Source organism: Brachyspira pilosicoli, assembly GCF_036997485.1.
Lineage (GTDB): Bacteria > Spirochaetota > Brachyspiria > Brachyspirales > Brachyspiraceae > Brachyspira > Brachyspira pilosicoli_C.
Genome location: NZ_JAWLPU010000002.1, coordinates 403,701 through 519,043, shown reverse-complemented (window position 1 = coordinate 519,043; position 115,343 = coordinate 403,701). Strand labels below are relative to the sequence as shown.

95 protein-coding genes, 1 tRNA gene, 1 pseudogene and 1 riboswitch (1 of these 98 only partly in view) are annotated in these 115,343 nt (G+C 27.7%); of the genes and pseudogenes, 62 read left to right on the top strand and 35 right to left on the bottom strand.

Annotated features, from left to right (window positions below; all coding sequences use genetic code 11):
- Positions 1-172 precede the first annotated feature (172 nt).
- From R4I97_RS07625 to R4I97_RS07615, 3 genes are all read left to right on the top strand, one after another.
- Positions 173-1,003 carry an MBL fold metallo-hydrolase gene (locus tag R4I97_RS07625; RefSeq protein ID WP_335784473.1) on the top strand — a complete coding sequence of 277 codons (831 nt, stop codon included), beginning with the start codon at positions 173-175 and terminating at the stop codon, positions 1,001-1,003.
- Between the two features lie 56 nt (positions 1,004-1,059).
- Positions 1,060-1,509, top strand: coding sequence for a MarR family winged helix-turn-helix transcriptional regulator (locus tag R4I97_RS07620; protein WP_335784472.1), 450 nt, complete (start codon positions 1,060-1,062; stop codon positions 1,507-1,509).
- Between the two features lie 137 nt (positions 1,510-1,646).
- Positions 1,647-2,336, top strand: a complete 690-nt coding sequence (locus tag R4I97_RS07615; protein WP_335784471.1) for an NAD(P)H-dependent oxidoreductase — start codon at positions 1,647-1,649, stop codon at positions 2,334-2,336.
- A gap of 59 nt (positions 2,337-2,395) precedes the next feature.
- On the opposite strand, the gene R4I97_RS07610 is transcribed toward R4I97_RS07615, so the two are convergent.
- Entirely contained in the window at positions 2,396-3,247 is an 852-nt protein-coding gene (locus R4I97_RS07610) for an aldo/keto reductase (protein ID WP_335784470.1), read from the bottom strand.
- Positions 3,248-3,367: 120 nt separating this feature from the next.
- Here R4I97_RS07610 and R4I97_RS07605 point away from each other — a divergent pair, with 120 nt between their 5' ends.
- Complete coding sequence (locus R4I97_RS07605) at positions 3,368-5,104, top strand: hypothetical protein (protein ID WP_335784469.1); 1,737 nt, start codon at positions 3,368-3,370, stop codon at positions 5,102-5,104.
- Between the two features lie 296 nt (positions 5,105-5,400).
- Complete coding sequence (clpB, locus tag R4I97_RS07600; RefSeq protein ID WP_335784468.1) at positions 5,401-7,980, top strand: ATP-dependent chaperone ClpB; 2,580 nt, start codon at positions 5,401-5,403, stop codon at positions 7,978-7,980.
- A gap of 52 nt (positions 7,981-8,032) precedes the next feature.
- On the opposite strand, the gene R4I97_RS07595 is transcribed toward clpB, so the two are convergent.
- The 6 genes from R4I97_RS07595 to metK form a co-directional block, all read right to left on the bottom strand.
- A complete protein-coding gene (locus R4I97_RS07595; RefSeq protein WP_335784467.1) occupies positions 8,033-8,623 on the bottom strand; it encodes an OmpA family protein in 591 nt (196 codons plus the stop codon).
- Between the two features lie 17 nt (positions 8,624-8,640).
- Positions 8,641-9,912, bottom strand: coding sequence for a hypothetical protein (locus R4I97_RS07590; RefSeq protein WP_420535689.1), 1,272 nt, complete (start codon positions 9,910-9,912; stop codon positions 8,641-8,643).
- 3 nt (positions 9,913-9,915) lie between these two features.
- Entirely contained in the window at positions 9,916-11,679 is a 1,764-nt protein-coding gene (locus R4I97_RS07585) for a hypothetical protein (RefSeq protein WP_335784465.1), read from the bottom strand.
- A gap of 109 nt (positions 11,680-11,788) precedes the next feature.
- Positions 11,789-12,583 carry a hydroxyethylthiazole kinase gene (gene thiM / locus R4I97_RS07580; protein ID WP_335784464.1) on the bottom strand — a complete coding sequence of 265 codons (795 nt, stop codon included), beginning with the start codon at positions 12,581-12,583 and terminating at the stop codon, positions 11,789-11,791.
- A gap of 65 nt (positions 12,584-12,648) precedes the next feature.
- Positions 12,649-12,751, bottom strand: a riboswitch (TPP riboswitch).
- Positions 12,752-12,754: 3 nt separating this feature from the next.
- Positions 12,755-13,294 (bottom strand): rubrerythrin family protein, encoded by a 540-nt coding sequence (locus R4I97_RS07575; RefSeq protein WP_335784463.1) that lies wholly within the window; start codon positions 13,292-13,294, stop codon positions 12,755-12,757.
- Positions 13,295-14,286: 992 nt separating this feature from the next.
- A complete protein-coding gene (gene metK, locus R4I97_RS07570; protein ID WP_407928852.1) occupies positions 14,287-15,465 on the bottom strand; it encodes a methionine adenosyltransferase in 1,179 nt (392 codons plus the stop codon).
- Between the two features lie 161 nt (positions 15,466-15,626).
- Between metK and R4I97_RS07565 the strand changes: the two genes are divergently transcribed.
- The 6 genes from R4I97_RS07565 to R4I97_RS07540 all read left to right on the top strand — a co-directional run bounded on the left by R4I97_RS07565 (position 15,627) and on the right by R4I97_RS07540 (position 23,373).
- On the top strand, positions 15,627-17,483 hold the full coding sequence (locus R4I97_RS07565) for a lipoprotein ABC transporter permease (RefSeq protein ID WP_335784462.1): 1,857 nt from the start codon (positions 15,627-15,629) through the stop codon (positions 17,481-17,483).
- The gene (locus R4I97_RS07560; RefSeq protein ID WP_335784461.1) at positions 17,480-18,367 is read left to right on the top strand and encodes a metallophosphoesterase; all 888 of its coding nucleotides are present in this window, start codon (positions 17,480-17,482) and stop codon (positions 18,365-18,367) included. Before R4I97_RS07565 ends, R4I97_RS07560 begins: the two co-directional genes overlap by 4 nt.
- 81 nt (positions 18,368-18,448) lie before the next feature.
- Entirely contained in the window at positions 18,449-18,772 is a 324-nt protein-coding gene (locus R4I97_RS07555; protein WP_335784460.1) for a cupin domain-containing protein, read from the top strand.
- A 304-nt stretch (positions 18,773-19,076) separates the two neighbouring features.
- The gene (locus tag R4I97_RS07550; protein WP_335784459.1) at positions 19,077-20,801 is read left to right on the top strand and encodes a hypothetical protein; all 1,725 of its coding nucleotides are present in this window, start codon (positions 19,077-19,079) and stop codon (positions 20,799-20,801) included.
- Positions 20,802-21,249: 448 nt separating this feature from the next.
- A complete protein-coding gene (locus R4I97_RS07545) occupies positions 21,250-22,707 on the top strand; it encodes a B12-binding domain-containing radical SAM protein (RefSeq protein WP_335784458.1) in 1,458 nt (485 codons plus the stop codon).
- Positions 22,708-22,719: 12 nt separating this feature from the next.
- On the top strand, positions 22,720-23,373 hold the full coding sequence (locus tag R4I97_RS07540) for a DNA alkylation repair protein (RefSeq protein ID WP_335784457.1): 654 nt from the start codon (positions 22,720-22,722) through the stop codon (positions 23,371-23,373).
- A 5-nt stretch (positions 23,374-23,378) separates the two neighbouring features.
- On the opposite strand, the gene R4I97_RS07535 is transcribed toward R4I97_RS07540, so the two are convergent.
- Positions 23,379-23,460: transfer RNA gene (locus tag R4I97_RS07535), tRNA-Leu, on the bottom strand.
- A gap of 120 nt (positions 23,461-23,580) precedes the next feature.
- Between R4I97_RS07535 and R4I97_RS07530 the strand changes: the two genes are divergently transcribed.
- On the top strand, positions 23,581-25,641 hold the full coding sequence (locus R4I97_RS07530; RefSeq protein WP_335784456.1) for a tetratricopeptide repeat protein: 2,061 nt from the start codon (positions 23,581-23,583) through the stop codon (positions 25,639-25,641).
- A 141-nt stretch (positions 25,642-25,782) separates the two neighbouring features.
- On the opposite strand, the gene R4I97_RS07525 is transcribed toward R4I97_RS07530, so the two are convergent.
- Together R4I97_RS07525 and R4I97_RS07520 are read right to left on the bottom strand one after the other, a co-directional pair.
- The gene (locus R4I97_RS07525) at positions 25,783-27,495 is read right to left on the bottom strand and encodes a protein-disulfide reductase DsbD family protein (RefSeq protein ID WP_335784455.1); all 1,713 of its coding nucleotides are present in this window, start codon (positions 27,493-27,495) and stop codon (positions 25,783-25,785) included.
- A gap of 73 nt (positions 27,496-27,568) precedes the next feature.
- Positions 27,569-27,982: a rhodanese-like domain-containing protein gene (locus R4I97_RS07520; protein WP_335784454.1), complete on the bottom strand. Its 414-nt coding sequence runs from the start codon at positions 27,980-27,982 to the stop codon at positions 27,569-27,571.
- Between the two features lie 155 nt (positions 27,983-28,137).
- Between R4I97_RS07520 and obgE the strand changes: the two genes are divergently transcribed.
- Positions 28,138-30,174, top strand: a complete 2,037-nt coding sequence (obgE, locus tag R4I97_RS07515) for a GTPase ObgE (RefSeq protein ID WP_335784453.1) — start codon at positions 28,138-28,140, stop codon at positions 30,172-30,174.
- A 47-nt stretch (positions 30,175-30,221) separates the two neighbouring features.
- Here the strand turns inward: obgE and R4I97_RS07510 are convergent, their stop codons facing one another.
- Complete coding sequence (locus R4I97_RS07510) at positions 30,222-30,413, bottom strand: putative motility protein (RefSeq protein WP_013243270.1); 192 nt, start codon at positions 30,411-30,413, stop codon at positions 30,222-30,224.
- 290 nt (positions 30,414-30,703) lie between these two features.
- On the opposite strand from R4I97_RS07510, the gene R4I97_RS07505 reads away from it, so the two are divergent.
- The 3 genes from R4I97_RS07505 to R4I97_RS07495 all read left to right on the top strand — a co-directional run bounded on the left by R4I97_RS07505 (position 30,704) and on the right by R4I97_RS07495 (position 34,863).
- Positions 30,704-31,465, top strand: a complete 762-nt coding sequence (locus R4I97_RS07505; protein ID WP_335784452.1) for a hypothetical protein — start codon at positions 30,704-30,706, stop codon at positions 31,463-31,465.
- A 324-nt stretch (positions 31,466-31,789) separates the two neighbouring features.
- On the top strand, positions 31,790-33,157 hold the full coding sequence (locus R4I97_RS07500; protein WP_335784451.1) for an MATE family efflux transporter: 1,368 nt from the start codon (positions 31,790-31,792) through the stop codon (positions 33,155-33,157).
- Between the two features lie 374 nt (positions 33,158-33,531).
- Positions 33,532-34,863, top strand: coding sequence for an MATE family efflux transporter (locus R4I97_RS07495; RefSeq protein WP_335784450.1), 1,332 nt, complete (start codon positions 33,532-33,534; stop codon positions 34,861-34,863).
- A gap of 3 nt (positions 34,864-34,866) precedes the next feature.
- On the opposite strand, the gene uvrB is transcribed toward R4I97_RS07495, so the two are convergent.
- Together uvrB and R4I97_RS07485 are read right to left on the bottom strand one after the other, a co-directional pair.
- Positions 34,867-36,903, bottom strand: a complete 2,037-nt coding sequence (gene uvrB, locus R4I97_RS07490) for an excinuclease ABC subunit UvrB (protein ID WP_335784449.1) — start codon at positions 36,901-36,903, stop codon at positions 34,867-34,869.
- 36 nt (positions 36,904-36,939) lie between these two features.
- Positions 36,940-37,845 (bottom strand): hypothetical protein, encoded by a 906-nt coding sequence (locus R4I97_RS07485; protein WP_335784448.1) that lies wholly within the window; start codon positions 37,843-37,845, stop codon positions 36,940-36,942.
- Positions 37,846-38,479: 634 nt separating this feature from the next.
- Here R4I97_RS07485 and rsmH point away from each other — a divergent pair.
- From rsmH to R4I97_RS07460, 5 genes are all read left to right on the top strand, one after another.
- Complete coding sequence (gene rsmH, locus R4I97_RS07480; RefSeq protein ID WP_335784447.1) at positions 38,480-39,373, top strand: 16S rRNA (cytosine(1402)-N(4))-methyltransferase RsmH; 894 nt, start codon at positions 38,480-38,482, stop codon at positions 39,371-39,373.
- Between the two features lie 11 nt (positions 39,374-39,384).
- Positions 39,385-39,720, top strand: a complete 336-nt coding sequence (locus R4I97_RS07475) for a septation ring formation regulator EzrA (RefSeq protein WP_335784446.1) — start codon at positions 39,385-39,387, stop codon at positions 39,718-39,720.
- A 66-nt stretch (positions 39,721-39,786) separates the two neighbouring features.
- Positions 39,787-41,310, top strand: coding sequence for a UDP-N-acetylmuramoyl-L-alanyl-D-glutamate--2,6-diaminopimelate ligase (locus R4I97_RS07470; protein ID WP_335784445.1), 1,524 nt, complete (start codon positions 39,787-39,789; stop codon positions 41,308-41,310).
- A 105-nt stretch (positions 41,311-41,415) separates the two neighbouring features.
- Complete coding sequence (gene tpx, locus R4I97_RS07465; protein ID WP_335784444.1) at positions 41,416-41,913, top strand: thiol peroxidase; 498 nt, start codon at positions 41,416-41,418, stop codon at positions 41,911-41,913.
- A gap of 75 nt (positions 41,914-41,988) precedes the next feature.
- A complete protein-coding gene (locus tag R4I97_RS07460) occupies positions 41,989-42,474 on the top strand; it encodes a glutathione peroxidase (RefSeq protein ID WP_335764983.1) in 486 nt (161 codons plus the stop codon).
- A gap of 159 nt (positions 42,475-42,633) precedes the next feature.
- On the opposite strand, the gene R4I97_RS07455 is transcribed toward R4I97_RS07460, so the two are convergent.
- Positions 42,634-43,218: an HAD family phosphatase gene (locus R4I97_RS07455; protein WP_335784443.1), complete on the bottom strand. Its 585-nt coding sequence runs from the start codon at positions 43,216-43,218 to the stop codon at positions 42,634-42,636.
- 122 nt (positions 43,219-43,340) lie between these two features.
- Between R4I97_RS07455 and R4I97_RS07450 the strand changes: the two genes are divergently transcribed.
- From R4I97_RS07450 to ileS, 6 genes are all read left to right on the top strand, one after another.
- A complete protein-coding gene (locus R4I97_RS07450) occupies positions 43,341-43,964 on the top strand; it encodes a hypothetical protein (RefSeq protein WP_335784442.1) in 624 nt (207 codons plus the stop codon).
- Between the two features lie 90 nt (positions 43,965-44,054).
- Complete coding sequence (gene trhA / locus R4I97_RS07445) at positions 44,055-44,714, top strand: PAQR family membrane homeostasis protein TrhA (RefSeq protein ID WP_335784441.1); 660 nt, start codon at positions 44,055-44,057, stop codon at positions 44,712-44,714.
- A gap of 292 nt (positions 44,715-45,006) precedes the next feature.
- Positions 45,007-46,638 carry a chaperonin GroEL gene (gene groL, locus R4I97_RS07440; RefSeq protein WP_335784440.1) on the top strand — a complete coding sequence of 544 codons (1,632 nt, stop codon included), beginning with the start codon at positions 45,007-45,009 and terminating at the stop codon, positions 46,636-46,638.
- A gap of 116 nt (positions 46,639-46,754) precedes the next feature.
- Complete coding sequence (locus tag R4I97_RS07435) at positions 46,755-47,240, top strand: GNAT family N-acetyltransferase (protein ID WP_335784439.1); 486 nt, start codon at positions 46,755-46,757, stop codon at positions 47,238-47,240.
- Between the two features lie 93 nt (positions 47,241-47,333).
- Positions 47,334-48,821 (top strand): alpha-L-fucosidase, encoded by a 1,488-nt coding sequence (locus R4I97_RS07430; protein WP_335784438.1) that lies wholly within the window; start codon positions 47,334-47,336, stop codon positions 48,819-48,821.
- 615 nt (positions 48,822-49,436) lie between these two features.
- Positions 49,437-52,202, top strand: coding sequence for an isoleucine--tRNA ligase (gene ileS, locus R4I97_RS07425; protein WP_335784437.1), 2,766 nt, complete (start codon positions 49,437-49,439; stop codon positions 52,200-52,202).
- 58 nt (positions 52,203-52,260) lie between these two features.
- On the opposite strand, the gene R4I97_RS07420 is transcribed toward ileS, so the two are convergent.
- Both R4I97_RS07420 and R4I97_RS07415 read right to left on the bottom strand, forming a co-directional pair.
- On the bottom strand, positions 52,261-53,868 hold the full coding sequence (locus R4I97_RS07420; RefSeq protein ID WP_335784436.1) for an ATP-dependent helicase: 1,608 nt from the start codon (positions 53,866-53,868) through the stop codon (positions 52,261-52,263).
- The gene (locus tag R4I97_RS07415; RefSeq protein WP_335784435.1) at positions 53,858-55,747 is read right to left on the bottom strand and encodes an ATP-dependent nuclease; all 1,890 of its coding nucleotides are present in this window, start codon (positions 55,745-55,747) and stop codon (positions 53,858-53,860) included. The genes R4I97_RS07420 and R4I97_RS07415 overlap by 11 nt, the downstream gene beginning before the upstream one ends.
- A gap of 231 nt (positions 55,748-55,978) precedes the next feature.
- Between R4I97_RS07415 and R4I97_RS07410 the strand changes: the two genes are divergently transcribed.
- The 7 genes from R4I97_RS07410 (at position 55,979) to R4I97_RS07380 (ending at position 64,133) form a co-directional block, all read left to right on the top strand.
- Entirely contained in the window at positions 55,979-56,311 is a 333-nt protein-coding gene (locus R4I97_RS07410; protein ID WP_335784434.1) for a PadR family transcriptional regulator, read from the top strand.
- 27 nt (positions 56,312-56,338) lie between these two features.
- The gene (locus tag R4I97_RS07405) at positions 56,339-57,298 is read left to right on the top strand and encodes a hypothetical protein (protein ID WP_335784433.1); all 960 of its coding nucleotides are present in this window, start codon (positions 56,339-56,341) and stop codon (positions 57,296-57,298) included.
- A gap of 205 nt (positions 57,299-57,503) precedes the next feature.
- Positions 57,504-60,512 (top strand): hypothetical protein, encoded by a 3,009-nt coding sequence (locus R4I97_RS07400; RefSeq protein WP_335784432.1) that lies wholly within the window; start codon positions 57,504-57,506, stop codon positions 60,510-60,512.
- 91 nt (positions 60,513-60,603) lie between these two features.
- Positions 60,604-61,089, top strand: coding sequence for a hypothetical protein (locus R4I97_RS07395; RefSeq protein ID WP_335784431.1), 486 nt, complete (start codon positions 60,604-60,606; stop codon positions 61,087-61,089).
- Positions 61,086-61,868, top strand: coding sequence for a nucleoside triphosphate pyrophosphohydrolase (gene mazG, locus R4I97_RS07390; protein ID WP_335784430.1), 783 nt, complete (start codon positions 61,086-61,088; stop codon positions 61,866-61,868). Before R4I97_RS07395 ends, mazG begins: the two co-directional genes overlap by 4 nt.
- An 82-nt stretch (positions 61,869-61,950) precedes the next feature.
- Positions 61,951-63,135, top strand: a complete 1,185-nt coding sequence (locus R4I97_RS07385) for an AI-2E family transporter (protein WP_335784429.1) — start codon at positions 61,951-61,953, stop codon at positions 63,133-63,135.
- Between the two features lie 17 nt (positions 63,136-63,152).
- Positions 63,153-64,133 (top strand): glycosyltransferase family 9 protein, encoded by a 981-nt coding sequence (locus R4I97_RS07380; protein ID WP_335784428.1) that lies wholly within the window; start codon positions 63,153-63,155, stop codon positions 64,131-64,133.
- 268 nt (positions 64,134-64,401) lie between these two features.
- Here R4I97_RS07380 and R4I97_RS07375 read toward each other — a convergent pair whose 3' ends face one another.
- The 4 genes from R4I97_RS07375 to R4I97_RS07360 are packed head-to-tail and all read right to left on the bottom strand — an operon-like array spanning position 64,402 to position 68,103.
- Positions 64,402-65,520, bottom strand: coding sequence for a CapA family protein (locus tag R4I97_RS07375; protein WP_335784427.1), 1,119 nt, complete (start codon positions 65,518-65,520; stop codon positions 64,402-64,404).
- Complete coding sequence (locus R4I97_RS07370) at positions 65,521-66,903, bottom strand: hemolysin family protein (protein WP_335784426.1); 1,383 nt, start codon at positions 66,901-66,903, stop codon at positions 65,521-65,523.
- A 15-nt stretch (positions 66,904-66,918) separates the two neighbouring features.
- Positions 66,919-67,581, bottom strand: a complete 663-nt coding sequence (locus R4I97_RS07365) for a peptidoglycan recognition family protein (protein WP_335784425.1) — start codon at positions 67,579-67,581, stop codon at positions 66,919-66,921.
- A 21-nt stretch (positions 67,582-67,602) separates the two neighbouring features.
- Positions 67,603-68,103, bottom strand: a complete 501-nt coding sequence (locus tag R4I97_RS07360) for a chemotaxis protein CheX (RefSeq protein WP_013243429.1) — start codon at positions 68,101-68,103, stop codon at positions 67,603-67,605.
- Positions 68,104-68,383: 280 nt separating this feature from the next.
- Between R4I97_RS07360 and R4I97_RS07355 the strand changes: the two genes are divergently transcribed.
- Positions 68,384-68,794: a hypothetical protein gene (locus tag R4I97_RS07355; protein ID WP_335784424.1), complete on the top strand. Its 411-nt coding sequence runs from the start codon at positions 68,384-68,386 to the stop codon at positions 68,792-68,794.
- 4 nt (positions 68,795-68,798) lie between these two features.
- Here the strand turns inward: R4I97_RS07355 and R4I97_RS07350 are convergent, their stop codons facing one another.
- Positions 68,799-69,758 carry a WESB_1763 family membrane protein gene (locus R4I97_RS07350; protein WP_335784423.1) on the bottom strand — a complete coding sequence of 320 codons (960 nt, stop codon included), beginning with the start codon at positions 69,756-69,758 and terminating at the stop codon, positions 68,799-68,801.
- Positions 69,759-69,829: 71 nt separating this feature from the next.
- Complete coding sequence (locus tag R4I97_RS07345) at positions 69,830-70,558, bottom strand: L,D-transpeptidase family protein (protein WP_335784422.1); 729 nt, start codon at positions 70,556-70,558, stop codon at positions 69,830-69,832.
- Between the two features lie 195 nt (positions 70,559-70,753).
- Between R4I97_RS07345 and R4I97_RS07340 the strand changes: the two genes are divergently transcribed.
- The 11 genes from R4I97_RS07340 to R4I97_RS07290 all read left to right on the top strand — a co-directional run bounded on the left by R4I97_RS07340 (position 70,754) and on the right by R4I97_RS07290 (position 81,259).
- Positions 70,754-72,679, top strand: a complete 1,926-nt coding sequence (locus R4I97_RS07340) for a chemotaxis protein (RefSeq protein ID WP_335784421.1) — start codon at positions 70,754-70,756, stop codon at positions 72,677-72,679.
- A 9-nt stretch (positions 72,680-72,688) separates the two neighbouring features.
- On the top strand, positions 72,689-72,937 hold the full coding sequence (locus tag R4I97_RS07335; protein ID WP_335784420.1) for an anti-anti-sigma factor: 249 nt from the start codon (positions 72,689-72,691) through the stop codon (positions 72,935-72,937).
- 38 nt (positions 72,938-72,975) lie between these two features.
- Positions 72,976-73,344 (top strand): response regulator, encoded by a 369-nt coding sequence (locus R4I97_RS07330; RefSeq protein WP_157150117.1) that lies wholly within the window; start codon positions 72,976-72,978, stop codon positions 73,342-73,344.
- Between the two features lie 45 nt (positions 73,345-73,389).
- The gene (locus R4I97_RS07325) at positions 73,390-75,495 is read left to right on the top strand and encodes a chemotaxis protein CheA (RefSeq protein WP_335784419.1); all 2,106 of its coding nucleotides are present in this window, start codon (positions 73,390-73,392) and stop codon (positions 75,493-75,495) included.
- A 14-nt stretch (positions 75,496-75,509) separates the two neighbouring features.
- Positions 75,510-76,043, top strand: coding sequence for a chemotaxis protein CheW (locus R4I97_RS07320; protein ID WP_295296338.1), 534 nt, complete (start codon positions 75,510-75,512; stop codon positions 76,041-76,043).
- Between the two features lie 8 nt (positions 76,044-76,051).
- Positions 76,052-76,897, top strand: coding sequence for a protein-glutamate O-methyltransferase (locus R4I97_RS07315; RefSeq protein ID WP_335784418.1), 846 nt, complete (start codon positions 76,052-76,054; stop codon positions 76,895-76,897).
- 16 nt (positions 76,898-76,913) lie between these two features.
- Complete coding sequence (locus R4I97_RS07310) at positions 76,914-77,507, top strand: chemotaxis protein CheD (protein ID WP_147730736.1); 594 nt, start codon at positions 76,914-76,916, stop codon at positions 77,505-77,507.
- A gap of 30 nt (positions 77,508-77,537) precedes the next feature.
- Positions 77,538-78,671 carry a chemotaxis response regulator protein-glutamate methylesterase gene (locus tag R4I97_RS07305; protein ID WP_335784417.1) on the top strand — a complete coding sequence of 378 codons (1,134 nt, stop codon included), beginning with the start codon at positions 77,538-77,540 and terminating at the stop codon, positions 78,669-78,671.
- A gap of 7 nt (positions 78,672-78,678) precedes the next feature.
- A complete protein-coding gene (locus R4I97_RS07300) occupies positions 78,679-79,473 on the top strand; it encodes a hypothetical protein (protein WP_335784416.1) in 795 nt (264 codons plus the stop codon).
- 163 nt (positions 79,474-79,636) lie between these two features.
- On the top strand, positions 79,637-80,662 hold the full coding sequence (tsaD, locus tag R4I97_RS07295) for a tRNA (adenosine(37)-N6)-threonylcarbamoyltransferase complex transferase subunit TsaD (RefSeq protein WP_335784415.1): 1,026 nt from the start codon (positions 79,637-79,639) through the stop codon (positions 80,660-80,662).
- An 18-nt stretch (positions 80,663-80,680) separates the two neighbouring features.
- Entirely contained in the window at positions 80,681-81,259 is a 579-nt protein-coding gene (locus R4I97_RS07290; protein ID WP_335784414.1) for a tetratricopeptide repeat protein, read from the top strand.
- Here the strand turns inward: R4I97_RS07290 and R4I97_RS07285 are convergent.
- The 5 genes from R4I97_RS07285 to sdaAB all read right to left on the bottom strand — a co-directional run bounded on the left by R4I97_RS07285 (position 81,256) and on the right by sdaAB (position 85,013).
- Positions 81,256-81,954 (bottom strand): ATP-binding cassette domain-containing protein, encoded by a 699-nt coding sequence (locus R4I97_RS07285; protein WP_335784413.1) that lies wholly within the window; start codon positions 81,952-81,954, stop codon positions 81,256-81,258. The two genes, R4I97_RS07290 and R4I97_RS07285, sit on opposite strands and share 4 nt — an antisense overlap.
- Positions 81,944-82,681, bottom strand: coding sequence for an ABC transporter permease (locus R4I97_RS07280; RefSeq protein WP_335784412.1), 738 nt, complete (start codon positions 82,679-82,681; stop codon positions 81,944-81,946). Before R4I97_RS07280 ends, R4I97_RS07285 begins: the two co-directional genes overlap by 11 nt.
- Positions 82,682-82,779: 98 nt before the next feature.
- A complete protein-coding gene (locus tag R4I97_RS07275) occupies positions 82,780-83,355 on the bottom strand; it encodes a GNAT family N-acetyltransferase (protein ID WP_335784411.1) in 576 nt (191 codons plus the stop codon).
- A 75-nt stretch (positions 83,356-83,430) separates the two neighbouring features.
- Positions 83,431-84,312 (bottom strand): L-serine ammonia-lyase, iron-sulfur-dependent, subunit alpha, encoded by an 882-nt coding sequence (gene sdaAA / locus R4I97_RS07270; protein ID WP_335784410.1) that lies wholly within the window; start codon positions 84,310-84,312, stop codon positions 83,431-83,433.
- A gap of 26 nt (positions 84,313-84,338) precedes the next feature.
- The gene (gene sdaAB / locus R4I97_RS07265; RefSeq protein WP_335784409.1) at positions 84,339-85,013 is read right to left on the bottom strand and encodes an L-serine ammonia-lyase, iron-sulfur-dependent subunit beta; all 675 of its coding nucleotides are present in this window, start codon (positions 85,011-85,013) and stop codon (positions 84,339-84,341) included.
- 337 nt (positions 85,014-85,350) lie between these two features.
- Here sdaAB and xerD point away from each other — a divergent pair, with 337 nt between their 5' ends.
- The 4 genes from xerD (at position 85,351) to R4I97_RS07245 (ending at position 89,868) form a co-directional block, all read left to right on the top strand.
- Positions 85,351-86,277 carry a site-specific tyrosine recombinase XerD gene (xerD, locus tag R4I97_RS07260; RefSeq protein ID WP_335784408.1) on the top strand — a complete coding sequence of 309 codons (927 nt, stop codon included), beginning with the start codon at positions 85,351-85,353 and terminating at the stop codon, positions 86,275-86,277.
- 31 nt (positions 86,278-86,308) lie between these two features.
- A complete protein-coding gene (locus R4I97_RS07255) occupies positions 86,309-88,600 on the top strand; it encodes a hypothetical protein (RefSeq protein ID WP_335784407.1) in 2,292 nt (763 codons plus the stop codon).
- Between the two features lie 229 nt (positions 88,601-88,829).
- Complete coding sequence (locus tag R4I97_RS07250) at positions 88,830-89,303, top strand: hypothetical protein (protein ID WP_335784406.1); 474 nt, start codon at positions 88,830-88,832, stop codon at positions 89,301-89,303.
- A gap of 61 nt (positions 89,304-89,364) precedes the next feature.
- Complete coding sequence (locus R4I97_RS07245) at positions 89,365-89,868, top strand: tRNA (cytidine(34)-2'-O)-methyltransferase (protein WP_335784405.1); 504 nt, start codon at positions 89,365-89,367, stop codon at positions 89,866-89,868.
- On the opposite strand, the gene R4I97_RS07240 is transcribed toward R4I97_RS07245, so the two are convergent.
- Both R4I97_RS07240 and R4I97_RS07235 read right to left on the bottom strand, forming a co-directional pair.
- Positions 89,865-91,631: a HAMP domain-containing sensor histidine kinase gene (locus R4I97_RS07240; protein ID WP_335784404.1), complete on the bottom strand. Its 1,767-nt coding sequence runs from the start codon at positions 91,629-91,631 to the stop codon at positions 89,865-89,867. The genes R4I97_RS07245 and R4I97_RS07240 overlap by 4 nt on opposite strands.
- Before the next feature lie 9 nt (positions 91,632-91,640).
- On the bottom strand, positions 91,641-92,324 hold the full coding sequence (locus R4I97_RS07235) for a response regulator transcription factor (RefSeq protein ID WP_335784403.1): 684 nt from the start codon (positions 92,322-92,324) through the stop codon (positions 91,641-91,643).
- A 296-nt stretch (positions 92,325-92,620) separates the two neighbouring features.
- Between R4I97_RS07235 and gltA the strand changes: the two genes are divergently transcribed.
- From gltA to R4I97_RS07195, 8 genes are all read left to right on the top strand, one after another.
- Positions 92,621-94,018 (top strand): NADPH-dependent glutamate synthase, encoded by a 1,398-nt coding sequence (gene gltA, locus R4I97_RS07230; RefSeq protein WP_335784402.1) that lies wholly within the window; start codon positions 92,621-92,623, stop codon positions 94,016-94,018.
- 326 nt (positions 94,019-94,344) lie between these two features.
- On the top strand, positions 94,345-95,223 hold the full coding sequence (locus tag R4I97_RS07225) for a helix-turn-helix domain-containing protein (RefSeq protein ID WP_335784401.1): 879 nt from the start codon (positions 94,345-94,347) through the stop codon (positions 95,221-95,223).
- Positions 95,224-95,390: 167 nt separating this feature from the next.
- On the top strand, positions 95,391-96,725 hold the full coding sequence (locus R4I97_RS07220; RefSeq protein WP_335784400.1) for a sugar ABC transporter substrate-binding protein: 1,335 nt from the start codon (positions 95,391-95,393) through the stop codon (positions 96,723-96,725).
- 23 nt (positions 96,726-96,748) lie between these two features.
- Positions 96,749-97,639 carry a sugar ABC transporter permease gene (locus R4I97_RS07215; protein ID WP_335784399.1) on the top strand — a complete coding sequence of 297 codons (891 nt, stop codon included), beginning with the start codon at positions 96,749-96,751 and terminating at the stop codon, positions 97,637-97,639.
- Entirely contained in the window at positions 97,636-98,472 is an 837-nt protein-coding gene (locus tag R4I97_RS07210) for a carbohydrate ABC transporter permease (protein WP_335784398.1), read from the top strand. Before R4I97_RS07215 ends, R4I97_RS07210 begins: the two co-directional genes overlap by 4 nt.
- Before the next feature lie 40 nt (positions 98,473-98,512).
- A complete protein-coding gene (locus R4I97_RS07205; protein WP_335784397.1) occupies positions 98,513-99,625 on the top strand; it encodes a Gfo/Idh/MocA family oxidoreductase in 1,113 nt (370 codons plus the stop codon).
- 3 nt (positions 99,626-99,628) lie between these two features.
- Positions 99,629-100,546, top strand: coding sequence for a dihydrodipicolinate synthase family protein (locus R4I97_RS07200; RefSeq protein WP_335784396.1), 918 nt, complete (start codon positions 99,629-99,631; stop codon positions 100,544-100,546).
- A gap of 231 nt (positions 100,547-100,777) precedes the next feature.
- Positions 100,778-103,072, top strand: a complete 2,295-nt coding sequence (locus R4I97_RS07195) for a DUF3536 domain-containing protein (RefSeq protein ID WP_335784395.1) — start codon at positions 100,778-100,780, stop codon at positions 103,070-103,072.
- On the opposite strand, the gene R4I97_RS07190 is transcribed toward R4I97_RS07195, so the two are convergent.
- The 3 genes and pseudogenes from R4I97_RS07190 to R4I97_RS07180 all read right to left on the bottom strand — a co-directional run bounded on the left by R4I97_RS07190 (position 103,073) and on the right by R4I97_RS07180 (position 104,914).
- Positions 103,073-103,501, bottom strand: coding sequence for a hypothetical protein (locus R4I97_RS07190; RefSeq protein WP_335784394.1), 429 nt, complete (start codon positions 103,499-103,501; stop codon positions 103,073-103,075).
- Positions 103,498-103,902, bottom strand: coding sequence for a SoxR reducing system RseC family protein (locus R4I97_RS07185; RefSeq protein ID WP_335784393.1), 405 nt, complete (start codon positions 103,900-103,902; stop codon positions 103,498-103,500). Before R4I97_RS07185 ends, R4I97_RS07190 begins: the two co-directional genes overlap by 4 nt.
- Before the next feature lie 104 nt (positions 103,903-104,006).
- Positions 104,007-104,914 (bottom strand): annotated as a pseudogene (locus tag R4I97_RS07180) (transposase).
- A gap of 181 nt (positions 104,915-105,095) precedes the next feature.
- Between R4I97_RS07180 and R4I97_RS07175 the strand changes: the two are divergent.
- Complete coding sequence (locus tag R4I97_RS07175) at positions 105,096-107,183, top strand: glutamine synthetase III (protein WP_335784392.1); 2,088 nt, start codon at positions 105,096-105,098, stop codon at positions 107,181-107,183.
- Between the two features lie 72 nt (positions 107,184-107,255).
- Here the strand turns inward: R4I97_RS07175 and R4I97_RS07170 are convergent, their stop codons facing one another.
- The 3 genes from R4I97_RS07170 to R4I97_RS07160 form a co-directional block, all read right to left on the bottom strand.
- On the bottom strand, positions 107,256-107,498 hold the full coding sequence (locus tag R4I97_RS07170; protein WP_335784391.1) for a PepSY-like domain-containing protein: 243 nt from the start codon (positions 107,496-107,498) through the stop codon (positions 107,256-107,258).
- A 227-nt stretch (positions 107,499-107,725) separates the two neighbouring features.
- A complete protein-coding gene (locus R4I97_RS07165; RefSeq protein WP_335784390.1) occupies positions 107,726-112,030 on the bottom strand; it encodes a BadF/BadG/BcrA/BcrD ATPase family protein in 4,305 nt (1,434 codons plus the stop codon).
- Between the two features lie 55 nt (positions 112,031-112,085).
- The gene (locus R4I97_RS07160; protein WP_335784389.1) at positions 112,086-112,436 is read right to left on the bottom strand and encodes an aspartate 1-decarboxylase; all 351 of its coding nucleotides are present in this window, start codon (positions 112,434-112,436) and stop codon (positions 112,086-112,088) included.
- A gap of 266 nt (positions 112,437-112,702) precedes the next feature.
- Here R4I97_RS07160 and yedE point away from each other — a divergent pair, with 266 nt between their 5' ends.
- From yedE to R4I97_RS07145, 3 genes are all read left to right on the top strand, one after another.
- A complete protein-coding gene (gene yedE, locus R4I97_RS07155) occupies positions 112,703-113,782 on the top strand; it encodes a YedE family putative selenium transporter (RefSeq protein ID WP_335784388.1) in 1,080 nt (359 codons plus the stop codon).
- Between the two features lie 239 nt (positions 113,783-114,021).
- Positions 114,022-114,255, top strand: a complete 234-nt coding sequence (locus tag R4I97_RS07150) for a sulfurtransferase TusA family protein (protein WP_335784387.1) — start codon at positions 114,022-114,024, stop codon at positions 114,253-114,255.
- A 74-nt stretch (positions 114,256-114,329) separates the two neighbouring features.
- Positions 114,330-115,343 carry the 5' portion of a glutamate-5-semialdehyde dehydrogenase gene (locus R4I97_RS07145; RefSeq protein WP_335784386.1) on the top strand. Its footprint extends 285 nt past the window's final position, so the window shows 1,014 of its 1,299 coding nt (coding positions 1-1,014); the start codon lies at positions 114,330-114,332; its stop codon lies off the right edge, out of view.

The following is a 115,343-nucleotide window of genomic DNA, read 5'->3' as shown; positions in this document are numbered from 1 at the left end:
TTTTAAAAATTAAATATTTTGTTTATTATTTTTGATATATGATATCAATAAACGATAATTGAAATAAATTAATTATTGTTTTTTATAATCTTGATATAAAAAATAGTTATTCATATTGACAATAATACGTATACGTAGTAATATTAAATAAATTATTTCAAGGAGGTAAGAAATGGTTAATTCGTTAAAGAAAGTCTTTTTCATTTTTTTTATTTCTGTTTGTTCAGCATTTGCTGCTGAAAAAACGCCTATGGATTATCTAAACGACAATACTCCTCTAAAACCTACAAAAGTATTTGATAATGTATACTGTATAGGAACGGTGAGTGTTGTTGCTTGGGTAATTAATACTTCTGATGGGCTTATTTTAATAGATTCTATGTGGGACGACAGAGATGCTAAACTTATAGAAGATGGCATTAAAGAATTTGGATTAGACCCTAAAAACTTAAAATATATATTGATTAGTCATGGTCATGGAGATCATTATGGCGGAGCTAATTACTTAAGAAACAAATATGGAGCTAAAACTGTACTTACAAAAACAGATACAGATTTAATGTACAATTTAAATACAGGTGCTAATTCTCCTCGTTCTCCTAAAACTAAAGTAGATATTTATGCTAAAAATAAAGATGTGATAACATTAGGAGATGTAAGCATAACTATATTGGAAACACCGGGGCACACTCCAGGATGCAGCTCTTACATATTTCCAGTAAAGTATAAAGGCAAAGAATATACTGCAGTATTATGGGGAGGAACAGGGCTTCCTAAAGATAAAGAATTAGTAAAAAAATATAAGCAGTCGGCAGAATATTTTAAAAAAGAAGCTCTTTCAAGAAATGCTTCTGTTTCTTTAACTGCTCACCTTTTTGCTGATAATGGTTATGCTAATTTAGAAAAAGTTTCAAATCTTAAAGAAGGAGAGCAGAATCCTTTTATTATGAATAGAGAAAATATGGAAAAATATCTTAATTCATTGATAGATAGAGCAAAATAAATTTTAAAAATACATTAACAAAAATTAAAATACATGCTATCATAATATTGATTGTTATGATAGCATTTTTTATATTTGAGGAGTCTATTATTAATAACATAGGATATGATGTTTGCTATACTGCAAGAAAAATATATCAATATATAGGCAAACAGATAATTGATTTTGATATTACACCTGAACAATTAATAGTAATAAAAGAGTTATCAAGAGAAGAGGGTATATCCCAAAAAGAGCTTTCTGTAAAACTCGATAAAGACCAAAATACAGTTAAAGCAATAATAGATAAATTAGAAAGAAAAACTTTAATTAGAAGGCAAGAAAATAAAACAGACAAAAGAGCTTTTTCATTGTTTCTTACAGAAAAGGCCAAAAAAGAACTTCCAATTATAGAGAGTTATGAAAATGAGGTGTTAGATAATATAATAAAAAATATTGATTCAAAAGATATTGATAAGTTTGTAAAAATATTAGAGCTTATTAGAATGAATATATCAAAAATATAAACTGCTTATAAACTTTGAATAAAAAAATATATAAAAAATAAAATACTAATATTCTAAGCAAAATAAAAATGCTTTACAATTTAATTTCTATTCATTATAATATTAAAAAATAATTATTTATTTAAGAGATATAAAAAATGAAAATAACAGTAATACATGGTCAAAATCATAAGGGCTCTACCTATAATGCTGCTAAAATGCTTTATGATAAATTAGAAGGCGATGTTACAGAGTTTTTTCTCCCAAGAGATTTTAATTCTTTTTGTGTGGGCTGTAATAATTGTTTTAAAAAGTCAGAGAAATTATGCCCGCATTATGAAGCATTAACTCCAATCACTTCAGCTATGGATAATGCTGATATAATAATATTTGCAAGCCCTGTGTATGTATATCATGTAACAGCTGCTATGAAAACATTATTAGACCATTACGGTTATAGATGGATGATACATAGACCAGAAGAGAGTATGTTTAGAAAACAAGTTGTGTGCATTTCTACTGCAGCAGGAGGCGGAATGAAAGAGACAACCAAAGATATAGCTGACAGTACATTTTTTTGGGGTGTAGCTAAAACATATAGAATTGGCTTTGCTGTAAGGGAAGTAACTTGGAATGATGTAAGCGAAGATATAAAAGAAAAAATAAGAAAGCAAATATATTCTTTAGCTGACAAAATAAAAAAAGATTATGGACATATAAAGCCTTCTATAAAAACCAAAATGCTTTTTTATTTGATGAGAAAATTACATCAAAAAAAGAAAATTACAGAAAATGATTATAACTATTGGAAAGAAAAAGGCTGGATTGATAATAAACGCCCATGGTAAAATAATGAAATAGTAATATGCTAAAATAACAAAATAAATTTTCTGTAAATAATAGAAACTCAAAAATCTATTTTATCTGGATTTAGCCCTGAACCTGCAAAATATTCTATATTGTTTATAGTATTCATATCTTCTTCACTAATATTAAAATCAAAAACTTCGCTATTTTCTTTTATTCTTGAAGCAGTAATTGATTTTGGAAGAGGGAGAGTATTATTTTGTAAACACCATCTTATGCAAAGCTGAGCCGTAGACTTTTTATATTTACCAGCAATTTCTTTTAATAAATCATTATCAAGCATTTTACCAGTTCCAAGCGGACTCCAAGCTTCAACAAGTATATTATTATCTCTACAATATTTTAATGTTTCTTCTTGCATAAAACCAACATGAAACTCTATTTGATTTACCATAGGTTTAATTTCTGTTTGCATTAAAGATTTCAAATGATGTGGCATAAAATTAGAAACGCCTATTGATTTTATTTTGCCTTTTTTATAAAGCTCTGTCATAGCTTTCCAAGTCTCTAAATTAATATTATCCCAATTTTTAAATTGATTTTCTGATGCAGGCCAATGTATTAAATAAAGGTCAAGATAATCAAGCTCTAAATCATTAAGAGTTTTTTCAAATGCTTTTAATGTTGTATTATATCCTCTATCTTTGTTCCAAACTTTGCTTGTAATAAATGATTCTTTTCTGTCTATGCCGCTTTCTTTTATAGCCTTGCCGATGCTTTTTTCATTTCCATAAACGGCAGCAGTATCAATATGTTTGTAGCCTAACTTTATAGCCTCTTTTACAGAGTTTACAGCAGTTTCACCGTCTGGAGTCTGCCAAGTACCAAAACCTATACAAGGAATTTTATAATTATTATTTAATGTAAAAGTATTATTTAAATTAGAAAACATATTTATATACTACTCCTTTATTATTGTATATAAATTATATAGTATACTAATTCAAAGTCAATTATAAATAATAGTAAATAACTTGAAAAATAAAATTTATAATATAGAATTATAACTATCATGAAAAATAAAATACTTTTACTTTTAATTATTCTAAATCTGTTAATATCTTGTAAAAAAGTAAATTTATTAACTCCTTCTATTATACCTCCCCCTACTGAATTTAAAAACAATGAAAAAATTCCTCAATATCCAACACCAAGTCCAGTGCTTCCTATACCTCCTGAAAAAACAGAAGAAAAAAATATCATCGTTACTCCAGAAATTGTGAAAGACGGAATAGTATTTGGAGGATATGGAAGAAGATTTAAATTCAATAATGAATGGCATATATTAGCAACTAATGAATATAAATATGACCCTAATACTAAAATATTAACTCCAACAGGTAAAGGGGCTGTACTAAAAATAGATAATAATGGAAAAACTATAACAAAAATATATAGTCTTTCATTAAATGATGATTTGGAAAAAATAGAATATTGGACTAATCTTAATTCAAGAAAAGTTTTAATAGAAGAAAGCAAAGTAAGAATTCCTACATCTGGTGACTATGGATCAATATATACAAAAACAGAGAAAAAATATGAATATAAAAACATAAAATATTATAATACTAATTTTAAATATATATCATCTGTTTTCCTTAATTTAAGAGGCAAGGAAACTTCAGACTTGATAAATTGGATTGACTCTCCTGATGTTTATAAAAAGGAATATATTTTGCCTAAATTAGATTTTGATAATCCGAATTTCCAAGGAAGAATCGGTTCAGGACATGCTGATACTACATTAATGTATTTTAAAGGTAAATTTTTATTATTTACTCACCCTACAGTATATGATTATTATACAGATGGATTTATTCCTCCGTCAAGTGAAGATTTTTATTTGGATTCAAAATATTATTATAGTATAGATGTTGGAAAAGATACATCTGACCCTAAAAATTGGCAAACCAATGAAACACCTTGGGGAAGAAGAACTAGGATTGATAATTATCGTTATGACGGTAAAAAAATGTATATGGCAGGAGGAAATTCATACGCATATAAATATAAAGCTTCTGAAGGATATTGGTATCTTGATATATTAAAAGCCTATCTACCTACTATGGAAGATGGAATATGGTCTACTGAAGATGGTATTAATTGGGAGCTAGAAAAAACACCGTATCCTTTTAGGTATGCTGGAGAGATTGTAAACTATCTTAAAATAAATCCTTTAATTACATATATAGCCTCTGATGATGGTACTCCTTTTGAACCTAAATATACAGAACTTAACGGCAAATATTACAGAACTTTCAATACAACCTATCCAATTCCTCCTGTAAAAGAAATTATGGAGGCTGCTGAAAGGTTTGAAACTAATTTCACAGTTACAGAAGAACATGTAAAAAATTCAGGCATTTATCAAATTCAAGTATCATCTGTTCACCCTGATAATGCCAAAGAAACAGATTGGATTACTATAGTTCCTAAAAATCAAATAACCTCATCTACAGCATGGGAAAGCGGTGGAGGAGATTTATTTAATTTTAATGGCAAATTAGTACGTTTGCTAGATTATGACAGAGAGTTCAAATTAAACACTCAATATGAAGAAGCATTGAATTTATCTAAGCAATATTATAATTTACTTATAAACTCTCCTATATCAGAGTATAAAAAGAATTGTTATTACTTCTTATACTATAAAGCTATGGCAGATATGATTAAAATAATTAAAGATAAAAGCAATAATTATTTCAAACCAGAGAAAGCTTTTACACATTACACATTTGAGTTGAATTAAAAAATAAGAATTAATATGCTATATTGATAGAGAATATAAATTTATAGTATTATTTTTATACAATATACTTGTTTTTTATATATAAAATTTATACAATTATATTAATTGAAACATAAAAACAAATATAAAAATATAGTTACAACGTATAAAAACAACACATTTTTATATATTTGTTTGGCATATTTTTTGCATATATATAAGCGTACAGCAATTGAATGCTGAAACAAAATTATTTAATAAAAATAATTAATTTATAAAGGAGTTAGGCGGTTTAAGAGCCGTCAATTAATTAGAATATGGATTATAATAAATATACAATAAAAGCCCAAGAGGCAGTAAATGAAGCTGCTAATATAGCTAATGGTGAAGACCATAACGAAATAAAAAGCGAGCATTTACTTCTTGCATTATTAAAACAAGAGGACGGACTTATTCAGCCATTAGTTGAAAGAATAGGCGTTCCTATAAACACATTAATAGATAAAACCCAAAGATTAGTTGATGAAAATGTAAAGGTTACAGGCGAAAATGTACAGTTACATCTCTCTACTAATGCTGGTAAAGTTTTAGCAAAAGCAGAAAAAGAAGCGAGTGCTTTAAAAGACCAATATGTATCAACAGAGCATATATTTTTAGCACTTGTTGAAGCAGACAACAAAGCAGGTGACATGCTTAGAAAAAGCGGTATAAGCAAAAAAGAAGTTTTAAGTGCATTAAAAGATTTAAGAAAAGGTCAAAGCGTAAATAGCCAAGACCCAGAAGCAAAAATGCAGGCACTTGATAAATATTGCCGTGATTTAACAGCATTAGCAGAGGCTGAAAAAATTGACCCTGTTATAGGAAGAGATGAAGAGATAAGACGCGTTATGCAGGTGTTGTCAAGAAGAACAAAAAACAACCCTGTACTTATAGGTGAGCCTGGTGTTGGTAAGACTGCTATTGTTGAAGGACTTGCAAGAAGAATAGTTTCTCAAGATGTACCTGAGGGACTTAAAGATAAAAGGCTATTAGCTTTAGATTTAGGTGCATTAGTAGCTGGTGCAAAATTCAGAGGAGAGTTTGAAGAGAGATTAAAAGCTGTTATTACAGAGATAGAAAAATCTGAAGGAAGCATTATATTATTTATAGATGAGCTTCATACTCTTGTAGGAGCTGGTGCTACAGAGGGAGCAATGGATGCTTCTAATCTATTAAAACCTGCATTAGCACGTGGGGAATTAAGGGCAATAGGTGCAACTACTTTAGATGAATACAGAAAATATATTGAAAAAGATAAAGCACTTGAGAGAAGATTCCAACAAGTTTATTGTAAAGAGCCTATTGTTGAAGATACTATTTCAATATTAAGAGGTTTAAAAGATAAATACGAAGTTCATCATGGTGTTAGAATAAAAGACGATGCATTAGTTGCTGCTGCTGTTTTATCTAATAGATACATAACTAACAGATTCTTACCAGACAAAGCTATTGACTTGGTAGATGAAGCTGCAAGCCAATTAAAAATAGAGATAGACAGTCAGCCTACAGAACTTGATAAAATTGAAAGAAAAATATTACAGCTTAATATAGAAAAACAAGCTCTTTCAAAAGAAAATGATGCAGCATCTAAAGAAAGATTAGAAAAACTTGAAAAAGAATTATCTGAACTTTCTGAAGAACGTAATGCTATGAAACTTCAATGGGATAATGAAAAAGGAAGAATTGAAGAGAGTAGAAAATTAAAAGAAGAACTTGAAGCTTTAAATATAAAAGAAACTCAATATACAAGAGAAGGCAATTTAGCTAAAGCTGCTGAAATAAAATATGGTAAAATACCAGAATTACAGAAAAAATTAGAAGAAGCAGCAAAAGCTATGGAAGAAGCTAAAAACTCTGATAAGAAAAGACTTTTAAGAGAAGAGATTTCTGAAGATGATATAGCAAGAGTAATATCTGTGTGGACTGGAATACCTGTAAGTAAAATGCTTACAAGTGAAAAACAAAAATATTTACAGCTTGAAGAAGTATTACATAAAAGAGTTGTAGGACAAGATGAAGCTATCACTTCAGTTGCTGATGCTATTAGAAGAAACAGAGCAGGTCTTTCTGATGAAAACAAACCTCTTGGAAGTTTCTTATTTATAGGACCTACTGGGGTTGGTAAAACTGAACTTGCTAAGACTCTTGCTGATTTCTTGTTTAGCGATGAAAAAGCTTTAACAAGAATCGATATGAGTGAGTATATGGAGAAGTTTTCTGTTACTAGACTTATAGGAGCCCCTCCTGGATATGTAGGTTATGATGAAGGAGGACAATTAACTGAAGCAGTTAGAAGAAGACCTTATTCTGTTATATTATTTGATGAGATAGAAAAAGCTCACCCTGATGTATTTAATGTTTTACTTCAGGTATTAGATGATGGAAGACTTACTGACGGACAAGGAAGAATAGTAGATTTCAAAAATGCTATTATCATAATGACAAGTAATTTAGGCTCTGATTTAATTCTTGAAGCTAATGATACTAATGATATCAAAGAAAAGATTCAGGAACTATTAAAAATGTCATTTAGACCAGAGTTCTTAAACAGAATAGATGAGATAATAACATTTACTAGACTTGACAAAAAATATATTGCTGAGATAGTAAGAAATCAAATAGCAAGAGTTGCTAACAGACTTAAAGACAGAAGAATAACTTTAGATGTAAGCGATGAGGCTATAGACTATATTGCTGATATTGGTTATGATCCACAGTTTGGAGCAAGACCATTAAAAAGAGCGATACAGAATTATATAGAAAATCCTTTAGCTAAAGAAATGCTTGCTGGAAAATATTTAGAAGGAGATACTATAAAAGTTGTAAAAGAAGGTGATGGTTTGGTTTTTGAAAAATAATATTAAATAAAAATATTAAGGGCTTAGTAATAAATATTTTACTAAGCCTTTTTTAATAATTTGTATTATTAATATAATAATTACTATAATAGTTGCTGTAATAATAATTATAATTGCTTAATTGATTTTCACATTTCAATGCCACAAAATCAACTCTTCTATTTTGAAAAGTATTAGTAGTGTATTTAGGAGCAAAATAACTATACGGATAAATCTTTACTCTTTCATGAGAAATACCAAAAGAAACTATGACATCTCTTATAACACTTGCCCTTTGAAGAGAAAGCCTCATATTTAAATCTAATTTTTCTTTGCTTATCTCATCAGCATGCCCTTCTACTATTAATATAGCATTTCTATTGTTACTCATAAAGCTAATCATTTCATTCATTACATAAGTATAATCTTCTATATTATATGCCTTTTTTGCTCCAACTTTATAATATATTTCTCTATCTGTGTTAAGTAAATATCCTCTTTCAGTTTGAATAATACTCATATTAGTGCTTAAAACAAAATTATAATTACATTCACTTTCAATATTTTTAGGTTTATCCCAAGAAAAATACATTCTTCTCTCTGGTATAAAACAAGAAATTAAAACAAAAGGAATTAAAACGAACAAAAATATTTTATAACTCATATTAACCCCTTAAACTCTTAAAACCTTATATTAATTGGTATAAATGAAATAGCAAGCTGCTTTGTAAATATACCATATTCTATAGAAAAAGATTGATAGAATATATCAAAATGAAAACCCACTCTCATATCATAAAGCTTATAAGACATTTTATCTTCTGAATTTGGCATATACAAATCATTAACAGTTATCTCATGCCCAACAATATTAGCATAACTTCCTATGCCATTAACGCCCACTTTTGAATCTAAACTTCCAAATACAATATCAGCCCCAACAGAAAAATAAGCATCTAAATATTGTATAACAGGAACTTTATCTCTCATTTTAAAACCAAATACAATCTTTGGGCTTAAAGCAAAAGTTTTCCATTTGGATTCTAAAAATGCATTTCCATTAAATACCACTCCAGTGTCTGTCCCTCCATTATAACCAAGATAAAGAGGAACATATACATTTCTATTGTTAGCAGACATTTTTAAATTGCCTTCATCATAATTAAAATCCATTCTTACATCACCAAAGAAATATTTAGTTCTAAAAAGATAAGCCTTTAAAGAAGCCCCTATATTATAGCCTAAAGATTCTATTTCAACATCATTTACAACTATGCCATAAATATCCTTAAACCCTAAAGAAATCCCACCCCTAATAGTGAGAGCTAAAGGTATAGGACCAAGATTCACTTGCAAATAGGCATTAATATGAGGAATGGGAAGAAGTTCTAAAGAGTCTGATAATGATTCATAATCATTTTTTGTAGAATTTTTTATTTTTTCTGCAGAATATAAAGGCACATCACTATATAAATTAATTCCAAAACTTCCTATAGGTGTATGCATTGGTATAAGAAGACCTGTATTATTACCAGATGCCGCATTAAAAGCTGTTTTCTTTTTTAATGCATTTATAACTGCAGTTGCTGTACCTTGCTGCATATTAGCTAATTCTAAGAAACCTAAAGTCGTTCCAACTAATAATATTACAGATTCGTTTGTAGTAGTATCAAGAATTTTTTCTGGATTTTGAGCTATGGTTATAAGTTCTCCAAATGTAAATGTTTTTATACCGTCATCAAAAAGTTTATTCATTTGTTCGCTTTCAATTAAAATATTCAAAGTTTCTTCAGGAATATTATTATATCTTCCAGTTGATTTTACATAAGCATTAATAAAAGTTCCATAATTAATATCAGGTATTACAGGCGGAAAAAACTGCGAAAATAAATTAAACGAATTAAAAATAACTAATAGAAATACAAATAATAATCTTTTCATTAGTGAATCCATAATCTAAAGCTCAAAAGTGTAATGCGTAACAGCCTCATCAGGTCGGAAATAAGCGCTGCCATTATTTTTAATTATTTTTAACATATCAGCCATAGCTTTATAATATAGAAAATAATAATCATATTTTTTAAACTCTGATATGGGTGATGTTAAAAGTAAATTATAATATTTTTCTGCAAGATTCAAAGCTGTTTCATATTGAGCATCAAGTTGAAACTCTCTGTCATAATCAGCTAAACGAACTATTTTGTTGTTGAAAGTAAACAAATCACTTCCTCCGCTTTCCCAGCCTATAATAGAAGTTATTTCATTATTTGGTACAATATTAACCCAGTCAGATTCCTGAGCTTTATCAGGAGGCACTGAAGACACCTGCAGCTGATAAGAACCAGATTTTCTAATATGCTCTTCTGTAACTGTAAAATTAGTTTCTAATCTATCAACAGTTTCTTTAATTTCTTTAATAGGGGGAATAGGATAAGTGCTGTTAAAGGTTCTGTAATATTTACCGTTTAATTCTGTATAAGAAGGCTCTAAAGGTGTGCCATCTTCAAAGTCATAATTTCCAACTATATCAATTTTATTTTTATTATTATTATAATAGTAATTATCGAGTTTGCTTATATCTATATTTTTTTCTTCTTTCCAATTTATTCCATCTTCTGTAGACCATATTCCATCTTTTTCACTATAAAAAGCATTAGTACTAGGTAGCCAAGCTTTGAAATTATGTCCATCTCCATATTTATATTCATAATCTACTGATATTCCGCCGTATACGTATATTTTATCTAATTTATTTTTATCATACAATATTTTAAACTGCTGTCTTTTTTGAGGAAAAGGAATTTCATATTTTTCCCAATTATCATTATCAGAAACATCTTTTGTTATATCTACTACATAATATTCATTTGAATCATCAGTATATATAGATGCTTGAGGATCTCTATAACCATATCTATTGTCATCTGCGAAAGACTTTTGTCCTACAATAAATAACTTACCTTTTATATAAAATAAAGCAGAAAATTCTAAAGTATCCATACCATATACACCTTGTATAGATAAATTAAAATCATCAGGGAGTGGAATATCATAAACTGTTTTTTCTATTTCATTTGCAGAGTCTAACCAATTTATTAAATCAGAAGTTTCTCTGTTTTGAGTATAGATAAATAATTGACGATAACAGCCAAATATAAAAAGATTATTATAATAAAAATTACCAACCTCTAATCTGCGGGGATAAGTGTCAAAACATTCTACTTTCTGTTTAGATTTTGATGGTATGCTGAGTTTATTTTCTTCTATTAGCAACTTTTGTGAATTTAAATTTGTCCAATATTCAAATTTTTCTAAATCATCACTTAATGAGAGGCTATGTATTTTTGTTATTGTACTTCCATCACTGCCTATTTTTAATAAAGCTCCTTTTCCTGTAGGATTAAGAGTTTTTGTTTCAGGTTTGTATTCATATTCATTTGTAGCTAACACATACCATTCATTTTTATATTTGAATCTTCTTCCATATCCTCCAAATACTGTTCCATTTTGAACTATTTCTGGTTTTATTTCGATTGTAATGTTTTCTGTTATTTCAGGAGGGGGGAGTATTGGTGAGGGTGTTGGATAGTCTGGCAATTCTTCGCCTATATTTGGAAATGCTGTTGGAGGCGGTATATATGTTGGGGGCAGTAAATTTATTTTTTTACAAGATACTATTAATATCAAAATAAAAAACATAATAGCTATTTTTTTTATCATATCCACCCCAAAAACAAAAATGATATTAATATAATACACTATATTAATATCATTTTCAAACATTTTTTATTCTGATAAAATTTAATATTATTTGTAAAAAAAGTAAGAATTATAAACTAACTCTTTTTGAAGCGTCATCAATATTAAGTTTATAAAGCTCGTCTATAAAAGCAACTGCAAAACTGCCAGGACCTTCAGCTTTTTTTGAAGCTTTTTCACCAGCAGAAGCCATTATACACATAGCAGAAGCAGCAGCAATTAAAGGCTCAGCAACAGCAAGCATAGCTCCAGTTATAGCAGTAGATGTGCACCCCATACCAGTATTTAAAGGCATTAAAGTGGAACCTCCGCTTACATATAAAACTTTATCTCCGTCTGTGATAATATCAGTTTCACCGCTTATGCTCACAACTGTATTATATTCTTTAGCCAAATATTTCCCTGACTCTAATGCCATATTAACATTAGCACTGCTGTCAACCCCTTTAGTTTTTATGCTCTCTCCTGCAAGCACCATTATTTCGGAAGCATTTCCTCTCACAACTTTAGGATTATAATTTTTAATTAAATCAATAGCTGTTTTAGTCCTTAATTTTGTAGCACCCGCTCCCACAGGGTCAAGCACAAAAGGTACATTTTTTTTATTGGCTATTTCGCATGCACTATGCATAGCCTCAATAGAAGTTTTTGTCAAGGTTCCAATATTAACAACAAGCGATGAAGCAATAGAAAGCATATCCTCAAACTCTTCTTTTTCAAATGTCATCACAGGAGAAGCCCCCGCCGCAAGCAGCGCATTAGCAGTAATTTGCATAACAACATAATTTGTGATGTTATGTACTAATGGACTTTTAGCTTTCATATTTTTTATAGCATTAGATATTTCATGTTGTAAATCATACATAATAATAACACCTCTAAAAAATTATAAAAAAACGAGACCAATTTAAGAAAACTGATCTCGTATTTTTTAACACAAAATTATTTCCCTACACTGGCATTATCCAACAGGTTATAAGGGTCTAAGTTTTAAACTTACTCTCAGCCTTCTAAAGCTCCCCAGATATAATCTCTATTAATATTTTTGAAACATTTTAGATGCTCCTCCGCAAGTCTCACATGTTTCTGGGAATTTATCAAGATAAATATTTCCACAGTTAGGACATAAATATAGAGAAATATCAGCATTTGTATTTAGAAATTTATCTTTAATTAATTCAAATAATTTAGCATGTTCTACTTCCACTTTACCAAGCGAAGTAACAGTAGAGCTTATTAATTTATTTTGTTGCTCAAGCATGACCTCTGCCAATTGAGGGTATAAAATGGTAGACTCATATACCTCTCCCTTAATAGCTACCTCTAAATTACTTTTATCATTTTCAATTTCAACATTAAGTAACTGAGGAACAAACTTAGCCATATCTAAGGAATTTCTTAATGCTAACTTTCTCATTTTTTCAGCATGTATTCTTTCTGCTAATGCTGTAGTGGAAAATACTTTTTGAACAGCCGGATTTTTAGATGCCTTAGAAAATTGAGAATATTTATTAGCAGCATTAGATTCCCCTTGAAAAATAGAAAATAAAACTTCTTCAAGAGATTTTACAGCCATATAAATAACTCCTTCAAAATAGTATTTAATATTTTTTAATGTGTTCATAAAAAAATACTTCTTATATAAGAATATTACATTTAATATAAAAAAATATCAAGTGAATTATAACAATAATAAATTGGTTTTATTATTTAATTTAATATATATTTTTCAAAACAGATATTTATTAAAGAATTTCTGTTTATTTTAACTATATAGTTAAAAAATAAACTAAAGATTAGTATGTAATGAGCAAACGTTTTTATACATTTAAGACAATTTGTAGTTTTTTTATCATCTCTAAATTTTTTATGATTTTTTTATATATAAAACTCTATAATAAATGTTAAAAATATTTTATATATAACAATTATAAAAAACTTCAGAAAAAAATAAGGAAATATGGTATTTAGAAAAAATTGCCTTATATATTTCAGGATTATGAAAATAATTTTTATCTACTATTAACTTAAAGAAATAATTGAATATGTTAAAAAGAATGAAATAGAATGCTGGAATAATAAATATAAATAACCAAATTGCTAATACTTTATCATTTGTAATAGTATATTTAAATCATTTATTTTTTATTAGAAGAAGTAAGTTTTTAAGTTTGTATATATTAAACTTTATAACAGATAAAAAATTATAGATTTATTTTACAAAATGATAAATATAATTTGCATATATATATTGAGGCATCAAGTGATGAAGATAATTTTAATGAAATTTAATATGTTAGAATTAAACGCTTCAATAGTGCTATATTTTTGACAGAATATAAAAACAATAAAAAATGTATTTATCAATAGAGTGGAAATATATATAATACCATAGAGATAGAAAATACGTGACATAAAAAATCTAAAGAAAGGTAAATAGGATATACTTCAGTAATGACTAATTCAAAATAAACTATATATTAATAAAAGTGACACTATTATAAATAAAAGGCTTGCTAACACATATAAATATTAACAAGCCTTGATTAAAATTTATTAAATTAAAAATTATTTTGTTGGATTAGCAAATAGATGTTTAATATCTGTTTTTTCCCAAGTGAATTCTGGAAGCTCTCTTCCGAAATGTCCATAAGCAGTAGTTTTCTCGTATATTGGTCTTCTTAAATCTAATGTTTTGATTATGCCTGCTGGAGTTAAATCAATTTGTTTAGAAATAATAGCAGCTAATACTTCATCATGAACTTTGCATGTACCAAAAGTATTAACATATACAGATAGAGGCTCAGGAACACCAATAGCATAAGCAAATTGAACTAAAGCTCTATCAGCAATTCCAGAAGCAACAATATTTTTAGCAACATAACGAGCCATATAACAAGCACTTCTATCTACTTTTGTAGGGTCTTTACCAGAGAAAGCACCGCCTCCATGAGCACCATGTCCGCCGTAACTATCTACTATAATTTTTCTTCCTGTTAATCCGCAGTCACCCATAGGCCCGCCTACTACAAATGAACCTGTTGGGTTAATATAATATTTTGTATTTTCATCAAGCATGTTTTTAGGACATATTTCATTGATTACATGTTTTTTTATGTCTTCTTCTATTTGTTTATGCTCAACTCCTGCAGCATGCTGAGTAGAAATAACAACAGCATCTATTCTAGCAGCTTTACCGTCCTTGTATTCTATTGTAACCTGACTTTTTCCATCTGGTCTTAAATAGTCAACAATTTTATCCTTTCTAACCTTTGTTAAACGTTCTGCCAATCTATGAGCTAAATGTATGCTTAAAGGCATAAAAGTTTCAGTTTCGTTTATAGCATAACCAAACATTATACCTTGGTCGCCTGCACCTTCAGAAACATTTGAGCTTTCAGAATTAAATAATCCTTTACCAGCACTAACACCCATATCTATATCTGGAGATTGTTCTGCAATAGCTTCCATTACAGCACAAGTATCAGCATCAAATCCCATATCGCTGCTTGTATATCCTATTCGCCTTACGGTATCTCTAGCGATTTTTTGATAATCCAATCTAGCTTTTGTAGTGATTTCTCCGGCAATGATAAGCATTCCTGTTTTTGCTAAAGTTTCACATGCAACTCTAGAGTTAGGATCTTGTTTTAAACATTCGTCTAAGACTGCATCGCTTACAGCATCGCAAATCTTATCAGGATGGCCTTCTGTTACCGACTCAGAAGAGAAATGATAATTTTTTATCTCAGCCATAGTTTTACCTCTTTTTAAAATAATCGTTTTATTGTATATTATGTTTATATAATGTCAATAGCTTTTTTATATATTCTAACCATAATCATTAAGTATTTACAAAAATGCTTAATAGTATATAATTTTTTATACATTTTTATTGAGTTTTATTTATGAAAAAGAAAGTTATATTTTGTGTATTTATTTCATTTATTGCTTCTTTAATATTATATTTTAATCTTAGTAATAAAAAAACGTATTCAAATTATACAAGCATTATGAATACTAATTATATGGCTGTGAGAGATGAAGCTCCTCCTGAATATTTTATTGATAATTATAGTGAAAAAAAGGATAATCTTTCAAAAGTGTTTGATGAGAGAGAGGTGTCCGCTGTCTTAAAATATAAAGCACTTATTATTTCTTATTTGGGTGAAGAAGAGATTGTATTAAACGGCGTAGAAAATAATAATATTTTTGATATTAATATTTCTAAAAAAAGTAACGGTGTTATAATAAGTGAGAAAACTTCAAAGAATTTAAATATAGAAATTGGGGACAGTGTTATATTAAAACTAATTACTAAAGATGGTCATTATAATGCTGAAGAATATGAGGTTTTAACTATATCAGACGCTTTAAAATATAATTATGCTTTAGTTGATATAGATAATTTAAATAATTTTGTGAAACTTAATGATTGTGCTAGTGAAGTATATATAAGAAATAATAGTGTAGATGAGAATATAGTTAAGCAAGTGTTTGGCGATGGTTTTGGATATTATTCTTTAAATGAAAAAACAAATAACAATAATAATTTATATTTTATTTTAGCTTATTTCTTTATTGTATTTTTTAGTTTTATATTTGTAAATAATAATAATTTGTTTTATAGTGTAATATTTTCTATTATTGGATTTATACTTTCTTTGGCAGCTTATTTTATAATTATGAAATATATATTAAAAAATAATTTTTATTTTGATAAAATATATTTAATAGTATTGTTAGTAAATATTGTTTCTGTGTTGTCTGCAAAATTAAAAGTCTTTTCAATAAAAAAGATGTTTTTAGAAAGTGTAAAATTTTCTAATTTGTTAATTCTATTTGGTTTTATTATAGTGTATGTTTTTGCTTTTGTAGTTTCTTATGATTATTTATTGGAAACAGCCCAAAAAAGAACATCTTCAAATAATAATGTTTATAATATTGCTAAAAAAAATACTTCTGATAACACTTTTTTATTGAATGGTTCTATTGGAGATATAAATATTATTAACAATGATGTTTCGAGGGTTATATCATTTCCGGTGGGTGTTGTTATTAGAACAGGAAGCATTCAATCTAAAGTGTATGCTTATGATAATTTAAATATTAAGTATAACATTTTATCTGGAGAGATGTTTGAAGGAGAAAATAAAGAAATTGTTATTGGTAAGCATTTAGCAAGATATTTAAATATTAAAGTAGGAGACAGTGTTTCTCTTATAGCAAAAAACTCTCGCAGTATTTTGGACACTATGTATTTTAAGGTTGTTGGAATATATGATATAGATAATTATAATATATATGCCAATTTAAAAACAATGTATGATTTTTTGCATCTTAGAGGCGGCGACAAAACCCCATACAACGAAAAAATAATAATACAGTCAGATGATAATATATATTCATATCTAAATAAAAAATTAAAAGATAATAATTTAGATGAACTTTATATAGAAGGATATGATGATAATAATAATATAAAAATATTTAGCTTTATATTTATGGGTTTATTTCTTATATCTGTTTCTTTGTTTAATTCTTTTTTATTGTCTGTTTTTTGTAAAGCAAGCAATATTAACAATATTAATAAAAATGACACTATTAAAAGATACGCTATATCATTTATTATTTCTATAATTTTATCATTAATATTAATTTTATTGCTTTATGATATAGTATTTAATTTTATAATATTTTTAGTAATAATTTTTATTTTGTCTTTTGCTTTAACTGTAATTTCTTTATTAGGCAGTGATATATGATAAAAAATATATTTAAAAAAAAGAAAAAAGTTATAATATTTTTGCTATTTATAATATTACTTCTTTGTTTGTATATGTTTTATTTTTCAAGATCTTTAAGAGTAAGATATATTGAATTAGAGTTTGATGATTTACCTTATAGTTTTGAAGGTACAAAAGTAGCATTTGCGGCAGATATGCATGCGGGGCTTTATATACCAACTTCTCATATAAAAAAAATGTCTGATATTATAAGAAAAAATAATCCTGATTTAATATTATTTGCTGGGGATTATATTTACAGTGCTCCGAGATGGTTTCATTATTATGATTCTAATAATGTTCGAAAATTTGATGAAGGAATAAAAGATTTAAATGCCAAGTTTGGAAAATATTCCGTTATGGGCAATCATGATAATTGGGAGAGTACTACTGATGTATCTAATTGTTTGATAAGAAACGGATTTAAAACTATAGATAATAATATAGTGTTTATCACAAATGAAGCAGGAGATTATATTTCTATAGGCGGTGTTGGAGATTTTTTAACAGATAAAGTAGATTTTGATAGTGCAACCAAAGGAGTTGAAACAAATAATTTTCATATACTGTTGTCTCATGAGCCTCTTTTCCCATTAAAAATTGCAAGAGAAGGCGGATACAATAAGCTAATAGATTTTTTTCTTGCTGGGCATACTCATGGATTTCAAATAAGTTTTATGCCTATAAAACTAATAGAGTTTATAAACAAAAATAGAGAATATCCTTTAATGAGCATATACGGCAAAATGAATGCATATAATACAAAAATATATGTTACATCTGGGGTTGGGGTAGTGCTGCTTCCTTTTAGACTCTTTGCTTATCCTGAAGTAGTTATTATTACATTAAAAAGAAAAAGATAATTTTTTTATTCTTTGTTGCTATGGCAATAGACTTTTATAAATAAATATTGGATAATTCAAAAAAATTAAAAGGATATTGCGATGCCAAATTTTATTAATAATATAGATTATAAAAAAGTATTATCATTAAAAGACACTGTAGAGATTAACTCTGCATTAACTTTAGTAGACAGAGATAATTTAGCAATAAAAATACTCTCTGTAGACAAAGATAAAGCTATACCAACTCATAGCAGTACAGGAGATGTATTGGTTATCACTATAGACGGTAAGTTTGAGATGACTATAGAAAATGATGCTTATGTGTTGTCTGAAGGAGAATCTATTTTAATACCTGCTAATGCCAAACATTCATTAAAGGCGATAGAATCTTTTAAGGTAGTTGTTATACAGGTGAAGCCATAATGGTATTTTTTAATAAATAATCTTTTATATAAAGCATAAGGTTTTTTTGTGGGCCTTATGCTTTTTTATAAACATAGAAATTTTATAAATAATTCTATCATAATATTTTTAATTCTTAAAGTAAGCAATAATGTGTATTTAATAATAGCAGCTTTTTTTGTGCTAAAACATCACAGAAACTCATAATTTTGAAAGAAAATTATAAAATTATCTTGAAAAATTATATTTGTAATATAGAATAGCCGTATGTTTTATTTGTTTTATTAAGATTGTTAAGAATATATTTGCGGTTTATATTTTTATTATGAAGAAGAAATTTAATAAAAAACTATGCTTAATATCTGCTTTATTAATTATCGTAATAGTATTAATTGTATCTTGTGAAAAGATTAATATATTAGGTCCAACCTATATACCGCCTGAAACAGATTTTAGATTGCCGGAAGACACAATACCCGGCCATATTGATGTAAATCCAGTGCCTGCCAAAAACGGCGAAGTATTTGGAAGCTTTAGAAGGAAGTTTAAATATCAAGGCAAATGGTATATATTAGCTTATTATATGTATGATTATGACCCTAAAAGCAAAACATTAAATAAAAAAGCTGAAAAAATAATACTTCAAATAGATGATAATGGAAATATAATAGTTTATGATAAAAACAGCAAAGGATATGATGATTTATTAAGAATGAATGTAATAGAAGAAGATAGAGTTTTGTATGAATATTATTCTTATGGAAGTTATAAATATTCTTCGAGTTCTTTTGTTACTAGAAACTGTGAAAATGAAGAAAGAACTCATACATTTCGCACAAAAATAACTTTTGATAATATGATAAAAACATCATCAGATTTAATAAATTGGCAATTTGAAGGGAATGGTGGTAATATTTATAAAACTTTTCCTCCAGTGAGTGAAGACCCTAATGCGAGCTTTCAAGGAAGATTTGGAGCTAGTGGTTATAGAACTGTTGAGTTTAAAGATTATATATATTTAATAGGTTTAGAAGAAGATTTTTTTGAGCAAAATCCAACTGGATGCCGAAATATAAGTTTAGGGCCATTTACAGTAAGTAAGGATGTTTATTATAGAGTACATAAAAATAAAGATAGTTCTATAGGTGATAATTGGGAAAAAAGAAATACTCCTTGGGGACAAAGAGATAATCTTACTGTTCGCTATGATAAAAATAAAATATATGTTACAAAAGGTAGAAGAGGATATTATGAATGGGACTCTTCGGATAATATTTGGTGGATTCATTATGAATTTTTTGACAATGATAATACTATATGGTCAACTACCGATGGCGTAAATTGGAATACAGAGCCTAATTCTTCAGCTTATGACAAGGCAAATGAAATATCTTCATTAGGAGGAGATTTACCTTATATACCAAATAAGATAGAAACACCTGAAGAGCCTAATTGGATAAAACTAAATGACGGCAGATATTATAAATCAGACAACTCTCCTTATTCAACTTATAAAATTAATAATAAATATTATTATGTGCCTATGCCTCCTTATGAAGAGATAAAAGCAGTTTATGACAGAGGGCAGGAATATTTTACTATTACAGAAGAACATATAAAAACAGCTGGGCTTAATCAGTTTTTAATTAAAGATAAAGAGCCGAATAAAGATGAAGATTGGACAGTAATAACTCCTATAGATTATACGGATAAATTAATGGTATGGCAGAGCGGAGGCGAGAAAGTTATGCTTAATATTAATAATAAGGCAGTGCAGCTTGTGGACTATAGGCAAATAGAAAATATGTATAATACTATTCAAGAATATTCTATTGTAATAAATTATTTGAAAAAAACAGCAAAAGAATTGAGAGATGGAACTTATTGGGATCCTAATGTCAATTTTGGACAAGGCGGATATGTAAAAAATGTACTTAGAGGAATGGAGCTTGATGCTATGGCTGATATGATTGAGCTTATGAAAAGTAACAGAGAGTACATTATGCCTCATGATGCTGTTACTCATTATACTGTGGAGTTTAAATATTAAATGGCTTTATATGCCGAACCTTTATTTTAATAACTTAAATATACTAAGAATTTTACGTTTTGTCATTTTGGGATTTTTAAATTTATTGTTTGCGGTGTAAAGCCATGCAAATAATTAAAATACGGGCACGCTTCGCGAAAGTGCAAGTGTTTTTACTTTATATGTTAGGATATAGCCTAAAACCTAAATTTGAGTAAAAAAATGCAGTCCTTTTGCTTCTTTGGGTCACGCCACAGGCACTTCCTACGGTCGCAAAAGAAGTGGGGGTGTGTACCCTAAGGGCACGCTTCGCAGGGGGGCTAGTCCCCGCAAATAAAAAATATAAAAAATTATTGTTCTTTTTTCCCGCAGCAAAAAGATTAATTGAAATAGTTTACAATTTGCTTTTAATAAAGTAATAATTTATAATTATGTTAATATAGTTTAAAATTCTTAAAAGGTTTAATATATGAATAAAATAAACAGAATATATATAGGCTATCCTCCATTTGAAAGCGATAGGGGAGTGGCATTACTTTCACAAAATAGACAATTTCAATGGTTCAAGAGTCCTACATATATTTATCCTGTTGTGCCTGCCACTGCTGCAACTATGATAAAAAATGCAGGCTATAAAGTGGATTTTATTGACGCTATTGCAAGGAATATGACTACTAAAGAATGGTATGAGTATTTGGATTCTAATACACCTGATTTGTTATTTTTTGAAGTGAAGACTCCTGTTATATATAAGGCTTGGAAAATAGTTGATGATTTGAAAGCGAAATACAAAAATATGATAGTAGTTATTGCAGGCGACCATGTTACTGCTATGCCTAATGAAACAATGAATAACTGTAAGGTTGATTATTTGCTTACAGGGGGCGATTATGACTTTTTGCTTTTAAACTTAATAGAATATTTAAACGGAAAAACACAATTAGAAAAAGGCATATACTATAGAGAAAATAACAATATAAAAAATACAGGCTTTTTTGAATTAAGACATGATTTAAAAACTCTGCCGTTTATAGACAGAGATTTAACAGAGTGGAAAAGGTATGCTTATGACAATGGAAATTTTAAACGCATTCCAGGCACTTATATAATGGCTGGGCGTGACTGCTGGCATCATAGATGTACTTTCTGCTCTTGGACGGGTATATATACAAACTTCCGTGCGAGGACTGCAGAGAACGTAGTTAATGAAGTGGACTTTCTTTACAACAAATACAATATAAGAGAGATAATGGATGATACTGGCTGCTTTCCTGTAAAGAAATGGCTTAATGATTTTTGTAATCTCATGATAGACAAAAAGCTTAACAAAAAAGTGAATATTGATTGTAACATGCGTTTTGGGGCTTGCAATGAAGAAGAATACAGACTTATGAAAAAGGCAGGTTTTAGATTCTTGTTATTTGGTTTAGAATCAGCAAGTCAAAACACTTTAGACAGACTTGTAAAAGGCAATAAAGTAGAAGAGATACTTCCTTCTTGTAAAGCGGCATCTGATGCAGGGTTATCTCCTCATATCACAGTAATGCTTGGATATCCTTGGGAAACTGAAGAAGATATTGAGAAAACTTATGAGCTTACTAAAAAACTTCTTCTAAAAGGTTATGCTAAAACAATGCAGGCTACAATTATAATTCCATATCCTGGTACAGAATTATTTAATCAGTGTAAAAGAGAAAATTGGCTTACCACAGAAAATTGGGAAGATTATGATATGCGTAAGGCTATAATGAAAACCGATGTCGGCGAAGAGAAAATAAAATGCTGGATACAGAAGCTTTATAATTTGAGTTTTACTCCTCAGTTTTTAATGCATAAAGTATTTTCAATTAGAGATTTGGACGATATAAAATATTATTTAAGAGCATTTAAAAAAGTGTCAAAAGGGCATTTAAAAGATTTTGAGTAAATATATTTAATTATGTTAGATGATATATTTGAACAATTAACAAAATTACAAAACAATCAAAAATCTAAAGAGATGTCTGCATACATGAAAAATAAATTTGAGTTTCTTGGTGTGGATTCTAAAAGCAGAAAAAATATAGAAAATAACATTTTTAAAGAATACAGAAAAACAGAGAATATTGATTTTTGTTTTACAGATAAATGTTTTAAGAGTAAATATAGAGAGTTTCAATATTGTGCTATTGATTATTTAAGTTTAAAGAAAAAATATTTAAATAAAACTCATATTGAAAAATTAAAAGAATATATATTAACAAAATCATGGTGGGACAGTGTTGACGGCTTTCATAGAATAATTGGCGACATTGCTTTGAGAGATGAGAGTATCAATTCAATATTATTAGAATGGTCTTTAGATGATAATTTTTGGCTTAGAAGAATTGCTATATGTCATCAGCTTATAAGAAAAAATAATACAAATACTAATTTACTTGAAAATATAATAATTAATAATCTAAATCAAGAAGAGTTTTTTATAAACAAGGCTATAGGCTGGGCACTTAGAGATTATAGCAAAACCAATACTAAATGGGTTTTAAATTTTATTAATAAGCATAAAGATAATATGTCTAATTTGAGCATAAAAGAAGCAAGTAAATATTTATAAAAAATTGCTCGAGACTGGACTTGAACCAGCACGGTGTTACCCGACAGCACCTCAAGCTGTTGTGTCTACCTATTCCACCACCCGAGCTAATAAAATTAATATCTATTATATAATAACATAACTTTTTGTCAAATTTTATTTTTTTATTATAAATTATTTATTGCTAATAATAAAAAATGTATTAATATAAAATAAAGGATTTATATTATGACTGTGAAAGATAAAATAGATAGTTGGTTTATTCAGGCGAGATTATATTTTGGTTTAACTAAATATGCTTCTGCTCTTAGATTATACGATAAAATTATAGAATATTTTTATACTTACGCTGAACATTTGGATAATAATTATAAAGAAATATATTTTGCAAGAGTCTATTACAAAAAAGCATTAACTCTATATTATTTAAATCAATACGAAAAGTCTATAGAGTTTTATGATAAGGCTATAAGTGTAAATCCTTTATATGAAAAAGCTTTTATTAATAAGGGGATAATACTTGCCAAATTAAATGCCTATGATGATGCTTTGTCTTCTTTTAATATGGCTATAGAGATAAATGATAAATCTGAAATATCTTATTTTAATATAGGTATAATATATTCAAAACTGGAACGTTATCAAGATGCTTTGGATTATTTTAATATAGCAGGAAAATTAGGTTATGAATATGCTTATTTAAATGTAGCTATTATGCTGGAGAAGCTTGGAGAGATAGATAATGCTTTAAAAATGTATGATAAGGCAATAGAGAGCAATCAATATTTAGAGATAGTTTATTTAAATAAGGGAAATTATTTAAATAGAATAAATAAATATAAAGAGGCTATAGAATATTTTGATAAGGCTATAGAGATTTTAAAATCAAAAGAGATAAAAAACACTAAAAAATCAGATATAGATGACAGCGATATGATTGAGTATAATTATATTGATGATAATTCTATTTCTGAGAGAGTTTATTTTTCTAAGGCTAACTCTTTAATATGTTTAAAAGAATATGAGAAAGCTTTAGATATTTTAATAAGTGTAGATGAATATAAATCAGTTAATATTTTTAATATTATATCAAAGTTTATATATTTTATAGATATAGATAAACTAATAAATATAATTTTAAATCAAGAGAGTTTTTGGGTAAAAGAAAAGGAAGAATATTTTTATTTTGTTACAAGAGATATTATTGATAAAAATAAATTAAAAAGGTTGTGGATACTACAATATATACTTTTATATTTAATATCAGTAAAAGATTATGACAATATAGAAGAGATATCGCATTATACTAGCATAGAAGTATTTGATGAGATGGCATTTGATAGAAGATATGATAAAACAGAAGAAGCCAATTTGAAAAGCTATAATACTTATCTTAAGAAAAATAAGTTTAGAATGACAAGTGTAAAAAATGCTAATGACCCTAAAGAGGGTAAAGTTTTAATGCAGCTTCTTAGAGATAATAGTTTAAATGTAAAACATTCTAAAGTTAATAATTTTATAGCACTGCAAACTTCTTTTAGCAGATGTAAAGATTCTCTTACTATGTATAGGCTATATGGAAAAAATGATAATAAAGAAGGAACAGGCTGCTGTTTAGTTTTTAATAAATCTTTCTTTGATACTTCATTTAATAATATAAACTCTAGTATACTTTTTTCTTTTTCTTATAATAAAGACAACAATTCTTATATAGAGTCTTATGAAGAGAATACTTTGCCTTTATATTATGTGCTTTATTATAACTATAGAAAAAATGAAATAATATTTAATCCTTGTGAATCTGATTATAATTCACTTATAATAGATTTAAATAAAAATTATTATACTCTCTGGAATGATGGAAATGATTTTTATGATAAGTTAAAAAATAAAATAGGTTATATTTTTAATAATATATTTGATATTATAAAGACTTTTAATAGTGAAGAGTTAGAATATTCTTGTCAGCTTCTTATGAATATACAGTATTTAATAAAAGATTCTTCATTTGTAGAAGAACAAGAAATGCGTATTATACAGCTGCTTGAATATGGAAGTAATCCTTTACATATAGATGATAATATGAAACGTTCCTACAAAAACTATTTATATTTATTTGACAACAAAGCATTAAAAGAGGTAATACTCGCTCCAAAGGTTAAGGATGCTGATTTTTTGGTTGAGAAATATAATGATAGGTTAGCGAAAGCGACTAATATATATAATTCAGAGACTGTGAAAAATAAATATAGAATTAATGTTTATGTATCGAATGCGCCTATTTCTTAAAAAATTAGTATATAGCTAAATAATTATATTTTATCATATAAGTTTTTTATTCAACTTTTCTGACCTTATACCGTGTACACTTATATATAATAAGTTTTCTATAATAATTTAGTTTTATATAAATACAATTATTATAGAAAATTATTTATTAATTATTTTCTCCAAGTCTTCTTTTATACTTAAAGCCATATCATCATCAAAACTTGAAAATGAATTCTTGGTGTATAATATGTTTTTGTCGTTGTCAATAACTATTATCCAAGGAAGCCACTTAACATTATATTCATCAGAAATATTTTTATATTTATCAACATCAACTTCAGTGAAAATTAAATTATCATCTATGAATTTTTTTAGTTCTTCATTTACGAATACTTTCTCTTTAAGCTCATAGCAATTAGCACACCAAACAGCAGAAAAATCTATTAGTATAGGTTTGTTGTTTTGTTTTGAAACTTCTAATGCATCAGTGTATGATATCATATTTGATACTTCGCTTTTTTGTTTTATAAATCCATAAACAGAGCCTAATGCTATTGATATAATTACTACAGAAATGAATATTTTTATTTCTAATGCACTTAACATAGCAGATTTATTTTTTATTATGTAAACTAATACTGCAAATACTAATATCGCAGCTGAAGCAAGTATATAGCTTATTTTATTGAATCCAATTACACCGAAAAGTATATTAGCATAATAGAAACTTATTATCATCATTAGGAAAGTGAAAATATATTTAACATATACCATCCAAGTTCCAGCCTTAGGCATTTTTGTAAGTATTGAAGCGAATGTACCAAGAATGAATAATACAGAAGCGAAACCCAAAGCATAAACAGCCATGTATAGAGTAGCGAATACAGGATTAAGAAAACCTATTTCCAATATAACCGCTATTATAGGAGCAGCACAAGGAGTGGCAACTATTCCTGCAAGAAGTCCCATTATATATTTATGGAATATTGATTGATTTTTTTTACTGTATGCATTTGTTTTTGCAGACTGTAAAAATGAAGGAGCTTTAATTTCATAAAATCCTGCCATTGAAAAAGTAAAGTATAAAAATAGTAGTACTAATATTGTTAACACTATAGGGTTATATCCAATACTTCCAAAGAGTATAGTTTTATGAAAAGCAAATCCAGCCACAGAAACTATAGCACCCAAAAGAGTGTATGTTGTTATTACACCTAAGGCAAATAAAAGTGAGGCTAATACGCTTGATTTTTTATTGTTCTTTTCGTCTGTTGTTGTTCCTAAAATAGACACTGTTATAGAAAGCAAAGGATATGTGCAAGGCAAAAGCACAGATGCAAGTCCTGCCGCAAATATTAAAATTAATGTTATAAATATATTATTGTTTCCTTTTATATAGTTTTCTATAGAGCTTGCATTCTCTGGTTTTTCATCTGTTATAATATTTGCATTATCAGGTATATCAATTTCTTCACCGTATATTACTTTACTTTGAGGTTGTAAACATATATTATCTTTTGCTGAGCATAATTGATAAGTTGATTTTATAAAGTTAATTTTATTTATATCAATATCTTTTAATATAAACTCTTGTTCGCCTTTTATTATAATATCATCATGATATTTTTCACCTTTTGGGTATGTTGTATTTATTTCTTTATTATCTGCAAAAAATAATATTTTATTTGCTATGCTTGATTCTAAATATGCGTAATAACCATCTGGAATACTTGCTTTCACTGTAATTTTATTGTCATTAGTTGATAGGCTAAAACTAATTATAGCTTCTGTATTTTTATTGAGTAAATTAAAGTTCTGACCATAAACTGATAAACCAAAAATTAAAAATAAAAAAATATATATCTTTCTCATGCTCGCTCCATAAAATTAATATACATAAAATAAAATAATTGTCAATTTAAGGACTATAAAAAAGAACTGAAAACTATTTTTTTAAAGCATTATTTAGAGCTAAATATCCTGAATATGTGAGATTATATATTTTTGTAAAACCCAATTTATACATACGCATGCAAGCCATAGAAGACCTTGAACCGCTTGCACAGTAAACTATATATTCTCTATCTTTATCTAATTTAGACATTTTATTATTAAAATCGCTGTCATCTAAAGCTATGTTTATACTATTTTTTATGTATCCGCTATATTGTACTTCCTGATAGCTTCTCACATCTATTAGTCCAACATTTTTATTATTTTTATACAACTCTATAGCTTCGTCAAGTTTTATGTTTTTATATTTACCTTTGCTTATGATGATAAATATTATTTTCTTTACAAAAGTTATTATTATAAAAATAGCTATTAATAATATAATTAATGATAATGTATTGTTCATTTAATATACCATATATATGTATAGTGTATTATATACATAATAATAAAAAAATCAATACTTGTAATAATGTATCTTTTTTTAGATTGATAAAAAGTTATTTTATAATATAATAATTTCTTATCAAAATATAGTATAAAAAGATAGGTAATATAAAAATGGAACAATTTATAGATGTAGTAAATTTTGAAATAGAGGCAGGGCATGGAGGAGCAGGATGTGTAAGCTTCAGACGTGAGGCACATGTCCCCATGGGAGGGCCTGACGGCGGAAACGGAGGAGAAGGCGGAGATGTTATAGTAAGAGTTGATGCGAGGATAAACAGTTTTGGAAAGATAAAAAGCAGAAAAAGATTTAGGGCAAGAGACGGAGAGCCAGGAAGAGCAAGACTTAGCGATGGAAAAAAGGGCGATGATGTTGTTATAAGAGTTCCTATAGGCACAGTTATTTATGATGATGATACAAATAATATATTAGCTGATTTACTTGAAGATGGACAAAGCTTTACTGTTGCAAGAGGCGGTAAAGGAGGCAAAGGCAATAAGTTTTATGCTACTGCTACCAATCAAGCACCAGACTATGCTCAGCATGGTTTAGACGGTGAAAAGCTTAATATAAGATTAGAAGTTAAACTTATAGCCGATATTGGTCTTGTTGGCATGCCCAATGCTGGCAAATCAAGCTTACTTGCAAGACTCACTCGTGCTAATCCAAAAATAGCATCATATCCTTTTACGACACTTACTCCGAATTTGGGTGTATGTTATTTAGACTATGAGAGAAGTTTCGTTATAGCTGATATTCCAGGTATCATAGAAGGAGCTAGTGAAGGGGCAGGGCTTGGACTTACTTTTTTAAGACATATTGAAAGAACTGGAGCTTTATGCTTTGTTATAGATTTAACCGATGAAGATGTTGTTGATACTTATAAAAAACTTAGAAATGAATTAAAACAGTATAGTAAAGAATTGATAAAGAAAAAGTCTATAATAGTATTAAATAAAACTGATATGCTTGAAGAAGATGAAATAAAAGAAAAAGTAAAAGCTATAGAAAAGATTATAAAAAAAGAATATAAAAACAATAAAGAGACTCATTATGAAGAGCCAGAAATATTCGCTTTGTCAGTATTTAGTTTAGATGGAGAACTTCTTGATAAAGTAACAAATGCATTCTATAAGGCAAATGAAGAAAGATACGACAATACCAAAAAAGAAACTAAAGAGCCTTTGCTTCTTAATCAAAATAAATCAAAATTAAAAACAAAAAGAGTATTCGGACCAGTGGTTTCAAAAAGACTTGGTAATTCTTTAGGGATAGATGTTATACCTCATAAAACCTGCTCTTATAATTGTATATATTGTCAGTTAGGTTCTGAGGAAAATACAAAGACTAATCTTGCTAATTATTATTCTGTTGATGAAATAATATACGAATTAAAAGAGGCTTTGCTTAATAATAAAAACATTGACTATATAACATTTGCTGGTTCTGGAGAGCCTACACTATATAAAGATTTAAAAAAGTTAATTTATGAAATCAAACAGATAACTGATATTCCTGTATGCATTATAACAAATGGTTCACTTTTATATAAACAAGAAATGCGTTCTAATTTGCTTATGGCTGATTTAATTATACCTTCTCTTGATGCTGGTAATATTGACACTTTTAGGTTAATAGACCAGCCTAATAAGGAAATTGATTTTGATAAAATGGTTAATGGGCTTATAGAGTTTAGAAGAGTTTTTGAGGGGGAGTATTGGCTTGAGGTATTTTTACTTAAAGGAATTAATGACAGTGAAGAAGAGCTTGATGATATAATAAAAATAGTAAACAAAATAAAACCTGATAAAGTTCAGCTTGTTACAGCTACAAGAAGAACGGCTAATGAAAAAGCTAAGGCATTAAGCGATGAAGAGATGGAGAATACTAAAAAATATTTTGAAGCAAATTGCAGTATTGAAATAGATGTTCCTAGTGTGTCAGATAAGGCAAAAGGAAACACTAAAAAAATTACTGAAGAAGATATAGTGAATTTTTTAATGAGGCAGCCTGATACTGTTCATATGATAGCTATTAGTTTTAATGAAGATGAAAAAAGGGTAAGCGAATTACTAAAAAAGTTAGTTGAAAGCGGAAAGGTGAGAGAGGAAATAGTTAATGGAGTACTCTCTTATGCGGTAAATATTTAAAAATATAAAGGGTTACTATAACAATAGCAGCCCTTATTTTTTTGATTTTATGCATATACATTCAATCTTTCACCAACACCAGGTCTCATAGGCTCTGATATAGCTTGAGGCTGAATTGCACTAGACATGATTTTGTCTATAGCTTGAGCTTGCATATCTGTAGATTTTCTTATCATGCTCAAAGAAACATCTTGTTTTAATGCAGCTGTAGAATAAGAATTGTAGGCAGAAACGTCCATAAAATCACCTCCATTTTTTATATATTATATATAAGTAAAACCTATATATAATAATAATTGTAAATAAAGAATTATTTTTATCAATATGATTTTTGTGAAATTAAGAAAAATAAAATATTATGGAATATATTATGTTTTTTATTTGCAATTTTTTTATACATATAAAACTTTTTAATAAAAATTAAAATTTATATATAAATATTACAAATAATGGAGAATTTATTGTAAAATTAATTGACTTTTTGTTTACTTATGTTAACATTATCAAAAATACTTTTTGGAGTTATTTTATGAAAAAGTTACTTATAGCTTTAATGATGATTGTATCATTAAGCACAGGTTTGTTTGCACAAAATATTGGTGAGAAAACAGGTAATGCATTTTTAGATTATATGCATGGCAGGAGTTTATTTGGTATTAACTTTGGTCCTACATTATATGCTGGACTTTTTGATATTGGTGTTAAGTTTATAAATATAGATCAGATGGTTACATCTGGAGGAGGAGATACTACTGGAACTGATTTAAGGTCAAAACATTATGCTTTTGGTTTAGGTTTTAGTTATGATTTTGCACCTGTTAATTTTATGACAGTTGGTCTTGATATTGGTTTTTCTGTTGGAGAGATTAAAGCTGGACAAGATAAAATAACTTTCAGCACTATTCCTTGGTCTTTAAATGTTAAGTTTTTCTTTTGGAAGAATGCTCCTTTTGGCTTTTTCTTATCTCCAAGAATTGGTGGTACTGCTTTAAGGGCTAATGGTTATGGTCCAAACATAGAGGCTAATGGTATTACTAGTTTATATTCTCATGGCGGTCTTTATTTATCTCTTGAATTAGGTTGGAGAATACAATTATTCCCTAAAACTGGTGCTAATTGGCCTGTGCAGGTTGGTATAGATATTTCTTTATTTGATTTGGGTTATTATGTTGCTCCTTGGGCTTCTCCTATATTTGATGTTCCTCAATTCTCTTCTTTTTCAGGCTATAAAATATTTGCTAATATAAGAGCTTTAATACTTCCTCGTATAGGTATTACTTTGAGATTCTAATTTAATATTTTTTGATAATTATAACCCTGTATGCATTTTTAATGTGTGCAGGGTTTTTTTATTATATAGATTTCAATAGATATCTTTATATATTTCTGTTTTTATATAATTTATTATTTAAAAAATTAGTCCTAAATTTGACTTTTTATTATTTATATGCTATTATAAACAGCGTTCATCGGAGGGTGAAATAACATTTGAAGTTATTAGCTGGATAAGATGGCGGGTGAAATTCCCGTTTTCTTATCCAGCTTTTTTTTTGATTTTTTTATTGTTTGGCAAACTTAAAAACAATTATTTAATAAACACTTAGGAGCTGTAAAAATGAAAGAACAAACTTTAACACAAGGAAAAATATTAAAATCATTAATATTATTTGCTTTTCCTGTACTTATAGCGTTATTTTTGCAAGCTATGTATGGGGCAGCGGACTTAATTATAGTAGGGAAGTTTGCAGGCACTAATGAGCAATCTGGTGTGGCATCTGGAAGTCAGCTGTTTAATATGATAACTATGATAATAACAGGTCTTACTATGGGAATTACAGTATTTGTGGGAGATGCTATAGGTGCTAACAAAAAAGAGAAAGCTGGAAAGGGTATTGGAAGCGGCATTATTATTTTTGCTATTATTGCTATTATTATTACTTTAATTATTGTGCCTTTTAGCGATTTGATTGCAAGATATATGCATGCTCCAAAAGAGGCATTTAATCAAACAAGCAATTATATAAAAATATGCGCAATTGGTACTATATTTATTGTGGCATACAATTGCATAGGGGCTATATTTAGAGGAATTGGAGATTCAAAGACTCCTTTAATTACAGTTGCTATTGCTTGTTTTATTAATATAGTAGGAGATATTATATTGGTTGCTATTTTTAATATGGGTGCTTCTGGTGCTGCTATTGCTACGGTTAGCTCTCAGGCTATTAGTGTTATATTTTCTCTTTATTTTATAAGTAAAAAGAAACTTCCTTTTAATTTTTCTAAGAAATATATTAGATTAGAAAAAGAGTGCGTAAAGAAAATACTTATTATAGGCTCTCCTATAGCTTTGCAGGAGATGCTTGTGCAGTTTTCATTTTTATTTATACAGGTAATAGTTAATGGAATGGGGGTGATGGAATCTGCCGCTGTGGGAGTTGCTGAGAAGGTGTGTGTATTTTTAATGCTTGTTGCTTCTGCCTATATGCAATCAATATCTGCATTTGTTGCTCAAAATAATGGAGCAGGTTTATATGAACGCTCTCAAAAGGCTTTGGTTTATGGTATTAGAACTGCTTTAATTGCTGGAATGTGTACTAGCATAATTACTTTAGTTTTTGGAAGTTTACTTTCTAATATATTTTCTAATGAAAGATTGGTTATATTGGCATCTTATAGTTATTTAAAAGCTTATGCTATAGATTGTTTACTTACTGCTATATTGTTTTGCTTTGTAGGATATTTTAATGGATGTGGAAAGACATTATTTGTGATGATACAGGGAATAGTGGGGGCTTTCTTTGTGAGGATACCTGTTGTATATTTGATGAGCCATATTGATAATGCTTCTCTTTTTTATATAGGGCTTGCTACGCCAATATCATCTATAGTGCAGATAATTTTATGCTTAATAGCTTATAATTTTTATAAGAGGGATTTATGTAATTCAGAGAAATTAGAGAAATCTTATTCTGTTATTTAATAATATTAGAGATGTAAAAAATAGCTTTATATATTTTTATATAAGGCTATTTTAATGAATATGAATTATTGTTTTTTATTATGATATAAAATATTGTTGTATATTAAATATTATATATTTTAATGTAGCGTAAAACATAAATTTAAGCTAAAAAAATGCAGCCTTTTTGGTTCTTTGCGGCGGCACCGCGGGCACTCCCTTCGGTCGCCCTGAAGGACTCCTTTCAGTCGCAAAAGAACTGGGGTGTGGGGCGAAGCCCTGCAAGTATTTAAAATAAAAAAATATTTTCATAAACTTAAAATTTTTTACTATGTATTTGTGTTTTTTCTAAAATATATATAACATATATGCATAATTTTTTGTAGGTTTTTATTATGACAAAAGATATGACTGTAGGAAGTCCGTTTAAGACTATAATATATTTTTCTATACCGATGCTTATAGGAGGAATATTTCAGCAATTCTATGGAGTTGCAGATACCATCATAATAGGTAAGTTTGTAGGTTCAAGGGCATTAGCTTCTATTGGGGCGACAACTTCTACTATGTTTTTCTTTTTATCTTTTGCTATAGGGTTTACTAATGCTTTTTCTATAGTAATGGGGCAGTTCTTTGGGGCAAAAAATGAAAGTATGCTTAAAACCACTTTTCTTAATTCAATATATTTAACATTATTTAGCTCATTTATTCTTTTTGTACTTGGAATATTTTTATCAAGACCTCTTATGATATTATTAAAAACACCAACGGATATAATAGATAATTCTGTATTATACTTACAAATATGTGTGGGTTTATCATTTGGTCAGCTTATATATAATGGAGCTTCTAGTATATTAAGAGCTTTGGGAGACAGCAAAACTCCTTTATATTTTTTGATACTTACAACTGTTTTAAACATCATATTAGATTTAATTTTTGTTGCTTTACTCAAAATGAATGTATTGGGTGTTGCCATTGCTACTGTAATATCGCAAACAATATCTGCTTTTTTAAGTGTATTATATATTGTTAAGAAATTCCCTATATTAAAACTCCATAAAGAGGATATTGTTTTTAATTTTGATAATCTATTTATGATAATAAAAATAGGCGTTTCTATGAGTGTGCAGGCAATATTTTTGTCTATAGGTGAGATGATTATAAGCAGAGTTGTTAATACATTTGGTACTAATGTTGTAGCATCATACACCACAGGAAACAGAATAAATCAATTTGCTTCTATGGCATATTTTGTGGTGTCTGAGGCTTTTGCTGTTTATGTAGCACAAAATTTCGGTGCACAAAAGTTCGACAGAATAAAAGAAGGTTTTAGAAGCATAATAATATTATCATTATCTTTAAGTTTATTTGCAACTTTGGTGATATTTATATTTGGAGATAATTTGATAAGGCTATTTATTTCAAGCAATGATGAATATATAGAAATAATAGTAGAGATATGCAAAGGTTATTTAAGAATATCATCAATGTTTTATCCATTTTTAGCTATAATACTATTATACAACAACTCTATAAGAGCAATAGGAAAAGCACTTATACCTTTAATTTCTGGAATAGCTGAGCTTCTTATAAAGGTTGGAGGTTCAGTATTTTTGTCTATACCATTGGGATATGTTGGCGTATGGTTTGCAAATCCTGTTGGCTGGGCTTTGGGTATACTACCTTCTTGCATTTATTTTCACAAGTATGCTTTTAAAAAGTAAGGTTTAACGTTTAGCTCTTTTTGAAGTTATATTTTTATGCACAGATTTTTTTGCTGGCTTTAATTGTTTAAGCTGATTTATTTTTTCTCTTATCTCAATAGCCTTTTCAAACTCTAAACTGTCTGAAGCTTTTTTCATCTCTTTTTCAAGCTCTTTTATATAATCATCGCTTTTTTGCTCAGGGTCAATTTTTACTCTTTCATTGAAGCGTCTAAAGTCAAAATGAAGCTCATAAGAAGTTTCAACTTTTTCTTCTCTTTCAATTATATCTTGTATTTTTTTGATTATTGTTTTTGGAGTGATGTTATGCTCTTTATTGTAGTCCATTTGTATTTTTCTTCTTCTTTCTGTTTCATCAATGGCTACTTTCATAGCATCGCTTATAGTATCAGCAAACATTATCACTCTGCCGTTAGCATTTCTTGCAGCACGTCCTATAGTCTGTATTAGAGTAGTTGTATTTCTTAAAAAACCTGTTTTGTCGGCATCAAGTATTAGTATGAGTGATACTTCGGGCACATCAAGCCCCTCTCTCAAAAGGTTAATACCCACAAGCACATCAAAAGCCCCAAGCCTTAAATCTCTTATTATCTCTACACGCTCTACTGTTTGAATGTCTGAATGCAAATAACGAGTTCTAACACCATTTTCATTTAAATATTTTGTGAGGTCTTCTGCCATTTTTTTAGTGAGTGTCGTTATAAATATTCTTTCGTTGTTGGATATTGTTTTTTTAATCTCTTCAAGAATCCTATCTATTTGACCGTTTATAGGGTATACTTCAATTATAGGGTCAAGAAGTCCTGTAGGTCGAATAATCTGCTCTACAACTTGACTGCTTTTTTTAAGTTCATATTCTGCAGGGGTCGCACTAATATATATTGTATCATTAGTGAGACTTTCAAACTCTTCAAAAAATAATGGACGGTTATCTAATGCAGAAGGAAGTCTAAAGCCATATTTTACCAAAGTCTCTTTTCTGCTTCTGTCTCCAAAAAACATTCCTCTAATCTGAGGCACACTCACATGCGACTCATCTATTATAGTTAAAAAATCTTTTGGAAAATAGTCTATCAAACAAGCAGGCCTGTCTCCCTCTTTACGTCCTGATAATGGGCGGGAATAGTTTTCTATGCCAGCACAGTAGCCTACTTCTCTAAGCATTTCTAAATCATATTTTGTTCTTCCGTATATTCTTTCAGCTTCTACTAATTTGCCTTCGGATTTAAATTTATTATACTGCTCTTCAAGTTCTTCTTCTATTAACTTTATTCCTGCTGTTAATTTGTCACTTCCTGTAACGAAGTGCTTTGCAGGATATATTACAACTCTATCTTGCTCTGCAATTTTTTGTCTTGTGATGGGGTTAATTTTTATGATGCGTTCAACAGTATCCCCAAAAAACTCTACTCTTATAACCTCATCAGAATAGGCACTCATTATCTCTAAAGTATCTCCCATTACTTTAAACCTTGCCCTCTCAAGTACATCTTTAACTCGTTCGTATTGTATAGATACTAATTTTTCAATTATCTCGTCTCTATCATATTCGCCGTCTTTCTCTATGGCAATATAAAGTTTTCTATAATCTTCAGGAGAACCCAAGCCGTATATGCAAGAAACAGAAGCAACAATTATAACATCTCTCCTTTCAAGAAGCGAAGTAGTAGCTTTAAGTCTTAGCCTATCAATTTCATCATTAACTGAGGCGTCTTTATCAATATATAAATCCTTAGCAGGAACATAGGCTTCAGGCTGATAGTAATCATAATAAGAAACGAAATACTCAACTGCATTGTTTGGAAAGAAGTCTTTTAATTCTCTGTAAAGCTGTGCCGCTAAAGTTTTGTTATGCGACATTACAAGAGTAGGGCGGTTAGCTTTCTCTATAACATTTGCAATTGTGAAAGTTTTTCCGCTTGCAGTAACACCTAAAAGAGTTTGATATTTATTTTTATTTTCAAGCCCTTTAACTAAAGAGTCTATTGCTGTTATTTGGTCTCCTGAAGGCTTGAAATTCGATTCTAATTTGAAATTCATATAAATTATTATACTATATTTCTTATGTTTAGTAAATTAATTGAATAACTTTTTTATTTTATTTTTAAAAACTATAAACTCTCTGTATAAATTTATATAATATGGATTAAAATCCAAATCTCTATTTTCTGAAAGTTTTTTTATATATAATTTAGCCCATACAAGAAAATGCAATGAATGAAATCTTATTTTTTTGTTTATTTTGTCTTTACTATAATTACAAAATGGTATTTTATTTTCAAAAAATATTTTCTTCATTTGATATCTGCCTTTTTTAAGCATTTCAAATTCTGCTCCTCCATAAACAATTGCTGAATCAAATACAGAATCATTTTCTATTTCAGATAAATTTCCTACAGGTAAATTAAAATTTGAAAAAAAATCTCTAGATAAATCCATATCAGATATACTTCCTGCAACTCCATTATTGACTCTATTCGTATTATAATACATATCTTTTAATTTATTGATTTCTTTTTCATTAGTATATTTAAATAATAAATATTTAGAAAATTCTTCCAATACTTTTACATCTTTAATATACATACTCAGCCCCAAATTATGTGCTAAAGATATGTTATACTTATTAAATGGATTTAATGCTTCATTTAAATCAGAAAATAACAATATATCACTATCAATATGAAAACATTCCCTTATATTATATTCTTTCATAAAGTCTTTTAATATAATCCATCTTTGCATACAAAACATTTCGTAATTTGGATTGCTTTTACCAAGATGTATATACTTATTTTTAAACTCAATAGATTCTTCTTTTATAACTTTTTTTATATCCACAAATGATGAATATTTAAAATATTCTTTGCATTCTTTATCCGATATTAAAAATATATTTGCATTTTTATTTGTCTCTTTTATTTTTCTCAATGTGTAAATAAGATATTTAACAAATCCAGTATGTATTATAACTATATTCATAATAATACATACCTTTTATTAATTAATGATAAATTTTTTTTGTATGATGTAAAAAAGCAGTTATTATAATTATTTAACTGTAGACTGTAGACTGTAGACTGTAGACTGTAGACTGTAGACTGTAGACTGTAGACTGTAGACTTAATTAACTTCATAGATTTAATTATATAGTATTATTAAATTTAGTCAAGAATTAAAAATATAATCAATATAAATTAACAGTTCTCATAAGTATTACTGTTTTATTATTTGCACTTTCGTGAAACGTTCCAGAATGGAGAAAACTTTTACTAAGTCCGCACAGCGACCAAATGGAGTCCTTCAGGGCGACCAAAGGGAGTGCCTGTGGGTGCGACCGTAGGAAGTGCCTTCGGTATAGGTATAAAAGAACCTTATATCCTTCGGATACGCTTCGCGAAGAACTGCATTCTTATTATAAATTTTATAATTTAATTGTACATTAAAAGGCACTCCTCCGCACGACTAAGAAGTTATAATTAAAGCATAACATTACCGTGCGGCAAGGTGGTACAGCTCGTACGCGGGAAAAAGTTGATAATATATCTCATAAATTGAGAAAATATTAAATTGCTTATATTGTTTTTTATAATACCTTATACCGATAATTTATGCTATGGATAATAATATAGTTCATACACCTGTAATGCTTAAAGAAATTTTAAGTTTCATACCAGAAAATGCTAATATTGCAGTGGACGCTACATTAGGTGAGGGCGGTCATACTAAGGCAATGCTTGATTTAAATCTTGAAGTTCATAGCTTTGAAAGAGATGATAAAATACTTGAAGTTGCAAAGAATAGGCTTAAAGATTATAAAAGGTTCCATTACTATAACAACACTTATGATAAGATGATAGAAGAGCTTGATGAAAATGTTATTGGCAATGTTGATTTTATGCTCTATGACCTTGGCATTTCTATGTTTCATTTCAAAAAGGCTAATAGGGGATTTTCTTTTAAAGATGATGTTAAACTTGATATGCGTCTTGGTATTAATAATAAAAGTGCCTATGATGTTATTAATGGCTATTCAGAAAAAGAGCTTGAGAGAGTTTTTAGAGAATACGGCGAAATGCATAATGCTTCAAAGATTGCAAACATTATAGTAAACGAAAGAAAGAAAAAAACTATAGAAACTTCAAAAGAATTAGAAAATATCATATTTCATCATACAGATAAATCAAAAAGGTTTGGTAAGATTCACCCCGCAACATTAGTGTTTCAGGCTATAAGGATAGAGGTTAATGATGAGCTTAATATATTAGAAAAGTCTATTTCAAATATCAGCAAAATTTTAAAAAACGGCGGAGTTGCTGCTATAATGAGTTATCATTCTTTGGAAGATAGAATAGTTAAGAGATTTTTGAAAGACAATGAAAAAACTAAAAATAAAGATGGTATATTTAAATTACTAAATTCTAAAGTTATAACTCCGACAAATGAAGAAATAAAATTAAATCCAGCAAGCAGAAGTGCTAAACTTAGAGTTGCAAAATTAATAATTTAATTTGAGGTTTTATGAAAAGCAAAAAAGTTATTGACAATAATAAAGAGACAAAAAAAGAGAAAAAAACATATAGTCTTGGTGCTGTATTTTTGGTTGTTATTATATTTGTAATAATTTCTATAGGTCTTACTTTTATAAGAAATATGAAGTCTAATGAAATCTTACAAGAAGCTCATAGTTTGGATAGACAAATAGAGATTTTAGAAAAAGAAGTAAAAGTGCTTACTGCAAGAGAATCAGAATTGTCTTCTCCAAATAGATTTATAGAAACAGCTATAATTAATGGTTTTAGTTCTGCTGGAAATGATGACGATATAATATATTTAAAAATAGAGTCTGATAAATAATATTTTACTATTTATGAAGTTTTAGTATTTAAATTGGTAGTAAAAAAATAATTTAGGTAAATAAAAATGAAATATTTTAAAGATCTTATAAAAGGCTATGATAATTTAAATATTAAAGAAATTACTAAAGAAAGCTTAAAATTAGAAATAAAATCCATATCTTATAATTCAAAACTTGTAAAAAAAAATTATATATTTGTTGCTATTAAAGGCTTAAAAGATGATGGTCATAAATATATAGAAAGTGCTATTAAAAATAAAGCAAGTATTATTATTTATGACATTGCTGCAGATAAAAGTTTTATTAACAATCTAAAAGAAAAATATAAAAATGTTTGTTTTGTAGGAAGCAAAAATCCAAGAGAAACTTTAGCATATATAGCTTCTAAACTCTATGATGAGCCTACAAAAAAAATGCATTCTATAGCTATAACAGGAACTAACGGAAAAACTACTACAAGCTATCTATTAAAAGCCGCATTAGAAAGTGCTAAAAATAAAACAGCTCTAATAGGTACTATAAAAAACATGATAGGCAAATCAGAAATAAAAACTAATCTTACAACTCCAGAATCTATAGATTTAGAAAGTATTTTTGATAAAGCATATAAAAAAAATGTTTCTCATATTGTAATGGAAGCTTCTTCTCAGGCTCTTGCTATGGATAGATGCGATTATATTAATTATGATGCTGCAATATTTACAAACCTCACAGAAGACCATTTGGATTATCATATTGATATGAAAAACTATTTGAAGGCTAAATTAAAATTATTTTCTCTGCTTAAACAAAGTTCCAAAAAGAAAAAATTAGCTATTATAAATATAAATACAGATTATTTTAAAGAAATAAAAAATTATATAAAAAAATTAGATTTAAAAATGGTTACTTATGGCTTAAATGAAAAAGCAGATTATTATGCCAAAATTATTACTCTAAACTCCAAATATAGTGAATATGAGTTTTATGCCAAGGGAAAGTTTATATCAAAAGTAAAACTATCTCTTTTAGGAGAGTTTAATGTAGTTAATTCTTTATCTGTTTTAGCTTATGCGTATGAATATAAATTAGATATAGAAAAAGTAATAAAATCAATCAGAAAGGTTCAGGTTTCTGGAAGGTTTGAAATAGTGAGCGATGAAAAATGTCCTTTTATTGTTGCTGTTGATTATTCTCATACTCCAGACAGTTTAGAAAATATATTAGTTGAATCTAAAAAATTAAAGCCTAATAGGGTAATAGTGGTATTTGGTTGCGGAGGAGACAGAGACAGAAAAAAACGCCCTATAATGGCTTCTATTGCAGAGAAATATGCTGATATATCTATATTAACTACAGATAACCAAAGAACTGAAAGCATAGAGCAAATAATGTCTGATATAGAAAAGGGTTTCACTAATTCTAATTATAAAAAGATAATAGACAGAAAAGAAGCTATATTTGATGCTATTAGAGAAGCAAAAGAAAATGATATAGTAATAATAGCGGGCAAAGGTCATGAAACCTATCAAATATTTCCAGATAAAACTATTCATTTTGATGACAGAGAAGTTGCTAAAGAAGCATTGTCAAATATTAACAAATGTTAGATTGTTCTAAAAAATATGCTTCTATCTATTGACTTTATTTGTTTAAAGCTGTATATTTTTTTAATAAAGTAAATAATTTTAGATTTTAATATGAAGGAGATAAACATGAAAATAACATTTCAAGGCGGAGAAGTACATTTAGAAGGTGTTTCATTGGTAGAAGGTGCTAAAGCTCCTGATTTTACTGGAGTTAAAACAGATTTAAGTCCATGGTCTTTAAAAGATGCTGGCGATACAGTAAAAATTATTTCTTCTGTACCATCTTTGGATACTCCTGTATGTGATGTACAAACTAAAAGATTTAATAAAGAAGCTTCTTCTTTAAAAGGTGTAACAGTTGTAACAGTATCTCTTGATTTACCTTTTGCTCAGGCAAGATGGTGTGCTGCTGCTAATGCTAATTCACATATAGTATTATCAGATTATGCTGAAAGGGATTTTGGTAAGAAATTTGGTACTTTAATAAAAGAATTAAAACTTCTTACTCGTGCTGTATTTGTACTTGATAAAAACAATGTCGTAAAATATGTACAATATGTTCCAGAAATTACTCATGAACCTGATTATGAAGCAGCAATAAAAGCAGCTAAAGAGCTTTTATAATTAAAAAAATATTTTAGAAATTAAGCATATCTTTATTTTTAAAGGTATGCTTTTTTTAAATAAGGAGTTTAATAGATGAGTATATATGACTATACAGTAAAAGATGCTGAAGGCAAAGATGTGAAATTAAAAAAATATGAAGGAAAAGTTCTGCTTATAATTAATAGTGCCACTAAATGAGGGTTTACTAAACAATATTCTGCGTTGCAGGATTTATACAAAAAATATAAAAAGGATGGTTTTGAAATATTAGACTTTCCTTGCAATCAATTCGGCGGACAAGCAAAAGAGCCTATTGAAGAGATTGCTGAGTTTAGAAAAGAAAAATACGGCATTACTTTTAAGCTATTTGACAAAGTAAAAGTTAATAGCAAAAATGCTGACCCTTTATTTACTTATTTAAGAACTGAAAAACCAACCGAAGAAGGTGTTGATAAAATAAGATGGAATTTTGGTAAATTTTTAATAGATAGACAAGGCAATATAGTAGGACGTTATGACCCTAGGGTAAAACCTGAAGAACTTGATGAGATAGTGTCAGAATTATTAAAAAAAGAATAAGAAATTATAATTTTTTCTATAACTTCACTGTATTAAAAAAGTTACTAAATAGCATGATAAATATGCTTTTATAAATAAATTATAGAAGCATATTTATGTTGTTTTAATTTGTGGTAATATATTGCTTAAGTAAAATAAATGTAGTTTGAAATATTAAAATTATTTAGTCCAATTCTCTACTTTTATTACCCAAGCTTTAGTTTGATAAGCTGCCTCTAAACCTACTTTGCTATCTTCAAAAATAATTGTCTCTTTATTTGAAGCATTAAAATAATCCATACACTTGAAAAATATTTCTGGGTGCGGTTTTTTATTTATTATGTCTGCGCCAGTTAATACCAAATCAAATAGATTATCCAATTTAAACTCTTTTAATATGCCGTATACTCCATTTGGTGAGGCTGTCGTTGCTAATGCAAGATTTTTTTTATTATGATTAGATAATATTGTATCATATATAAAAGGGTGAATCTCTAAAAGATTAAGATTATTTAAATATATTTCTTCTTTTTTAGTGTGTATCTTTTCAATTAAAATATCTTTGTCTTTTGTTATTTTTTCTAAATCTAATATGTTAGATACAAAAGTTTTATAATGCAAACCAAAGCATTTTTTATAATAATACTCTTCATCAAGATTTATATTAAATTCTCTAAAGGCATTGCTGTATGAATAATAATTTAAATAAGCACTGTCAATTAAGGTGCCGTCCATATCGAATATTAATAGTTTTATATTTAGCATAATTAGTACCTATATTTTTTTGAATTATAGCATAAAAATAAAATTTTGCATTGCTTTTATTTATATAATTCTAATATTGTATAATTCTAATATATATATATAATATTATAGATTAAAAGGCTATGAAAATATATTATATGTTATTATTATCAATCTTTGTAATATCCTCATGTACAACTCTTCCTAAAAAAGATACAAATACGGAAGAAGCAAAAATATGGATTGAAAATTCAAAGAATAAAGTAGTAATGGATAATTTTCAAAATATATATAGATTCGATAAAAAATCTAATATTGATGTTATTATATATGGCTACTCTTCACCTATAGAATATGTTTTTTTAAAAATGTCAGATAATAATAAGGCAATATATTATACAAAAACAAAAAGACAAAACTTTATATTAACCTCACTTCCAAGTTTTAATTTGTATAATTTATTAGATAATAAAAAAGTATATGATCCATTATACAAAACAGTTGATTTTAATTATAAAGGAAATTTTAAAAATAATGATGTTTACAGATTTAAGGGTTTTGTTATAGAGGAAGGAAATTTATATATAGCAAATAATTATAATAAATCATATAACGAAAAATTAAATAAATGGCTGAAAGAAAACGGTTATGGAAAAGATTTATATTGGGAGCCTTATAATATCGCTAATTGGAATGAATATCCAATGCCGACTGAAAATGATATAGATTGGAATAATATTTTTTTATTAGGAAAATTAGAAAAATAGTTATAATATGCTATAAAAAATAGTAATTTTCTTTTATTGTTAGACACTTCTAATTAAGTTAATATTATATTACAACAATTAGGAGGAATCATGACAATTAATTCAAAATATATTACAAATACTCAAAAAATAGGGGAATTATATTCAGCAATTTCGCATAGTATAGGAGCTTTACTCTCAATAGCTGGATTTGTTCTTATGCTTATAAAAGTAAATAAAAATTATATAATGCCTGTAATAGTTTATGGTGTTGGTATTATATTATTATACACTTTTAGTTCTATTTATCATTTTTTTCCAGATGGTAAGGTAAAGAAACTATTTCGCAAATTTGACCATATAGGAATATATATTTTTATAGCAGCTACATACACACCACTATGCATATTTTCTCTTCCAAAAAATATAGGAATGCTTATATTATCTGTGATATGGGTATGCGCATTAATTGGTGTAATATCAAATACTATTTTAATATATAAAAGTCCAATACTTACAATAGTTTTATATATATCCATGGGTTGGATTATTGCTTTTGCTTTCAAACCGCTTTTAAAAGAATTTAATATAATGCATTTAAGCTGGCTAATATGGGGAGGAATATTTTACACCATAGGGGCTTTTTTGTATGCAATAGGAAAAAAGTATCAGGATAAGACTAAACAATTTACACATGACATGTTTCACATATTTGTATTAATGGGGTCATTTTCTCATTATTGGTTTTTGTATCAGTATGTTATTTTATAGTATTAATCATAAAGTTCTTTTTGTTTAATATTGTTATTTGAACATTATTTTGCATTTAAAATATAAACGATAAAGAATAATTATTTCTTTAATTATTTTTTATAATATTTTTTTTGTTATGATGTTGTATCAATATAGAATCATTATACTATAGTTGTACGTAATTTGTAATAGAATAACTATATAATATTTGCTGATTAATACTTGAAAAAAAATATATTGATTGTATAATATTTTCAATAAAAATAAGAAAATAATTAAAAATTAAAATATTTGTAAGGAGAAAAGATTTATGGCAGCAAAACAGTTGTTATTTGATGAAGAAGCTAGACGCTCCCTTATGCGTGGAGTAGATGCTTTAGCTAATGCAGTAAAAGTAACTTTAGGACCACGCGGACGTAATGTTGTAATAGACAAAAAATTTGGTCCTCCTACTATAATAAATGATGGTGTTACTATCGCTAAAGAAATAGAATTAGAAGACCCTTTTGAAAATATGGGTGCTCAAATAGTTAAAGAAGTAGCTACTAAAACTAATGATGTTGCTGGTGACGGTACTACTACAGCTACAGTTTTAGCTCAAGCTATGGTTAAAGAAGGTTTAAAAAACGTAACTAGCGGCGCTAATCCTATGCTTATTAAAAGAGGTATAGAAAAAGCAGTTAGCGAAATAGTTGCTCATATTAAATCTGAAGCTAAACAAATTAAAGGTAAAGAAGAGATTGCTCAAGTTGCTACAATTTCTGCAAACAACGATAAAGAAATAGGTGCTTTAATAAGCGATGCTATGGAAAAAGTTGGTAAAGAGGGTGTTATTACTGTTGAAGAGGCTAAATCATTGGAAACAAGCCTTTCATTAGTAGAAGGTATGCAATTTGACAGAGGTTATATTTCTCCATATTTTGTAACTAACGGAGACAGTATGACTGCTGAATTAGAAGATGCTTTAGTTCTTATTTATGATAAAAAAATATCTAATATGAAAGAACTTCTTCCTGTACTTGAAAAAATTGCTCAAACAGGAAAACCTTTCATTATTATTGCTGAAGATATAGAATCTGAAGCTTTAGCTACTTTAGTATTAAACAAAATGAGAGGAGTATTAAACGTATGTGCAGTTAAAGCTCCTGGTTTTGGCGACAGAAGAAAAGCTATGCTTGAAGATATTGCTATATTAACAGGCGGACAAGTTATCAGCGAAGATTTAGGTATGAAACTTGAAAATACTGGTTTAGAGCATCTTGGTAAAGCTAAGAAAATCACTGTTGATAAAGAAAACACTACTATAGTTGAAGGTGCTGGTAAAAAAGGTGATGTTCAGGCAAGAGTAGCTACTATTAAAAAACAAATAGAAGAAACTGACAGTGATTATGACAGAGAAAAATTACAAGAGAGATTAGCTAAACTATCAGGAGGAGTTGCTGTTATTAATATCGGTGCTGCTACTGAAGTAGAAATGAAAGAGAAAAAAGCTCGTGTTGAAGATGCTTTATCTGCAACTCGTGCTGCTGTTGAAGAGGGAGTTATTCCTGGCGGCGGTATCACTTACTTACATGCTCAATCTAAACTTGATGCTATTAAATTAGAAAATCCTGATGAGCAAGTTGGTGTTAATATAGTAAAAAGAGCTATAGAAGAACCTATAAGAATGATAGCACAAAATGCTGGTTTAGACGGTTCTGTTGTTGCTATTGAAGCTAAAAAACAAAAAGGCAATATGGGTTTCAACGCTCTTACTAATGAGTGGGTTGATATGTTAAAAGCTGGTATTATTGACCCTGCTAAAGTATCAAGAAGTGCTTTACAAAATGCTGCTTCTATTGCTTCTCAAGTATTAACTGCTGAAGTTATTATTACTGATATACCTGAACCTGAAAAACCAATGCCTCCAATGCCTGGCGGCGGAATGGGTGGTATGTATTAATAATAATTACCATTAGCTTAAAAAAATAATTTTTTTAATATAAAAAGCCTTAGCGATTTATTCTTAATCGCTTGGGCTTTATTTTTATATAGAGTGTTTTTTGGGAGTGTTTTTTTATGAAAGATAAAGTATTTAGCATAAGATTTGCCACTATAGATGATGTTTCTACTATATTAAAGTTTATTAAGGAGTTAGCTTCTTATGAAAAGCTTGAAAATGAGGTTGTTGCTACTGAGGATATATTAAAAGAATGGATATTTGAAAAAAATAAGGCTGAAGTTTTGATTGCTTTAGAAGATGATGTTCCTATTGGGTATGCTTTATTTTTTCACAATTTTTCTACTTTTTTAGGCAAGGCTGGTATATATTTAGAGGATTTATATATTAGAGAGAGTTTTAGAGGGTTGGGATATGGAAAGAGATTATTAAAGGAGCTTGCTAAGATTGCTGTTGAGAGAGGGTGTGAAAGGCTTGATTGGCAATGTTTGGATTGGAATAAGAGCAGTATTGATTTTTATTTATCTATTAATGCTGTTAAAATGGAAGATTGGTATACTTATAGATTAAGTCATGATAATTTAAAAGAGTTCTCTAAAAAATAATAATTTTGATATTTAAACTATTAAAATATCATTGACTTTTATAATGTATTTTGTATATTTAATAAAGGTTAATGTTTTTTATTTGGGTTTTTTGTGAAGTTTAAATTAATTATTTTTCTAGTTGTTTTATCTTTTTTGTCATTTTCTTGCGGCACAAAAAAGATTTTATCTTCATTTGAGTTTAGAGATGAGGTTGGAAATTACTATATAAAAAAAGTTGATTTTCCAGTATCCGCTACAATAGAAGAAAAAGTAGAGATGGCTTCAAGAGTGATACCAACAACTAATCAATATAATTGGCAAAGTTTAGAGCTTACGGCTTTTATACATTTTGGCATAAATACTTTTACAGGTAAAGAATGGGGTGATGGTACAGAGAGTCCTAGTGAATTTTATCCTACGGATTTGGATGTTGATCAGTGGGTGAGAGTATTAAAAGATGCTGGTTTTAAGCTTATAATACTTACTGCAAAGCATCATGATGGTTTTTGTTTATGGCCAACTAAGACAACTAGTCATTCTGTAGCAAGTTCTCCATATAAGGGCGGCAAAGGAGATATTGTAAAAGAGTTTAGTGATGCCTGTAAGAAATATGGTGTAAAAATGGGGCTTTATCTCTCACCTTGGGATAGAAATGCCTCTTCTTATGGACAGGGAGAAGCTTATAATGATTTTTATGTTGAACAGCTTACAGAACTTGTTACTGGTTATGGAGAATTAACAGAGCTTTGGCTTGATGGGGCTAAAGGTGAAGGGGCTAATCAAGATTATGATATAGAAAGATGGTTAGAAGTATTAAAAAAGTATCAGCCTAATGCTGTTAGTGCTGTAATGGGTGAAGATGTTAGATGGGTTGGAAATGAGCAAGGCTATGGAAGAGAGACAGAATGGGGCGTTCAAGGCTATAAACCTAATTCTTACAAAGATTCTGAAAGTTACAATTCTTCACTTGGTCTTGTTTTAACAGGAAAAGACCTTGGAAGCAGAGATATATTAAAAAAAGTAAATTCTGTTTATTGGTATCCTTCTGAAGTTGATGTTTCTATAAGACCCGGTTGGTTCTATCATGATTACGAAACTCCAAAAAGTTTGGATAAATTAATAGATATTTATTATAAGTCTGTTGGATATAATTCTGTTTTGCTTTTAAATGTACCGCCAGACAAAAGAGGTCAATTTGATAGCAAAGATATAGCTGTTCTTGGTGAGTTTGGTAATTATATAAAAACTACTTTTACTACTGGACTGCTTAAAAATGTAACTAATACTTGGGTTAATGCTAAAATTGGAGCTTCTAAAGAATATTCATTAAAAACTCCTTCGGCAATTAATGTTTTACTTATTCAAGAAAATATTATGAAAGGTCAGAGAGTAGAGAAGTTTAGTGTTGAAGTTTATAGCTCTGGTCAATGGAATAAAATCACAGTTAATAGCAAAGAACCTAATTTAACTACTATAGGTTATAAAAGACTTGTAAAATTCGATACTGTTCAAAATGCTGAGAAGATACGAATAACTTTAGAAGAAGCAAGAACCAATGCTAATATATCTCAGGTTAATGTTTATTATTCTGCAAAATAAACATTTATTTTTAGTTTAACATTTAGTATGTAAAATATAATTGGTATTACTTTCTCAATTTGCACTTTTTGGTTCTTTGACGAAATACGCAGAGCGTAGCTGCGGGAAAAGAACAATAAAAATTTTATCTTTTTTATTATTTGTGGGGAGTAGCCCTGCGAAGCGTGCCTGAATGGCGATATATACTAAAAATTTTTAAGTTTATCAAAAAAATAGTTTTTATGTTTTTATTGTTTTCGGGGCTAGCCCCCTGCGAAGCGTGCCCTTAGGGTACGCACCCCCACTTCTTTTGCGCGACCGAAGGAAGTGCCTCTGGTATTGGTACAAAGAAGCAAAAAGACTGCATTTTTAGGCAAAATACAAATATTATATTTATATATATTCTAGGATATAAAACAAAAACTTATATGACAAAATGTAGTATTTAGTTATATACTAATTGAAATTATAGAAACACCTTCTTTGTTTAAACTAAAAACTGTAAAATATCCATCACACTTAAACATTATATAAAATAAAAAAACTTGTAAAATTCTTACTTATAGTATAAAATTGAATATCTTTATAAAATTAAAAAATTATTAAAGAAAATTAAAAAATGGAGCAAAAAATAAGATGGATTATAGTTCTACTATCAATTTGCCTAAAACTGCTTTTCCTATGAAAGCTGGTTTGAAGGAAAAAGAGCCCAAAATAATAAAAAAATGGGAAGAAGAAAAACTTTATCAACAACTTAGAGAATTAAGAAAAGGTGCTCCTAAATGTATTTTACATGATGGACCGCCTTATGCGAATGGAGACATTCATATTGGAACATCATTAAATAAAATTATTAAAGATATTATTGTGAGATATAAATCTGCTAAGGGCTTTGATTCTCCTTATGTTCCTGGTTGGGATTGTCATGGTATGCCTATAGAGTTAAAAGTACAAGAGAGTTTAGGAGATAAATATAAAGAAACTTCTAAATTTATAATGAGAAAAAAATGCCGTGCTTATGCTCAGAAATATATTGATATTCAAAGAAAAGAGTTTAAAAGACTTGGTGTAATGGGAGATTGGGAAAATCCTTATCTTACTATGTCTCCTGAATATGAATCAGAAATAGTTGAAGTATTTGCACATTTAGTAGAGAAAGGCTACATATATAAAGGACTTAGAACTATTCACTGGTGTATGGAGTGTGAAACTGCATTGGCTGCTGCTGAGATAGAATATGATGAAAACCATACTTCTACAAGTGTTTATGTGAGATTTCCTGTATTAAATAAAATTAATGATAAATTAAACGGCAATGTTGATGTTATGATATGGACTACTACTCCTTGGACATTGCCTTCAAATATGGCTTGTGCTTTCAACAGAGATTTAGAGTATGTAGCTGTTGAAATAGACGGAAGATATGCAATAATGACAACTTCTTTAGTTGATACAGTTCTATCTAAAAAAGACATGAGAGCAGAGGGCAGAGAGATTATTCCTATATCTATGGAAGAGATTGAAAAACTTGAAATAGCGCATCCTTTCATAAAAGACAGAAAATCTGCTGTTGTATTTGCTGATTATGTTGAGGCAACTTCAGGTACTGGTGTTGTTCATACTGCTCCTGGTCATGGTATGGAAGACTATCAGACAGGTATGAATTACGGACTTGATATATATTGTCCAGTTGATAAAGCTGGAAGATATACAAGCGAGTTTCCAGAAATGCAGGGAATGAAAGTAAGAGATGCTAACCCTAAAGTGGTAGAGATACTTGAAAATAATGGTTCATTATATTATAAAGAGAAAGTTACTCACAGTTATCCTATTTGTTGGAGATGTAAAAATCCATTGATATTTAGAGCTACTTCTCAGTGGTTTATGAATATGACTCATGATAATATAGATGAAAGAACAGTTAAATCTTTAGATAATATTAAATGGTATCCAGCTTGGGGACATGACAGAATGAAAAAAATGCTTGAGAATCGTCCTGACTGGTGTTTATCAAGACAGCGTTCTTGGGGTGTTCCTATACCTGCATTCTATTGTAAGAATTGCGGAAAAACTTTACTTACTGCAGAATCTACAAGACATTTTGCTGAAATAGTAAAAACTAAAGGAATGGACGTTTGGTTTGAATTAGAGGCTAAAGACTTACTTCCTGAGGGCACTAAATGCGAATGCGGAAGCTGTGATTTTGATAAAGAGCAAGATATTTTGGACGTTTGGTTTGATTCTGGCGTATCATCTTTTGCTGCACAGAAAACTAACAAAGATTTGGACGGAGTTTTCCCTGTTGATATATATTTAGAGGGAGGCGACCAATACAGAGGTTGGTTCCAAGCTGCAATTTGGCCTTCTATGGCTATAAGAGGAATACCTCCATACAAAGAGCTTGTAACTCATGGTTGGACTTTAGACGAACAGGGCAGAGCTATGCATAAAAGTGCCGGCAATGTTGTTTCACCTTTAGAAGTTATTGACAAATATGGTGCTGACATATTAAGACTTTGGTGTATAAGCGAAGACTTCACTCATAATGCACGTGTTGGTGATAACATGATGAAGGCTATTGCTGACAACTACAGAAAAATAAGAAACACTTTCAGGTATTTGTTAGGAAATATTTCTGATTTTGATTACAGTAAAGAAAAGGTTGAAGTTAAAGATTTACTTCCTGTAGACAGATATGCTTTATCAAGACTTCATAGCTTTATAAAAGTTGCTGATAAGGCTTGTGATGGTTATGAGTTCCATTTATTCTATCAAAGACTTATAAATTACTGTGTTGTTGAACTTTCTGCTACTTATTTTGACATTATAAAAGACAGATTATACTGTGATAGAAAAGATTCTGTTTCAAGAAGAAGTGCTCAGACTGTGCTTGTTGAGATATTAGATGTATTAGTAAAATTAATAGCTCCTGTACTTCCTTTCACAACTGATGAGGTTTGGGGATACTACAAAGGAGAAAATGCTTCTTCTGTACATTTAGAATTATATCCTAAAGCTGATGACAATTTAATTGATTTAGAGTTAGAAAATGAGTGGGCTTCAATTCTTAAAGTACGCGATGATGTATTATTATCACTTGAAAGAGCTAGAGATAATAGCACAATAGGTAAATCTTTAGAGGCTTATGTAACAATATGCACTAAAGAACCAGCAACTAAAGAATTACTTACTAAATATGAAAAATATTTAAACGAGATATTTATTGTAAGTAAAGTAACACTTTCTGACAGCAAAGACGATACATTTATAGAGGGCGGAGTTTCTTTTGTTAAGACAGAGAAAGCTAGTCATGAAAAATGCGTACGCTGTTGGGGACATTATGACAGTGTAGGAACTGAGCATAAAGAGTTATGTACTAGATGTGCTGAGGCAGTAAAATAAAAAATAATTAATATTTAAATATTATAAAGGGCGGCTGTAATGGCTGTCCTTTTTTTGTTTAATAAATATTCTTAATTAATTTTAATGAATGATAAAATAAACAAGAAGCGTTATTTTTTGTTGATGTTATATATAAACCATATTTTGTTCTAGTAATTGCTACATAAAAAGCTTGATAAAATTCTTCATTTATATCAATTATATGATTGTAACATATATTATTACATTTATTACAATTTTTTTTATATATGAATTGTTTTTTATTTAAAAATGGAATAAAAACATAATCCCATTCTGCCCCTTTTGCTTTATGTATATTTAATATATTTACATTTACAGAGCAATAAGGAGCATACTTTATTAAATCTTTTTCTTTTAGAACTTCTATTATTGTATTAAAATCTATTCCAAACTTTAAACAATAGTTTTTATAACCTTCTATTAATTTTGATATATCATTATCATAATAATTTTTTATCTTCTTAAGAAGATTATTATAATTTAATATTTTTATATTTGTTGCTATATTGAATACATTTTTCATTATTGTATTTAATTCTTTTTCGGTTTTTAATATATTTATATATTCTATATTTTCTTTTATTAAATTTTCAAATAATGAGTTTAAGATTTTATCATCATTAAAATAAAATTGATTAGAAAAAAGTATTGCTATTTTAGCTTTTTTATTTTCAGAAATAATTTTATTAATTTGATTATTAATAAATGATATCTCTTCTTCAAAGTAATTAAAACTTTTTATTTGAAAATCTTCATCAAGTTCTATTTGTAATTTTTTATCGTAATTTCTAATATTTTTTTGGAAATTAGATATATTTTCTCTTCCTTCTAATCTATAATTTTTTTGTAATTTTATAATTTTAGTTATATTAAAATGTTGCTTTAATAAATATTCAATTTGTTCTCCTAAAGCATCAGCAAATTTCATTATAGATTGAAATGTATCTCCTAAAAAAAATATTTTATTATATTCATTATCAGCAATACTTCTTAATAAGATAAAGTGCAATAAATTTATATCTTGACATTCATCTACAAAAATATAACTGTATAAATTTTTATATATTTCATTTATATTGAAATTATTTAATAGAACTATTGCAAAATATATTACATATTCATAGCATATTTCTTTATTTTTATTTATAGTATCTACATATTGAAATATTTTATCATCAAATTTTATTTCATGAAATTTTTTATTAATTTCACTAATTTTTTCTCTATAATAATTTAGTATTTTTTCTATTTTATCATTTTTATACTTTTCTTGAAGTTTATCTTTAAAATTATAGTGTTTATATTCATATTGATAATCAATATTTAAATATTGTTTACCTTGAAGCCTTAAAATTCTACTTGCTAAATTATGAAAATTATATATGTCTACAAATTGATTATTATTTAATCTACTTTCAATAGTATGTTTTGCCACATTAGATAATGTTAAAACTAGAATTCTTTTTGGATATTTAATTTGTTCACTTTCTATGATATAGTTAAGTTTTGAGATTAACATTTCTGTTTTACCATATCCAGCAGGAGCAATTGTAAGAGATTGTTCTGTAGATTTTATAAAGTCTAACTGTTCTTTATCATCTTTGTGTTTTTCTAATATTTTATTAATTTTATCATTATTTATCATTTTTTAATTCTTCTATTAAATCAATTATATATTTAGGAAGTTTATAATTTTCCTCAGCAACATTTTTGATAGCTTCATTGTTCATATTACCACAATCTATTTTTTCTCCGTTTTTATATTCATTTTGTTTTAGTTTTAAATTTTCTTTTATTATTTTTTTTATTAATCTGTAATTATCTTTTATATTTTTATGTTTTTTTCTCATATATAATAACTTTTTAGTAAATTCTTCATCTTTTGAATTTTCATCTTGTACTTTTTCAATAAGTTTATCTTTATCATTAGTTTTACTTTTACTTTTACTAATGCTAATATATATTTTTTGAAAATGATTTTTTAGACATACTAAAATACTTTCCTCAAAATCCCAATAATCTGACACAAATATTTTTACATTATTACAATTTTTTATACTTTCGTATAAATCATAAACCCTTTTATTAACATATCCATATTCTTCATTTGCATATGTTTGGTATATTTTGTTATTTCTTTGCTCTTTTATCTCTTTATTTTTACAATCTCTATCTGTAAGTATATATGTTTTTATTTGCAATTTTGAGAATATTTTTGCTAGACTTGGAAAATTATTTGGTGCCGCTTTAATAATATATATATGTTCTTGATGAATATTAATACCATTAGCATTTAAACAAGAAGGTAAAAATCCAACTTCTGTATCACCCTCTACCAGTATAATTTTTTTAGCAAAAAGTCCCTCTAATATATTTCTATCAAAAATTATAAACTGTTTTAATTTATCTTTTTTATCAAGAGATGCAATTTTAACAGTATTTTCTTTATCATAATAAAGTCTTTGTATAGATAATATATTCTCTTTTTCATTTAATTCTAAATGCGGTATTATATGTGCTGAATGTGTAGATACAAAAAATATCGGAGTAATTTTATAGTCTATTTCATCATTATCATCAGTTATTATATTAAGAATATTATTGATAATTTTATAGTTTTGATTGTCATTAAATATTGATAACCAATGATCCATAAATTGACGCTGTAAAAATGGAGATAAAAATACTTCTGGTTCATCAAATAAAATAATAATATTAGTATTAAAACCTTGAGATTTTGTATTATTTATTTTATCGTATAAAAATGCCAAAAAATCTATAAATGGATATAGATAATATCCTCTTCCTCTTCCTAATTGATTTAAATATAATTTATTATCATCATTATGATAATGTACTAATTCAAATAATTTTAATAAAAACTTTATTTCATCATCAATTTCAATATTTAATTTTAATTCTTGATTTGGTTTATTAAATATAGGTTTAAATATTTCATTTAGTTCATTTTTACAATTTTTATATTTTTTTTTTAATAATTTTTTTAATTCGTTATTATCATTTTGATATTTTTTTATTTGATTTTCTATTATTTTTGATATAAATTTTCCTATTCTATTTGATTTGTTAAACATGAAATTATTATCAAATTCTCTTGGACTATATTTATAGCAGATAAAATTGGTTAATATATTATTATGTAACTTATATTCTTCTGTAAGATTTTTATAAAACCATTCATATTCATCATTACTACTATATTGTTTATATACTACTTTCATAAAATACTTATTATCATCTCTATAAATATAATCTTTAAATATTTCATCAGTATTTAATTCAAGTTTTATTTCTATTTCAATTTTTTCTTCATTTTTATAGAAGTCTTCTTTTTCAAATAAATTTTTTTTGTATGTAAATAATTTAAATATTATGTCTATGATATTTGATTTTCCTATTCCATTTTCACCTGTTAGGTAAATCATAGAATATTTATGTTGTAAATCAATTTTTACATTTTTTATATTTTTATAATTTGTTATAATTAATTCTCTTATATACATACTTATAGTATAATTTATATTTCATATTAAGCAACTAATTTATTTTTTTGTTTGATATTTCTTAATCAGCCGCACATATAGTTGATTATTTGTACTGGATTGTCTTGATAATAATCATTATTCTATTCAAATATTAAAAAATAATTATCTTTTCACTTGACAATTTTACATATATGATGTACTATACTGTGTATAACACACTATAGCGTAATAAATAATAAGGAGCAGTGCTTGAATAATGATGATTTAATTTCTATTTTGGTGCAAGAATTAAGGAGGGGAACTTTAATAATGGTTGTATTAAGTCAGCTTAAAAATGAAGAATATGGCTACAGCTTAATAAGTAAATTAAAAGAAAATGGCATAACAATAGAGTCTAATACTTTATATCCGCTTTTAAGAAGATTAGAAAATCAGGGGCTTTTAAAAAGTGAATGGAAAACAAACGAAGAAAAACCAAGAAAATATTACTTAATAACAAAAAATGGTTTGAAAGTATTAGAAAAATCTAAAGAACATTGGAAAGAGTATTCTAATGCTGTAAATAAAATTCTTGAAAAATAATTAAATTAAAAAATTAAAGGAAAAATTATGAAAGAACTTAGTAAAGATGTAAATGATTTAATAGAAAGATATATTTATGCTGTTACAAATAAAATGTCTTTAAAAATTAGAAATGATGTTGCTGATGAATTAAAGACATTAATTTATGATACAATAGAGGAAAGATATAATGATAAAGAAGTAACTTTAAAAGATGCAAAAATTGTTTTAATGGAATTAGGAAGCCCTAATAAACTTTATCAAAAATATGATAATTCTTCAGACAAGTGCCTAATAGGTCAGCCTTATTATAATTATTATAAAGATATATTAAAGATTGTTTTAATATCTACTATTTTTGGAATAATATTGTCTCATATCATTAATATTGAAAATCAAACTGTATCAAAATTTATTAGTGATATAATATTTGCTGCTATATTATCTTTTTCTTTTGTTACTTTAATATTTATTTTTATGTATAAGTTTAATATTAATTTTTTTAATGATGATATTGATAAATTACCAAAACTTCCAAATAATAATATAAAAACAAATAAATATTTTTCTTTATTATCAATATTATTTGCTGTAATATTTTTAAGTTTATTTATTTTATCTCCAAATATATTTAGCTTTAATATAGATGGGAAGTTTATAAATTTATTTAATACTGATATTGTAAAATCATCATATTTATTTGCTGTATTTTTTATTGTTTTATTAATATTTAGAGAGATAATAAAAATAGTTGATAATAGTTATAATATTAGAAACACAATATTATTTATAGCTATTAATATATTTTCTGCTGTTATTTCTTTTATATGGTTTTTTAATTATAATTTAATAAATGAAGTATTTATTGATTCTTTGATAAAAAATGTAAGTAATAATTTAATTTTATCTATATTTAATAATTTTCAAATGTTTTGTTTTTTTATGATATTATTAGCATTGATTTTAGACAGTATTGATAAAATATTAAAATTTAAGAGGAACTTTTAAATTTAATATAAGCAATAAATATTGTATTACAAGCTAAATAAAAATAGTAAGATATAATAGGGTAGCTGGTGTTTACTAGCTATCCTTTTTTGTTTCTTTTATATGGTATTTTTTTTATAAAAAATTATATAAATATGAACTATATATTGTTTTTTTATCTGTATTTTTTATATTATTATAACATAAATTAATTGGGAGTATTTTTATGAATAAAATTTTAGATGATTATATAAATAGTTTTGATAATATACTTAATTTTTATTACGATTTAATAGACATTAAAGAAGACAGTGAAATATTAAAGAATATTAATGATGATGATAAGAAAAAATTATTTGATTATCTATTTGATAAATACTTAGATGAAGAAAATATATTAATTGCATTATCTGTTGGAAACTATTATGAAAATGAAATAATAAAACTAAATGATATAAAAATATTTTTTACAATTAAAGATTATTGCAAAGATATAATAGAAAATAAAATTAATAATTTGAGAGAAAGCGAAATAAGAAATATATATTTATTATTGGATATGTCTATATTTATAGATGAAGATTATGAAAAAATCAATAATATGTATTTTGATAAATATTTGACTTATATTGAAAAAAGTATAAGTAGTATTGACAATAAGAATTATTTTTATTATATAAAATTAATATCATTTATTATCATAATAAAACTTTATACTAATAAATTGGATAATAATAGTATAAATATTATTATGCCTTTGATCAAAAAATTGGGTACAGAATATAGGCAATATAATATGCTTGGCAATTTATTATTATATTTGGAAGATGAATATATTAAATTAGACATAGTATATGATAATTTTATAAAATATTATTTTGAAATATCAAGCAGAATACTAAATAAAAAAGATATGCATCCATTAATATTAAATAATAATATTAAAATAATATTATCTATAATAGATGTTATTTCAGATTTTAAAGAAAAATTAAAAAATGTTTTGGATATATTTTTTATAAATGACAGTAAAGAACTTAAGGAATTATTTAATAATATAAGATATGGTATAAAAATATATAATTTAGATATTCCTATTTATTGCTTAAGTAAAAACAAAAATTTAGTTAATTGTTTATCTGATGAACAGTATCCTGTATTTATGATTTATTTAATAGCTAATTTTAAAAATAATGAAATCAAAATAAAAATATATGATGATATAGAAATAGATTTAAGTTGTTATATTGATATCTTACAAAAATATTTTTTATCTTTCTGCAAAGGTAATAATGAAATGCCTGATATATATCTTACAGATAATTACAGAGATTTATTATTAAGTTTAAATATCACTGCTGATGATTTTAATAATTTTACAAAAATAATGCAAAATTATTTTGCTTGGAATATAATAAAAGAAACAGATGAGCTTTATCAATATATTCCAGAAAATATAAAAAAGGAAAAAAGTATTGATAAAGAATATAGAGAAAAAATAGAGAAAGAAAAATCTTTATATGAAGAAAAAAGATTCTCTTGTGTGCATAGTTTTTTCTTTAAAGATAAACTAATTAGTGATATAGATGATATAATTAAATGTTTAGGTGAAATACCAACATATAAGGATTTAGCTTTATATAATCAAGAATATAATAAATATAAAAATAAAAATGAATATTTAGATAAAGAAATAGTAATTATTAATCCATTTATAATTTATTATTCATTAATAATAAGTAAAATATTCTTAAAAACAATAGATATGAATGAAATAAAAAAGTATATAGAAACTTATTGGGATAAACATTGGGGAATACATCTTTATAATTATATGCAGTACATATCAGATATTAGAGATAAAGTAATTTTTACAGACGAAGAAAAAATAAAAATAAAAAAATATTTTGAAGTTGATTTTGAAGATAATATTAAAGATTTGCATAATTGTTTAATAGGTGTAAATGATAATAGTTATTTATATTATTTGTTTTATAATTTTGATAATATTTTTAAAGATATTGATATAAATTATCATGAAAATATATTGTTAAATTTATTAAAAATTCCATATTATTATTATAGAGGAAATATTAAGCTTTATAATAATTATTATTATTTAGAATATATGGGAATCATTGAAGAAAGATTTGATGAAATAATAGATTTTAATAAGTTTTTTAGTAAATCTTCTTGTACAAAGAATGGACTATTATTTTTGCTTTTTGAAAATATAGATAATGTTAATATTATTTATAATACTGAAATATATGCTACAATTTTATGCAGTATTATAAAAATTTATATTAGTATGGAAGAGGATACTGATATATTTAATAATATAGAAAAGAAATTATCAAAACTTTATTTATTAAAAATATGTTTTAATAAGATTGAAGATAGATATATTAAATATTCTACGATAGGAAATTTTATTAAAGAACATGATTTATTTAATGATATAAAAAAATTAGATACTATAAATTTGTTTCCTCCTGTCAAAGTTATTATAGAAAATAATACATATTGTGTGTATGATTTAAAAACCGATAGTAAACTTATTGAAATTAATGATATAACTACATTAGTTGATTATTTAATTGTTGATAATGGATGTAACATCTCTAGAATATTATATTTTAAATATCTTATAAAAGATATTAAAGAAAAACGATTAACAATATCTCATCCATATAATTTTGAAGATAATAATGAGAATATGTATTCATTAGATGAAAAAGTTTACATGTGTTGTTTTAGTAATACAGTAGATTCTGAAAATTCGTATGCTAACTGGAAGATATATGGTACGAGTTATAGTGATGATGTTGATAATATAAAGGTTAGAATATTAGTTAATAAAAAAGATTTAATAAAAAATATTTTAAAGATTAAAGATGATAATTATATTTATTATTTTGGAAACATACTATATGATAAATTAAAGGATCCTAAAAATGTTAATCAACATATATATGACTTTTTTATAAAGAATGATGCATTCAAATTTGAGAATGAATTTAGAGTTTTAATAGAATGTGTAAATAAAGATGATAGTAATATATTGAGAAATGATAATGATATTCCAAATTTCCTAAGATTACCAATATGTAATATACTTTATAAAAATATTACTTTGAATAATGAAAGTTCATTTAATCCATATAGAAATATTTTGGATAAAGATAAAGAAGCTATTAAATTTTTATTGAAAGAACAACAAGATAAAATATAGTATTATTTATTAATGATGTTTCTTGCTGGATAATATAATATTGACATTATTATATTAACTTAATATAATAACTTTTATTAAGGAATGTTTTATGGAATTAATTTTATATATAGTAATAGGAATAATTTGGCTTATCGTGAGTCTTGTACAAAAGGCAACGAAAGATAATTCAAAGAAACTTAATAAACAAAAAACTTTTAATAAAAAGGCTAATACTAATAATAGAAAATCTTATAATAATGATGATGAGATATATAGAAATCTTAGAAAAAGCATAAGTGAATTAAAAAATATTAATGAATATGAAGAAGATGATAATTATTATGATGAGTATGAATCTGATAATGAAATATTAGAAGAGCAAAATAGATATGCTTATAGAATAAGAGAAATAGAGTCTCAAAAGTCTAAAATTATGGAAGAAACCCCAATATTTAATGCGGCAAATGAAAATAGAAGGCATGTTAATAATATGCTTTCTTCTTTGGATATAAAAAATGCAATTATATATAATGCCATATTAGAGCCTAAAAGAATAAACTATTTTAGAAAAATAAAGAGAGAAACAAATAAATGAAATCTTTTGAAGAGCTAATATCTATAGTTAAAAAGTTGCGTGGAGAGAATGGATGTGCTTGGGATAGGGTTCAGACATTTGATAGTTTAATACCTTGTTTTTTGGAAGAGGCTTATGAGGTAGTTGAGGCTATTAACAATAAAGATTATGAGAATATAAAAGAAGAGCTTGGAGATATTTTACTTCACGTTGTATTTTTTTCTGAGCTTGCTAATGATGAAAATAAATTTAATATAGACGATGTTTGTAAGAATATTAATGAAAAACTTATAAGAAGACACCCGCATGTATTTGGTGATAGCCAAGTAAAAGATGTTAATGGTATATTAAAACAGTGGGAAGAGATAAAAAAAGAAGAGAAAAAAAATAATAATAAAAGCATATTAGATGGCATACCAAAATCTTTGCCTATAATGGAGAAATCATATAAGTTAATGAAAAAAGCTGCTAGCGTTGGTTTTGAATATGAGCATATAGATGATTCTTTAGAGAAGATAGAAGAAGAGCTTATAGAAGTTAAAGAAGCATATAATGAAAAAGACAAAGAGCATTTGGAAGAAGAGATAGGCGATTTAATAATGACTGTTTTAGATTTTGCCCGTATGAATAAAATTAATCCTGTCAATTCATTATTAAGAGTAAATGAAAAGTTTAAAAGAAGATTTCAATATATAGAAGAAATGTCAAAAAAAATGAATAAAAGCTTAGAGAGTATGAGCTTGGAAGAGATGGATAATCTTTGGAATGAATGTAAGGCAATGGAAAAAAATAATAGTTAGTAAAAATATTCATTTACTTCTTTGACAATATTAGATTATATAATATAATACTTTTGTATTGAAAATATATTTAGGGATATATATGAATAAATATAATATAGGTCAAATATTTTTTATTACTTTTATCTTTTTATCAATATTTATAATGTACCAGCTATTAAAGCCATTTGGTATGGTTATATTTTTTGCTTTAGTCTTTTATGTTGTTTTATCACCATTATTTAAAAAAGCTATAGGTAAAAGTTATGGTAAAGAAGATAAAATATCTATGATTAAAAGGCATACTTTGGCTTTATTATTTTCTTTAACATCTTTAATTATATTTTTAGTTCCTACTAGTTTATTATTATACACTATAATAGTGCAGCTTATAGATATATCTAATATTGGTATAAAATATTTTATGAATTTGGATTTTAATTCTATTTTAAATAATGAAAAATTAAATGAAATATTATCTATGCTTCCTTTAGAAATATCAGCTGCAGAAATATTAAGAAGAATACAAGATAGTTTGCTGTCAAATCTAACTTCTGTTAGTTCTTATTTAACTCAAAATGTTGCTGGTATATTAAAGAGTACAGGTAAGTTTGTGAGTTCATTTATATTTATGATGTTTTCTTTATTCTTCTTTTTTGTAGATGGAGAATATTTAAAAGAGCAAGTAAGTTCATTAATACCTATAGAGAAAAAATATTTAGACAGATTATTTAAACAAGCTTCTGAAGGTATAAGAGGAATAATATTTGGAAATTTATTTACTGGTATATTTCAGGGTATATGTGCTTTTATAGTTTATTCTATATTTGGGGTTTCTAATTCTTTAACTTTTGCACTTCTTACAATCATAGCTTCATTTATGCCTATAATAGGTACTACTATTATTTGGATACCTCTTGGAGTGCTTTTTATAATTAATGGAGAAATTTTAAGAGCTATAATATTTTTAGTAGTTTCTTGGTTCTTTATTACTATACCAGACAACTTTGTTCGTCCTTTGCTTTTAGGAAATAGAATAGAGCTTCACCCACTATTTATATTTTTTGCTATATTGGGAGGAGTTTTATTTTTCGGACTTTCTGGAATCATACTTGGTCCTTTAACTTTTATATTATTCTTTGAGATTATGAGAATGTATAATGAAGAGAGATTATTTTCTGATAAAGAAGAGAAAAAAAGAGCTGTCAATAATTCTGTTAGAATAAGAAGAGTCAATAATTATAAAAGACATCATAGACAAAATAGACCAAATAGAAATAATATTTAAAGGCTTTGTTTTTATCAATGAAAATATTAATAATAGGAATGAATTATATTGGAGATACTATATTTATTACTCCAATTATAAGGGCTATAAAAAAACATTATGCTGATAATTGCACTATTGATGTAATAAATGGAAGCAGAGGAATTGATATATTAAAAGAAAATCCATATATAAATAATATTATAGTGAGAGATGAGAATAATTTAGAGTTTATAAAAAAAGAAAATTATGATATAGGTTTTGCAGCAAACACATCATTCGTTTCAGCATCTATTTTAAAAAAAGCTAATATACCAGTGAGAGTGGGTGTTAATAGTGAATGCAGAGGATTTTTACTTACACATAAAACTTCTTGGAAAAAACATAGCAGACATATTCTTGATACTATACTTTCAATTTTAAAACCTTTAAATATAAAAGATGATGGTTTTTACACAGAATTATTTTTAAGCAAAGAAGAAGAGGCATTCGGTTATAACAAAATGAAAAATTATAAAAATGCCCTAATAGTTCATGGCGGAGCTACACGAATAAGTAAAAGATATACTCATTTTATAGAATTAATTAAAGAGTTTAAAAAAGAGTTTAATGATGTGCCTGTAATTATTATAGGCTCTAAAGATGATGCATCTTTTGCAAACACCATGAAAGAAAATATTAATGATATAATAGATTTTACTGATAAACTTACAATAAGAGAGCTTATATCTGTAATAAAATATTCGTATGCTTTAATTGGAGGCGATAGTGCACCATTGCATATTGCAAATGCACTTGGAATATATTCTATAGGCATATTTGGAGATACACTTCCTTTAATATATGGAGTTAGAGGAGACAAGGCTTTTAATATAGAGGCAAGAGAAAAGTATTGCAATAAAATAAAGAGCTTTCATTGCGAGTATATAAAAAGAGGCTGTAAAACTATAGATTGTTTAAATAAGTTAGATTATAGAGATATTTTGCCATATTTAGTATCTATTTATAAAAAATTATAAAAAGTAATTTTTACTATATACATAAACAAATATATTTTATCATATAATTTTTTTATTCAACTTTTTCCCGCCGCAAAAAGTTGCAAAAAGTGCAAGTACTTGAGATTTGTAAGTTTACAATATGTATTAAATATATAATAATATTTATATTTAAGCTAAAAATGCAGTCTTTTTGGTTCTTTGTGCCAACAAAAGAACTGGGGGTGCGGGGGCTAGTCCCCGCAAATAATGAAAACATCAAATTAAAAATTGGTAAACTTAAAAATTTTTAGTATAATACAAAAATATCTTTCACATTTTCGTTTGTAAGCGATGAGTAGAAGCTATTTATTAATTGATAGCCTGATTTTATAGCATTGGTGTCATAAGCACTATAAACATAATTGCTTGATAATGTAGGCATATTGATGCTTGGATTTTCTTTTATAGGCTTCATTACAAACTCAAAACCATTATCTCTAAAAAATGCATAATATGTTGGAATATAAGAAAAACTAATTTCTCTGTTTTCATTAATTTCTAATGATAGAATAGTGCCTATATCTAAATACGGATATCTTCCTTTATGGTTAGCAATAAAATTACCCAAAGAATATATTATTATACCGCTATTATTAGTGCCGTTATAAACTTCAGCAGGTCTTGGTACATGCGGATGATGACCTATTATAATATCCACCCCATTTTCTATTAATGCTCTTGCTGTTTCTATAGTTGTGTCTTCTGGGGCTATTGTGTATTCATAACCAAAATGCAATGATATTATTTTTATTTCATTGTTTGTTGCTAAAGCCATATCGCTTTTTACTTTTTCTACTAAATCATCTTTTTTTGGATAGAAGTTCATAAAATAAAAATGACCATCTTTATTTGTTTTATGGCTTAATCCATTATCAAGCATAGTGTATGCTGATATAAATATTGGTATACCGTTTATATTTGTTATTATAGGAGAGATATACGGTGAGTTTGTTGAGCCTCCTAATGTGAGTATATTATTTTGATGAAGCATAGATACTGTTTCTGTTTCTGCTTTAGCTCCTTGGTCATATGCATGATTATTCGCTATAGAAAAAGTGTTAAAATAATTAAAGAAATATTCTAAATATTCTTTAGAGCCATTAAATTCTGGATAAGGCATTGGAGGTTTATTAGTATTTACTACAAACTCTAAATTTGCAAATACAATATCCCCTTTAAAATAATCTTTTAAATCTATTAGTATATCATTACCCTTAAAAGCTTCTACAACTTTTGGGTGAGTCATAATGTCGCCTGTAAAAACTAACTTTGCCTTTTTTATAGGCTCATTACTTTGTTTATTTTCTTTAGATTCGCATGAAAAAAGAAACATCAATATAAATAATATACTAATAATTTTTTTCATCTATTCCTCGTCCTTTTCTGTATTAATTTCTGTATTAACTTCAGTGTTATTTATATTATTTACATCGGATATTCTAATGCTATTTATAGGAGTAAATTCCATCTCTATTATTCTTCTGTCTTCAACTTTCATTATCCTTACTCTATAATCATTCAATATAAGCCTTTCATTTACATCAGGTATATGGTCTAATTTATCTAACACATATCCTGCTATAGTTTGATATTCTTCATGTTCTATATTTAAATTCAATACTTCATTTACATCTTCGATTGATGCTGTTCCATTTACTATAATTCTCTTTCCTTTTAACTTTATTAAATCCTTTTCTTTTTTGTCACTCTCATCTTCAATATCTCCCATAATCTCTTCAACAATGTCTTCCATAGTAACAAGTCCAGAAGTGCCGCCATATTCATCTATTGTAATAGCCATCTGTAATTTTCTTTTTTGCATATCGGTAAATAAACTGCTAATAGTTTTTGTTTCAGGCACAAAATATGGAAGCATAATATAATCTATTGCTTTCTTTTTCATTTTGCTTGCTTTGCCGTTGTTTTTTATATAATCTTTAAATAAAGCCCTTGTGTGAAATATGCCTATAATGTGGTCAATAGTCTCTTCATAAACAGGAAATCTTGAAAGACCAGTGTCAACTGTTAAGCGCATAATTTCATTAATGTCAGTATCAGCCTCTATACATACCATATCCACACGAGGAGTCATTATCTCTTCTACTGTTTTGTTTCTAAAGTCCATTACACCAGTAAGCAAATCATGTGTATAGCCTTTGATAATACCTGCTTTATGTCCTAAATTAATTATTGTTGTTATGTCTTCTATGCTTGATAATGCACTCTTTTTTTCTTTGTTTCTTAATTTCTTTGGTACAAAATAATTCATTAAAAAAGTAGTGATTTTATCCATTATAAAGGTGATAGGAGTAAATATAAAATAAAAAACTTTCATAAAATAGAGTAGGGAAGGTATAAGTTTTTCGGCATTTACTCTCATTATAACTTTTGGAAGTATCTCACCAAATATAATAATAAGTATTGTAATTAAAGTTGTTGATATAGTAACCATTACGCTTCCGGATATATGAGGCAGAGCATCGGCTAATCTTATAGCAAATACAGTTATTATTGAGCTTGCTGTAATATTAACTATATTATTTCCTACGAGGAGTGTGGGTATCATAGAATTAGTTTTACCCCAATATCTTGTATCATCTTCTTTAATTTTGTTTTCTCTCACAAGACGCATTAATGTTACTTCGTCTATACTTGTGTATGCTGTTTCACTTCCAGAAAAAAGCCCTGATAGCATTATTAGTATTAATATGCTAAATATTTCAAATAAATAAATTAATATAACTTCCATAATAGTAATAAAAAATTAATGTATCCTTTGTTTTATTTCTTGCATAAAATCATATCCGGGGTCTGTTTTTATTGTAAATCTGTATGTGGGGTCTATTTCTCTAAAAAGATGATAATGCGGTGAATTGGTATCTCTATATTCATAATGCCCTATGACATATTTTATGCTTTTATAATGATTTTTTAAATATTTAATTAGTTTAATGTTTGAATTAAGCTGCTCTTTTGTAAGCTTACCAGCAAAACCTATATTTTCTATACTTATTGCTGTGTAATTTAAACCTATAGTGTGTCTTGCCATGTATTCTAAAGGAGTACTTGCATATATAGCTCCATTTGTATCAACTAAAAAATGCGTGCCCACATTAACATCTCCGCCAGAATCTATATCTTTTCTTCCTATAAGAAAATCATTTTGAAAAACATTTAGAGCTACTTGTAAATTTCTTGTTTCAGTAGAGTGCACAACTATTATTTGAGGATTAATTAAACTATAATTTGGATAACCATAATGTTTTTGGCTATATTCAGACATTAAACTTAATTTTAATGTACTTGGATATATTTTATATATATTGTGTATTTCTATAGTATTGTTTTCTTTATTTGATACAATCTTTTTACTGCTACTACATGATATTAGAGTTATAAAAAAGAATAATATAACAATATTTTTCATACAGCAATTATATAATAATATTTAAGCGTCCATAGCTATATTAACGCTAACGAAGCCAATATTAGATTGAAAAGGTATTATAATAGTTTGTAAGTTTTTTGGGATAATTTGAATTTCTTTTCCATAATAGAGTATAGGAGGAGTAATATCGCAGCTTATGCCTTCTTCAGATAATTTAGTAATAGCAAGACCGCTTATAGTATTACCCATTTCATTTATAACACTTCTCATCATATCTTCAAACTCATCTTCAGAGTCATAATCACTTCTCTTTTTATCTGTAAGGCTTTCTGTTAGAAGCTGAGAAAAATTTTCAGGGAATTCATACAAAACTTGCCCATTAACATCTCCAACTATTCCTATAGCAACACCGTAGCCTGAAAATAATTTACGTCCTTGTCCTTTTACTAAAGTTCCTTTTTCCATAGGAATACCAGCCATTTCTTTAAATATAGAAACCAGAGATACTATGAAAGGATTTATAAATCTAACATCCATAAATTTTATAGGAGTCGTAGCCATATAATTTCCCTCTTAAACATCAAATATTAATTACAACACTTTTAGTATAGCATATATATATCTTTATTTCAATAGTTTTTTTGACTGCTAAAACTTTTTATACATCTATTATAATATACTGATTTTTTTATATTCTGTGAAAAATAGTTTTTTATTATTTTTAATATTGTACTTCTTTAAAATATATAATTGTTGATTTTTGTTTTTTATTTTGTTATAATATTTTAAAATAAAATCAAAATAAGTCAAAAATCAAAGTATAAGTTAAAGGAAAATATTGGTGAAAAAAATTATTATTTCAATTGCTTTTATTAGTTTAATTGTTTCTTGCAAAAGTGTTAATAATAACATATCTGGAAATATTGCATCAAATTATAAAAAAGAAGAAATAGAAGATAAAATTACATTAAAAGATAGGATTGGGCTATATAAATCTAAAAGTCCATATTTTGTTTTGAATATCGATTTAAAAAATAATGGTTATGCGTATGTAACTTTGAAGGGGTGGATGGTATATAATGGAATGATTAAAGTGGGTGAGCCTGATTCTGAAGATAAGATATTTAAATTGCAAGTGGATAATATTACATATATAGTATTAGAGTTTAATAATAATAATCTAAATGATGCCAAAGCTTCAGTATTCTTAAAAGATGTTTTGCAGCAGGCAATGAATTTAAATAAAGCATAGTTTTTTATTTAATTTCATCGTTTTTATTAATTAAATTCGAAAGCTCAATTATTGAAAACATTGATATTAATCTTAAAGAAAAGTTATTCATATCAAGTCCGGATAAAATCAATAAGCTGAAAGCTATAAGCTCAGGATAATATTTTTTTAAAAGCAATGATGCTGTAAAAGAGCTAAATAGAGTTATTAAAAACAAAATTATTATAATTATGTATATTAGTGTTGGAAGATATATCCCTACATTTAGAGCATTATACAAAGAAATTGTGAAAAATAAAAATCTCTCTCCAAATAAAAATGCTGTTGCAGATATAATAATGAGTATTAATAATGCAAAAGATTTATTTATGTTTTTTATTATTATCTCATTCATAAATATCATTATATACGCTATCATTAATGTTATAAAAGATATAGAAGATACTTTTGATAGATATACTGATAAATAAGAAGATAAATAATGCAAAAAGTCAAAATCTAATAATTTATTGATTGATATTGTTATGTAATTTAGATTAGATGACACTAAACTTAATAGTAAAAAAATATATACCCCTCTTGTTATTTCATATATATCTTTTTTAATTATGATTGGGAGAAGTATGTATATAGTAAGCGCTAAAGCAGAAATAAAAAATAATAATTCTATAATATTATATATATTTATGTGTGTTATATATAGTTTTAATGTTCCAGTGATAAGAAATACCATACCAAGAATCGAATATGAAATTCGAGAATCAAACATGTAATTATAAAATTTATAAAAAAGCAATAAAAAAAATGTAATTAAAATAGTATAATTCAGTATATAAGAAAGTATGTAAAATACGGATTCATTATTGATGATAAAAACTCTAAAAAATATATAATTTAATAATACGGCAATAACAAAATAATTAGCCCAAATACGATATGTATTTATAAAAGAAACATCATTTATTTTTTTTGACAAATATATCATTTTTTTATTTTTCCAGTATCATTAAATATATTAGTTAATGATACTCTATTATATAAGATTTATATTGTTTTTCAATATTCATAATTTCCATTTTCATTTATTTTATATATTATTTCTTTTTTGCTGTCCATAAATACATCATATCCTACTTTTATGTTTTTCCAAAAGTTTATTAATTTTTCTGATTCTCTTCTATTTTTAATGTTTTCTTCTGTCATTTTGAAAGGGAATATATATACAGGTATTTTTGATTGTCCGTTATTTTTAGAATATACTGCATACAAATAAATTTCTTTTATTTTATCATCTGTCATAGGTATGCATCCTATAGTAACTTCAGAGCCATGTATAAATATATCGCCTCCTAGCCTATTTTTTTTACCTTTTATTTTATCGGATTTATTAGGGTAGTTAATACCTAAAGATAAATAATAACTGCTTGCTGGATTAAACCTATCTATATAATAAAAACCTTCAGGAACTTGTAAATCTCCTTCCATTCTTTTAGGGCCTAATATACCAGATTTTGCTGCTATAGTGTATTGGCTTATTTTTTTGTAGGTTTTGTCGGTATTGTTTTTTGCATATATTTCTAATGTAGATTCTTCTTTATATGCTGTAATTATTATATTTAATTTGTTTATAGATATATTGTTTTTTTGTAGATTTTGTTTGATTATTTGTTCTTTATCTTCTATAGCTTTTCTTACTCTTGGGTATCTTTTTTGCTCATTTAAAAAGTTTGCTGAAAATAGTAATGTATTTAATATAAATAATGATGTTATTATGTATTTTAACATTCTTTATCCTTTTTTATATTAGAGAGAACTAATTATAATTTTTCTATTGTCGGCAAAAACTTTATTTTAATCATTAAAATATTAAAAGATTAAAGTCGATATAAATAGATAGTATGTAAAATTAATAATTCGCTTGCAAAAAGCGATAATAAATGTTATATTTTTAATATATTTTAAAATGGGGATATGATATAAGTGTTGGATAGCACTACAGTTTATGGTAATGTTAATGAGAATATTCTTGATTATTCTGCAATCTTAGAGGCTACTGTAAAAGATATACAAAATTTTTTAACAGAATTTGGAAGAGTTTACAGTTTTATAGGTGAGAAGTTTCCATTAATAGAACAAGAAATGAAAAATGAAAATGAGAAGTCTATTTCTCTTCTAAGTTATTTTACAGAAAAAGATAGTAAAAAGAATTTCTCTAATGACTTCCAAGAAAATCAAGAAGACTTTTTTAAATCTTTTGATAGAATGCAGTCTTTAATTAATCAAGATGATGTTTTATCAAATTCCATTATTGAAGACGTTAATATTATTAGTAATGTAATGGATTCTATAGAAGAGATAAGAAAATTGGCAGACCAGATAAAAGTTTATTCGCTTAATGCTATTATCATAGCTTCAAAGTATGGTTCAGGCGGTAAGGCTTTCGGAGAGATATCTAAAAACATCATAAAAATGTCAGAAACTTCAAACGAGCAGGCCGATCAGATGAATAGAATAGGGCAGGAGTTATTTGTACAGTTCGATAGGTTTAAAGATGAGATATTAAAAACTAATGAGATGCAAAGAAGAAGCTTTAATATAATGAGAGAGCAATTAGATAAAGAGCATAATAATATGGTTAATTCTTTTGCTACTTTTTCTAATATGATTTCTGATATAATATCAAGAGTAGACAATAGCTATGATTATATATTTGAAGTGATGATGATACTTCCGCAAGAAGATATTATTAGACAACAGACAGAGCATATAATAGAGTCTATAAAACATATTGTAGAAGAGAATAGAAAGTTTATAGATACTTATGGAAAGGAAGTAGTTGCTATAAACAATGCGGCAGAATTAGAAAATAATGAATCTTTAGAGCATAAATTATTAGATTTGCTTACTTTCGATGACGTGGTTTTAAGTTTGATAATAGAAAATTTTAAATCTATACATAAAGAGATTTTAGATAATAATGCCCGCATAAATGATAGCTTAAAGGGTCTTAAAGAAAGTTTGCTTGACATATCATCAGATAGAAACACAATAGTTGAATATATGATAGGTGCTCAATCAGGCAAATCAGAGTTTCCTTTTAGCGTATCAGATTCTATATTTAATGAATATTTAGGTTTTATTAAGCTTTATTTAGACAATTTTAAATTATTTTTAAGCAATAAACATAGAATATCAGATAATAATGCTGGTATAATAGATTCTATAGAAGAACTTGAGAATATGTTTTTAGAGACAAAAAATATTGCTAAAGCATTTAACTCTGTTAATTTTTTAGCTAAAATAGAATTAGAGAAAAATAGTAATATATTCAGCGATTCTCAAACATTTTCTATGGTTAGTGTGGAATCTATAGCTACAAATATTACTGATACTGTAGATGTTTGTTTGGAGAAATTTGAAAATATAAAGACTACAATATTTAGTGCTATTAATAAATTTAAATTTAATATTAATCAGCAGTCTATAGAAAATTTATACATAGAATCTATGATGGATAATATTTATAAACGCTTGGAAGAATCTAAATCTATCATAGAAGATAATATTAAAGGTTTAGATACGCATGCTAAAGAGTTATTTAATTTGATAGAAAAAACTCTAATAGATTTAAGTTCTTTAACTACTCTCTTAACAAAGATTAATGAGATAATGGAAGTATTTAATAAGATGCGTGATATTATAAGAAGTAAGAAAAATGAATATTATAAGACTTTAAATATAGAGAATTGGAAAATAGAAAGTGATAAATATATGGAAATAGTAAATTATTATACTATAAAGAAAGAGCGAACTATAGCGAACAGTATTTTATCTGGAGATGAGACATTAAATGTCGATATTAACATAGAAGAAGGTTCGGATAGTGGGGATTTTACATTATTTTAGGAGGTATTTATGTCTGTTATAGAGATAGACGAAAATCTTAATATAAGAACTATGAGTAAGTATTTTAAAAATACTATAAAGGCAGCTAATTATAATGAAGATACAACAATAAAATTTCCAGAAGATAGTCATTTAGACTTAGCTGGCTTACAAATACTATATTCTATAAAAAAAGAACTTGATAAAAATCAAAAAAAACTTATAGTAGAAGGGTTAGATAAATCTTTTATAGAATATTTAAATATGGCAAACAAATAATTAATATAAATTTAATGAAAAAATAAGAGGTTAAATGTATGGCTAAAACAATACTAATAGTAGACGATTCAAATACTGCTAGGGCATCTGTTGAGTATACTTTGAAGAAGGGGAGTTATGATGTAATTTCTGCTGATGATGGCACTACAGGATTAGAAGCTGTAAATAAGGCTTCAAATATTGATATGATAATTACAGATTTGAATATGCCTAAGATGGATGGTATAGAGTTTATTAAGAATGTTAGAAAATTTGATAAGTATAAATATACTCCTATACTTATGCTTACAACAGAATCTCAAGATGATAAGAAGATGGAAGGTAAGGCAGCAGGAGCTAGCGGTTGGTTAGTAAAACCTTTCAACCCTACACAGCTTTTAGATGTTGTTAAACGTTTTTTGAATTAATGTTTAATATTTGTGTAGTAGTATATAATAAATCAGAGGTTATATATGTTTGATAGTGATGAATTTATTTCGATATTTTTGAGTGAGGCTAATGAGATAGTTGAAGGACTTGAAAATGATTTAGTTTTACTCGAAGATAATAAAAGTGATGAAGACCTTTTAAATAAAATATTTAGGAGTGCTCACACTTTAAAATCTTCTGCCGGCACTGTTGGTTTTACTACAATGAGTGAGTTAAACCACGTAGCAGAAAACTTATTAGAGAAGGTAAGAAGCGGTAAATTGGATGTTACGCCGCAAATGATTACTGTTCTATTAGAGTTTTTAGACACTGTAAAACTTATGCTTCAAAACATAGTAGATGGTGTTGGGGAAGCAGATGGAGTTACAAATATAGAAAGCTTAAAAGCTAAAATAAAAGCTATAGCTGAAGGAAATGATATAAGCACTGTATCTGTAGAAAAAAAGGAAGAGGCCCCTAAGACAGAAGAAAATGCTAAAAAAGAAGAAAGTAAAGAATCTTCTTCAAATAATATGTTTCATATTGAAATGATATTTAAACCTAGCATTTTTGATAATGGTATAGATCCTCTCATGTTTTTAAATGACCTTAAAGCTATAGGTACTATTAGTAATTTAAAAATAGATATTAGTAATTTGCCTGCTATATCCGATTTAGAAGATCCTTATGCTTGTTACACTCAATTTTCATTAGATGTTGAAACTTCTTCTACTTTAGAGCAAGTTCAAAATATATTCTTATTTGTTATAGATGATAATGATATTAATATTACTGAGAAAGTAGAAGAGAAAGAAGAGGAAGCTAAGCCTGTTGAAGAAAAGGCTGAAGAGAAAGCTGAAGAAAAACATAAAGAAGAGAAACAAGAAACAAAAGAAGAAGTTCATGATGATAAAGCTAATAAAGCAGTTCCTGCCGCTAAGCCTACAGGAACTAAGGTTCAAGCTCCTTCTACTGTAAGAGTTGATATAAGAAAATTAGATAGTTTAATGAACTTGATTGGAGAGCTTGTTATAGCACAATCAAGAATAATGCAGCTAACACAAAATTTAGATATAGATAATGGATTAAAAGAGGCAGTTAGTTCTATGGACAGAACCTCAAGACAAATACAAGAAGAGGTTATGAATATAAGAATGATGCCTATAGGTCCTATATTCACACAATTCCATAGATATGTAAGAGACCTTAACTTAGAATTAAACAAAGAAGTAAAATTAGTTCTTAAAGGTGAAACTACAGAGATAGATAAAAATATGTTAGAGCAGTTATCTGACCCACTTAAACATATTATTAGAAACTCTATGGACCATGGTATAGAAAAAACTAAAGAAGAGAGAATTGCAAGAGGAAAGCCTGAATATGGTACTATTACAATGTCAGCAGCTCACCAAGAGGGACATGTTGTTATAGAGGTGTCTGATGATGGTAATGGTTTAAATAAAGAAAAAATATTTAATAAAGCTGTAGAGAAAGGCTTATTATCAAAAGACGGCAATTACTCTGATGCTGAAATATATAGAACAATATTTAGTCCTGGTTTATCAACAGCAGAAAAAGTTACTGACATATCCGGAAGGGGTGTTGGTATGGACGTTGTTAGGGCTAATGTTGAAAAGATGAAAGGAAAGATTGAGATAAAGAGTGCTGAAGGTGTTGGAAGCACATTTATTATTAAACTTCCTTTAACTTTAGCTATTATAGAAGGTATTACTTTTGCTATAGGTGAGCAGATTTATGTAATGCCATTAATATCTATCATAGAGCAGATAAAAATTAAGAGCGACCAGGTTAAGCCTTTTGAAGGAAAAGGTGAGATGATAAAAATCAGAGATGAATATTTGCCTCTCATAAGACTTCATAAGGTATTTGAGATAGACACTCAAGTTAATGAAATAGATGACGGTATAGTTGTAGTTGTTGAGGCAGGATATAGAAAGTGTGCTATATTTGTAGATGAGTTATTGGATCAGCAGCAGGTTGTTATTAAGTCTTTAGATTCTGCTTTCAGCAAGCATGCAGGAATTGCTGGAGGCACTATACTTGGAGATGGTAGAATAGCTCTCATTATAGATATACAGGGGCTTGTTAATATATCTTTACAAAATAAAGTTAATAATGGCGTTAAATAATAAAGGATTTTAATATGTTGGATAATCAAAAAATTAATGCTAGTGAGATAGCACAGATTGGCGGTGTGGGTATAGGTGCAGAAGAGAATGCTTCCACAGAGCCAAGTCAGCAATTTCTTGTTTTTAAGATAGATAACGAAGAATATGCTCTTGATGTGCTAAGTATAGAAGGTATAGTTGGTGTTACTACTATTACTCCTGTGCCTGGAAGTCCTAAATATATGAGAGGGCTTATTAATTTAAGAGGTAATATTTTACATATAGTTGATATAAGAATGCGTTTTGGACTTGAGAGAAGAGATGATCGTTCTATAGAAAATGATGTTATTATAGTAATATCTACTTCTAACAGAAGATTTGGCATACTTGCTGATATGGTTTCTGATGTTATTACTGTTTATGAAAGCCAGATGACAGCTACTCCTATTGCTAATGTTAGCGGTTTGCAGATATCTAATGTTATTAGGCTTGAAAATAAAATTATCATGGTCCTTCCTATAGAGGATATAGTTAAATCTAATGATGCTATAAGTAAAACTATAGTTTGAGGTTTTTTATGAGTGAATTAAATCTTGCACCTTTAACAGACGGCGAGTTTAACGAATTAGTTAGAATTATTTATGATAAAACTCGCATACAAATGTCTGAACATAAAAGAGCTTTAGTTACTTCAAGAATAAGTAAGAGAATTAGAGCTTTAAATATGTCTTCTTTTAGAGAATATATAGAATATTTAAAAGGTGCTCCTGATGAAGAAGTTACCAATTTCATCAATGCTGTTACTACTAATAAAACTGACTTTTTTAGGGAGAATAAGCATTTTGAATATATGAAAAGTACCTTTCTTCCAAATTGGGAAAAGAGTTATAAAGAAGGAAAGGTTAATAATTTAAGGATATGGTCTGCTGCCTGTTCTACTGGAGAAGAGCCTTATACTATTGCGATGACGCTTCATGATTATTTTGGAGAAAGATTTAATCATTATGATATAAAAATTTTAGCAAGTGACATAGATACTAATGTACTTGCTCATGCTTATGCTGGTATATATAAAGAGGAGACTGTAGAAACTATTCAAACTAATACTTTGAAGAAATATTTTCTTAAAGGTACTGGAAATAATGCAGGCCTTTATAAAGTAAAAAATATTTTGCAAAAATGTATATCGTTTAGACAGCTTAATTTTAAAGATGAAGATTTTGATATACATACTAAGTTTGATTTGATATTTTGCAGAAATGTAATAATTTATTTTGATAAAGAGTTTCAAAAAGAATTATTTAATAAATTTTATAGATATATGAAAGATGATAGTTATGTGTTTATAGGGCATTCTGAAACTTTGTTTGGAATTTCAGACTTGTTTAAATATATTTCTAGCAATATCTATAAAAAGATTTAATTACGGGGTTTGATATATGTTAGATTTTCCATCCGCTGCTAACAGCAATTTTAAAAGAATCACTATATATATAGGTGGTTATTATGCCTCTAGACAGCCTGCGGTAATAAAAACAGTATTGGGAAGTTGTATATCGGTTTGTTTATTTGAGAATAATTTGAAGTTCGGCGGCATGAATCACTTTATGCTCCCAGAGATGAAAGAATGGGAGAATCCTGAAGATGATTATAATTATACTAGATATGGTCTTTACGCTATGGAGGTGCTAATAAACGAGATAATTAAACTTGGAGGTAAAAAGGCTAATCTTACAGCTAAAATATTTGGAGGCGGACACGTTTTAACTGGTATGACTAGTAATGTGCTTCAAGTACCAGATAAAAATATTAAATTCGCTAGAAAATTTTTAGCTGATGAAAATATTCCTATTATCAGTGAGGATGTTGGAGGTTCTTGGCCTAGAAAAGTGTTTTTTTTCAATACCGAAAACAGAGTGCTTATGAAAAAAATTGAAGGTAAAACTAAAGAGTTCTCTGCTGAACAAGAAATTAAGTATTCTAAAAACTTGCAACAAAAAATTGAAGAGAAATCTGATATTACATTATTTTAATACAAGGAAAACATTAAAGGAAAATATTATATGGCTAATAAAATTAAAGTTTTATCTATTGATGACAGCGCATTAATAAGGCAGCTGCTTACTAAAATTGTTAATTCTGACCCTGATTTAGAGATGATAGCTACTGCTGCTAATCCAATACTTGCAGAAGCTAAATTAAAAACTGTAAAACCTGATATTATTACTTTAGATATAGAAATGCCGGAGATGGACGGTATTACTTATCTTAAGAAACTTATGATTAATAATCCTATTCCTGTAATAATGTTTAGTTCTTTGCTTGATAAACATAGAGAGTTAGCATTAGATGCTTTAAATATTGGGGCTTTTGACTATGTAATAAAACCTTCTGCTAATGTAAGAGATGGAGTTGAAGAATTAGCTACTGATTTAGTTGAAAAAATAAAAAATGCTTACAACAACAGAGCTAAGTTCTATAAAAAACATGGTGTGGCTATGCCTACAGAAACTGTTAACAATATTGCTACTAATAGAGTTGTTGTGGAAGCTCCTAAAACTTCTGGGTTTAAAGTTTATCCTAAAAATAATGCTGATATTATACTTCCGCTTGTACCTTCGAGAGAAGTTGCTATGGATAAAATTATACTTATAGGTTCTTCTACAGGCGGTACTGAGGCTTTAATAGAATGTTTAAAAAATGTTACTCCTTCTGCTCCTCCTATAGTAATAGCTCAGCACATGCCTGAACATTTTACTACTTCTTTTGCAAGAAGATTAAACACTGTATTAAAAATAGAAGTTTTTGAGTCTGAAGATGGTATGAGTATAGGACGCGGTCAAGCTGTACTTGCAAGGGGTGGAAAGCATACTATGATAAAAGTTAAAAACGGAAAGTATTATATTGAGGTTGTAGACGGCGAGCCTGTTACTAGACACAAGCCTTCTGTAGATGTACTTTTTAGAAGCGGTGCTGTATATGCTAAAAATAAGGCTATAGGTATCATACTTACTGGAATGGGTGATGATGGCGCTAATGGTATGAAAGAAATGAAAGATGCTGGTGCTTATAACATTGCTCAAAACGAAGAGACTTGTACTGTTTTTGGTATGCCAAGAGAGGCTATTGCTAGGGGTGGGGTAGATGAGATACTTCCGCTTGATAGAATATTAGCCGCTGCTCTTAAAAAAGCATAAAAATTGTATGAATAATGATATATATGATTATATAAATAAATGGGTTGGAAATACCACTATTTACCCAAGATATAAAATTGATAAAGCTTTAAATTTTGTATCTAATATTATAAATAATGATAATGTTTCTATAATTGCCACTGGCGCTAAAAGAAATAATACTAATGTTAGTTATATGGAATATCTTAATTTATTTTTAATTGATGATAATAAAAATAATTCCAAAGATACTAGAGGTTTTAAAAAAGATATTTCAAAGATATTAGAAAAAGAAAATATAGAATATGATGATATATTAGATTATCTTGTTGTTGATTATGAGAAAGAGAAAATTGTATTAAGACCAAGTTTCAAAATTGAAGAAGAGAATAACAAGATAGAAGCAGCTTTAATTACTTCTTCTAATGGCGAAAATAATATATATTATCCTAAATTAGACAATAAGAATTTTGATAAAAAAGAATATGAATGTAAAGATAATTTTATCAATTTAATTAGAATATTTAAATACATATTTCAAAGTTTCAATGGTGAGATAAAAGAGTTAAATGAGTTTAATTATGAGCTTATTGAAGCTTTGGTATGGAATATACCTAATGAATATTTTAATTTTAAAGATTATGATGATGGATTATTAAAAGCTATAAGTTATTTATATGATAAAATTGCCTCTGAAGATTATATTGAACTTTCTGAGATTAATGATATTAAGGTTTTATTTTCAACTAAAAATAATATTAACAGAAAAAATGTATTAGTGGCATTATATAAACTAAGAAAATACATAGAAGAGAATATGTAAGAGATTTTTTTGAAAATATTATCCACTTACAAAAAACAACCAGTAAAGCTCTATAAAATTAGTGAATTCAAAAAATATATTTCAGGTGATAATAATTAATATTTACAAATAATTAAAATAAGTATATATTATTAATTCAATATGCACTTTGGAGAAAACAAAAATGAAAATATTAGGCATAGATACTTCTTGTGATGATACTTCTGTAGCAATAGTGGAAAATGGAAACAATGTTTTATCATCAGTATTAAGTTCTTCTATAGATGCTCATAAAGAGTTTCAAGGTGTAGTTCCAGAGATAGCAGCAAGAAAGCATTTGGAAGCTATACTTTATGTAATAGATAAGGCATTAAAAGACGCTGACACAACATTAGATGATATAGATTTATTTGCAGTTACAAACCGCCCTGGGCTTTTAGGCTCTCTTCTTGTGGGGGTTGGAAGTGCTAAGGCTTTGGCTTTTTCTCTTAATAAACCATTACTAGCATTAGACCATATAGCAGCTCACATTTATTCACCTCATCTTACAAACAATATAGAGTTTCCATATATAGCGTTAGTTGTTTCAGGAGGGCATACTATTATTACAGAAGTTCATGATTATGGCGAGTATAAAGTTGTTGGTACCACTTTAGATGATGCGGTGGGTGAGGCTTATGATAAGGTTTCTAAGTTTTTAAATCTTGGCTATCCGGGCGGACCTATTATAGACAGATTAGCAAGAGAAGGGGACAAAGAAGCTATAAAATATCCTATAGTGCTTCTTAATGGAGTTGATGAGTTTAATTTTTCTTATAGCGGACTTAAAACAGCTTGCGTATATTCTACACAAAAATATTTACAAAAAGGTTATGAGTCTACAAATGAAAATATAGCAGCTGCTTTTCAAATAAGTGCAATAGAGCCTTTATATATAAAAACACTTAAATATGTTGAAAAAAGCGGTATAAAGAGAGTTACATTATCTGGCGGTGTAGCATGCAATAGTTATTTGCGTGAAAGGTTTGGAAACTCTAAAGACTTTGAATGTTATCTTCCTGCTTTAAAATATACTACAGATAACGCTGCGATGGTTGCAGGATTAGCATACTATATGAAAGATAAAGAAGAGTTTGCTGATTATTCTTTGGACTGCTCTTCGAGGGTTTTAAATAAAAAGTATAACAAAAATAAAAGTATAAAACAATAATATATTTAGGAAATAAAAATGAACAGCAAAGAAAATCAATATTTCTACAGTGCTTTAAATAATATTAATAAAAAAGAATATGATAAGGCTATAGAGGATTTATTAAAGGTTATAGAATTAGATGAAAAGAATTTAGATGCTTATTATAATTTGGCTGCGGTTTATTGTGATATTAAAGATTATGATAATGCTATAAAAACTTATAATAAATCTATAGAAATATATCCGCATGATTTTGATATTTATTACAGTAAGGCTCAAATATATTTAGAGAAAAATGAAATAGAAAAAGCAATAGAAGATTTAGAAAAAGCAATATCTCTAAATAAAGCTTATTCTGATGGTTATTATTTACTTGCTGTTTGCTATAGAAGACAAAAGAAATACAAAACAGCACTTAAATATTTAAAAGAAACTTTGAAATATAACAATGAAGATTATATTGCTTATTATGATGTTTATAGAATATATAATATTTTTATAAAGCATGAAAAAGATAATGAAAAAAAAGAAAAATATAAAAAACTCTCTCAAAAGTATTTAAAAAAATCTGCTGATTTAGGCTATGATAAGGCTTTAGAAATATTAAAAGATTAATTATTTATAAGAATATCCATTAATTTTGACTGCATATCTATATTGCTGTTTAAATCATTGCTTTCTAATTTTGTTTGAAATATCAATTCTGTAGAATTATTATTTTTTGAGAGAATATATATATAATCTCCAAGTATCAAAGCTTCTGATATATCATGCGTAACATATATAATAGTTTTATTTGTTTTTATTTGTATGTTTTTAATTATATCTAATAATTCTTTTTTTCTTTTAATATCCTGACCTTGTAATGGTTCGTCCATTAGTAAAAAGTCTGAATTATAGGCTAATGCTCTTGCTAATGATAATCTTTGCTTCATGCCTCCGCTAAGCTCATTTGGTTTGCTGTGTATATTATCAATTAGGTTAGTTATAGTTAATGCTTCTTTTATAGTTTTATCTCTTATGTTTTTATTTTTGATTTTGTCTTTTAAAATATAATTAATATTCTCATAAGCGTTTAAATGATTTAATAGTCTTGGCTCTTGATACACAAAAGATGGGCTGTCAATTTTTTTTGCAATTATATTAAGCAGAGAAGTTTTTCCGCATCCTGATGAACCTAATATAATACTTATTTTATTTGTGTGTAAGTTAATAGAGAAGTTTTTAAATATTATATTGTTATTGTATGATAGATTTATATTGTTTATTTGCAAAACATTATCAACTATTTTCTTATCATCACAAATCATTTTGAAGCCTCATTATAATTTCAAATATAATATTAAATATAATTGCAATCAAACAATATGCAAACAAACTAACAGTATTTAAATATAAATGCGATTCATATAGTTTTGTGCCGAGTCCTAATGTTGGCAGAGTTATAATTTCTGAAGCTAATACGCTTTTCCAAGTCATTCCCATTGATTGCGATATTGAAGTGAGTATATAGGGCTTTATTGACGGTATATACAAACTTATTAATTGATTTTTAAAAGACACATTATAAGAGTTTGACATTTCTATTAGATTTTTATCAATGTTTATAATTCCATTTACTACAGCATCATATATTATTGGAAATATTACAAACAAAGATACAAATATAGGCACTAAATTATTATTAAACCATAATACTGCTATTAAAATAAGAGGTATGGTTGGAATTGTTCTAATAAAGTTTATAATAGGCATTAAAATATATCTAACACTTTTAAATATACCAGCAATTATTCCTAATGTTATCGCAAGCAAAAATGAAAGCACAAAAGTAACTATTACTCTTATAAATGTATATAACAAATTAGAGTAAAAATCTTTTTGAGAAATTATATTTATTAAATCTAAAAAAATTTTATCTATACTTGGGAAAATAATTTCAGAATTAATTTTTAAAGAAACAAAACTCCATATAGCTATAAATAATATGATGCCTATAAAAAAATATATAATCTTTTTTTTATTGTTTTTTTTCATGTCTTAAATATGTTGAATTATTATTTAATTTTTTTAATGATACTAAAAAAAAATAAATTGTCAAATTGTATTGATTGTATTTTTTTATGTGTAGTTTTTTATATTCGTTCTATAAAGTGTTTTTTGTATTTGTTCCAATAAACATTGTAGACTCTTGATTTATTATCATCTAAGTTTAATTGATACATTCTAAAAGTTACTAATATATTTTTTGGCTGCCATAGTTCTTCATAACTATATTTATAATGCATGCCGATTTTTTTCATTACTTCTCCGCTTGCAATATTATTTATATCATGTGTTGCTGTAATATATTTGATATTATCATTTTTTAATTTCTCTACAACTTTTTTTGAAGCTTCTGTTATTATGCCTTTGTTCCAATATTCTTTTTTAAGTCCATATCCAAAATCATTACTATCATTATTGTTTTCAAAATGTATATAGCCTATAGGAATATTATTTTCTTTTAAGCAAACGGCATATCTATAAAAATTGTTATTATTATTTGTATCTAAATAAAATTTTTGTAAATGATTTTTAGTTTCTTCTATGCTTGTAAAAACAAACCAAGGAAGATATTTATTAACTTCTTTATCTGACAAAATGCTGAATAATGCTTCGGTGTCATTGATATTAAATTTTCTTATTATGAGTCTTTCTGTTGTAATCATATTTTTTTATAAAAGTTAAAAATAAAAGGGCATACAATAATATTGCAAGCCCTTATTAATTATAATATCTTAAAATTATTTGTTAATTTTTCCTAAAAGCTTCTCAGCAATAGCACGTCCTGTAGGAGTGTTAGCAAGCCCGCCCTGAGCAGTTTCTCTAAATCTTTCATCCATACCATCAGCAACTTCTTTCATAGCCATAACAACCTCATCAGCAGGAATAACACTTTTAAAACCAGCACAAGCCATCTCCGCACAAACTATAGCATGTACAGCCCCTAAAACATTTTTACTCATACAAGGCACCTCAACAAATCCAGCCACAGGGTCGCAAACAAGCCCAAGTATAGCAGATAAAGATAAAGCAAAAGCATGAGCACACTCTTCAGGAGTTCCTCCCATAATTTCCGCACAAGCACAAGCAGCCATAGCAGAAGCACTGCCGCATTCAGCCTGACATCCTCCGCCCGCCCCTGCAAATGTAGCAAGCTGAGCAATAATATCAGCAAGACCCGCAGCAGTAAACATAGAATGAACTATATCTTCTTTTTTGTATCCTCTATTTTCGCATACAGTAAGCACCGCAGGCATTATTCCGCAGCTTCCAGCAGTGGGTGCTGCTATAATTTTACCCATGCAAGCATTATATCCGCTAACTGCCATAGCTGCTGTAACAACTTCTCCTATAGTCTCTCCTAATATGCTCTTTTTGTTTTTATAAAATTTCTCTACTATTTCAACACAGTCCTCTTGAAGTCCTGTTACAAAATTAAATTTATCTTTTTTGCCATTTATTACAGATTCTCTCATAATATCATAATAGCTAGACATCTGCTCTATTATTTTGTTTCTATCAACTTTTTGACTATTAGCTTCTATATCTATAACTATATCACTAATTTTTTTATTTTGCTCTGTAGCTGTAGTAACTAATGATTCAATAGATTTTATATCCATAATTTATTTTCCTTTTTTATATATTATTAATATAATTTATCTAAAAATACAAAATCTCTTATATTTTCTATTTTTCTAATTTTTTCTTCTATTTCTTTTGATATAACATCAGTCATACCAATAACTATAATAGCATATCCTTGATTAGGTCCTTCAAATTGCGGAGTAACATTCATATTTTCTATGTTGATTCCATTTTCAAAAATAATAGAAGTAACTTTAGCAATAATCCCCGGTACATCTTTATTAACTATAGCTATAGTAGGGAAGTCACCTTTGTAATGCACTTCTATGCCATTTACTTTATCTAATACAATAAGTCCTCCGCCAATAGATGAAGCTAAAATGTTTGCTTCATTATTTTCTCCTTTTGCTTCTATGTAAACACTATTAGGGTGAAATGCTTCTCTTAAAGTTGTAGGTATAAACTCGTATTTAAGGTTATTTTCCTCAGCCAATTTGTAACTGTCTCTAAGTTTAGTATCATAAGTCTCTAAACCTAAAAGACCAGCTAAAATAGCTTTATCTGTGCCATGACCTTTCCATGTTAGTGCAAAAGAGCCGTGCAAATATATTTTAGCTTCTTTTACATCTTCACCTAAAATTTTTTTAGCTAGTTTGCCTATTCGGCAAGCTCCAGCTGTGTGAGAACTAGAAGGTCCTATCATTACAGGTCCTATTATATCAAATAAAGTTGCCATAAAATTAGCCTCCATTTTTATATATATAATTTAACATATTCAATATATTTTAGATATATATTTTATTTATTTTTTTCATCTCAAATAAAAAAAATAAATAAAATATTAAAATTATTACTTTTTAGAATATTGTTTTTTATTAAAAAATAAAAAAATAATATTTAATTTTAAAAATATTTAATATTATTTAAACATAATAAAATATTATAAACAATATATTATGTTTAAATATATTGCTTATATTACCGATAATATATGCAAGTGAACAGAATATTATAAAATTTTTATGTTTACTAAATTATGTATATATATATCTTAAAGAAAGAGGCAATATTAAATGTCAGTGAAGCAAATTTCAGATCAAGAAATATTATCAATGTATTTAAATTACGAGTCAATGGAGAAAGGGTTATCACTAAATACGTTAGAGTCTTATAGAAGAGACATAGTGATATATTTAGATTTTCTAAGCAGAAACAAAAAAACGATTTTAAAAGCTACCAGAAAAGATATAGAAAAGTTCTTGAGTGAAAGAAAGGATAAGGGTTCTAAATCTAGAACAGTTGCAAGAAATAAGGTAAGCATAGTTAATTTATATAAATTTTTAGTAATGGAAAATTATATTTCTAAGAATCCTACTGATAATTTAGAAGTTATACGTTTAAAGAGAGTATTACCAGAATCTTTAACTACAGAAGAAGTTGATGATTTATTGTCTGTGCATAATGAGAAAACAGATAAAGGCTTGCGAGACAAGGCTATATTTGAGCTTATGTATTCTTCAGGACTCAGGGTTAGTGAAATTTGTTCATTAAAAATAGAAGATATATTTTTTGACGAGAAGTATTTAAAAATTTGCGGTAAGGGTAAAAGAGAGAGAATAGTTCCTATTAATGATAAAGCTTTGGATATTTTAAAGAGATATATCCAAACGAGCAGGGTAGTGATGGTAAAAGGTAAAAAGACAGGCGAGTTATTTTTAAACTTTAGAGGAGATAAAATTTCTAGGGTAGGTATTTGGAAGATAGTAAAAGAGGCTATGAAAAAAAGCGGTATAGAAAAGAATATTTATCCTCATACTTTAAGACATAGTTTTGCTACACATCTTATTCAGCATGGTGCCGATTTAAGGTCTGTTCAAAGAATGTTGGGACATTCTGATATTACTACAACTGAAATATATACACATGTGGATTCTACACATTTAAAAAAACAGATTACCAAACACCCTAAATATACAAAACATACTAGACAAAACAGCTAAAAAATAAAATAATAATTGGAAACTACTTTATATGAAAAAAAGCATTATAGCAACTACAATATTGTTACTTATAGCAACTTCTCTTATCCTTCTTACTTTTGGTATAGGAGAGAGGCTTACAATAATTAATTATAATAATAATTTACAATATGCGATAGAAGAAGATAATAATAGAAAGACGCATAGAATAGATATGTATAATCCAGATTCTCTTACTTTAGTTCATAGCAAACCTATATTTGATGAATATAATTTGGCTGTAGATTTGGATGATTTTTATGTAGATGAAGATATAAGTGTAAGAGAAGATATAGAACTTTTTAGTCAGGAGTTATTATTAAGCGATGAGGAGATGAGCAGTGATATGCCTAATCCTAATGTACTTCCAGCTATGGTTTTTTCTGGAAATACTACAGATAAAACTTCAGATAAATTGAGTAAGGCTATAGAAAGTGCTATTATTAATTCTAAGAAAAGGGAAGCTCCTCGTGTTTCTATAGATTTATCTAAGATATCAGTATTTAGGTATGAACCTGTAGTTATAAATGCTTCTATATATACAGAAGATAAAGTAGAAAATTTAAGTGTTTATGTGAGATATAAAAAAGATAAAAGTGTAAGAAAAAATGTTGATGATAGATATCCTATTAATGTATTTAAAATACAAAATGCAGAGTATAAGGCAACTTATTTACATCCATTTGGAGGGGATTTGGGTGAATACCAGGCGGTTGTGCTTGTACAAACTAAGAGCGGAGTTTATGGCTATACAAAAGATTTTACTGTAAAAGGAAGACAATCACCGCCTGCTAAAGAGACTAAAAAGATAACAACATTAGAATATGCTATAGATTTAACTACTAAAAAAATTCCTAATTTAGAAACAGGCGCTCTCACAGAAGATTATAATGCCATATACGATTGGGTTCGTTATATGAAATGTGATACTTTATGGGTAATAGGAGGTCAGACTACTGGTTGGACTGGCGGTATTACTCCTGAAAAACCTTGGGCACCTGCTATGATTAAGAATGTTGAGAATTTAGCTGCTTCAAAATCTAAGGGTAATGTTGAGCTTGGTGCTTATGTTATGAGTTATTTTGCAGCTGGCGGCGGACATAGAAAGGGCGGATATGAAGTTTCTATTGGTTATAATTCAAGCACTAAAAGCTTAGTAGAAAGCAGACACATATCTTTGGGAGACCCTAAAAGAGTACAGGATATTATAGATATATTAAAAAGATATGATGCTAATCCTAATATATCATATATTGGTTTGGACTTTATTAGAACTGGTGAAGTTGATGGTTATGAGTTAGTTGATGAGATGGTAGAGCTTACTGGAGTTTATACTCCTGCTAATTGGTCTACTATGAATAAGGCTGCTCGTATGCGTTGGCTTGCTGTTAATAGAGGCAGAAAAGAAATAGGAATGAAATGGAGATGGTATAGGGCTCATAAAGAATCACTTATTATAAAGGCTATAAAAGAATCTGGAATAAAGAAAAAATTATGGGCTTTTACTTTGGGTTGGAATCACGGACAGGAACATGGACAAGACCCTTATATGTTCTTTGATGCTGGTATTGATTATGATGCTGTTATGATATATGAGGCTAGCCGTCCTCAGCATGTTGGTATGCTTGCTGCTTGGCCTAGATATTTGTCTGGAGAGTACAATGTTTTAGTTGGTAATATGATTGATAATAGGCTTCAAGACGGCAGTTTGAGACCTGAGCTTGAATATATGAGAAGGGTTTATGAATCTGAAGCTAAATTCAATAGAAGCAGCAGAATAAGAGGAATATTCTTCCATGACGTATCAAGAATGTTATGGTCTAAGTTTAGAGGTCCTAATACTATAAAAGAATGGGCTAATATTAATGCTTCTATAGTTTCAAGGATAGAAGAAAAATATTCTGAAAACCCATTTAATGTTACTGTGAAACTTGATGAGAGAAACAGAACAGGAGTACTTACTATAGTTAATAGAACTTCAAGAAGACTAAATAATGTTAGAATTAAAACTGATTTATCTCAGGCATTAGCTGCTATTGTTCTTGATAGTGAAGTTGTTACAATAGATGCCGGAGCTACTGTAGAGATAGGATTTAAATATTCTTATGGCAGAAGCAGATATTCTTCACTTATGTCTTTTAGAGTTATGGCAGAGTCTGGTGAAGAAAATGTTGCTGTTGCTTATACTCTTCTTAATTCGCTTAGAGTTGTTGAACCTAAGAATGAAGAAGTAGTGGAAGAAAAGCCTGCTATTGTAGCTAAGGGCGAAGAAAGCAATAACGAAAAATCGGTAAATGATAATTAATTAAAACATAATTAAAGGAGTCTTTTTAAAGGCTCCTTTTTTATTTATACTAAATGATTATATTTTTTCAATTTTGTGTTTTTGAATATTGTTATTAATTTTATAGTTTAATATATTATACTTGTTTCAAAACTTCTTTAATATTTAATAATAATTTTATAATTTTAATTCTATTGACAAAAAATAAATTTATAACTAATATAAAACAATTCAAAAAAGGAATTCAAATATGTTAAAAATGCTGTTAGTTTCATCTTTATTATTAATATCTTTATTTACTATAAGCTGTAAAGATTTGAAAGATACGATAGAAGAAAATATTATAGGAATAGATAAAACTTATGCAGGTATTTGGAATGTTGATGAAACTCCAAATGTAAGTGATATTAATTTTTCAGGTTCTTATATTATAATAAAAGAAGATGGGGCTATGGATTTCTATTTTGGAAAAGCAAACAAAACCTTTAGTTTTTCTTCAGGCCAAATATTAAAAGTTAAAAATGGTTATATAGCTGTATATAATGAAATATATGATAATAATGGTACTATAGTATCAAAAGAACATTTGCTTGAGATGAGTTTTGAAGAGATAAATAATAATGATATGACATTTTCTTATGCAGCAAATGTAACTTATACTGTTGAAGAAAATAATAATGTAAATACAGCTATAAAAGGTGTTTTTATTAAGCAAGCAGAGTAAAGGTTTAATATAAAATTATTAAAAGGACGTTAGTAAAAGTTTACTTTTTTATTTATGAAATATGAAAGATAAAATTAATATAAGTAATGAAAACTTTAATGTATCAATAGCATTATACAGACCAGAGATTCCTTCTAATACGGGTAATATTGGAAGGCTTTGTGTTGGGTTAAACATATCGCTTCACATAGTCTCAAAACCATCATTTATACTAAGTGCTAAAGAGATTAGAAGGGCAGGGCTTGATTATTGGGAAAAATTGAGCCTAATAAAACATGAAAATGAACACACATTTTTAGAATATTGTAAAGAGAACAATAAAAGAATAGTGCCTATATCAAAGTTTGGTGCTATTCGTTATGATGAGTTTAATTATAGTGATAATGATATACTTTTGTTTGGAAGGGAAAGCACGGGCTTAAGAGAATCTATATGGGAGAATGATGCCGCTAATTCTGTGTATTTACCTATGAGTGATAATATACGCTCTATAAATGTATCAAATACTGCTGCTATAGTTTCTTATGAGGCATTTAGACAATTATGCTTAAATAAAAATATTTAAACAGCTTTCTTTATAGTTTTTTCTTTTTCTTCATCATATAATTTAAATACAACGCTTATCTCTGTTCCAACATTTTCTTCACTTTTTACATGTATATCAGCGTTATAATTATTGCATATATTTTTTACTATTGTTAGTCCAAGCCCCGTTCCATTGACTTTAAGGTATTTATTGTTTTTTACCCTAAAGAATCTTTCAAATATTCTATTTAAATACTGCGGGGCTATTCCGCAGCCTGTATCTTTTACTGTAAAAATTGCTTTATCTTTATCTGTGCTTAAAATAATTTTTACATTTCCGCCGTCATCTGTATATTTAATAGCGTTATCCACAAGGTTATTAACAACTTCTGTTATTTTTTCTTTATTAGCCATTATGAAAGCAGATTCTATATTTAAGTCTATTGTAATATCTCTTTTTTGAGCTTTTAACTTATTGCTGTCATAAACATTAAGTATTATCTCTTTTATATCCATCTTTTCATCTATAGTCTCTTGCCAATTAGCCTCTATTCTGCTTAATGTAAGCATATCCATAACTAACTCTTTCATTCTCAATGCTTCTGTATTTATTCTATTTACAAAATCATTTAATTTTTTTCCACCGCCAGTAGCTAATAAAAGTTCAGAGTATCCCAAAATAGAAGTTAAAGGTGTTTTTAATTCATGAGAGGCATTAATAAAAAAGTCCTGTTTTTCTATCTCTAATTTTCTAATATCTGTAACATCTTCAAATTTTATTAAAGCGGATATATTTTCATTATTGCGTATTGGTATAATTGTGATTTCTATATCCATATTATGTTCTTTTGAATCAAACTTTGAAAACCTTCCTAATTCTATAGCATTATCTATCTTTTTTATTACATTTTCATCTTTTATTATCTCATTTAAATTATTAACTGTTTTCTCTTCAATATCTAAGAAATCTATAGCAAATTGATTAATAAAAAATATCTCCTTTTTCTTATTGACCGCAATAATCCCTTGTGCAATATTTTCTAATACATAATTAAGTTTTTCTTTTTCTGTCTGATACGCTATGATATTATTATTCAAATCAACAGCAACTTCATTGATATCATAAATTATATTGTTAATATCATTAAACCCCGTAAGATTTTTGGGAGTAAGCGAGCGGTTATTGTATATATTATCTAATGTCTCTTTAATAATATAAAAAGGATTCATAATATTTCTTGACATTATAGGCAGTACAAAGGCCATGAGTATTACAACAATAGTTATCACCATAACAGCTGTAAATAAAAATGTAGTTAAATATTTATTAATAGAATCCATAGGTATGGACACTCTTAATATGTAATCAACAAAGTCATCAGATTTAATTTTTTTTGATGCATATATATAGGGTGTTTTTTGGCTAATAGAAGTGCTTATTGAAAAAGACGGTTCATCATTTGTATTGTGTAAAGCTTCTATGACATCGCTTCTATTATTATGGTTTCCGAGAGTTGTTTTTGCTGTGTCGCTTAGAGTATCTGCAATAACTATACCGTTTGTAGATATTATACTTATTCTTAATTCTTCTTTATCTGATTGCAATACAAAATTTTTAAAATCTTCTTCAGTTTTTATATCATATATATTAATCTCTCTTTGAAGCATGTCTATGATATTAACAATCATTACTCTACTGTACATAATATTATTATACTGCACGGTAAAAAGAATTCCTATAAACATTAAAGCACTTGATAATATAAGAATAAATAACGATTTTAAAAAAATGTTTCTAATCATAAAGAGTAATTATATTTCTATTAATTTATAACCAATTCCCCTAATAGTAATAATATTTTCCTTTTTTAAATCTAATTTTTGCCTAATAGATTTGATATGCATATCAATGGTTCTTGTTTCCATAGAATGCTCTACTCCCCACACTTCTTCAAGCATCATTTCTCTATCTACAACATTATTAGCATTTTCCATAAGAAGTTTTAATAAGTCAAACTCTTTTTGTGTAAGAGGAATCTGCCTATCATTAACATATACAACTCTTTTTTTTACTATTAGCTTAATCTCACCAAATGTCAATTCTTCTGTATCCACTCTCACATCTTTTTTTCTCAAATTAGCTTTAATTCTTGCTATGAGTTCTAATACAGAGAAAGGCTTTGGTATATAATCATCAGCCCCTAAATTAAGCCCTGTAACTATATTAATTTCACTAGATTTTGCAGTAAGCATTATTACTTTTATAGGTAAATGGGCATAATCTGTTCTAATTATTTTTAATATATCAGTGCCTTCCATATCTGGAAGCATAATATCCAAAAGTATTAAACTAGGTATATTGTTTTTTAAAGCCTCAAGCATATCTTTACCATTGGCAAAACATTCTATGTTAAACCCAGCTTCTTCTACAGTGTATTTTATTAAATCTCTTATGTTATCATCATCTTCTACAGAATAAATAAGTTCTTTTTCCATAAAATTTCCACTCTTCTATTATAATTTTTTATCTTTTTGTATTATATATTTATTTTGTTCAATATACAAGTACTTTAATATGTAAAATAAAAAAACTTTATTTGTTTTTTACAATATTTTACAATATTATATTAATTATTAGTATAATGTTATTAAATAATTGAATATTATCATTAATATAGTATTTTTTGTATGATAGTATTAAAAATAAAAATATATCATTGCTATATTTTTATTTTATTGTATAATATTTCCAAGTTATTTAATATTGTTCTAAAAAATAGGAGAATATATATATGCCACCAAGATCAAAATTGGGTGAAATACCTAGGCAAGAAATGCCGCAAAGAAGTGCTGAAGAGCGTAAAAAGGACTTCAAAGAAGTACCTTTAGGTTATACAGAAGAACAAGCATATACTGAATCTTTAAGATGTTTAGATTGTAAAGTTCCACATTGTATGGAAGGTTGTCCTGCTAAGGTAAAAATACCTGAGTTTATAGGGCTTATAGCTGAAAAGAAATTTTTAGAAGCAGCTAAAAAAATAAAAGAAACTAATGCATTACCAGCAGCTTGCGGAAGAGTATGTCCTCAAGAAACTCAATGTGAACAAAGATGTGTTGTTGGTAAGAAATTTGAGCCTGTTGCTATTGGTAAATTAGAGATGTTTGTTGCTGACTATGAAAGAAAACATGCTAAGTATGATGGCTTAAAAGTAGAAAAAAACGGTAAAAAAGTATGTATTATAGGTGCTGGTCCTGCTGGGTTGGCTTGTGCTGGAGACTTAATAAAATTAGGTTATGATGTTACAGTGCTTGAAGCGTTGCATACTATAGGCGGAGTACTTATGTATGGTATTCCAGAGTTCCGTTTGCCTAAAGAGTTGGTTGCTCATGAAGTAGAAAACCTTAAAAAAGATGGAGTTAATTTTAAAATAAATGAAGTTGCTGGTATATCTTTGGATTTCAATGAATTAAGAAAAGAATATGATGCTATATTCTTGGGTACTGGTGCTGGGCTTCCTGCTTTTTTAAATATACCTGGTGAAAATTACTGCGGAGTTTATTCTGCTAATGAATATTTAACTCGTGTAAATTTAATGGGAGCATATAAATTCCCAGAAGTAGATACTCCTGTTATAAGACATAAAAGAGTTGCTGTATTAGGCGGCGGTAACGTGGCTATGGATGCTTGCAGAACTGCTGTAAGGCTTGGTGCTGAAAAGGTATATATAGTTTATAGAAGAACAGAAAAAGAACTTCCTGCAAGAGTTGAAGAGGTTCATCACGCTATGGAAGAGGGTGTTGATTTTAGATTTTTAAGAGCTCCTTTAGAAATTATTGCTGATGAGAATGATAATGTAAAAGCAGTTAGAACTCAAGTTATGGAACTTGGTGAGGCTGATGCCGATGGAAGAAGAAAACCTGTTCCTGTAGAAGGAAAAACTGAAGATATAGAAGTAGATGCTGTTATTGTTGCTATAGGTACTACTCCTAATCCTCTTATATCTAGAAAAGTACCTGAATTACAAACTACTAAAAAAGGTACTTATGTAATAGATGAAGAGACTGGTGCTACTTCTGTAGAGGGTGTATTTGCTGGCGGCGATGCTGCTCGTGGAGCTGCTACTGTTATACTTGCTATTGGTGACGGTAAAAGAGCTGCAGCTGGTATACATAAATACTTATCTAAGTAAAAATATTTATATTATAAAAATAAAGCTCAATACTATTGTATTGGGCTTTTTTATATATCTTTAATTATTTAAATATCATATAAGCATATCTATTTGCATGAATAATTTTAAAATAATTATAATATTTTAGTCTATGAGTATTTCTTTTATTTTCGTGTATATTTAATATATTCTTGTTATTTTTTCTTAAATTTCATAGTTATACATTAAAAAAACATTTTGCCAAATGATTTATTAAAAATTATTAAAAATTTATTTGTACAATGATGAATTATGCATATAATACTTAATATATATAGAGAGAGACCAATAAATGGAGCAATATTATGATGTCATTAATAGATAACATAAAATTTTCATTTTTATATATAGAATTATATTCTATGGGTAAAAATTGGGAGTTTCCTCAATCAATGATACCATATAATATTTTAAGATATATAGTAAAAGGCGAAGCTTTATTTTATATTAATGATGAGATAGTTAAAGTAAAAGAAAATCAAATAGTATATATACCTAAAGGGTGCAACATGTCATGTAAATCTGTTTCTGATACTTTTGAATTTTTCAGTGTAAGGTTTACTACTTTAGTTTCATCTGAAATTTATGATGTTTTAGGAAAAGTTTATGGTATTCCTAGGATTTTGGATAATCATGGAGAAGATATTTATTTTAGGGAGATGTATAAATGGCTGCATGAAAAAATAGCTGCAAAAAAATGTTTTATAGAAGGAAATTTAAATCTTTTAATAGGTTCTTTATCTATTAGAGCTGAAAATAATAAATTAGAATATCCATTAAGTTTAGAAAATGCAAAAGCAAATATGGATAATATGGATATAATTAAAGAAATGGAAGTAAGTTTAAATAAACAAAATATAGATCCAAGAATAAGATTTGTATCATATCATATTATTTCAAATCCTACAGACAATTATACTCCAGAAAAGATGGCAAGTATGGTTGGCTTAAGCAAACAGAGATTCAGCAGTTTATTTAAGAAGAGTATGGGCAAGCCTCCTATGGAATATTTAAGAGAAATCAGGCTAACAACTGCTGCCAGATTTTTGTTGATTGGAAATAAAAGTATTAGTGATATAGCATACGATGTAGGATATAAAGACCCTAATTATTTCATAAGAGAATTTAAATCTGCTTTCGGTGTTACTCCGAATAAATATCGCAAAGTTAATAGAGACGGATAAAAACAATTTCAATTTTATTTTTATAATTTCATATTTAATAAACAAAAAAGATTGTAGTGCTATTTTTGAGCGTTAAGTTAGTAGAAGTCAGTAAAAAAAATTATAGACTTATAAGTATAAGATAATATCTTAAATCTAAAAAATCAAAATTAATTAAGGAGAATGTTATGAGTATAAAAAACAAATTGTATATTTTATTTATTGCATTATCATTATTAACAATTAGTTTAATAGGATGCGGTAAGAAAACATCTTCTTCTGTATCTTCTAATGGAGAACTTGAGGGTGAAATAACCTTTTGGCACTCATTTACTCAAGGTCAAAGATTAGATGTTATACAAAAAGTTGCAGAGCAATTTATGAAAGATAATCCAAAAGTAAAAATCAAGATAGAAACATTCTCTTGGGCAGATTTTTATACGAAATGGACAACTGGATTAGCTTCAGGTAATGTTCCTGATATGAGTACGGCGTTACCAATGCAGGTAGTGGAAATGATGGATGCAGGTGCAATAATACCTATTGATGATTTAATTGATGATATAGGCAGAGATAAATTTTCTGAATTATCTTTATTGGAAGGAGAAAAGGACGGACAATGCTATTCAATACCATTATATTCTCATGCTCAGGTAATGTGGTATAGAAAAGATTTATTAAAGAATGCCGGATTAGAAGTTCCAAAAACTTGGGATGAATTTGCTAAGGCTGCTAAAGCTTTAACAAAAGATGGAGTATATGGCTGTTCTTTCCCTTGCGGTTCAGGTGATTTTATGGCAACAAGATTTTTAAATTATTATGTAAAAAGTGCGGGAGATAGTCTATTAACTGATGATTTGAAAGCAAATTTAACAAGTAAAGCTGCAATTGACGGAATAAAGTTTTGGGTTGACATATATAAAAATTGTTCTCCTAAAGATTCTGTTAACTATATAACATTAGATCAAGCAAATTTATATTATCAGGGAAAAACAGCTTTTGATTTTAACTCAGGCTTCCAAATAAGCGGAGTAGAAATCAATTCTCCTCATTTGATTGACCAAATAGACTGTGCACCTCTTCCAAAAATAAATGCTGATGATCCTGATTATGGTGCTGAAACTGCTCATATACCAATGGTTATTTGGGCAAATTCTAAACACCCTGAAATATGTAAGGCATTTATAAAAAAATTATATGAACCTGATACATATATAGAATTTTTACAAGCAACTCCTGTAGGTATGCTTCCTTCTATAGCTGGTATATCAGATAATCCAAAATATCAGGAAAATGAAATAGTTAAAAAGTTCTCTAATGCTGAGCAAATTATAAGAAAAACAATGGATATGGGAACATCTATAGGATTTGAAAATGGACCTAATGTTCAAGGAAGTTTATTAACTTCTCAAAGCGTTATTGAAGATATGTTCCAAGAAATTCTTGTTAATGGAAAAGATATAAATCAAGCTGCTAAAGATGCTGAAAACAGATTAAATGACTTATTCAGCAGTGTACAATAAATTGTTAGTATGAGGGTGTATTTATGAAAAAATGGCTGAATACTATTGATTATGCAAGATGGATATTTGTTCTCCCTGCTATGATCATTGTAATAGCTTTGTTAATATATCCTATCTTTTCAAGCCTTTATTACAGCTTTACAACAAAACATTTAATAAGGCCTGTATATGACTTTATAGGAATGAAAAATTATATAGATGTTTTAATGGACCCTTTATTTTTCAAAGCTTTTTTAACATCTATTTTGTGGACAATTTTTTCTTTATTAGGTCAGATAATGATAGGATTTACAGCAGCATTATGTTTAAATAGAGTAAAACATTTGCAAAATGTATATAGAACATTAATGATTATACCATGGGCTTTCCCTTCAATCGTTATAGCTCTTTCATGGAAGTGGATATTAAATGGGGTATCAGGATTTTTACCTAATTTAATGGTTCAGATTGGATTGACTAATGAATTACCTCAATTCTTAAGCGATAGTAATATGGTATTTCCAACTTTAATTTTTATAAATGTTTGGTTTGGCTCAGCTATGATTATGGTAAATATATTATCTGCATTGCAAACTATACCTCAAGATCAATATGAAGCTGCTCAAATAGATGGAGCAAAAAAGTATCAGCAGTTTTGGTATATTACTTTTCCGCATATAAAAATAGTAGTTGGGTTATTGGTGGTTCTTCGTACTATATGGATATTTAATAATTTTGATATTATATATCTTCTTACAGGAGGAGGACCTGCTAATAAAACCAGCACAATTCCAATTTATGCTTATAAAATGGGGTGGGGTACAAAGTTATTAGGAAAATCATCTGCTGTTACTATTTTGCTTTTATTGTTCTTGCTTATTATATGCTTTATATATTTCATGGTAATTGCTAAATGGGAAAAGGAGAATAAATGATGTTTAAATCAAAAGAGATTATAGGAAACCTTTTATGCCATATATATCTTATAATATTATCTATAATATCTGTATTCCCTTTACTATGGATATTAATATCTTCTGTAAAAACTAATACAGAACTTACTTCATATCCTACTAACTTTATTCCAAAAAATTTTACATTGAATAATTTTATTCATGTAATTAAAGATTTGGATTTTGCAAGAAACATAGGAAACAGTATTATTATTGCATTATTAACAACTATAATAGCAATAATTATATCAAGTATGGCAGCATACGGAATAGTGAGATTTTTTCCTAAATTAGGAAGTATAATGTCTAAAATATTAGTTACAACATATTTATTTCCTCCTATACTTCTTGCAATTCCTTATTCTCTTGTAATGGCTAAATTTGGATTAACTAATACTAGAGTCGGTCTTATAATAGTGTATTTATCATTTAGTGTACCTTATGCGGTATGGATGTTAGTTGGTTTTTTCAAGACTGTACCTATTGGTATTGAGGAGGCGGCGAGAGTTGATGGAGCTAATAAATTGCAAACATTTGTAAAAATTGTATTGCCTTTAGTGGCACCGGGTATAGTGGCTACGGCTATTTATACTTTTATAAATGCATGGAATGAATTTTTATATGCATTAATATTAATAAATAGCACAGATATGATGACAGTATCTGTAAAGTTTAGATCGCTTCAGGGGGCAGAAATATTGAATTGGGGAGATATGATGGCAGCATCTGCTTTAGTTGTTATACCTTCGGTTATTTTCTTTATGATTATACAAAAGAAAATAGCAAGGGGAATGGCAGACGGAGCAGTAAAATAAAAAATTATAAAATAAAAAATTATATTTAGGAGGATAAAAAATGAAAACAATAGGTTATGCTATTGTAGGCACTGGTTATTTTGGAGCTGAACTTGGAAGAATAATGAAAGAGGAAGAAGGAGCTAAAATATCAGCTATACTTGATCCAGAAAATGCCGAAACTATATCTAAAGAATTAGAATGTGATATTGAAACAGATTTAGATACTCTTTTTAAAAGAGAAGATGTAAATGCTGTTATAGTTGCAACTCCAAATTATTTACATAAAGAACCTGTAATAAAAGCGGCAAAAAATAAAGTTAATGTTTTTTGCGAAAAGCCAATAGCATTAAATTATAAAGATTGTGATGAGATGGTAAATACTTGTCAGGAGAATGGTGTAATATTTATGGCTGGGCATGTTATGAATTTTTTTAATGGAGTTCGTCATGCCAAAAAACTTATTAATGATGGTGTAATAGGGGAAGTATTGTATTGTCATTCTGCAAGAAATGGTTGGGAAGAACAGCAGCCTACTATATCTTGGAAAAAAATTAGAAGTAAATCAGGGGGACATTTATATCATCATATTCATGAATTAGATTGCATACAATTTTTAATGGGCGGAATGCCTACTACTGTTACAATGACAGGAGGAAATGTAATGCATAATGGAGAGGGATTTGGAGATGAAGACGATATGCTTTTTGTCAATTTAGAATTTCCTAATAATAGATATGCTGTTTGTGAATGGGGATCTGCTTTTCATTGGCCTGAGCATTATGTGCTAATTCAAGGAACTAAAGGTGCTATTAAATTAGATATGTGTGATTGCGGCGGGACTTTAAAATTAGATGGAAAAGATACGCATTTTCTTATACATGAAACTCAGGAAGAAGATGATGATAGAACTAAAATTTATCATGGTACTGAAATGGATGGTGCTATCATGTATGGTAAGCCTGGTAAAAAACCGCCTATGTGGCTTCATAGTATTATGAAAAAAGAGATGCATTATTTTAATGAAATAATGCATGGTAAAGAGCCAGATGAAGAGTTTAAACCTCTTCTTAATGGTGCAGCAGCAAGGGCAGCAATAGCAACTGCTGATGCCTTGACAAAATCAAGATTTGAGGATAAAAAAGTAAAATTAAAAGAAATTATAGGAGAGTAAAATATGGGAACATTAGATAAATATAAAGGAATTATTCCTGCTTTTTATGCTTGTTATGATGAGAAAGGTGCTATAAGCCCTGAAAGAGTTAAGAAGTTTACACAACATTTAATAGATAAAGGTGTAAACGGATTATATGTAGGAGGTTCTTCTGGAGAATGTATTTATCAGAGTAAGGAAGAAAGAAAAGTGGTATTAGAGAATGTTATGGAAGTGGCAAAAGGTAAAATTACTATAATAGCACATGTAGGCTGCAACAATACTGCAGACAGTGCAGAATTAGCCACTCATGCTGAAAAATTGGGTGTAGATGCCATAGCTTCTATACCACCAATATATTTCCACCTTCCTGACTATTCTATAGCAGAATATTGGAATGATATAAGTGCTGCTGCTCCAAATACAGATTTTATTATTTATAATATACCTCAGCTTGCAGGCGTGGCCTTAAACGTTAATCTTTATAAAAAGATGAGAGAAAATCCAAGAGTTATAGGAGTTAAAAACTCATCTATGCCTGTACAAGACATACAAATGTTTAAAGATGTTGGTGGGGATAATAGTATTATATTTAACGGACCAGATGAACAATTTGTAGCTGGAAGATTAATAGGGGCTGATGCTGGAATAGGCGGTACTTATGCGGTAATGCCTGAATTGTTCTTAGCTGCTAATGATGCTGTTAATAAATGCGAGTTTGATAAAGCAAGAAATATACAGTATAAAATAGACAGAATCATATATGCTATGTGTGAATGCCATGGTAATTTATATGCAGTAATGAAAGCTATTATTAAACTAAGAGAAGGCTTAGAATTAGGCGGTGTAAGGAAACCATTAAGCAATATAATAGACAATGATAAACCAAAAATAGAAAAATGTGCAAAAATGATAGACGAGGCTGTAAATAGCATAAAGTAATATATTTAATCTGAAATTTAGAGATTATTATATAAAAAAACTAGTCATTTTCTTAAAACTAAATGGCTAGTTTTTTATTATACAAATAATAACATAATACTATAATATGAAACTTTTTTATATTTAAAAAACAAACCTTTATTTCGATAATTAAAATAAAAATTATTTGCTTGCAAATATATGTAAGTTTGATTATACTTGAAATAATCTTTTTATATTAGGATTCTTATTATGAAATATTTAATATTGCATGGACATTTTTATCAGCCTCCAAGAGAAAATCCATTTTTAGGAGAGATAGAAAAAGAGATAAGTGCATCACCCGCTCACGATTGGAATGAAAGAATAACCAATGAATGTTATAGTCCAAATGCCTATTCAAGAATATTAGACGGTTATGGAAGAATTACAGATATGTCTAATAATTATCAGTATATAAGTTTTAATTTTGGACCTACATTATTGGATTATATTGCTGATAAGAAGCCTGATTTACTACAGAGAATATTAGAAGCAGATAAACTTAGTATAGAAAGATTAGGATATGGTAATGCTATTGCCCAAGTTTATAATCATATAATTTTACCGCTTGCCAAAAAAGAAGATATGATGGTGCAGATTAAATGGGGACTTTATAACTTTGAAAAATATTTCAAAAGGAAATCAAAGGGTATATGGCTTTCTGAGACTGCTATAAATTTAGATGTTGTTGATGCTTTATGTGATTGTGGGGTTAAGTTTACAATACTCTCTCCATATCAGGCACATTATGTTAAGGGTATTACTCAGACTGATGTATCTGGAGCGAGGATAGACACATCAAAACCTTATTGGCTTTATGGGCATAATGGTAAGAGGATTGCTGTATTTTTTTATGACCCTTATATATCTAATGCTATAGCTTTTGAGCATTTACTTTGTTCTGCTGAGAAATTAGCCGAGAGAATAAGAAATGCTTATGGGGATAGGAAGCTTGTTAATATTGCTACAGACGGTGAGAGCTATGGGCATCATGAGCCTTTTGGGGATATGTGTTTGGCAAGGTATTTTCAGGATAATATTCACTATGATAATATTACTCCTACAAATTATGAACATTATTTAAGTATATGTCCTCCTATTGAAGAGGTGATATTGCATGAAGGGGAAGGTAAAAGAGGTACTTCTTGGAGCTGCTCGCATGGTGTTGAGAGGTGGAGAAGTAATTGCGGATGCGGCGGTGATGGTGTTATTGACTTATCTTGGAGAAAGGGGCTTAGAGATGCTTTTGATATACTTAGAAATATGCAAGATAAATTGTTTTCGTTATTTTTAAACTTTACAAATGAATCTAGAAACTCTCTTAGAGAAGAGTATGTTAGGGCTATATATAATGATTCTGATGCTAAAGACTTATATGAAATATGCTCCAAACATATATCTTTTAAAGAGTTTATATTTTTAATGGAGTCTTATAAATATTCATTATTTGCTTATACTTCTTGCGGGTGGTTTTTTGAAGATGTTTCTAGGATAGAGCCTATTAAAAACATGCAATATGCTGAGAGGTCATTTCATTATGCAAGAATGCTTGTTAAAGATAAAAATGCTCCTTTTGTAGAAGAGGCTTATCAGGAATTTTTAAAAGCATTAGAAACTTCAATTAGTAATAAAAAAGAACATCATACTGCAAGATACTTCTATGAGAAAAATGCTAAGATAGATTTATTTACTAAACTTTATATTATCAATCAGTTTATATTTAATTTAATTGCCAGTGATTATAAAGAAAAAGATATAAATATTTTTAAGCATAATATTAAAGCTGTTCTAATAGATAACAATCATATTGAAGGAGTAATGACTGATAATATAACAGCAGATTTATATTTTAAAGTTGATACAATAAAAGAAAATTATGAGTTAAAAAATGATATAATACTTTCTGAAGATAAAAATTGTAATGATAATTTAGTATATACTATGCGTCTAAAAGATTTAAGCTCTGATATTAGAAATAGGTTTGCAGACTCTTTATTTAAAGAAGATATTTCTAAATTAGATGATATAATGCATAAAATATATCCTGAATATGAGAAACTATTTAAATATTTTAATACAAACGATGTTACACCAGATTATGACTATAGAAGATTAATGGGAGCTATGTATTCTCCTATATTAAGAGAGACTATAGTGTCAAAAGGAAGAGAAGCTTATGATGGGGTGTCTAAAGAATTAAAAGATGCAAGAAATGCTGGTATATTTATTTCTAATAGCGGTATATCAGAAGTTGTTGGCGAGAATATCAAAAATGCATTAAATGAACTTTATGAAACAGGAAATGGAAAAATCATATTTGATTTATTAAGAGATATTAAGTTTTTATCTAATAATGATATGCCTATAGATAGGAATACTTATGAAAATATTTTTTATAAGATACTTCTAAAATATAAAGGGATTCTCATAAGTTTTGACGAAGAAGAGAAAAAATTATTTGTAGAACTTGGTTATTGGCTTAATTTTAATATGGATAATATTTAATTATTTATTACTTATATTATTTTTTAGTTTTAGTGTTCCATTTACTAATGATATAGCAACATCAAAAGAATTGTTGGTATAAGAATGAATATTAATTCTTATTACTTTGTTAGGAGATATTGAACTTTTTGCTAATTCTACACTTCCATTTTCTTTACCAAAATCATTATGCTCAGTTATATAATATCCTTCGTTTTTCCATAAATAATTAGCATACTTTACACTATTATATAATGCATTAGTATCATTTTTAAAAGTATATATATAATTGTCTTCAAACTTTTCTACTTTTGGTTTTATTTCTAAAGATGTAATTTTATAAACAGAAGACACTGTATCATTTCCTATCTTGTAAAAAGTTTCATAATTAGTTTTGCAAGATGCAAATAAAAAAAGTATTAAAGAAATTATAATATATTTTATTTTCATAATTTATTTTTTGCTATTATATTAGCTATAATCTTGTTATTTTTTTTTAATTGTAGTATGCCAAAAAATATATAAACAAAAAAGAATACAAAAGAAATTATAGGTCCTAAGTCATGATTAATATTAGCGATTTTAGATATGTAATTACCAACAAAATATCCTATTATAAGACATACTAACGGTATTATATATACAAAGAAATTAGTACCTTTTTTAAGTTCTTCTACTTCTATAATAACATTGTCTCCATTGGAAGCATTTATATTATTATTAGCTCTTAATATGATTGGCTTTCCGGTAGAACATATTTTGCATCCATCACAGCTTGAGCTTCTTTGCAATTGCACTTTAGCAATATTGTTATTATATGTTTCTAAAACAACGGCTAATTCTCTTCTCATATATAGTTTTCCTTATACTAAGTGAATATTATTATATAACATTGAACAATAAATATCAATTATTATAATGTAGAGTTATTGCACAGGAGATAAACATATTGCATTTAGGAATTCCTTAATTTCTTAAAGTATAACATAGGAGTATCATAAATTTTTAGCAGAGTGTATTTGTTTATAATTGAAAAATTATTATATTTTCTTAATTTTAGATTTGCTTTCTCTAAATTTAATTCTTGAGTACAAAAATCATAAAATTCTTTTTGGTCTAGTTTATGTGTACTTTCTACTACGCCATTATACCAAGGTGAGGCAACTGGATTATAAACTCTCTTAATACAGTTCTTCTTACAAAATATATCTAATAGGTGTTCTGTATCAAATAAATGTTTTCGATAAGTAAATTCCGTACCATTGTATGTTTGAATACAATGTATTCTAAAAGGAAAATAATCTAACATTCGTTTTAGAAAATCAACAGTACTGTTAGGACTTTTTTCATCATATAAATATCTAAAGCTCATTCTAGTAGCTACATCTACAGCAGTAAATTGATAATAACGTATTTCACCAAAAAAAGCATATTTAACATCTATCTGTACTTTTTCGCCTGCTTCCTTGATATAAATAGCATGCTTTCATTTATGTTTTTTCCTTACTTTCTTCTTTTTTTTGTTATATAAATTATGCTCTTTTAAAATTGTTTCAATGGCACTAGTACCTATCTTTATCTTTTCTCTTTCTAAAAGTTTTTTTATTTTAGTTTTATCGTATTTATATTTATTTAGTATTTTAATAACTTTATTAATAATTTTTTTATTTTTATATTTATTAGGGCTAGTTTTAGATTTTCTGCTTTTATTTTCTATTTTTTCTATTTCTTATAATTGCTTCTTCCAATAATAATTTCTAATACTAATATCAAATTTCAAAACTTGTACTTTTTTATTTTTTACTTTATTAATTATTAATACTATCTTTTTTTCTGATTTGAATTATATTGTTTTACATGTATTTATTTTTGTTTATTTTGGCTAATTAAATTATAAGGAATACCTACTTTTTTTAAACTAAAAAGTGTGCAATATCTATTACTCCTAAACAAATAATCGTATATAGTAATATTGAAATTATTTGTAATAGTGTTATAATATTTTTTTTAAATAAATATATAAATTTTTTTTGGGAGGAAGGATATGGATAAATTACCTCACATATTTGAAAGCTATGTATTTAATGATGATGTAATGCAGGAAAAACTTCCTAAAGACATTTACAAAAAATTAATAAAAACAATAAAGAATGGTGAGAGATTAGATTTAGAATTAGCAAATGTTGTGGCACATGCCATGAAAGAATGGGCAATAGAAAAAGGAGCAACACATTTCACACACTGGTTTCAGCCTATGACAGGCGTAACAGCAGAAAAACATACTTGTTTTATAACTCAAACTAAAGACGGTAAAGTTCGTATGGAGTTTACAGGTAAAGAGCTTGTTCAAGGAGAGCCTGATGCTTCAAGTTTTCCATCCGGCGGATTAAGAAGTACTTTTGAGGCAAGAGGATATACTGCTTGGGATCCTACTTCTTATGCTTTTATTAAAGATAATACTTTATGTATACCAAGTGCTTTTTGTTCTTACAGCGGAGAATCTTTAGATAAAAAAACACCATTACTTCGCTCTATGCAAGTTATAGAAAGGGAAGCAAAAAGAATATTAAAATTGTTTGGACATAATGACATTAATAGAGTATATACAACTGTTGGAGCAGAACAGGAGTATTTTTTGATAGATAGAGATTTATATTTACAAAGACCAGATTTAAGATATTGTAAGAGAACATTATTCGGAGCTTGTCCGCCAAAGGGGCAGGAATTAGAAGACCATTATTTTGGCGCCATAAAACCAAGAGTTTTAGAGTTTATGAAAGAGTTGGATAATGAGCTTTGGAAGCTTGGCATTATTGCAAAAACAGAACATAATGAAGTAGCCCCTGGTCAATATGAACTTGCTCCAGAGTTTACTATAACAAATATGGCAACAGACCAAAACCAAATTACAATGGAGCTTATGAAGGTAATAGCAGAAAAACATAATTTAGCTTGTATTTTGCATGAAAAACCTTTCTCTGGAGTTAATGGCAGCGGAAAACATAATAACTGGTCTATAGCTACAGATACAGGACTTAACCTATTTGAACCAGGTAAAACACCTTCAGAAAATAAACAATTTTTATTATTTATAGTTGCTGTAATGAAAGCTGTTGATGAATATCAGGATTTACTTAGAGCAACTACAGCAAGCGCAAGTAACGACCATCGCCTTGGAGCATCTGAGGCACCTCCTGCTATAATATCAATATTTCTTGGAGATGAACTTACTGAAATAATAGAATCTATGGAAAACTCTAAAAAATACAAAAAAAGAGAAGCTGTAGAAATGGAGATGGGGGTAGCTGCTCTTGCAAGATTTACAAAAGATTCAACCGATAGAAATAGAACTTCTCCTCTTGCTTTTACTGGTAATAAATTTGAGTTTAGAATGGTAGGTTCTAGCTTATCTGTATCTGGTCCTAATATTGTATTAAACACAATAGTCGCTGAGGCATTATCTCAATTTGCTGATATATTAGAAAAGTCTTCGGATTTTGATAAAGATTTAGAAGAGTTATTAAAAGAAAACATAAAAAAACATAAAAGAATAATTTATAATGGAAATAACTATTCTGATGAATGGGTAAAAGAAGCTCATAAGAGAGGTTTATGCAATCTAAAAACAACTCCTGAAGCACTTGAAACATTTATATCACAAAAAAATATAGACTTGTTTACAAAACATAATGTTTTAACAAAAGCTGAAGTTCTTTCAAGATATGAAATAAGCTTGGAAGAATATACTAAAGTAATTAATATTGAAGCGCTTACTTTAATAGATATGATTAATAAATATATTATTCCATTTTCTTTAGATTATATTGAAGAGCTTGTTAATATATGCGATAAAAAGAAAACTTTGAAAATAAAATATGATATAGAAAAAGATTTATTAGATAGATTAAGTAATTTAACTAATAATCTTTATAAGAAACTAAGAACTTTAGAAGATTATTTATCAGAAGTAAAAAAGATAAAAGATATATCAAAGTCTAGCATATTTTTCAGAGATAAAGTGTTTGCTTGTATAGAAGAAATGCGTCCTATAATTGATGAATTAGAAAGAACCGTTTCTAAAAAACATTGGAAACTTCCAACTTATGGAGATATGTTATACAGTTTAGCTTAAAGAAGAATATAATCTTGGTATAAATAAGGCTTGCAGAAACTATATTATTTTGCAAGCCTTATTATTAGAAAATTAATAATCTATATCAACTATTCTTCCTCTTCTAGTTACTTCAAGTTCTACACCATTGTTAAGTTCTACATGATACAAACCATCGTCCATCTCTACTTTCCAAATTCTTGCTCTTGGAAAACGTCTTTTCACGGCATTTTTAACTGCCGCAGGAACTTGACTTATAGGTATAATCCAATCAGCAAAAAGAGAAGAACTTCCAATTATAGAAAAAGCAAATAATAAACAAAATAATTTCTTCATAAATACTCCTTTTTATTTCTAATATATTAAATTATCTTATAATTATATTATAGTATAATTTTGCAGTAATGTCAATTTATTTTACAAAAAACATTAAAAAATTTACATTTTTTTGCTATTTTTTAAGAAATTTAGATAAAATTTTACATTTTGCTTATATATAATAAAAAAGGTTTACAAATTAATATTTGCAAACCTTTTTATATTTACATTATTATTTTACTAAATTATTTATGATATGCTCCAACAGCTTCTTTTATATCGTCATCAACCATAATAGAGTTCATACTATCTTTAGCAGAACGAGCAAAGAATTCTAATCTATTTACAGTATTAACTTCACTAGCACCAGCATCCATATCCAAATAAAGAAGATTGAGATTAGGATATATAGTTTTAAGTCTAGTTTCAATACCGCGGGCTATAATATGGTTAGCAATACAACCAAAAGGCTGTAAACAAAGCACGTTATTAATATTCTCTTCAGCAAAAGTAGCTATCTCTCCAGGAAGCAGCCAAGCTTCACCGAATTGATTTGTCATAGCAGTAACCTTAGCAGCATTTTCAGCAATCTGTCTTATATGGTGTACAGGTCTAAATCCTTTGAACTTAGACATTATTTGGTTTATAGAATCTATTCTCATATCTATAACTTTCTCAGATAATTTAGAACCATAATATTTGAGAGATGAAACCTCTCTCGCATTAGTTTCTTTATTAACCTGAGCACTTATAATTTTCTGTACAAAGAAGTCAAACACAGGAGGAACTATAACTTCTATTCCCTTAGCCATAAGCCAATCACAAACATCACCATTAGCAAAGTTATTATATTTTACATATATCTCACCAACAAGTCCTGCTTTAGGTAATAATAAGTCTTTAGTTTCAATAGCGTTAAACTCTTTAACTGCCTGCTTTAATAATTTATCAGTATCATTGAGGCTAAAATCTTTCGGATGTAAAGCTATATATTTATTAGCAAGAGCTAAAGATTCGCCTCTATTAACCTCGCGCACAGCAGTATAATAATACATTGCAGATATAGCGTCAGCATAAGGCATAGCAACTATACCTTCTTTCATCATATCAATCTTAGAAAGCTTAAATCCAGGCTGATCATTAATAACAGTTAACCCCACAGTAATAACAGGTACATTAGGATAACCAGCATTAATCAAACCTCTTTTAATAAGTGAAGCATAATTACTAGCACGGCATTGTCCACCTGTTTGAGTGATACCAGCAGCTATTTTGTCAGGGTCATATTTACCGCTTTTTACAGCTTTTACAATATCTCCTACTATTATTGTAGCTGGATAACATATATCTTGGTTAGCATATCTTAAACCTGTTTCTACAGAGTCAATATCTGGCTCTGGTAGAGGTATTGTATCATATCCGCTTCTTTGAAGTAAAGTTAAAATCATAGGGTCATAGAAATGTCCGAATTTTGGTACAAGTATTGCACGCTTATCATTTTTCTCATATCTTTTAATAATAGTTCTTTCTGCTTTTTCTTTTGGAATAAAATCGCCTTTCATCTTCATACTTTCTATCATAGAACGTATTCTAAGTCTTATGCTTCCAGGACTCGAAATCTCATCAACTTTTACCAAAGTAGGACTCTTTCCATAAGCATTAAGTATTGATTTTATTTCATCAGAAGTAGTAGCATCAGGACCGCAGCCGAAACTATTAATTTGAACAACTTCAAGTTTTAAGTCTTTTTGCTTAGCTGCCCATAAAACAGCTTTAAACATTTTGTTAGGATAAGACCATTGAGTTAATACTTGAACATCAGCGAGAGACTCATCAATATCAAGACCATCTTCTGTAAGCACATTAATACCAAATGAAGCAATAGTTTCTGGTATTTTATGGTTAATTAGTGGGTCTATATGATAAGGTCTGCTTACTATAAGTATAATAGGTGTTTGCGTTTCTTTAGCATGTTCTATTATTTTTTTGCCTTCTTCTTTTAATTCTGCTTTTACTCTCTCTTGTTCTTTTAAAGCTAATTTGAATGCTCTGTCAAAATCTTTTTTATCTATGCCGAGTGTTTTTACAAAATAAGCTTTACAGCCTTTATAAAGTAAATCTTCGTTTAAGAAAGAGATTGTTGGAGCATCAAAAGCTATGCCGTATTTAGTTAATGGACTTATAGAACTGTCAATTACATCAGGATAACCAGTTACAACAGGGCAGTTATAGCTATTGTCGCTATTATCATTTTCTTTTTTCTCTAAAACAACAGAAGGATAGAATATTCTGTCTACATTAGATTCTATTAAATCATATATATGTCCATTAGCTATTTTAGCAGGGAAACATATATTATCGCTCATAACAGTACCAGAGCCTTTCTCAGCAACAGCCATGCTTGATGGAGATGATAATTGTACTCTATATCCGCATTCTACAAGTATAGTAGCCCAGAATGGGAAGTTTTGATACATATTAAGTACACGAGGTATTCCTATCACACCTTTTATATCATCTGAAACAGGTGCTAAAGGTCTGTCAAATAGTAAAGAAAGTTTTTTCTGAGTGATATCCATTCCATAATTTCTTTCTTTAGAGCCTTTATTAGTGAATATTCTTTCACATTTATTGCCTGTATAGAATGATTTACCGTCTTTGAATTTTAATCTTGTAACAGTACAAAGGTTTTCACAGCCTTTACAAGTAAGCTGTTTTCTTTCATAATCATTAGCTTCTTGTAAATTATCTAAACCAATAAATGTTGTATCTTCTTTTTCTTTATTGTAGGTATCCAAAGCAAGCAATGCACATCCATAAGCTCCCATAAGCTCTGATATATCAGGGCGAATAACTTTTTTGTTTAAGAATTTTTCTACAGAACGAAGCACTGCAGCATTCTTAAAAGTACCACCTTGAACAACTATATGTTCGCCTAAAATAGAAGTGTCTGTAATTTTTAATACTTTAGTGAAACAGTTTAAAGTAACACTCTTAGCAAGACCAGCAGAAATATCAGCAACAGAAGAGCCTTCTCTTAAAGACTGTTTTACTTTACTATTCATAAACACTGTACAGCGGCTTCCTAAATCACAAGGACTTTGAGATTCGCATGCAATATTAGCAAAGTCAGCTACTTTATAGCCCATACCTCGTGCAAATGTTTCTATAAATGAACCGCAGCCTGATGAACAAGCCTCGTTAATTTCAATGTTTTCTATAATTCCGTCTTTAATAAATATAGCCTTCATATCCTGACCGCCTATATCAAGAATGAAGCTTACATCTTTATCAAAAGCCTTAGCACCTCTATAATGAGCCATAGTTTCAACAATGCCTTCGTCCATATTGAAAGCTGCTTTTATTAAATCTTCTCCATAACCTGTAACGGCAGTTCTTGCTATATTTATTTTAATATTTTTTTCATCTAATTCTTTTTTAATCTCTGTAAGTCCTTCTGTAACAGCACCTACTGGGTTTCCATTATTGTTTCTATAATGTCTTAATACCACTTGTCCTTTATCATCAATAATAACTATTTTTGTAGTAGTAGAGCCAGAGTCTATACCAAGGAATGTATTTTTATTATTAACAGTTTCTACATCAGCAGATTTTACTTTGTCTTTGCTATGTTCATCTACCCACTTTTCATATTCTTCCTGACCGCTGAATAATGCTTCTCTATGCTTAGAATTAGTTATTTTTACATCAGAAGAAATATTTTCTACCAAGTTTATAAAATCAGAAAGTTTTATTTCTGTTTGCTCTTCATCTTCACCAAAAGCAGCTCCTATTGCAGCAGTTAATTCAGGGTGATCAACTGTATACATATCATCTTCTGTAGCATTTAAGAGTGTTAAAAATGTTCTTCTTAATTCTGGAAGGAATGTTAAAGGTCCGCCTGTAAATAATATTTTAGGCTTGATTTCAAAACCTTTAGCAAGCGTATTAATTGTTTGAACAGCTACTGCTTGGAATATACTTTTAGCAATATCAGTTTTTGGTATATCACGGCTAATAAGAGTTTGTACATCTGTTTTGGCAAATACACCGCATCTGCTTGCCATTGGGTAAATAGAAGTAGATTCTTCTGCAAGTGTTGAAAGCTCTGATGGATGAACATTTAAAAGTGTAGCCATTTGGTCTATAAAAGCACCGGTTCCACCCGCACAGTTACCATTCATTCTTATATCAGCTTTGAAGTTGTCATCAAATACTATGATTTTTGCATCCTCTCCGCCTATGTCAATCAATGTCCTTCCATAAGGATAAATCTTTCTAATAGCTGTTGAAGAAGCAATTACCTCTTGTACAAAGCTAATGCCTGTCTTTTCACTAATACCCATACCAGCAGTACCTGTCATAGATACTAATAACTCTAAATCTCCATGATTAGTTTTTAAATCTCTTAATATAGAAAGTAATGTTTCTTTGACATCAGCATTGTGTCTAGTATAAGTTTTAAATATCATATTGTTTTTATTATCATATACAACCATTTTTGCGGTAGTTGAACCAATATCAATACCAGCTTTATAAATAATTTTCATATATTTTCTCCATAAACAAAAATTAAATATCTATATATAAAAGCCATAAACTTTTTTAGTCTATAACCATATTATGCATATTTACCTGAATAATATTTGTAATATGTTTTTTTATATGTTCTTCTGGTATATTGCTGTAAGATAACACAACTATTACGTCATCTTTTTTAGCTAAATGAACATGCTTACCATTTATGCTTATTATACCAGTATTTGCTATTCCCTTTATAACCTCAGCTTCAAATCTATTATTATTACTAAGGTTTATTACAGATACTATATCCCCCTCAAGTATATCAGATTTATCCATTAATGTTTCATCTATGGTAATTGAATCTTTGAAATTAAGATCAGTTCTAGTTACAGTTAATCTATTTATTTTAGATTTTATTACTTCATGCATCATAATAAAAACAATTTTCCATAAATAAAACTTTAAAAATATTGTACTTTTATAGGAAAAAAAGTCAATATAATCTTTGGTACTATTCAGTTATAATAGTTATTATACACTATTGTATTTTTGTATATTTTTATACATTTAATACATATTATGTTTTAATAAACATAACTATTGAAAAAGATATAAAATTTTTTATAATTGATTACATAAAAATACTATTTATATTTTAACAAAATAGTATAAAAAAAATTATTAAAAAGGAGTTGAAAATGAAAAAAAACATTTTCACAAGCTCCATTGGCATTATAGTATCTGGTGCCATTATCGGAGCTTTAGCGGCTTGGCTTTCTGTGATGGGAAACCCTGCCAACATGGGAATATGCGTTGCATGTTTCACGAGGGATTTAGCTGGGGCTTTGGGATTACATAGGGCTGCTGCTGTGCAGTATATAAGACCTGAACTTATAGGGCTTATTATTGGTGCTACAGTATCTGCTTTAATCTCTAAAGAATATTCTCCTAAAGGCGGAAGTTCTCCTATTATAAGATTTATTTTAGGGTTCTTTGCTATGATTGGTGCTTTAGTTTTCTTGGGCTGTCCTTGGAGAACATTATTAAGAATAGCTGGAGGAGATATTAATGCTATATTTGGCTTAATAGGTATTATTATAGGCGGAGGAATTGGTGTTTTCTTCTGGAAACAAAATTTTTCTTTGGGTCAGCCAAAAGCATATAATAATAAATTAGTAGGTTTTATACCTTTAGTAATATCAATAATACTATTAATACTATTATTAAAACAAACAAAATTCTCTGAAGGCGGAGCGATATTTTTCTCTGAATCAGGACCAGGAAGCATGAAAGCTCCTTTAATTGTAGCTTTAATAGTTTCTATTATAATAGGTTTCATAGCTCAAAAATCTAGATTTTGTACTGTTGGCGGTGTGAGAGATGGAATATTTATGAAAGATTTCCACATGACTAAAGGTGTTATAGCTTTTATTGTTGCTGCTTTAGTAGTTAACATAATAACAAACAGATTTAATATTTCTATGGAAAATCAGCCTATAGCTCATACTAACATATTATGGAACACTGTATCAATGATTCTTACAGGTTTAGCATTTACTTTGGGTGCTGGTTGTCCTGGAAGACAGTTTATACAATCTGCTGAAGGAAATATGGATAGTTTTATATTTGTTATAGGGATGCTTGTTGGTGCTGGATTTGCTCATAATTTTAATTTGGCAAGTTCTACTGCTGGTCCTACAGTATATGGTATGTTTGCTGTTATTTTAGGTTTAGTATTCTGTGTTATTATAGGATTTACTATGAAAGAAAATCAATGATATGTTTCTTACTGTGCAGCAGGTTGTTGTCATTATATAATAAGAAATATACCATATAATAAGGATTATATAATGAACTCTACCGCTACGTTATATTATTAGAATATATATTATAGTAATATAAAGTGGCGGTAGAGGTTATAATAACTTAATTAATAAGTTGATTATAATAGTTTGATATCCTGATATTATGATGATATTAATCTTAAAAAATATCAAAAAGTGTAAAAGGATTTTTTATGCAAGAGATTATAAAAATAGATACAAGAGGAATGTCATGTTCTCAGGCATCTTTTCAGGCTAAATGTGCTGCTATAAACAATACAGAATTAAATACAGTTATAGAAGTTTTAGTGAGCGGACATTCAAGCTGTGAAAGTGTGATTCGAGGATGCATCAAATACGGATATGAAGGAAGTTTTGAGCATATAGAAAATGAAGATATATTAGTTACTTTAATAAAAAAGAAATAATAATAAACTTTTTTGACAATTTAATTATTAGCTATTATAATAATGTTCAATAAATTTTTTCGGAGATGAATATAATGCAATTAATAGACTTGGTAAAAAATGCAAAAGACTCTACATATAAATTACAATCATTGAGTACTGATATAAAAAACAAAGCATTATTAGAAATTGCTGATAAATTAGAACAAAATAAAAATATTATATTTGAAGCTAATAAAAAAGATTTGGAATATGCCAAAAAACTTCTTGATGAAAATAAAATATCTCTTTCAATGTTTAATCGTTTGAAATTGGACGAAAACAAAATGATAGATATTATTTCTGGTATAAAAGATGTTGTAAAATTGGAAGACCCTATTAATAAAGTATTATTAGAAACAGAGCTTGATGATAATTTGCTACTAAAAAAAATATCATGCCCTATTGGGTTAATTGCTGTAATATTTGAAGCTCGTCCTGATGTCATATCTCAAATATCTTCATTATGTATAAAATCTTCAAATGCCGTTATACTTAAAGGCGGTGCTGAAGGAGAGAACACAAACAAGGCAATATTTAATATCATTAACGAAACATTAGAAAATATTGAAGAGTTTCCAAAGAACTCTGTTAATTTGGTATTTACAAGAGAGGATATAAAAGAATTATTATCAATGGATAAATATGTTGATTTAATAATACCAAGAGGAGGCAACAGTTTAGTACAATATATAAAGTCAAACACTAATATACCTGTACTTGGACATGCTGACGGTATATGCCATTTATATATAGATGAATCAGCTAATCAAGAAAAAGCATTAAAAATATGTTTGGATTCAAAGGCTCAATATCCAAGTGCATGCAATGCTGTTGAAACTATACTAATAAACAAAAACATAGCTAATGAATATTTGCCAAAGCTTTATAATTTATTTAAAGAAAATAATATAAATATGAATGGCTGTGAAGAAGTAATAAAAATACTTAATCAATCAGATATAGGCGAAGTAAAAGAATGGCATTTTGAATATGGCGACAAAGAAGTATCATTAAAAATAGTAGAAAACACAGAAGAGGCATATAATCATATAAACAAATACGGCTCT

Excerpts from the sequence above, each read along its gene's own strand:
- R4I97_RS07335 (WP_335784420.1), top strand. The coding sequence starts at position 72,689 with ATGTCTGTTATAGAGATAGACGAAAATCTTAATATAAGAACTATGAGT.
- R4I97_RS07225 (WP_335784401.1), top strand. The coding sequence starts at position 94,345 with ATGATGTCATTAATAGATAACATAAAATTTTCATTTTTATATATAGAA.
- R4I97_RS07385 (WP_335784429.1), top strand. The coding sequence starts at position 61,951 with ATGAATAAATATAATATAGGTCAAATATTTTTTATTACTTTTATCTTT.
- gltA (WP_335784402.1), top strand. The coding sequence starts at position 92,621 with ATGCCACCAAGATCAAAATTGGGTGAAATACCTAGGCAAGAAATGCCG.
- R4I97_RS07300 (WP_335784416.1), top strand. The coding sequence starts at position 78,679 with ATGAATAATGATATATATGATTATATAAATAAATGGGTTGGAAATACC.
- ileS (WP_335784437.1), top strand. The coding sequence starts at position 49,437 with ATGGATTATAGTTCTACTATCAATTTGCCTAAAACTGCTTTTCCTATG.
- R4I97_RS07455 (WP_335784443.1), bottom strand. The coding sequence starts at position 43,218 with ATGCTAAATATAAAACTATTAATATTCGATATGGACGGCACCTTAATT.
- thiM (WP_335784464.1), bottom strand. The coding sequence starts at position 12,583 with ATGTATGATTTACAACATGAAATATCTAATGCTATAAAAAATATGAAA.
- R4I97_RS07215 (WP_335784399.1), top strand. The coding sequence starts at position 96,749 with ATGAAAAAATGGCTGAATACTATTGATTATGCAAGATGGATATTTGTT.
- R4I97_RS07280 (WP_335784412.1), bottom strand. The coding sequence starts at position 82,681 with ATGAAAAAAAACAATAAAAAAAAGATTATATATTTTTTTATAGGCATC.
- R4I97_RS07235 (WP_335784403.1), bottom strand. The coding sequence starts at position 92,324 with ATGGAAAAAGAACTTATTTATTCTGTAGAAGATGATGATAACATAAGA.
- R4I97_RS07595 (WP_335784467.1), bottom strand. The coding sequence starts at position 8,623 with ATGAGTTATAAAATATTTTTGTTCGTTTTAATTCCTTTTGTTTTAATT.
- R4I97_RS07330 (WP_157150117.1), top strand. The coding sequence starts at position 72,976 with ATGGCTAAAACAATACTAATAGTAGACGATTCAAATACTGCTAGGGCA.
- R4I97_RS07625 (WP_335784473.1), top strand. The coding sequence starts at position 173 with ATGGTTAATTCGTTAAAGAAAGTCTTTTTCATTTTTTTTATTTCTGTT.
- R4I97_RS07150 (WP_335784387.1), top strand. The coding sequence starts at position 114,022 with ATGCAAGAGATTATAAAAATAGATACAAGAGGAATGTCATGTTCTCAG.
- R4I97_RS07550 (WP_335784459.1), top strand. The coding sequence starts at position 19,077 with ATGAAGAAGAAATTTAATAAAAAACTATGCTTAATATCTGCTTTATTA.
- R4I97_RS07395 (WP_335784431.1), top strand. The coding sequence starts at position 60,604 with ATGGAATTAATTTTATATATAGTAATAGGAATAATTTGGCTTATCGTG.
- tsaD (WP_335784415.1), top strand. The coding sequence starts at position 79,637 with ATGAAAATATTAGGCATAGATACTTCTTGTGATGATACTTCTGTAGCA.
- R4I97_RS07545 (WP_335784458.1), top strand. The coding sequence starts at position 21,250 with ATGAATAAAATAAACAGAATATATATAGGCTATCCTCCATTTGAAAGC.
- R4I97_RS07495 (WP_335784450.1), top strand. The coding sequence starts at position 33,532 with ATGACAAAAGATATGACTGTAGGAAGTCCGTTTAAGACTATAATATAT.
- R4I97_RS07400 (WP_335784432.1), top strand. The coding sequence starts at position 57,504 with ATGAATAAAATTTTAGATGATTATATAAATAGTTTTGATAATATACTT.
- R4I97_RS07525 (WP_335784455.1), bottom strand. The coding sequence starts at position 27,495 with ATGAGAAAGATATATATTTTTTTATTTTTAATTTTTGGTTTATCAGTT.
- R4I97_RS07195 (WP_335784395.1), top strand. The coding sequence starts at position 100,778 with ATGAAATATTTAATATTGCATGGACATTTTTATCAGCCTCCAAGAGAA.
- groL (WP_335784440.1), top strand. The coding sequence starts at position 45,007 with ATGGCAGCAAAACAGTTGTTATTTGATGAAGAAGCTAGACGCTCCCTT.
- R4I97_RS07160 (WP_335784389.1), bottom strand. The coding sequence starts at position 112,436 with ATGATGCATGAAGTAATAAAATCTAAAATAAATAGATTAACTGTAACT.
- trhA (WP_335784441.1), top strand. The coding sequence starts at position 44,055 with ATGACAATTAATTCAAAATATATTACAAATACTCAAAAAATAGGGGAA.
- R4I97_RS07615 (WP_335784471.1), top strand. The coding sequence starts at position 1,647 with ATGAAAATAACAGTAATACATGGTCAAAATCATAAGGGCTCTACCTAT.
- R4I97_RS07380 (WP_335784428.1), top strand. The coding sequence starts at position 63,153 with ATGAAAATATTAATAATAGGAATGAATTATATTGGAGATACTATATTT.
- R4I97_RS07275 (WP_335784411.1), bottom strand. The coding sequence starts at position 83,355 with ATGATTACAACAGAAAGACTCATAATAAGAAAATTTAATATCAATGAC.
- R4I97_RS07205 (WP_335784397.1), top strand. The coding sequence starts at position 98,513 with ATGAAAACAATAGGTTATGCTATTGTAGGCACTGGTTATTTTGGAGCT.
- R4I97_RS07190 (WP_335784394.1), bottom strand. The coding sequence starts at position 103,501 with ATGAAAATAAAATATATTATAATTTCTTTAATACTTTTTTTATTTGCA.
- R4I97_RS07555 (WP_335784460.1), top strand. The coding sequence starts at position 18,449 with ATGCCAAATTTTATTAATAATATAGATTATAAAAAAGTATTATCATTA.
- sdaAA (WP_335784410.1), bottom strand. The coding sequence starts at position 84,312 with ATGGATATAAAATCTATTGAATCATTAGTTACTACAGCTACAGAGCAA.
- R4I97_RS07370 (WP_335784426.1), bottom strand. The coding sequence starts at position 66,903 with ATGGAAGTTATATTAATTTATTTATTTGAAATATTTAGCATATTAATA.
- R4I97_RS07620 (WP_335784472.1), top strand. The coding sequence starts at position 1,060 with ATGATAGCATTTTTTATATTTGAGGAGTCTATTATTAATAACATAGGA.
- R4I97_RS07590 (WP_420535689.1), bottom strand. The coding sequence starts at position 9,912 with ATGGATTCACTAATGAAAAGATTATTATTTGTATTTCTATTAGTTATT.
- R4I97_RS07530 (WP_335784456.1), top strand. The coding sequence starts at position 23,581 with ATGACTGTGAAAGATAAAATAGATAGTTGGTTTATTCAGGCGAGATTA.
- R4I97_RS07350 (WP_335784423.1), bottom strand. The coding sequence starts at position 69,758 with ATGATATATTTGTCAAAAAAAATAAATGATGTTTCTTTTATAAATACA.
- tpx (WP_335784444.1), top strand. The coding sequence starts at position 41,416 with ATGAAAATAACATTTCAAGGCGGAGAAGTACATTTAGAAGGTGTTTCA.
- R4I97_RS07435 (WP_335784439.1), top strand. The coding sequence starts at position 46,755 with ATGAAAGATAAAGTATTTAGCATAAGATTTGCCACTATAGATGATGTT.
- R4I97_RS07510 (WP_013243270.1), bottom strand. The coding sequence starts at position 30,413 with ATGGACGTTTCTGCCTACAATTCTTATTCTACAGCTGCATTAAAACAA.
- R4I97_RS07285 (WP_335784413.1), bottom strand. The coding sequence starts at position 81,954 with ATGATTTGTGATGATAAGAAAATAGTTGATAATGTTTTGCAAATAAAC.
- mazG (WP_335784430.1), top strand. The coding sequence starts at position 61,086 with ATGAAATCTTTTGAAGAGCTAATATCTATAGTTAAAAAGTTGCGTGGA.
- R4I97_RS07165 (WP_335784390.1), bottom strand. The coding sequence starts at position 112,030 with ATGAAAATTATTTATAAAGCTGGTATTGATATTGGTTCAACTACCGCA.
- R4I97_RS07560 (WP_335784461.1), top strand. The coding sequence starts at position 17,480 with ATGATAAAAAATATATTTAAAAAAAAGAAAAAAGTTATAATATTTTTG.
- obgE (WP_335784453.1), top strand. The coding sequence starts at position 28,138 with ATGGAACAATTTATAGATGTAGTAAATTTTGAAATAGAGGCAGGGCAT.
- R4I97_RS07585 (WP_335784465.1), bottom strand. The coding sequence starts at position 11,679 with ATGATAAAAAAAATAGCTATTATGTTTTTTATTTTGATATTAATAGTA.
- R4I97_RS07310 (WP_147730736.1), top strand. The coding sequence starts at position 76,914 with ATGTTAGATTTTCCATCCGCTGCTAACAGCAATTTTAAAAGAATCACT.
- R4I97_RS07360 (WP_013243429.1), bottom strand. The coding sequence starts at position 68,103 with ATGGCTACGACTCCTATAAAATTTATGGATGTTAGATTTATAAATCCT.
- R4I97_RS07320 (WP_295296338.1), top strand. The coding sequence starts at position 75,510 with ATGTTGGATAATCAAAAAATTAATGCTAGTGAGATAGCACAGATTGGC.
- sdaAB (WP_335784409.1), bottom strand. The coding sequence starts at position 85,013 with ATGGCAACTTTATTTGATATAATAGGACCTGTAATGATAGGACCTTCT.
- R4I97_RS07420 (WP_335784436.1), bottom strand. The coding sequence starts at position 53,868 with ATGATAAATAATGATAAAATTAATAAAATATTAGAAAAACACAAAGAT.
- R4I97_RS07405 (WP_335784433.1), top strand. The coding sequence starts at position 56,339 with ATGAAAGAACTTAGTAAAGATGTAAATGATTTAATAGAAAGATATATT.
- R4I97_RS07365 (WP_335784425.1), bottom strand. The coding sequence starts at position 67,581 with ATGAAAAATATTGTTATATTATTCTTTTTTATAACTCTAATATCATGT.
- R4I97_RS07375 (WP_335784427.1), bottom strand. The coding sequence starts at position 65,520 with ATGAAAAAAATTATTAGTATATTATTTATATTGATGTTTCTTTTTTCA.
- R4I97_RS07505 (WP_335784452.1), top strand. The coding sequence starts at position 30,704 with ATGAAAAAGTTACTTATAGCTTTAATGATGATTGTATCATTAAGCACA.
- R4I97_RS07500 (WP_335784451.1), top strand. The coding sequence starts at position 31,790 with ATGAAAGAACAAACTTTAACACAAGGAAAAATATTAAAATCATTAATA.
- R4I97_RS07255 (WP_335784407.1), top strand. The coding sequence starts at position 86,309 with ATGAAAAAAAGCATTATAGCAACTACAATATTGTTACTTATAGCAACT.
- R4I97_RS07245 (WP_335784405.1), top strand. The coding sequence starts at position 89,365 with ATGAAAGATAAAATTAATATAAGTAATGAAAACTTTAATGTATCAATA.
- R4I97_RS07290 (WP_335784414.1), top strand. The coding sequence starts at position 80,681 with ATGAACAGCAAAGAAAATCAATATTTCTACAGTGCTTTAAATAATATT.
- R4I97_RS07575 (WP_335784463.1), bottom strand. The coding sequence starts at position 13,294 with ATGGCTGTAAAATCTCTTGAAGAAGTTTTATTTTCTATTTTTCAAGGG.
- R4I97_RS07485 (WP_335784448.1), bottom strand. The coding sequence starts at position 37,845 with ATGAATATAGTTATAATACATACTGGATTTGTTAAATATCTTATTTAC.
- R4I97_RS07305 (WP_335784417.1), top strand. The coding sequence starts at position 77,538 with ATGGCTAATAAAATTAAAGTTTTATCTATTGATGACAGCGCATTAATA.
- clpB (WP_335784468.1), top strand. The coding sequence starts at position 5,401 with ATGGATTATAATAAATATACAATAAAAGCCCAAGAGGCAGTAAATGAA.
- R4I97_RS07345 (WP_335784422.1), bottom strand. The coding sequence starts at position 70,558 with ATGTTAAAATACATAATAACATCATTATTTATATTAAATACATTACTA.
- R4I97_RS07250 (WP_335784406.1), top strand. The coding sequence starts at position 88,830 with ATGTTAAAAATGCTGTTAGTTTCATCTTTATTATTAATATCTTTATTT.
- R4I97_RS07540 (WP_335784457.1), top strand. The coding sequence starts at position 22,720 with ATGTTAGATGATATATTTGAACAATTAACAAAATTACAAAACAATCAA.
- rsmH (WP_335784447.1), top strand. The coding sequence starts at position 38,480 with ATGGATAATAATATAGTTCATACACCTGTAATGCTTAAAGAAATTTTA.
- R4I97_RS07240 (WP_335784404.1), bottom strand. The coding sequence starts at position 91,631 with ATGATTAGAAACATTTTTTTAAAATCGTTATTTATTCTTATATTATCA.
- R4I97_RS07415 (WP_335784435.1), bottom strand. The coding sequence starts at position 55,747 with ATGTATATAAGAGAATTAATTATAACAAATTATAAAAATATAAAAAAT.
- R4I97_RS07200 (WP_335784396.1), top strand. The coding sequence starts at position 99,629 with ATGGGAACATTAGATAAATATAAAGGAATTATTCCTGCTTTTTATGCT.
- R4I97_RS07325 (WP_335784419.1), top strand. The coding sequence starts at position 73,390 with ATGTTTGATAGTGATGAATTTATTTCGATATTTTTGAGTGAGGCTAAT.
- xerD (WP_335784408.1), top strand. The coding sequence starts at position 85,351 with ATGTCAGTGAAGCAAATTTCAGATCAAGAAATATTATCAATGTATTTA.
- R4I97_RS07450 (WP_335784442.1), top strand. The coding sequence starts at position 43,341 with ATGAAAATATATTATATGTTATTATTATCAATCTTTGTAATATCCTCA.
- R4I97_RS07315 (WP_335784418.1), top strand. The coding sequence starts at position 76,052 with ATGAGTGAATTAAATCTTGCACCTTTAACAGACGGCGAGTTTAACGAA.
- R4I97_RS07220 (WP_335784400.1), top strand. The coding sequence starts at position 95,391 with ATGAGTATAAAAAACAAATTGTATATTTTATTTATTGCATTATCATTA.
- R4I97_RS07605 (WP_335784469.1), top strand. The coding sequence starts at position 3,368 with ATGAAAAATAAAATACTTTTACTTTTAATTATTCTAAATCTGTTAATA.
- R4I97_RS07175 (WP_335784392.1), top strand. The coding sequence starts at position 105,096 with ATGGATAAATTACCTCACATATTTGAAAGCTATGTATTTAATGATGAT.
- R4I97_RS07520 (WP_335784454.1), bottom strand. The coding sequence starts at position 27,982 with ATGAACAATACATTATCATTAATTATATTATTAATAGCTATTTTTATA.
- R4I97_RS07470 (WP_335784445.1), top strand. The coding sequence starts at position 39,787 with ATGAAATATTTTAAAGATCTTATAAAAGGCTATGATAATTTAAATATT.
- R4I97_RS07475 (WP_335784446.1), top strand. The coding sequence starts at position 39,385 with ATGAAAAGCAAAAAAGTTATTGACAATAATAAAGAGACAAAAAAAGAG.
- R4I97_RS07565 (WP_335784462.1), top strand. The coding sequence starts at position 15,627 with ATGAAAAAGAAAGTTATATTTTGTGTATTTATTTCATTTATTGCTTCT.
- yedE (WP_335784388.1), top strand. The coding sequence starts at position 112,703 with ATGAAAAAAAACATTTTCACAAGCTCCATTGGCATTATAGTATCTGGT.
- R4I97_RS07170 (WP_335784391.1), bottom strand. The coding sequence starts at position 107,498 with ATGAAGAAATTATTTTGTTTATTATTTGCTTTTTCTATAATTGGAAGT.
- R4I97_RS07210 (WP_335784398.1), top strand. The coding sequence starts at position 97,636 with ATGATGTTTAAATCAAAAGAGATTATAGGAAACCTTTTATGCCATATA.
- R4I97_RS07610 (WP_335784470.1), bottom strand. The coding sequence starts at position 3,247 with ATGTTTTCTAATTTAAATAATACTTTTACATTAAATAATAATTATAAA.
- uvrB (WP_335784449.1), bottom strand. The coding sequence starts at position 36,903 with ATGAATTTCAAATTAGAATCGAATTTCAAGCCTTCAGGAGACCAAATA.
- R4I97_RS07185 (WP_335784393.1), bottom strand. The coding sequence starts at position 103,902 with ATGAGAAGAGAATTAGCCGTTGTTTTAGAAACATATAATAACAATATT.